The sequence below is a fragment of the Paenibacillus sp. FSL H7-0331 genome, assembly GCF_001956045.1.
The window spans coordinates 115,344-230,686 of the sequence record NZ_MRTH01000007.1; the positions used below are offsets into that span (position 1 = coordinate 115,344).

General features: G+C 47.0%; 98 protein-coding genes and 3 pseudogenes (2 of these 101 cut by a window edge). 26 read left to right on the forward strand and 75 right to left on the reverse strand.

Annotation, left to right across the window (positions count from 1 at the left end):
- A protein-coding gene (locus BK127_RS12510; protein ID WP_076230389.1) for an adenylate/guanylate cyclase domain-containing protein crosses the window boundary here: on the reverse strand, positions 1-2,565 show its 5' portion. The gene continues 204 nt to the left of window position 1, outside the view; 2,565 of the gene's 2,769 nt are visible here — the first part of the coding sequence; it begins with the start codon at positions 2,563-2,565; its stop codon lies off the left edge, out of view.
- Positions 2,566-2,604: 39 nt separating this feature from the next.
- Positions 2,605-6,009: a stalk domain-containing protein gene (locus BK127_RS42420; protein WP_144026445.1), complete on the reverse strand. Its 3,405-nt coding sequence runs from the start codon at positions 6,007-6,009 to the stop codon at positions 2,605-2,607.
- Positions 6,010-6,213: 204 nt separating this feature from the next.
- Between BK127_RS42420 and BK127_RS12520 the strand changes: the two genes are divergently transcribed.
- The 4 genes from BK127_RS12520 to BK127_RS12535 all read left to right on the forward strand — a co-directional run bounded on the left by BK127_RS12520 (position 6,214) and on the right by BK127_RS12535 (position 9,965).
- The gene (locus tag BK127_RS12520; protein WP_076230390.1) at positions 6,214-6,600 is read left to right on the forward strand and encodes a DUF4280 domain-containing protein; all 387 of its coding nucleotides are present in this window, start codon (positions 6,214-6,216) and stop codon (positions 6,598-6,600) included.
- 78 nt (positions 6,601-6,678) lie between these two features.
- The gene (locus tag BK127_RS12525) at positions 6,679-8,463 is read left to right on the forward strand and encodes an MORN repeat-containing protein (protein WP_076230391.1); all 1,785 of its coding nucleotides are present in this window, start codon (positions 6,679-6,681) and stop codon (positions 8,461-8,463) included.
- A 90-nt stretch (positions 8,464-8,553) separates the two neighbouring features.
- Entirely contained in the window at positions 8,554-9,465 is a 912-nt protein-coding gene (locus BK127_RS12530; protein ID WP_076230392.1) for a TIM barrel protein, read from the forward strand.
- Between the two features lie 83 nt (positions 9,466-9,548).
- Entirely contained in the window at positions 9,549-9,965 is a 417-nt protein-coding gene (locus BK127_RS12535) for a GNAT family N-acetyltransferase (protein ID WP_076230393.1), read from the forward strand.
- Positions 9,966-10,060: 95 nt separating this feature from the next.
- Here BK127_RS12535 and BK127_RS12540 read toward each other — a convergent pair whose 3' ends face one another.
- The 17 genes from BK127_RS12540 to BK127_RS12620 form a co-directional block, all read right to left on the reverse strand.
- Complete coding sequence (locus BK127_RS12540) at positions 10,061-11,728, reverse strand: hypothetical protein (protein WP_076230394.1); 1,668 nt, start codon at positions 11,726-11,728, stop codon at positions 10,061-10,063.
- Between the two features lie 53 nt (positions 11,729-11,781).
- Positions 11,782-13,890, reverse strand: a complete 2,109-nt coding sequence (locus BK127_RS12545; RefSeq protein WP_076230395.1) for a phage tail protein — start codon at positions 13,888-13,890, stop codon at positions 11,782-11,784.
- Positions 13,891-14,033: 143 nt separating this feature from the next.
- A complete protein-coding gene (locus BK127_RS12550; protein ID WP_076230396.1) occupies positions 14,034-16,274 on the reverse strand; it encodes a putative baseplate assembly protein in 2,241 nt (746 codons plus the stop codon).
- Between the two features lie 66 nt (positions 16,275-16,340).
- Positions 16,341-19,418, reverse strand: a complete 3,078-nt coding sequence (locus BK127_RS12555) for a putative baseplate assembly protein (protein ID WP_076230397.1) — start codon at positions 19,416-19,418, stop codon at positions 16,341-16,343.
- A gap of 61 nt (positions 19,419-19,479) precedes the next feature.
- A complete protein-coding gene (locus BK127_RS12560) occupies positions 19,480-19,881 on the reverse strand; it encodes a GPW/gp25 family protein (protein ID WP_076230398.1) in 402 nt (133 codons plus the stop codon).
- A 28-nt stretch (positions 19,882-19,909) separates the two neighbouring features.
- The gene (locus tag BK127_RS12565; RefSeq protein WP_076230399.1) at positions 19,910-20,632 is read right to left on the reverse strand and encodes a phage baseplate assembly protein V; all 723 of its coding nucleotides are present in this window, start codon (positions 20,630-20,632) and stop codon (positions 19,910-19,912) included.
- On the reverse strand, positions 20,632-21,726 hold the full coding sequence (locus tag BK127_RS12570; protein WP_076230400.1) for a phage late control D family protein: 1,095 nt from the start codon (positions 21,724-21,726) through the stop codon (positions 20,632-20,634). The genes BK127_RS12565 and BK127_RS12570 overlap by 1 nt, the downstream gene beginning before the upstream one ends.
- Positions 21,727-21,732: 6 nt before the next feature.
- Positions 21,733-22,359, reverse strand: coding sequence for a CIS tube protein (locus BK127_RS12575; protein ID WP_076230661.1), 627 nt, complete (start codon positions 22,357-22,359; stop codon positions 21,733-21,735).
- 102 nt (positions 22,360-22,461) lie between these two features.
- Positions 22,462-28,347, reverse strand: coding sequence for a sbcc family protein (locus BK127_RS12580; protein ID WP_076230401.1), 5,886 nt, complete (start codon positions 28,345-28,347; stop codon positions 22,462-22,464).
- An 18-nt stretch (positions 28,348-28,365) separates the two neighbouring features.
- Positions 28,366-28,815 (reverse strand): phage tail protein, encoded by a 450-nt coding sequence (locus BK127_RS12585; protein WP_076230402.1) that lies wholly within the window; start codon positions 28,813-28,815, stop codon positions 28,366-28,368.
- A gap of 7 nt (positions 28,816-28,822) precedes the next feature.
- A complete protein-coding gene (locus tag BK127_RS45675) occupies positions 28,823-29,020 on the reverse strand; it encodes a DUF6760 family protein (RefSeq protein ID WP_076230403.1) in 198 nt (65 codons plus the stop codon).
- A complete protein-coding gene (locus tag BK127_RS12595; RefSeq protein WP_076230404.1) occupies positions 29,017-29,394 on the reverse strand; it encodes a hypothetical protein in 378 nt (125 codons plus the stop codon). Before BK127_RS12595 ends, BK127_RS45675 begins: the two co-directional genes overlap by 4 nt.
- A gap of 199 nt (positions 29,395-29,593) precedes the next feature.
- On the reverse strand, positions 29,594-30,028 hold the full coding sequence (locus BK127_RS12600) for a phage tail protein (protein WP_076230405.1): 435 nt from the start codon (positions 30,026-30,028) through the stop codon (positions 29,594-29,596).
- 62 nt (positions 30,029-30,090) lie between these two features.
- A complete protein-coding gene (locus BK127_RS12605; RefSeq protein WP_076230406.1) occupies positions 30,091-31,845 on the reverse strand; it encodes a phage tail sheath family protein in 1,755 nt (584 codons plus the stop codon).
- Positions 31,846-31,978: 133 nt separating this feature from the next.
- A complete protein-coding gene (locus BK127_RS12610; RefSeq protein ID WP_076230407.1) occupies positions 31,979-32,815 on the reverse strand; it encodes a hypothetical protein in 837 nt (278 codons plus the stop codon).
- Positions 32,816-32,824: 9 nt separating this feature from the next.
- On the reverse strand, positions 32,825-33,355 hold the full coding sequence (locus BK127_RS12615) for a Pvc16 family protein (protein ID WP_483874382.1): 531 nt from the start codon (positions 33,353-33,355) through the stop codon (positions 32,825-32,827).
- A gap of 362 nt (positions 33,356-33,717) precedes the next feature.
- Positions 33,718-35,994 (reverse strand): ATP-binding protein, encoded by a 2,277-nt coding sequence (locus tag BK127_RS12620; protein ID WP_179097459.1) that lies wholly within the window; start codon positions 35,992-35,994, stop codon positions 33,718-33,720.
- Positions 35,995-36,326: 332 nt separating this feature from the next.
- On the opposite strand from BK127_RS12620, the gene BK127_RS12625 reads away from it, so the two are divergent.
- The 4 genes from BK127_RS12625 to BK127_RS12640 all read left to right on the forward strand — a co-directional run bounded on the left by BK127_RS12625 (position 36,327) and on the right by BK127_RS12640 (position 38,512).
- A complete protein-coding gene (locus tag BK127_RS12625; protein WP_083689262.1) occupies positions 36,327-36,788 on the forward strand; it encodes a MarR family winged helix-turn-helix transcriptional regulator in 462 nt (153 codons plus the stop codon).
- A gap of 279 nt (positions 36,789-37,067) precedes the next feature.
- Entirely contained in the window at positions 37,068-37,268 is a 201-nt protein-coding gene (locus BK127_RS12630; protein WP_028549128.1) for a cold-shock protein, read from the forward strand.
- 113 nt (positions 37,269-37,381) lie between these two features.
- The gene (locus BK127_RS12635; RefSeq protein ID WP_076230409.1) at positions 37,382-37,582 is read left to right on the forward strand and encodes a cold-shock protein; all 201 of its coding nucleotides are present in this window, start codon (positions 37,382-37,384) and stop codon (positions 37,580-37,582) included.
- Positions 37,583-37,753: 171 nt separating this feature from the next.
- Entirely contained in the window at positions 37,754-38,512 is a 759-nt protein-coding gene (locus BK127_RS12640) for a YwmB family TATA-box binding protein (protein ID WP_076230410.1), read from the forward strand.
- Positions 38,513-38,557: 45 nt separating this feature from the next.
- Here the strand turns inward: BK127_RS12640 and BK127_RS12645 are convergent, their stop codons facing one another.
- Complete coding sequence (locus BK127_RS12645) at positions 38,558-38,974, reverse strand: HIT family protein (protein WP_076230411.1); 417 nt, start codon at positions 38,972-38,974, stop codon at positions 38,558-38,560.
- A gap of 236 nt (positions 38,975-39,210) precedes the next feature.
- Here BK127_RS12645 and BK127_RS12650 point away from each other — a divergent pair, with 236 nt between their 5' ends.
- Positions 39,211-39,789: a guanylate kinase gene (locus BK127_RS12650; protein WP_076230412.1), complete on the forward strand. Its 579-nt coding sequence runs from the start codon at positions 39,211-39,213 to the stop codon at positions 39,787-39,789.
- Between the two features lie 78 nt (positions 39,790-39,867).
- Here BK127_RS12650 and BK127_RS12655 read toward each other — a convergent pair whose 3' ends face one another.
- Positions 39,868-40,071 (reverse strand): cold-shock protein, encoded by a 204-nt coding sequence (locus tag BK127_RS12655; RefSeq protein ID WP_076230413.1) that lies wholly within the window; start codon positions 40,069-40,071, stop codon positions 39,868-39,870.
- A 359-nt stretch (positions 40,072-40,430) separates the two neighbouring features.
- On the opposite strand from BK127_RS12655, the gene BK127_RS12660 reads away from it, so the two are divergent.
- Positions 40,431-41,888 (forward strand): glycosyl hydrolase, encoded by a 1,458-nt coding sequence (locus BK127_RS12660; protein WP_076230414.1) that lies wholly within the window; start codon positions 40,431-40,433, stop codon positions 41,886-41,888.
- A 29-nt stretch (positions 41,889-41,917) separates the two neighbouring features.
- Here the strand turns inward: BK127_RS12660 and BK127_RS12665 are convergent, their stop codons facing one another.
- A complete protein-coding gene (locus BK127_RS12665; RefSeq protein ID WP_076230415.1) occupies positions 41,918-43,090 on the reverse strand; it encodes an ROK family transcriptional regulator in 1,173 nt (390 codons plus the stop codon).
- A 237-nt stretch (positions 43,091-43,327) separates the two neighbouring features.
- Here BK127_RS12665 and xylA point away from each other — a divergent pair, with 237 nt between their 5' ends.
- Complete coding sequence (gene xylA, locus BK127_RS12670; protein WP_076230416.1) at positions 43,328-44,644, forward strand: xylose isomerase; 1,317 nt, start codon at positions 43,328-43,330, stop codon at positions 44,642-44,644.
- Between the two features lie 124 nt (positions 44,645-44,768).
- Here the strand turns inward: xylA and BK127_RS12675 are convergent, their stop codons facing one another.
- The 3 genes from BK127_RS12675 to corA all read right to left on the reverse strand — a co-directional run bounded on the left by BK127_RS12675 (position 44,769) and on the right by corA (position 48,008).
- Positions 44,769-45,575 carry an NAD-dependent epimerase/dehydratase family protein gene (locus tag BK127_RS12675; protein ID WP_076230417.1) on the reverse strand — a complete coding sequence of 269 codons (807 nt, stop codon included), beginning with the start codon at positions 45,573-45,575 and terminating at the stop codon, positions 44,769-44,771.
- A 219-nt stretch (positions 45,576-45,794) separates the two neighbouring features.
- On the reverse strand, positions 45,795-47,021 hold the full coding sequence (locus BK127_RS12680) for a GIY-YIG nuclease family protein (RefSeq protein ID WP_076230418.1): 1,227 nt from the start codon (positions 47,019-47,021) through the stop codon (positions 45,795-45,797).
- A 36-nt stretch (positions 47,022-47,057) separates the two neighbouring features.
- Positions 47,058-48,008, reverse strand: coding sequence for a magnesium/cobalt transporter CorA (corA, locus tag BK127_RS12685; RefSeq protein WP_076230419.1), 951 nt, complete (start codon positions 48,006-48,008; stop codon positions 47,058-47,060).
- Between the two features lie 270 nt (positions 48,009-48,278).
- On the opposite strand from corA, the gene BK127_RS12690 reads away from it, so the two are divergent.
- On the forward strand, positions 48,279-49,148 hold the full coding sequence (locus BK127_RS12690) for an ABC transporter ATP-binding protein (RefSeq protein WP_076230420.1): 870 nt from the start codon (positions 48,279-48,281) through the stop codon (positions 49,146-49,148).
- Positions 49,149-49,279: 131 nt separating this feature from the next.
- Here the strand turns inward: BK127_RS12690 and BK127_RS12695 are convergent, their stop codons facing one another.
- From BK127_RS12695 to BK127_RS42975, 3 genes are all read right to left on the reverse strand, one after another.
- Positions 49,280-50,734 carry an HD-GYP domain-containing protein gene (locus tag BK127_RS12695; RefSeq protein ID WP_076230421.1) on the reverse strand — a complete coding sequence of 485 codons (1,455 nt, stop codon included), beginning with the start codon at positions 50,732-50,734 and terminating at the stop codon, positions 49,280-49,282.
- 193 nt (positions 50,735-50,927) lie between these two features.
- A complete protein-coding gene (locus BK127_RS12700; RefSeq protein ID WP_076230422.1) occupies positions 50,928-51,350 on the reverse strand; it encodes a YkvA family protein in 423 nt (140 codons plus the stop codon).
- A gap of 73 nt (positions 51,351-51,423) precedes the next feature.
- A complete protein-coding gene (locus BK127_RS42975) occupies positions 51,424-51,588 on the reverse strand; it encodes a hypothetical protein (RefSeq protein ID WP_179097460.1) in 165 nt (54 codons plus the stop codon).
- A gap of 85 nt (positions 51,589-51,673) precedes the next feature.
- On the opposite strand from BK127_RS42975, the gene BK127_RS12705 reads away from it, so the two are divergent.
- Genes BK127_RS12705 through BK127_RS12715 form a run of 3 tightly spaced genes read left to right on the forward strand, consistent with a single transcriptional unit; the run spans position 51,674 to position 53,412 of the window.
- Positions 51,674-52,093 (forward strand): BlaI/MecI/CopY family transcriptional regulator, encoded by a 420-nt coding sequence (locus BK127_RS12705; RefSeq protein ID WP_076230423.1) that lies wholly within the window; start codon positions 51,674-51,676, stop codon positions 52,091-52,093.
- A 2-nt stretch (positions 52,094-52,095) separates the two neighbouring features.
- Positions 52,096-52,947, forward strand: a complete 852-nt coding sequence (locus tag BK127_RS12710; protein ID WP_076230424.1) for a M56 family metallopeptidase — start codon at positions 52,096-52,098, stop codon at positions 52,945-52,947.
- Between the two features lie 57 nt (positions 52,948-53,004).
- Positions 53,005-53,412 (forward strand): DoxX family protein, encoded by a 408-nt coding sequence (locus BK127_RS12715; RefSeq protein ID WP_076230425.1) that lies wholly within the window; start codon positions 53,005-53,007, stop codon positions 53,410-53,412.
- A gap of 127 nt (positions 53,413-53,539) precedes the next feature.
- On the opposite strand, the gene BK127_RS12720 is transcribed toward BK127_RS12715, so the two are convergent.
- The 15 genes from BK127_RS12720 to BK127_RS12790 form a co-directional block, all read right to left on the reverse strand.
- Positions 53,540-54,394 carry a carbohydrate ABC transporter permease gene (locus BK127_RS12720; RefSeq protein ID WP_076230426.1) on the reverse strand — a complete coding sequence of 285 codons (855 nt, stop codon included), beginning with the start codon at positions 54,392-54,394 and terminating at the stop codon, positions 53,540-53,542.
- Between the two features lie 3 nt (positions 54,395-54,397).
- A complete protein-coding gene (locus BK127_RS12725; RefSeq protein WP_305954296.1) occupies positions 54,398-55,255 on the reverse strand; it encodes a carbohydrate ABC transporter permease in 858 nt (285 codons plus the stop codon).
- Positions 55,256-55,438: 183 nt separating this feature from the next.
- Positions 55,439-56,788: an ABC transporter substrate-binding protein gene (locus BK127_RS12730; protein WP_076230428.1), complete on the reverse strand. Its 1,350-nt coding sequence runs from the start codon at positions 56,786-56,788 to the stop codon at positions 55,439-55,441.
- A gap of 38 nt (positions 56,789-56,826) precedes the next feature.
- A complete protein-coding gene (locus tag BK127_RS12735; RefSeq protein WP_076230429.1) occupies positions 56,827-58,011 on the reverse strand; it encodes an acyl-CoA dehydrogenase family protein in 1,185 nt (394 codons plus the stop codon).
- Between the two features lie 169 nt (positions 58,012-58,180).
- Entirely contained in the window at positions 58,181-59,740 is a 1,560-nt protein-coding gene (locus BK127_RS12740) for a response regulator (RefSeq protein WP_076230430.1), read from the reverse strand.
- 19 nt (positions 59,741-59,759) lie between these two features.
- Entirely contained in the window at positions 59,760-61,487 is a 1,728-nt protein-coding gene (locus BK127_RS12745; RefSeq protein WP_076230431.1) for a sensor histidine kinase, read from the reverse strand.
- Between the two features lie 13 nt (positions 61,488-61,500).
- Positions 61,501-62,073: a xanthine phosphoribosyltransferase gene (locus BK127_RS12750; protein ID WP_076230432.1), complete on the reverse strand. Its 573-nt coding sequence runs from the start codon at positions 62,071-62,073 to the stop codon at positions 61,501-61,503.
- A 346-nt stretch (positions 62,074-62,419) separates the two neighbouring features.
- A complete protein-coding gene (locus tag BK127_RS12755) occupies positions 62,420-63,508 on the reverse strand; it encodes a sialidase family protein (RefSeq protein ID WP_076230433.1) in 1,089 nt (362 codons plus the stop codon).
- 72 nt (positions 63,509-63,580) lie between these two features.
- Positions 63,581-65,221, reverse strand: a complete 1,641-nt coding sequence (locus tag BK127_RS12760; RefSeq protein WP_076230434.1) for an extracellular solute-binding protein — start codon at positions 65,219-65,221, stop codon at positions 63,581-63,583.
- 51 nt (positions 65,222-65,272) lie between these two features.
- Positions 65,273-66,148 carry a carbohydrate ABC transporter permease gene (locus tag BK127_RS12765; protein WP_076230435.1) on the reverse strand — a complete coding sequence of 292 codons (876 nt, stop codon included), beginning with the start codon at positions 66,146-66,148 and terminating at the stop codon, positions 65,273-65,275.
- A 21-nt stretch (positions 66,149-66,169) separates the two neighbouring features.
- Entirely contained in the window at positions 66,170-67,117 is a 948-nt protein-coding gene (locus BK127_RS12770) for an ABC transporter permease (protein WP_076230436.1), read from the reverse strand.
- A gap of 30 nt (positions 67,118-67,147) precedes the next feature.
- Positions 67,148-67,945, reverse strand: a complete 798-nt coding sequence (locus tag BK127_RS12775; RefSeq protein ID WP_076230437.1) for a polysaccharide deacetylase family protein — start codon at positions 67,943-67,945, stop codon at positions 67,148-67,150.
- Positions 67,946-68,194: 249 nt separating this feature from the next.
- On the reverse strand, positions 68,195-70,447 hold the full coding sequence (locus BK127_RS12780) for a helix-turn-helix domain-containing protein (RefSeq protein ID WP_179097461.1): 2,253 nt from the start codon (positions 70,445-70,447) through the stop codon (positions 68,195-68,197).
- Positions 70,448-70,665: 218 nt separating this feature from the next.
- Positions 70,666-71,145 (reverse strand): NanQ anomerase/TabA/YiaL family protein, encoded by a 480-nt coding sequence (locus tag BK127_RS12785; RefSeq protein ID WP_076230439.1) that lies wholly within the window; start codon positions 71,143-71,145, stop codon positions 70,666-70,668.
- Between the two features lie 75 nt (positions 71,146-71,220).
- The gene (locus BK127_RS12790; protein ID WP_076230440.1) at positions 71,221-71,967 is read right to left on the reverse strand and encodes an RraA family protein; all 747 of its coding nucleotides are present in this window, start codon (positions 71,965-71,967) and stop codon (positions 71,221-71,223) included.
- 148 nt (positions 71,968-72,115) lie between these two features.
- Between BK127_RS12790 and BK127_RS12795 the strand changes: the two genes are divergently transcribed.
- Positions 72,116-73,009 carry a helix-turn-helix transcriptional regulator gene (locus BK127_RS12795; RefSeq protein ID WP_076230441.1) on the forward strand — a complete coding sequence of 298 codons (894 nt, stop codon included), beginning with the start codon at positions 72,116-72,118 and terminating at the stop codon, positions 73,007-73,009.
- A gap of 234 nt (positions 73,010-73,243) precedes the next feature.
- Here BK127_RS12795 and BK127_RS12800 read toward each other — a convergent pair whose 3' ends face one another.
- Together BK127_RS12800 and BK127_RS43675 are read right to left on the reverse strand one after the other, a co-directional pair.
- A complete protein-coding gene (locus tag BK127_RS12800; protein ID WP_076230442.1) occupies positions 73,244-76,258 on the reverse strand; it encodes a glycoside hydrolase family 2 in 3,015 nt (1,004 codons plus the stop codon).
- A 51-nt stretch (positions 76,259-76,309) separates the two neighbouring features.
- On the reverse strand, positions 76,310-76,456 hold the full coding sequence (locus tag BK127_RS43675; RefSeq protein ID WP_179097463.1) for a hypothetical protein: 147 nt from the start codon (positions 76,454-76,456) through the stop codon (positions 76,310-76,312).
- Between the two features lie 108 nt (positions 76,457-76,564).
- Between BK127_RS43675 and BK127_RS12805 the strand changes: the two genes are divergently transcribed.
- Positions 76,565-77,227, forward strand: coding sequence for a hypothetical protein (locus tag BK127_RS12805; protein WP_076230443.1), 663 nt, complete (start codon positions 76,565-76,567; stop codon positions 77,225-77,227).
- A gap of 94 nt (positions 77,228-77,321) precedes the next feature.
- Here BK127_RS12805 and BK127_RS12810 read toward each other — a convergent pair whose 3' ends face one another.
- The 10 genes from BK127_RS12810 to BK127_RS12855 all read right to left on the reverse strand — a co-directional run bounded on the left by BK127_RS12810 (position 77,322) and on the right by BK127_RS12855 (position 88,734).
- A complete protein-coding gene (locus tag BK127_RS12810; RefSeq protein WP_076230444.1) occupies positions 77,322-80,924 on the reverse strand; it encodes an Npt1/Npt2 family nucleotide transporter in 3,603 nt (1,200 codons plus the stop codon).
- 120 nt (positions 80,925-81,044) lie between these two features.
- Complete coding sequence (locus tag BK127_RS12815; RefSeq protein ID WP_076230445.1) at positions 81,045-82,289, reverse strand: sn-glycerol-1-phosphate dehydrogenase; 1,245 nt, start codon at positions 82,287-82,289, stop codon at positions 81,045-81,047.
- A gap of 244 nt (positions 82,290-82,533) precedes the next feature.
- Positions 82,534-83,271 carry a GGDEF domain-containing protein gene (locus BK127_RS12820; protein WP_076230446.1) on the reverse strand — a complete coding sequence of 246 codons (738 nt, stop codon included), beginning with the start codon at positions 83,269-83,271 and terminating at the stop codon, positions 82,534-82,536.
- Between the two features lie 112 nt (positions 83,272-83,383).
- A complete protein-coding gene (locus tag BK127_RS12825) occupies positions 83,384-84,244 on the reverse strand; it encodes a polysaccharide deacetylase family protein (RefSeq protein ID WP_083689265.1) in 861 nt (286 codons plus the stop codon).
- Positions 84,237-84,902, reverse strand: a complete 666-nt coding sequence (locus BK127_RS12830; RefSeq protein ID WP_076230447.1) for a class I SAM-dependent methyltransferase — start codon at positions 84,900-84,902, stop codon at positions 84,237-84,239. Before BK127_RS12830 ends, BK127_RS12825 begins: the two co-directional genes overlap by 8 nt.
- Positions 84,903-84,994: 92 nt before the next feature.
- Positions 84,995-86,008 carry a GNAT family N-acetyltransferase gene (locus BK127_RS12835; protein ID WP_179097464.1) on the reverse strand — a complete coding sequence of 338 codons (1,014 nt, stop codon included), beginning with the start codon at positions 86,006-86,008 and terminating at the stop codon, positions 84,995-84,997.
- 36 nt (positions 86,009-86,044) lie between these two features.
- Positions 86,045-86,362, reverse strand: a complete 318-nt coding sequence (locus BK127_RS12840; RefSeq protein WP_076230449.1) for a hypothetical protein — start codon at positions 86,360-86,362, stop codon at positions 86,045-86,047.
- A gap of 20 nt (positions 86,363-86,382) precedes the next feature.
- Positions 86,383-86,760 (reverse strand): DUF2304 domain-containing protein, encoded by a 378-nt coding sequence (locus BK127_RS12845; RefSeq protein ID WP_076230450.1) that lies wholly within the window; start codon positions 86,758-86,760, stop codon positions 86,383-86,385.
- 22 nt (positions 86,761-86,782) lie between these two features.
- Complete coding sequence (locus tag BK127_RS12850; RefSeq protein WP_076230451.1) at positions 86,783-87,490, reverse strand: glycosyltransferase family 2 protein; 708 nt, start codon at positions 87,488-87,490, stop codon at positions 86,783-86,785.
- The gene (locus tag BK127_RS12855) at positions 87,463-88,734 is read right to left on the reverse strand and encodes a glycosyltransferase family 39 protein (RefSeq protein ID WP_076230452.1); all 1,272 of its coding nucleotides are present in this window, start codon (positions 88,732-88,734) and stop codon (positions 87,463-87,465) included. Before BK127_RS12855 ends, BK127_RS12850 begins: the two co-directional genes overlap by 28 nt.
- 318 nt (positions 88,735-89,052) lie before the next feature.
- Here BK127_RS12855 and BK127_RS12860 point away from each other — a divergent pair, with 318 nt between their 5' ends.
- A complete protein-coding gene (locus BK127_RS12860) occupies positions 89,053-89,334 on the forward strand; it encodes a hypothetical protein (protein WP_076230453.1) in 282 nt (93 codons plus the stop codon).
- A 53-nt stretch (positions 89,335-89,387) separates the two neighbouring features.
- On the opposite strand, the gene BK127_RS12865 is transcribed toward BK127_RS12860, so the two are convergent.
- From BK127_RS12865 to BK127_RS12880, 4 genes are all read right to left on the reverse strand, one after another.
- Positions 89,388-90,128 carry a bactofilin family protein gene (locus BK127_RS12865; RefSeq protein WP_076230454.1) on the reverse strand — a complete coding sequence of 247 codons (741 nt, stop codon included), beginning with the start codon at positions 90,126-90,128 and terminating at the stop codon, positions 89,388-89,390.
- A gap of 27 nt (positions 90,129-90,155) precedes the next feature.
- Positions 90,156-90,833 (reverse strand): polymer-forming cytoskeletal protein, encoded by a 678-nt coding sequence (locus BK127_RS12870; RefSeq protein WP_076230455.1) that lies wholly within the window; start codon positions 90,831-90,833, stop codon positions 90,156-90,158.
- A gap of 15 nt (positions 90,834-90,848) precedes the next feature.
- Positions 90,849-91,478: a YhbD family protein gene (locus BK127_RS12875; protein WP_076230456.1), complete on the reverse strand. Its 630-nt coding sequence runs from the start codon at positions 91,476-91,478 to the stop codon at positions 90,849-90,851.
- A 278-nt stretch (positions 91,479-91,756) separates the two neighbouring features.
- Positions 91,757-92,206, reverse strand: a complete 450-nt coding sequence (locus tag BK127_RS12880) for an SRPBCC family protein (RefSeq protein WP_076230457.1) — start codon at positions 92,204-92,206, stop codon at positions 91,757-91,759.
- A gap of 143 nt (positions 92,207-92,349) precedes the next feature.
- On the opposite strand from BK127_RS12880, the gene BK127_RS12885 reads away from it, so the two are divergent.
- Positions 92,350-93,147 carry a helix-turn-helix domain-containing protein gene (locus BK127_RS12885; RefSeq protein ID WP_076230458.1) on the forward strand — a complete coding sequence of 266 codons (798 nt, stop codon included), beginning with the start codon at positions 92,350-92,352 and terminating at the stop codon, positions 93,145-93,147.
- Between the two features lie 13 nt (positions 93,148-93,160).
- Here the strand turns inward: BK127_RS12885 and msrA are convergent, their stop codons facing one another.
- The 4 genes and pseudogenes from msrA to BK127_RS45680 all read right to left on the reverse strand — a co-directional run.
- A complete protein-coding gene (gene msrA, locus BK127_RS12890) occupies positions 93,161-93,841 on the reverse strand; it encodes a peptide-methionine (S)-S-oxide reductase MsrA (protein WP_076230459.1) in 681 nt (226 codons plus the stop codon).
- A 336-nt stretch (positions 93,842-94,177) separates the two neighbouring features.
- A complete protein-coding gene (locus BK127_RS12895; protein ID WP_076230460.1) occupies positions 94,178-95,413 on the reverse strand; it encodes an MFS transporter in 1,236 nt (411 codons plus the stop codon).
- 156 nt (positions 95,414-95,569) lie between these two features.
- Entirely contained in the window at positions 95,570-96,043 is a 474-nt protein-coding gene (locus BK127_RS12900; RefSeq protein WP_076230461.1) for a MarR family transcriptional regulator, read from the reverse strand.
- Positions 96,044-96,197: 154 nt separating this feature from the next.
- Positions 96,198-96,631, reverse strand: a pseudogene (locus BK127_RS45680) (transposase); the annotation flags it as partial.
- A 321-nt stretch (positions 96,632-96,952) separates the two neighbouring features.
- Between BK127_RS45680 and BK127_RS46065 the strand changes: the two are divergent.
- Positions 96,953-97,314 (forward strand): annotated as a pseudogene (locus BK127_RS46065) (IS4 family transposase); the annotation flags it as partial.
- 1,001 nt (positions 97,315-98,315) lie between these two features.
- Here BK127_RS46065 and BK127_RS12920 read toward each other — a convergent pair.
- The 5 genes from BK127_RS12920 to BK127_RS12940 all read right to left on the reverse strand — a co-directional run bounded on the left by BK127_RS12920 (position 98,316) and on the right by BK127_RS12940 (position 103,360).
- Entirely contained in the window at positions 98,316-99,704 is a 1,389-nt protein-coding gene (locus BK127_RS12920; RefSeq protein ID WP_076230465.1) for an ABC transporter substrate-binding protein, read from the reverse strand.
- A 75-nt stretch (positions 99,705-99,779) separates the two neighbouring features.
- Positions 99,780-100,580 (reverse strand): endonuclease/exonuclease/phosphatase family protein, encoded by an 801-nt coding sequence (locus BK127_RS12925; protein WP_083689267.1) that lies wholly within the window; start codon positions 100,578-100,580, stop codon positions 99,780-99,782.
- Positions 100,581-100,591: 11 nt separating this feature from the next.
- Positions 100,592-101,314, reverse strand: coding sequence for a carbohydrate ABC transporter permease (locus tag BK127_RS12930; RefSeq protein WP_256711284.1), 723 nt, complete (start codon positions 101,312-101,314; stop codon positions 100,592-100,594).
- Positions 101,315-101,415: 101 nt separating this feature from the next.
- Positions 101,416-102,342 carry a carbohydrate ABC transporter permease gene (locus BK127_RS12935; RefSeq protein ID WP_083689268.1) on the reverse strand — a complete coding sequence of 309 codons (927 nt, stop codon included), beginning with the start codon at positions 102,340-102,342 and terminating at the stop codon, positions 101,416-101,418.
- Between the two features lie 280 nt (positions 102,343-102,622).
- The gene (locus BK127_RS12940) at positions 102,623-103,360 is read right to left on the reverse strand and encodes a GntR family transcriptional regulator (protein ID WP_256711285.1); all 738 of its coding nucleotides are present in this window, start codon (positions 103,358-103,360) and stop codon (positions 102,623-102,625) included.
- Positions 103,361-103,456: 96 nt separating this feature from the next.
- On the opposite strand from BK127_RS12940, the pseudogene BK127_RS12945 reads away from it, so the two are divergent.
- Positions 103,457-104,014 (forward strand): annotated as a pseudogene (locus BK127_RS12945) (IS110 family transposase); the annotation flags it as partial.
- 431 nt (positions 104,015-104,445) lie between these two features.
- Here BK127_RS12945 and BK127_RS12950 read toward each other — a convergent pair.
- The 3 genes from BK127_RS12950 to BK127_RS12960 are packed head-to-tail and all read right to left on the reverse strand — an operon-like array spanning position 104,446 to position 107,414.
- Positions 104,446-105,966, reverse strand: coding sequence for a glycoside hydrolase family 88 protein (locus BK127_RS12950; RefSeq protein WP_076230469.1), 1,521 nt, complete (start codon positions 105,964-105,966; stop codon positions 104,446-104,448).
- 19 nt (positions 105,967-105,985) lie between these two features.
- On the reverse strand, positions 105,986-106,336 hold the full coding sequence (locus BK127_RS12955; RefSeq protein ID WP_076230470.1) for a Rieske (2Fe-2S) protein: 351 nt from the start codon (positions 106,334-106,336) through the stop codon (positions 105,986-105,988).
- Between the two features lie 19 nt (positions 106,337-106,355).
- Positions 106,356-107,414 (reverse strand): amidohydrolase family protein, encoded by a 1,059-nt coding sequence (locus BK127_RS12960; RefSeq protein ID WP_076230471.1) that lies wholly within the window; start codon positions 107,412-107,414, stop codon positions 106,356-106,358.
- A gap of 150 nt (positions 107,415-107,564) precedes the next feature.
- Between BK127_RS12960 and BK127_RS12965 the strand changes: the two genes are divergently transcribed.
- Entirely contained in the window at positions 107,565-108,344 is a 780-nt protein-coding gene (locus BK127_RS12965) for an AraC family transcriptional regulator (protein ID WP_076230472.1), read from the forward strand.
- Positions 108,345-108,408: 64 nt separating this feature from the next.
- Here the strand turns inward: BK127_RS12965 and BK127_RS12970 are convergent, their stop codons facing one another.
- Positions 108,409-109,413 (reverse strand): AraC family transcriptional regulator, encoded by a 1,005-nt coding sequence (locus tag BK127_RS12970; RefSeq protein ID WP_076230675.1) that lies wholly within the window; start codon positions 109,411-109,413, stop codon positions 108,409-108,411.
- 171 nt (positions 109,414-109,584) lie between these two features.
- Here BK127_RS12970 and BK127_RS12975 point away from each other — a divergent pair, with 171 nt between their 5' ends.
- The 3 genes from BK127_RS12975 (at position 109,585) to BK127_RS12985 (ending at position 111,385) form a co-directional block, all read left to right on the forward strand.
- Positions 109,585-110,166: an NAD(P)H-dependent oxidoreductase gene (locus tag BK127_RS12975; protein ID WP_076230473.1), complete on the forward strand. Its 582-nt coding sequence runs from the start codon at positions 109,585-109,587 to the stop codon at positions 110,164-110,166.
- Between the two features lie 76 nt (positions 110,167-110,242).
- Entirely contained in the window at positions 110,243-110,920 is a 678-nt protein-coding gene (locus tag BK127_RS12980) for a Crp/Fnr family transcriptional regulator (RefSeq protein WP_076230474.1), read from the forward strand.
- Positions 110,921-110,995: 75 nt separating this feature from the next.
- The gene (locus tag BK127_RS12985) at positions 110,996-111,385 is read left to right on the forward strand and encodes a carboxymuconolactone decarboxylase family protein (RefSeq protein ID WP_076230475.1); all 390 of its coding nucleotides are present in this window, start codon (positions 110,996-110,998) and stop codon (positions 111,383-111,385) included.
- A gap of 51 nt (positions 111,386-111,436) precedes the next feature.
- On the opposite strand, the gene BK127_RS12990 is transcribed toward BK127_RS12985, so the two are convergent.
- The 3 genes from BK127_RS12990 to BK127_RS13000 are packed head-to-tail and all read right to left on the reverse strand — an operon-like array spanning position 111,437 to position 114,927.
- Positions 111,437-112,300 (reverse strand): sugar phosphate isomerase/epimerase family protein, encoded by an 864-nt coding sequence (locus BK127_RS12990; protein WP_076230476.1) that lies wholly within the window; start codon positions 112,298-112,300, stop codon positions 111,437-111,439.
- On the reverse strand, positions 112,297-113,457 hold the full coding sequence (locus BK127_RS12995; protein ID WP_076230477.1) for a Gfo/Idh/MocA family protein: 1,161 nt from the start codon (positions 113,455-113,457) through the stop codon (positions 112,297-112,299). Before BK127_RS12995 ends, BK127_RS12990 begins: the two co-directional genes overlap by 4 nt.
- Positions 113,458-113,514: 57 nt before the next feature.
- Positions 113,515-114,927, reverse strand: a complete 1,413-nt coding sequence (locus BK127_RS13000) for an MFS transporter (RefSeq protein WP_076230478.1) — start codon at positions 114,925-114,927, stop codon at positions 113,515-113,517.
- 157 nt (positions 114,928-115,084) lie between these two features.
- On the opposite strand from BK127_RS13000, the gene BK127_RS13005 reads away from it, so the two are divergent.
- Positions 115,085-115,343, forward strand: the 5' end (the start) of a protein-coding gene (locus tag BK127_RS13005; protein ID WP_083689270.1) for a helix-turn-helix transcriptional regulator. Its footprint extends 959 nt past the window's final position; the window shows 259 of its 1,218 coding nt (coding positions 1-259); it begins with the start codon at positions 115,085-115,087; its stop codon lies beyond the right edge, outside the window.

Sequence of the window (115,343 nt, forward strand, 5' to 3'; positions counted from 1 at the left end):
CGTTCTCAGCGTATCGGGCTCACCTTGATAAACATCATACAGCTGCAGCGGCTCGTCCTTGCCCTCAATCCGGATCAGACCGAGGTTACGGTATTGGAAGCTGCTTTTGGCTTGAAGCGAGTCGATAATGTAGCTGGAAACGAGAATACTCGCACCTAACGGCTCGGTGATTTTTTCCAACACGCTCGCCAGATACACATCATCGGATATGACATTGCCCTCCAGCCGCTGCTCTTCTCCGATAATACCGAGTCGAAGCGGACCCTTATGCAGCCCTATACCCATGTCAATCGGTGCGTAATTGCAGCTGGCCCGGTGTGCATTATAAATCTCCAACTCCTTGATGATTCCGATGCCCGCCAGCAGCGCCTCGTCTGATCTCTTGGGGAACAGAGCCATAAAGCCGGCACCCTGATATTTGTTGATCATCCCATCATTATTGCGTATAAATGGACCAAAACGATTTAAATAGGAGTTCACAAAGTTAAAATTTTCCTCGGGTGTCAACCGTTTGGATAACAGATAGAAGGCGCGAATATTAACGATCAAAATGCCCATTTCCTGCTCAACCTGATCGCCCAGCTCGACATCCAGAATACTGTCCTTATCCAGAAACCTCAAAAATTGCTGGGGTACGAACCGATAATACGCTTCACTTACCCGAGTGACCTTGGCAATGTAGCTGCGAATATGTGCAGCCATCACATTAAAGCTGTCTCCCAGGTCGGCGACTTCATCCCGTGTGCGAATATCGACGACTGTCTCCCAATTTCCTTTGGAAATAGCGAGTGCCGAATTACGCAGCTTGCGTATGGAGGAAAGAATATAGTAAGAGGTCAGCAGCACAATCGCCAGCAGTACCAAAGTAATAACGGCAATCGTCTGGATAATATTGCGCAAAATCTTTTGGCGATGCTGCAAAATACCCTCCATGTTTTTACTTGTTTCAAACACACCGACAACTTTGCCAGAGCTGTTAAATATAGGACCAATCGCATACATCCAGAATCCTGTATCATCCTGCCATTGATCGGTCTCCACGGTACCGAGCTCCACGACCCTCGTGTTCTTCGGCGTTTTGGGGAACGGATTGAACATATTTACATCGTCCGCATCTTCAATCATCCGGTATATCGTACCGTTCTCGTATTTATACAGTGCTTTATAGAATCCTCCGTCATCATTGTCTCCGGTATCCTCAAAGATCGAATCCATCTTTTGACGGAATACCTTATAATCGGCGGTTTTGTAATCCAACGGTGAATTCATCCGTTCCAGCTTGTCGCCATCTATCAGATTACGACCGTTTCGCGCCAGCAAGGACAGCTCGCTCAATGTTTCGTTCTCCATTTTTTCCGTAAAATCGGTGTAAATAAAATAGGATAGCAAAATCATCGAACCGACAATGATCGGAATGAACACCATCATCTGCTTCAGCATCAAAGAAATACGACGAAGCATGATATGTAGGTAAAACAGTCTAATCGCGATGCCAAGTAGCAGCACTCCGACCAGCGCAATCGCCCAAATCAACCATTTATAAAATATTTGTGAAGAAGCATAACTTCCTTCCACTATCGGCGGTTGGATCGTTCCATCCGGATTTTGGCGAATAATTTGCTTTTCGTGCATGGTGATCAATCCGTTGTCCGCACCTACACTGATGCCGGTCATATCCTCGAAAGATAAGTCGATCCCCTGCTGCTTCGCTTTTTCCACCGTTAACAGCGCTTCGATCACATAAGGCTGCGCTGGATCCAGTCTGCTTACCGCTTGAGCATTATAGTCGATATACACCAGATGACCTGATTTATCGAGCTGCAATTGCTCAGGGAAGTTCCTTCGGGTTCGATCGACGCCTGTTAAAGGATAGATCTGCTCGGCCTGCCCCCCATCGTTAATGCGATATATTTCACCACTGCGTGCTGTGATATAGACCAGATTGGCGTTATTGCCAACAACACCCGCCACAAACTTACCAGCAGGCAGCTGCCAGGAACCGGCAGGTTGGGGCGTCGCTCCCAATTCCCCTCCTGTTGGCATCCGATACATAGTCACCTTGTCGCCATTCTCGACAAAGAAGGTCAATACATCATTTTGCACATCCAACGATTTCAAGCTGCCATACCTGAATCGCTTCGCTTCTGCAGGATTGGAATAACTCAGAGGAAAGAAACTGTCTTCCTCCTGACCCGTTGGAGAAAATCGAACGATCCGCTCCGACTTGACGACAAGCCCATAAGGGTCCAGCGTCATTTTACTCGTATACAGGTTGCCTTCGTTGTCCACTGCAAGTCCGTTGAAGCTATGAATGTCGCTAAGCGTATCATTCGTCTTGATGGTATAGAGGACAGTCCCTTGTGGGTCCAGCTTAACAATGCTTTTCTTCGAGTTATGAATCACATAGAGGTTGTTCTGCTTATCCGTTATCGCTTTGGAAATACTGCTCAACGGCACATTACGCTGCCAGGGTGAGCTTGTCATAACGTCGCTTTTTTGGTATACAACATAACCTGAAGCCACAATCAGCACTGTGAGCAGCAGAGCTACTACCCATTTCTTCATCGTTCTTCATCGCCTCGATTTCGCAAGCCTTCGCTTGTCCTAATCGGCAGAAATCCGAATGGTTTTCGTACCGTCATCCCAATCTACCTGCATGCCTAACAACTCCGCTACAAAGCGCAGCGGCACATAGGTTCTCCCCGCTATCATAACGGGCATGGTCTCCAGAGCAACAGCCTCTCCATCGACATAACCGACCGGATTATCTATGCTGCAAACTATCGTTGTGTTATCCAGACTGATCGTTACGGAATGCTGTTCAGCATCCCACATCACCATAGCTCCGAATGCTTCGGAAACAGGTCTTACTGGTAAAAATACCTTTTCATTCATTATAACAGGAGGAGCGGAAAAAGAGACTACTAAATTGGGCGAAATGACACTTTCTACCGGAAAAATCCGCGCATTCGCTCCCCAGGACTGTTCAATTTCCGCAGTGGCTGCCGCAAGCTCCTGCATCTGTTCGGGCGTATATTTGGCAAGCTCAATTTGGCCAATCTGTGCAATCGTCTGTTTGCTTTCTGCTGCCAGCTGCTCCATCAGAGCTGCCGGCAGCTGCGCCGTTGCCGACAAGTTCCCTTGCGCATCCTTCAGCAGTTCCGCAGATAACCCGTTAATCGTATCCAGCTTGGCAAAGAGAGCTTCCTTCTGTACGGTCAGAAGCATCAGGTTCAATGAGTGGATTGAGCCTTGAAGCTGCTCGACCTTGCCTGTGTCCTTCTGTCCTTGAGCCGTTTGCTGTGCATCCTGCAGCTTGATAAGCGCATCCTGCAGTGCCTGCATATTATCTGCGCTTCCGCTTTCCAATATGGCCAGCTTGCCAGCTGTTTCCATGAGGGATTTCAACTGTGCGGCTGCAGCCTGGGCATCTCCAGAGGTTATGGCCTGCTTCACCACCAGCTCCAGCTCTTCCTGGCGGTGCGCCAGTGCGGCCTGCTCAGCCACGCCGCCTGCGCCCGCAGCATTGCCTGCTCCTGCTCCGTTTCCGGTACCACCAGGTGCTGCTCCGCTGTTACCACCAGAAGAGCCTCCAGTTGCCCCACTGCCTGCCTCACTTCCCGAATTTCCAATTGTACCTGCGGTTCCACCAGTGTTTGTACCCCCTGTGGTCCCTGTTCCTCCACTGCCGCCATTTTGCAGGGTACCAGCGGCTGCAACGTCCGCTTCCAGCTGCTTGGCGAGTGCCTCCGGGTTATTCAGCAGTGCAACCTGCTTGATAGCCGCCGCCTGATTTCCGCCTAACAAAGCCTGTATGAAGGCCGACTTTGCCTCCGCTTCCTTCAGCTTTATCGACAGCTCCAAGGTATCGACAGCCTTATTCGCTGCAAGCGCCTTTTCCTTGTCCGCCTTGAGCTGCTCCTGCTCCTTTTTCAAAGTTTCCAGCTCGATGTTCATTTGAGCTGCTGTAAGCAGCGGTGCCAGCTGCCCGTCAGGACTTACCTCAACCGTCAGCTTAAATGAAGCCAGTTTCTCCGGACCTACTACGGCGTCGCCCTTCGGATTTTCCAAAGCCTGCAAATTAATCATTTGATCGGCTGAAACCCATACGCCGCCTGTCAGCTCTGACTTTATCAATATCCCTTGTCCCGATTCGGCCATCGTCCCCTTGGCAGCCGTATACAGCTCAGTCGTCAGCGCATCGAGTGCTATCCGAAACGTTCCGATCATCACCGTAGTGCCCGCATCAGCAGGTGGTTCACCCTTCTTAGGTGCTGCGACAGCTCCGGTAACGGCAGGATTTGCTGCAAACTCACCAGGAGGGTCCAGCTTGAGTGTGCCCGCAGTTCCATAACCGGCAGGAATACTTTCAGCCACAATCTCCTTGTCCCTATATAAGATGACCCTTAAGCCCTCCGGCTCACCGAACAGCAGGCTGAGCTCGCTTAATGGCTTTTGAATCGGTTCTTTTTTGCCAATCTGTTTGCCTCCCGCTGTAAATAACGCATAATCCGTCACATCCAGCTTCTTGTCGACCTTAAGCGAGAACTCGCTAATCAATGTTCCTATCGTCGGCTTGAGACTCCAGCTTCCTTCCTGAGCCTTCGATTCTGGTGCAGCGGGATTGATCTTCGCAAGTCCATCATCAATATCACGGTATGGCAAAATCCCTTCCTTATATGTAGGCTCAACTGCGCCACCCGTATCGACATTCAGCTTGCCCAGCGCCTGCTTGTAGCTGATCCAGCTATTAAGCACCGTCAACTCAGCCTGATCCTTGGCATCCACCACCAATTGCAGCTCCTCTGCCTTCATAAAGCCCAGCTTGAACTTCTGACCTGCTGCAGCAACAGCAGCTGCCGCTTTATCCCGCTCCCTCAGGGTCTGCGCATAAGCCTCCTCCGCACCTTTGGCATCGAGGTAAGATTGACGAATGGATAATATCACGTTTTTCAGACTGTCTTTTTCCTTCAGCACCGCTTTATTCTGATCCATCATCGAAATTGGCAGCGATTGGCGAATATCGTCAAAATAACGAATACCATCATACTCCCCCTGCAGCAGCACCTTCGGTATCGGGAAAATAGCAAGCCACATAAAGCCCTCCCAATCCTGCTGGATACCCGCAAGCGTAGCATCGTAGCCAGCCATGAACAGGTCATAATCAATGTCCTTGGCCTTGTACATGCTTTCAATCACCCGCATGCGGGCTTCGCCGAACTTGGAGGCATACAGCTTGCGAGACACATCCACCTTCATATCCGCGATCCTGCGGTCCTCACGATCCTGAAGTAAGGGCAGGTTCGTCTTTTGAGCATTGGCGCTGTATTTTTCCAACATGGCTTGGTTCAGATCACCGTAATCCTGAATGTAGGACAGCTTGACGCCATCCTGTAGATCCATTCCGACCTTGTCCCCAAGTGCCAGCAGACTCGATTTGTACGAAAGCTGCGCCAGCTTCAAGCCCGATGCCGCTTGCTCCAAGCTCTTCTCGGCCTGATCACGCGCCGCCTGATCGGCTAATCCGAACTTCTGCTTGTTTCTCACGCCCTCCAGCTGGCTCTTGGCCGCATCCAGTTTTTTACGTGCCGCATTTTCTGCAAGCAGCCCCTGAAGAGCGTTCCCATACAGCTTTTCCATCTCATATTGCACGGACAACGTCTTGCTCCGCAGTGCCTCATTAGCAATCAGCTGCTGCTTGCGTGCTTCTGGAACTTTTAAACGAATTTGCAGGTCCTTGCTCAAATTCCGCGGCTTGGCGAATAAACTCGAATCCTTGGCTTCCTCGCTTTGCACCGCATACTGTGCCTGTACCAGTTCTGCATTCTTTTTGGTTATGTCTGACCTGGCGTCCCGAATTTCCTGACTGTTCTTAATGCCCAGTTGGATGGCCTCTTTTAAGGGCAAATCCTTGATCTGACCCCCAGGAGCAGCGAACGCTGTTAACATGAGCCCTTGATTCAACAAAAGGAGCAGGACGAGACAAGCTCCAACACGTTGCACAGACACCAATTCAAACCCCTCCGACGTTAAATAACATTACATTCATAGTACATCAACTCTAGCAATCTCGCATCTTATTTATCGACAATTCTTGCTGCAGTCCTTAGCAGGAAAAGGAATTTATTGCTGCTTTCCGCTTTATTTAGTACTATGAAGCTATAGATTCACAGCTCGTGTACGCGCTAATATGAGGATAAGGTGGTAGATTCGATGGGTATACTCGTCTGCGGAGGCGCAATGCTGCAATGCAGCTTTGGTGCTGCTCCAGGCACCTTGAACGTGCTCCCTGCCAATCTGGTGATGACCTCCATGCCCATTGCCAATATTATGGATAACAAACCGATGCTGAACATCATGCCTTTTGGTATGTGCAACTCTCCGGCTAACCCCACAGTGGCCGCTGCAACTGCAGCCGCTTTTGGCGTATTAACCCCTATGCCCTGCGTTCCTGTTACAGCGGCGCCCTGGGCGCCAGGCGCTCCAACCGTGCTGGTGGCCAACATGCCCGCCCTCAACAACAGCTCCAAATGCATGTGCAATTGGGGCGGCGTCATTCAAGTAGTTAATCCCGGACAAGCAACCATTCAAGTGCCATAAGCAAGCGTCAGATAGGAAAAGATACGGTTTACAGCCTTCATGATGGCATGTGGGCGATCCTGCAATAGGAGTGAGAACGTGAATGCATTCGTGAAAACCATGGATACGATCTTCAGGCCGGTTGTATCCCCTATATTTACCAAGATGTTAAAGCCTATGTTTAAATTTAGAGCATTCACCATGGCTCTTATCAAAAAATTCCAGGCTTTCCTGAAGACCATACTGGGAACCAAGGAATCCTCTCTCAGCAACTATGTGCCAATCGGGTACTACTATGTGTCCAAGCGTCTGCTGCTGATCTGTTTTCTCATCATTTTGCTGCTCTCCTACTTTATATTTATTCGTCCCCCTGTTTTTGTAAATAAGTGGTTTAATCGACCGACCATCTTGCAGGAAAATACGCCTAAGACCTCCGTTTTTTCGGGAAAGGCCAAGGTTGTCGATGAACAGCAGGGCGCCCGATACGAAGGCGAGCTTATTGACGGGCTATATGCGGGGACAGGTAAACTTTACGGCAAACAAGGTGTTCTGCTCTACGAGGGAGCTTTTGACAAAGGACAAAAGAGCGGCGCAGGTACCTTGAACGATGATCAGGGTAGACTGCTTTACAAAGGACTATTTGTCGCTGACGCTTACAATGGACTTGGCACTCTCTATACCCCGGACCAAAAGGTACGCTACATCGGTGAATTCCAAAATGGCCAATACGGTGGTACGGGCAAGCTGTTCTATCCAAACGGCAGCATCCAATATGATGGTGCGTTCCACGCAGGGAAGTACAGTGGTGCAGGCAAGCTGTTCGATACGACAGGGATATTGCTGTATGAGGGAGATTTTGCCGGAAACGAATACAACGGAGCGGGTAAGCTATTCAACAGCAAAGGCATTATGCTTTATGATGGAGCCTTCAAAAACGGCAAGTTTTCGGGTGAAGGCAGCGAATTCCATGAAAACGGGATGCTTAAATACAAAGGCGCCTTTACGGCAGGCTCTTATAACGGAGAAGGTGTCGCTACGAGCGATAAAGGCCTCGTTACGTATAAAGGCGGCTTTATCAATAACGTATACCATGGCGTAGGCGAAGTGATGGATGAGGCAGGCAGAACCCTGTACAAGGGTGATTTCAAAAACGGTATGTACGATGGTGTCGGGACCTTATTCGATGCGGACGGATCCCCTGTGCTGAAATCATTCTTCGTAAGCGGTAACGTGAACCTGCAGGGCTATATCGGCCTTTCGAGTAAAAAGCTTGAGGATATACTCGGCAAGCCAGCTGAAGTCACCCTGCTCGGTATGCCTGATCCTCTGGCCGCTTTAAACGATGCCACTGCAGGAGCCGTTGGTGGTGCTGGAGGCACTACAGGGGCAGGTGGAACAGTAGTAGTTGGCGGGGCCAATCCAAGCACAACTGGACCGGCTGGTAACACGGCAAGAACAACCTTGCCTGGTACAGGCACGGATAACACTGCCGGTGTGAACGGAATTACTGACGGCAATGCGACTAACGGCGGAACTGGCGCCGCAGTCAGCGATATTATCGAGCTGAAGCTGGGCTATCCGAATTATCAAATGACCTTTATTGTCAGCGCTTCTCCAGCCAACCCCAAGGAGGCTACCGTTACCTCTTTCACCTTATGGGGCAGCAAGCCGCTGGCTCTTATCGCTCCTGCTGTAGAAACCTTTACCGACCCCAAGCAGCCGAATGCGCTGGGCTACCGGATTCTGGAGCTCAAGCGGGCTGACCAACCGGGAAGCTATACCAATAGCTATTATAAGGATGATTATCTGCTTACTTTCACTCACCGCGTAACTGGCAATACCGCTACCCAGCTTGAAATTATACCGACAAAGCCGGCGAATTAACTCATATCCAGCAGCTAGAGGATGTCCCCTAAGGTCAACAAGGCCTTACGTGACATCCCTTTTTTTCTTAATCTCGGAAGGAGCTCTCCAATGAACACATTTATGATCGGCCAATATGGCAGCTTTGATTTCACAAAATTTCATCGCGACTTTCGCAATAATTTTTACGGCATTGAGGCGTGCCTGTTTGAGCAGGAGCAGGATATGTTAAATCTGATTCACGAGTCCAGACGAGGAGGCTTCCAGGTTGGTATTCATTTCCCGCTGCGCGCCGGTGCGTATCCGTTAAGGGATGCATTATTTTTATCGCAGAATGATGCCACCCGTCAACAAGCCTTTGCATCGGTAGAAGAGGAATTGGAGTATGCGACTGCTGTTCAGCCAAACTATATCTTGTTTCATTATCCCAAGCCTGTAATTTTGGACGATCGTGTAGATTGGGCGCTTTGGTATTTTGAGGATAGACGGGAATATGTGTATGAGAGTGAGTTGTCATTCGAACAATTTCAGGAAAAGAGTGAATTTTTATTTGAATGGCTGTCTGCAAAAGGCAAAGCTTATGCTTTCATTCCTGTACTGGAATTGGACGCTCTGAATCCCTATACTTACGAAACGGATTTTCTGGAATCCTTATTGCAGCGTTACCCGAACATTCGATTATGCCTGGATACGAGCAGGCTGTATCTGCAGGAGTGCATCGATCCAAACTTCAACTCAAGAGCCATTATTCGCAGGTATGCCCCATACGCACATCTCCTGCATTTATCCAATATCAAAGTAACGGATCGTATCGAGCAAAAGAAATTCCCGGTATTGCCCGATTTAAGTCCGGATGACGGCTGGGCGCCAATAGAGGACTATTTACTTATCATCAAAGAAGAGAATCCCAACATCAAAATCATGTTCGAGCATCGCTCCCAACTCATTAGTGATGAACAATTGGAAGCTTGCTATCAATGGGTAGCTCAAATTTTAACAACCGAATCGTCATTAAAGTGTTAAAAGGAATTGCAAACATTCGTAGGGAATAAGTATTTTCATGGAGTTATCTCACCATTACATTTATTTGCGAGGAGTGTTGCAAATTGGAAGTAACCTTCAACACGTATACAATTAGCGATGACAAAACAAGACTGGATATCGACATTATCGGTGGATTTTTGTCCAGAAGCTATTGGGCCAACGAGCGGCCGATTGAGAAAACGCAGAAAGCTATCGAACATTCGCTCTGCTATGGCGTCTATGATCAGAACCGGCAGATTGGCTTTGCAAGAGTCATTACAGACGGGGCTACGATGTATTATTTGTGTGATGTGTTCATTGACGAACAGTATCGCGGTCAAGGTATCGGGAAAAAATTGGTCGAGACGATTATTAACTCCGAAGCCTTGCAAGGAATCAATGGGATCCTGGGTACCAAAGACGCCCACTCTCTGTATGAATCGTATGGGTTTAATAGGGTTGCTGACCGATTTATGAGACGTGCAGCGGTTGCTGAGTAAAGATAGGAAAGTCGGCCTTTCCCCTTACGGAAGGCCGACCTTTACATACATAACTTGTCATCTGCTAGCTGTAAGCACTTAATAAATTCAATTTCTTAAGCTTGCTCTTCCCGTCCACTTGCCGCTTCCAACGAAGAAATATCGACGGTATCGTCGCTGCCCGCTCCGCTTTCAGTCGCCTTTTTGAAGGCCCACCAACGGATATTGATTTGTGTCGCTTCCGTAGGCTGCTGAAGCCTCACACCGATGCGGAACGTACCCTTTTGCGGATACAATACCGTTCCAATCTTGACGTCTGGACCACTCGGCTCATGCTCGCTGCCTTTGAATACATCCGTAGAGCCAGAGTACAAGCGTTCACTGCTGCTCAGAATATCGGAAATATAGTCTTCATTGATTTCCTCAATCCCTGTATAAATGAACAGACTGCCTCGGCCAAGACCATGCTCGATCTCGGCGGATACATAGCTTTTGCCTCCACGGCCAAAAGGTGAAGCCGCGAATTTATTCAAGGAAGCTATCGGAATTTCAACGACACCCGTTCGTACCTGATCGCCGGATTGTACTTCAGGAAGCCCCAGTTCAAAGTTCAACTCACCTTTGTCCTTATTGAAGGTAACGTTAAGCTCAGGCTCTTGGTTACCCGCTATTTTCCTGAGACTGGATCTGGCCGTAATCGAACCGCTGAACGGCGTTGCCGGGGCAGAGCTATCCTTGCTTTTCAGCTTGTGCAGGGCAGAGGCATTGTACACATATTCGTTGAATGGAACCTGATCAACTTTTTCAATCATATAGGTCGGTCCCATTTGCAGTAGACTGATTCGGGCCAGGTAAATGCAAGGATCGGAAGGGGAATCCAGGGAGTCCTCCAGCGAACGGTTCACAAAATCATCTACCCACTGTTTATCAACAGCCCCAGCCATGATCATCACTTCATTGGCTCTAGCTGAGGACAGGCTGACCTGCTTATCGCCTATTCGCAGAACGGCATGATCCTGTCTAATCCCGACAGTCGCCTTGCCTCGCGATGAGCTGTCTGCACGCAGCTTAACCGTTACCTCATATTCGGTTTCCTGGCGCTCTTGAGGTTCGTTGAACGTCACTTTAGCGTCATGCTCAGCCTGCAGCTGTTGTCCAACCAATTCGAACTCAAAGGATATTTTGGCTGCCTGCAGTGTCTTTTCGATTACAAAAGTCACATCAAACAGCTGTCCCGGATTCACATAACGTGGTGTTCGCTGCAGTATACGAATGTGTCCATCCTGATACAGTACACTGGTCTGCTCAATGATGCTCTCAATAGGGAATACAGAAGGATCGGGGGCTTCCTCGCGAATAAACAGCTTATAGCTTTCCAGCATGCGATTATATTCGCTGATTTCATCGGATCGAACAGCCGCATTCGCTACGGAATGAACCGGTTCCTTGCCTTTCTCATCGTAGGCCAGACAAAGATACACATTTTTGGCATACTCATTGTTCGAGAATCCCTGCATCATCGACAGCTTAAGTGTGACCGGAGAAGGAATGATGATTTCCCGGCCCAACGCATCAATAGCGGCTCCCATTTCCACAGACACCGACTTATCATCGACGGCGATGACCTGCAAGCCTGTAATCACACCTGTACCATGCAGCAGCCGATTCATCAAACGCCGTTTGTCGTTAAAATATTTCTGCTCCGATTCAAAGTCACGAACGGTCAATAGCTTTCCATAAAAATAGCGATTGCGCTCAAATGGATAATAACGTGTCTTTTTCATCCCACAATCCCCTCGCCTTCCCCTATTTTAATTCATATTCACAGATGGTTTAATTATTCTAATTCGGAATCCAATCCGAGACGGGTATGAATGTCCATTCGCTTGTCACGTTCGAGATCAATCAGGACCGTATTGTAAGGCATCGACGATTTCTGATCCAGTGTCAGCAGCGTTGGTTCCGATAAAAAGGTGTTAATCCCCATATAGGAATGCATATCCATGTACATCCATGGCTGCAGCAGGGTGAGCTTGCCTTCGGTAAATGCAGGCTTTTGATCATTGATGATGGATTCGATAATGAGCCGCTGTTTATCGGTTTGCACGCATTCCTGCGGCAGCATCACACAAAAGCAATACGGATTATCGCCATATAGACGGGACAGGAGCTCGCGCAGCTCGGATTTCTCCTGCATTTGCTTCATTTGAAAATATTCGATGATATACGGCTCTGCCCCCGTGTAAATGTGCAGCATACGCAGCAGGCCCTGTCTGGTACCTCGCAGCTTGTAGAGCTCTGGTGCTTGCTTGATCAGCTGGCGCAGCTTCTCCTCGCCCCACGATTCATCCTCATGAACGGCCAGCCACGTACCCAGCCAGGTTAAATACTGCCCATGAACAGCATTCGGGTCGAAATATTTGGAGATATGATCAATCTTCTCCTCCATATCCTGAAAGTACGATCCAAACAAGGCGAGAAACCTTTCCAAAAACCGGCTCTCATCCTGCTGCTCCTGATAAATCGAGGGCAAATATGAGATCAACGACTTACGTGGAAAATAGACACGAAGTCTGGTCAAAACCGGCGTACGCCGCTCACTGCCAACGACTTCTAGCTTCAGCCACAAATAGCGGCCCGTGGCATTCATAAGCAGCGCATCACGCGGATTTGTAATCGGCTCCGACCACAGATCCCTTGTTGCCTTCAGCTTATCTCTGAGCGGAATGATGGGCTCCTTCAAGTACGCACTGAGGTCAGTAAAATTACCATCCAACCATTCTTCATTGCGATCAGATGTGTAATAGTATAGCCGCACCTGCGTTTCATCGGGGATCAAGGCTTCCAGCTGTACACGGTGCCATTCCGTTTCTGTGGAACGTGTATCCAGTGCATGGGAGAAATAAATTCCCTCCGTCAGGGAGGTTTCCTCGAGTTCCATCGTTCTCGGCTGCAACTCCAGCAGGGTGATTTCACCCGTTAACCCATCCAGCACATACATCCAGTCCCGTGGACCGAGGAGAAGCTTGTCCGTCCGTCCACGAAACCCTGACACCTTGGCTTGAAATTCACCCTGCTGCCCGTACTTCAGAATAAAACGCTCGTCCTCTTCATCCGGACCGACATATCGGCTGTCGCCAATATATATATTATTATTCGTATCAATGGAAAGACCCGCATACGTGCCTTTAGGAGCAATCGAGAATTGTACAGCCAACGTCCCATCCTCGTCAAAGGATATGACCAGCTTACGCTCCGTATCGAACAGGTATACGGCTCCCACAGCGTTAACGGCGGTATAGTATCTTTTGAGTAAATCGGCGGCAGCCGTCGCCTGTTCCAGTCGGAGCGAATCGTGCTGATAGACACGAATAACATCTCCCCCTGAGCTCCACTGCACAATCCCCAGTCGCCCTCCCTCCGGCACTTCTTCATTTCCATTCATCCCAATAATCATATCCAGCGGGATCACGGTATACAGCCTTTTTTGTGAGTCAGACACAATTGCCAGCGGATACAGCGGTTTACCCTGCCATTCCTGGGCAGCCCAGACCTGTTGGCTGTTCGATACCGAATAAGCCGCAATTCGCCGCTCGCTGTTCGGGTCCGCGATATAAAGCGTGTCTCTGCTTGCAGCCAACATAGCACTTGCCTTAAATAAATCATGCCCTTGACGAAATAGCTGCTCCGTATATTGATTCTCTGCGTCGTACGACCATACCACTGCTCGCTCATCCATGACGAACAGCTTGCCATTCTGGCCCACAGCAAAATCAAGCGGATTCTGCGGACCATCCATTTCCTCAGGCTGGATCACCTTATGGATGCCATATTTCTCGGTCTGGTGCAGCCCAAGCCCCCCGTTGATCATATGGAGATTGTAATAACGGCCCTTATCCCAATCCGATTGTTTATTCAATGAGAAAAACTGGTACGGGTCCTGCACGGCTTTCACCTCCTTCGTCAACAGCCTGCTGAATCCATAAAACGATGAACATCGACGGATTTCCCGCCTTCAGAAGCTAACCAACAACGCACGTGCTTGCTGCGCTATTTCTAGCCCCCGCATTTCCTTCGTTGAGCTCGTGGTTATACATCTGCTTTACTGATCAGCTCTACCTGATGCTCACCAGAGGTCACCAATCCATAAGGAGGAATGAGGATATCTCCGCTCGCATTTTTACGTGCCCCTGTGCCCTCAAAATCGATCCAAACGTCCTGTACATAAACTACACCCTTCAGGCGACTGATCGCTCCATAAATATCGCCTTTATATACAGCTCTTCCAAACGTCCAGCCCGTTGATCCATCCGTTCGATCCAAAGGCTGCAGCAGCCCGTACAGTTCATGAAGAATCCGCCTCGGCTCCTCCTTCAATTGCGGTTCCACGACCACTACCGCATGCACCGTAATCTTAATATATTCGGCTGGTATCACATGCAGCTCGGTTGTCAGCAAGCGGTGCAATTCCAGATGCTTGCTTACTGTTCGCAGAAAACCAACGCCCGCCTTTGGCTGTGAGCTTTCGCTGTAAGGAACGACAACGACTGTCATTTGTGCTGCCGATTTGGATTGCTCCTGCTCCACCATACCCGGCTTATAGAGGGGTATGGCTTTCACTCTTGCGACACGAAGCCCAGGTGTTGCACGGGCAATGGCCTCATAATCCTCAGCTGTCACCGCCCGGTACGGTGTATGCAGGTCTCTGCGCACGCGATGTTTGGCCTCCTCTACGGATTCGGCTTCCGTTCCACCCGAGGCGGGAGTGGGATTGATAACGCTGATACGCTGAATCTCAGGATCATCCGTGACGAACTCCGAAATCAATCCATCCTTGACATTGCCCCTTTGACCACCACCGGTTTGCAGCGATATGATTCGCAGGTTGTCCTGGTCCGAATCATGAGGAATCCAGCCCTCTTCATTGTTGCCAAAGCGGAATACATAATTGGCTTCATCCCACACATAATGCCGGTCCTCTGAACCCGATTGATCAAAGTCCTCAACACGTGTCCAATCCTCCCAGATAAAGCCGGATATCCCCGGCTCTCTCCGTCCGACCTGAAGCAGCAGGGAATCCTTCAAACACCGCTGCGCTCGTTTAACCTCAAATTCCTGCTGAGGAAGCCCGTTGCTGCCACCAATCCAACGGTCCAGCTCAAAATCGGGAACATAGGAGATGAGCCGAATCGTTTGTTTGCCCATGGTCGGAATGGCTCCGTGCTGTCCATCGCCAAAACGGATTTCGGTCGTTTTCAGCAGAGGATCACGGGAGAGCTCATAGCTGCAGTCATCGGGCCCACTGTTACGGATATCCGTAACAGCCTGCCAATCGCGCCAATCGCCTCCGGCTTCACGAACCTGTACGAGGTTCAATCCGTAATAGGGAAGATGGGCGACACGGCTGCATATGATTCCGGCCTCACCTGAGCTATCGAATACTATCGCTTCGCTCCATGTAGTGCGCTGTACTGCTTCCACGGTATTAATATGAATCTGCTCGATCTTCGGCGCCAGCTCATAACCATCGCTTTCCAGCGTGCAGCACAGCCAATACCGCCGCTTGTCGTTAGCGGGATGCACAAGCATCGGCCTCATCGGCTTATCCAGACATAGCAGAATCTGTCCAGTCTGTGACAAGTGCATCGTAGTGTCGCGAAGCAGCTCAACCGGTAGCCATCCTTCGCCATCCTCAGAGCCTACATATTTCCACGAAACACCTACCGAGGAAATCATCTCGGACATCCCATTGGCAGCTACCCCCACAGGGACGGGATAACCATCAAACAGCTTGAACGATATGGAAATCGGAATCCCTGTCGGGAGCTCACGGTCAAAACCAAGATACAGCTTGCTTCCGCTTTTGGCATCCGGTCCGAGGGCATAATAAGCAATGCTCGCATGATCATTGGAAGAGGTATAATCGCTTGCCGCCACAGCCGTACGCACTATAATTTTATCCAGAGTCGAAGGGACCGCCTGCAGGGTTTCAACCGTTTCGAACAGTTGATCCATCGCGGCAAGCCTCGTACCCTTGGGCAGCACCTGAAGCTCCTGCATCCCCGTAAAGGCCAGCTGTGCTCTTGCAGAAACCGATTCCTTGAGATGAATACCGAGCAGCTTGAGAAATTTACGCTCATTCTTCTCTGTAATCCGGTTCAAATAATACTGTTGAACCTCCGTCATCCAAGACATCAGCTCGATCAGGGTAATCCCCGGATCGTGTGCATTTTCATCCGTCCACTGGGGAAATAGCTTGGGAATCGCCTTTCTGGCGTCCTGTACAATTTGATCGAAATAACGATCGTCCAAATTCGGTATGGGCAGCAATCGTTATACCTCCTTTCGTATCAAGTATTATCGACAAGTCCCTTGTGACTTGAACAACAAACTGTTTTAAAGCGCGGTTACGACAACCTTGTGCATACCGCTGATGATAATTCCATGCAAAAGAGAGGGCAGACTGTTAACGTCCAGCTCGGTACGTATATGATCCTCGATTTTATATACCGACATATACAATTTTTCGACATGGTTGATCGAATGAATCGATTTTAAAAGTGCATAAAACATCGAAAGATGGATATCCTGACCGATTTCCCAGCCTTTTCCGTCATAGTTGCCCGCGAGCGGGTCCAGAAACTGCTGCAGCTTGGCTATAGCCGCAAGCTCTGTCGGTACGACGGCATCCATACCCTCAACAGCCACATATGCGGTTACGGATACCTCGATGAAGGCCGGCTGGATGACCTGAATGCGATCAGGCAAAGCCACCATACTCGAAGCGCGCTGCAGCACATAACGTTCAACCTGCCGCTTGAGCTCAGGAAAGGCTGCAAGGCCCCCGACACCCTCTTGAGGCAGGATGACCAAAGTAATACAGCCGATTTCCTTCTCCACCCGCGCATTATAATTCGCCAGACAGGTAACCCGCGCAATGTTTGGATAAGCCTCCCGTGCCAGCCACTCGAAATCCTTTGCTGTTACCGCACGGCCCCGATGCTTGAGCTGCTGTGGTCCACGACGCATGGCTGATTCCTGATTCTCCGCATCGCAGCCGCCAGCCGCTGCCTCCGGGTTCATAGCTCCGCCTACAAAAGCAATCGAGTTTTGCAAGCTGGCAATCTGTCCCGCCCCAACATTGCCTTCTTTACCGCGAGTCACCTTGTAAGTAACCTTTATTTGTTCCAGACCACCCTTGGGGGGTAATTTACCGTGAATCCCATCACCAAACCGGATTCGGCCAAAGGCCCGATCAATAGCATAGTGGCGGTCCTCTCCACCAGAGTCACTCAGATGTGCTACTGGAAGCCATCTTACCCATAACCGGTAAATATACCCGTCCGTATCGCGTATCACATCGAGTTCCAATGTGCCCTGCTCCAAATGCAGCCGCACCTCTTCCTCGGCCATCGAACCTGTCTCATCGACCCAGACCGTTTCCGCGACAACAGGAGTTCTGCTCAGCTGAAACTCGGAGGCAAATTCACCTGCTCTTGGATCGGGGTATTCGTTATGTACGGTTTCCTGCTGAACGGCTGCTACCGTATTCACATACATCCCATTTACAACTGGTATCGCCACATTACCCGAGAAATCATCATATTTGTCGTCCCTGTTTACCGCACGCAGCCAATAGCCATCCTTACCAAACAAGGAGGTTCGCTGAAAATCGGCTGGACCCGCAAACTGCAACGACCCCGTCCTCGTTAATCCGTTTGTATCATCAATCACCTTGAGCACTGACCATCTTGGGCCTTCCCCTGAATAGCCAGCCCTCCAATACTCCCATTCGAGCAGCGGAATATCTTTCTCAGTCAGCTTCTGCGGCTGTACGGATACTAATATCGAGATCGGTCCTTTAACCGGAGGTACATCGAACGCAAGGTGCAGTGCCGGATGGTTCACCTCCATATGAAAAAAAGGCTGGAACGGTCCCGAATGCCCCTGGCTTTGCATGGTCTGATCTATCATAACCGTATGATTAAGCGCAAGGCAGCTCCGAAGTGGATACAACCGCTCCGGGTATGTGTAAGTTAGCTTAACCCCCTCCAACCATGGAGAAAGGTATACTGGCAGCGCCGAGTACAGATTTTCAATTTGCAAAATACGCGCCCGAACCCAATGGCTCAGATGGGAATTAACAAATGTTTCTTCCAGGTCCTGTGGACACCGGAACGATACCTGCTTGCGCTGCAGCTCTTCACCAGGTCGATAAAATAAGCTTTCAGCCTCTCTGCCAGCGTCCAGTCTGACCCAGGCACTCCCATTCCAATATTCCCAAATCACCTGGGCAATCGCAACGATCGGCGGGTTCGGTCTTTCAAAGCTGGATTTTTTCATGACAAGCTTCCAGTCCACAACCTGCTCCTGCTCCGTTTGAAACCGGTTAGGAATGACTTTGAGGGCAAACGTCATCGTAATCATGCCATCACGCTTGCTGAGCACTTCATCGCTGGATACGTAGAAGGTACCGTACGGAATGAATTGATCCCCAAACGGGTAAAAACCATCATCTGCATTCGCCTGAATATCATTATAAAACATCATATCCGGCGCAATCCCGCCCCGGTCCAGGCTGTCCACATACTCGGTTTTCACATGAATACGGTCCAGTTCCAGCCGCTGATCGGCAAGTGAGGGTGTATGACTGCTGCCCCGTTTCATCCGGCATTGAATGTAGCGTCCACTTCGGCCGGACAGCTCCTGCTGGGTCACTTCACCAAGCTGCATTTTATGTAAAATGACCCGATTTCCCTCTGATTCAACGCGGTCAAAGGGTACCCAGCCGTCATCTGTAGGATACAACCATTCAGCTAACGAAGGGTCCGCCAGCCGCTGACTCAGGCTCAGCTCCTCATGGGGCTTCGTCGAATGAACGACCTCCAGCTCGATTCGGGCTGTTTCGTGAAGTAGAAACATATCGCCATGCTCCAAATAAAGCACATGCTCCTGAAGATTATTTGCATCCGGCAGCTGGAACAACGGACTTGGTGCCGCTAATCCGGCTTGCGCTGCAGTCACCCATGGCTCTGGTATTTGCAGGATGCTATCGTGCTTCTTGCTGGTCAGAAAAGCGGCAATGAGTGCTGCAGGGGTGAGCAGTAGCAGCCGTTCCGTCTCAAATAAAATGTCCCCTTCCGCACTGGGAGCCGCAACCTGCGTACCAGCTGGAATCAGCACAGGCTGCTGAACTCCCGAATTCAAACGAAACGTCAAAAACGTACTGGCTGGGCGTGCCGGAAGCAAAGACACATCAAACAAGTTCATGAAGGCAACAAGGTTTTTAAACGGCACCCGGTTCATTCGTTTAATATTTTCCTGAAACATATCGGCAAATATAAGAAATAGTGCACTGCCCGGGTCCGGGTCCTCAGGCGAAAATCGCCATTCCGGTGTGTAATACGGAACCATTTCCTTCATCTGGGCTATCAGGTCCTGCTTATCACGCTGATCAATTTTGGGAGGCTGCATGCATCCACCCCCTCTCTGTCCGCTTTGTCATAATCGATGCTTCCACCTTTTTCCCGCTTGTTTACTTCGAGCCTTCATGGATATAGAAAGGATACACCAGATTAAACAAATTGTTAGTCGTACGCACTGTATATCGAATACCTATATTGACTCTACCTATGTCTCCATTGTCCACAATGGCCTGAACCTCGATCTCATGCACGCGGGGCTCCCAGTTCTGGATACCCTCCCGAATACTGCTTTCCAGCAGTCGTAAGGTCGTGGCGTCCGTATTCCCAAATGCAAAGTTAATCACATCGCAGCCAAAATCAGGTCGCATCGTACGTTCTCCCAGAGAGGTTCCGAGGATGATGCGGATCGCTTCAGCGATATCCTGTTCATATTCCGACATCATGATACGACCTGTTGCCTTGTCCACCTGAATGGGGAATTTCCAGCCGCGTCCCAGAAATTGTTCGCTCATCGCTCTCACCCCTTTTCCATCATCTCTGCTAATTGATTTTGACCAGACTGCCTTTAATGTTAATGATTCCATCGGATTTGATATCCAGCGAAGCGCCTGCTTTCAAAGCCATCGTAGCGGATGCTTCTATGCTAACCTGAGTTGATTTGATATTAATCGCCTTGGTACTCTCGATTTTCACATCACCCTTCGCATTCAATGTAATGGTCGAGGTACTGCTTTTAATCGTGATCTCGTTAGCCGAGCCGCCTTTGATCTGAATCGCATTATTGCCGCTCTGCTCCTGAATATCTATCGTATCTGCCTTATCCGAAAATTCGATGGTTTGGCCTTTGTTCGTCTTGATCGTCACTTTGCCGTCACTGTCATTATCATCAAAGGTCAGCACATGACCTGCACGTGATTTGAATTGACGGATATCGTTCTTATCATTGGCTTTGGGCGAAGGCTGCTTCGTACTCCACAGCACCCCGATCACGAATGGCTGGCGAATTTCGCCCAGATGGAAAGCGACCAGCACCTCATCCCCCACTTCGGGAATAAACAGACTTCCCCTGTCCTTACCTGCCATCAGAGTCGCTATTCGAACCCAGTCGGTTTCCGTCTCCGTTTCCCGCAGCGGGAGCTGCAGCTTGACCCTGGCCAATCCATCGGGATCTTTATTATCCGTCACAATTGCTACCATCACGCCATCAATCTTTGGAAAGACTGGCTCGGACATCCCACGGAATGAAAAATCCGGGTAATTCATCACACCGCATTCCCCCCAACTTGAAATCGTGTTACATAGCCGGAATCATCAACAATGTGCAGCGTTGAAATAATATAATAGGGCTGGCTCAGCTTGCTGCCGATTCCACTAAGCTTGATGTAGCGTCCTGCGCGTATTTCCGGAATACCCATGCATTCCCCATGACCATTGATCAGCTTCATGGATCTTTTATTCAATAAGGCCTCGGCATGCGTCTTCGCTTCATCCTGAGAGTCGATGTTGGTATACACATGCTCTTTATAAGTACCCTGTGCTTTCAAAATATCTTTACCCGTCTTGGAATTAGAGCCAAGCTTGGTTACGGTTGTAGCTGTAGCTTCCACTACCTCCAGCTTTTTATTATCCCAGCCACGTACCGTCACTTCCGTAATTTGATCGGCAAGATTCATATCTATCGACAGCGACAGCAGCGATGTGCCCCACTGCAATTCGACAACCGGAGTCATTTCTGTTAGCGGCTTGCGAAAGTACATCGTTTTCCCAACTATAAAAAAATCATAATGCACCAGATCGGCTAAATATTGAATGAAGTGATAATCATCAATCTGATTCTGCGATACGGTATTGTACATGGTCGTTGTATCGTCCACCTGCGTCTTGATGCCGTACGTACCAGCGATTTCCTTGGCAATATCACTATATTTTTTTTGAGTCCATGACTTCGATTTGGAGCCTTTCATCATCAGATACGACATATCCATTCCCCGAACGAGCAGATTGGGTGTCGTGTCGTCCGAAAAATCAGCTGTAACGGAGGTGATGTACCCTTGAAAAACCGTCGTTAGCTTATCGACGTATCCAAGCTTGATTTCTACTGCTTTGCCAAGCACAAATACGTCGTTAAGCCATAAAAATTCACGTTGTTCCAAATCAAAAGCGTTCGTAATCTGAAAGAAAAAAGAATCTGCCGTCCCTTCCAGGCTGCTTTCTACTTTTAAAATCGATATCGCAATTTCATCGGCTATTTTGCTTCCATTTACCAAGATTTCGAAAGCCGGGGAAAAAAAATCGCGATATTTTTTTCCCAGCTGGTCCGTTGTAAACTCGCCACTATCCAGCTTAAGCTCTGCCATTGTTGATCACTCCAGCCTTGGAACGGTTATTCTACGGCCCGGGTCCAGCTTCAACGGATTATCAATCCCATTGGCCCGAGCAATTTCGCGCCATAAACCCGGATCTTCATATTCGGAGGCGGCCATCAGCCACAGCTGCTCCCCCTGCTTTAATAATTTTTGCTTGGTGCGGTCCGCAGATTGACGCGGGATCCCTTTGAGCTGTTCATTTTTCGTCTGCCACGAATGGAAGACCACTTTCAGCTTGGCACGAACCGGAATTCCCGTATCCAGGAACATCGTGAATTTCTGACCAACCGAGATAACGACGCCTTTAAAATCAATTGAGCCCCATACAAATCGGCATACCGGCGGCGCGTGCAAATCCTTGTCCACATTGAGAAGCTCGGAAATTTTGCGGGTATAATTGCGAACATCAGTAGCAGCCTCCGAGGTATCAAAAAAGAAATCCATCGACAGGTTGCTGGTCTCTCCGGATACGAACTGACCGATCGGCATAGAAAGACCTGGAACCACTTTCCAAGAATACTTATTACTTAAATTGTGGTCGTATTCAGTTGGATTGAACATGACATCGATCTCTTCTTTACGAGTTCCTTTATCGACAATGATCTTTGCTTTTGTAAGTGACAATGGTTTCCATCCCTTTCCTTGCATCCTGGTACCGTTCGCTGGTTCGTGCCCATCCTCTTTTGTTCTAAAACCCGATGGGATAAAGCTGGCATAACTACACGGTTACCTGCCACGCCGCTGACGTTCAAACCGCATCCGTTTCTCAAGCTCACGTGTTACCTTATCTACAATATGATTGACATCCAGCTGTGGAAGCTGCTTAATCAGCTCATTAATTTGTTCTTTTGTAAGTTCAAGCGGCTCCATGGACTGTATGGTTTCCGAGGATTCCTCGGATTCAGGCTGTCGTTGTCGTCTTAACAGCTCCAGAATAGGTGTATTCAGATCCTCAGACTGGCTCGATTCGGAATTCGGCAGCTTATGCTCCAGTAGTGCACTCGGTTTTCCAAGCGCTGCCGATTGCTGCTGTGAATGTGTGAAAATATCTCCTGATGCTGCGCCCATTCCGGGATTGCCGAATCTTGGCTGCCCATGATGATCGGCTGTATCCTCCCACTTATGTGGTCTTACAGAAGTAGGAGCTTGTGCCAAAGATCGCAGCTTGCCTTGGAATTGAATTGTCGCTCTCTGGTTGTTGTCCGCAGCAATCCATTCCTTGCTCTCTGAGCCTGTAGGCTGCGAGGACTTGCTAAAGACGGCCTGCGGCCTGAATTGCGAAATGCGCTTCACAGATAGTTGAGGTCCGCTGTTCGTATTCAACATGGGTCTGTGAGCTTCTGTCCCCTGGTCAGGTTGATTCCTAATCCCGACCAATCCCGACTTCTTGGTGAACAGCTCGGGTGCAGGCGGCTTTGCAGCTTTACGAAGCATCCGTACAGGTGCAGGTTGCCCGGAGCCATCTGCGAAAGGGATTCTACTGACACCCCGTTGTCTGACTAAGACAGAACGCCCCCTAACCCCCTCGAACGCAGGCTTAAAGCGATCCTGCTCTACTGCACCCGTCGGCCCGGCAGCTGTAGGATTGTGCATTCGCTGTTTGGCATGGTCTGCTATGCTTATGTCGCTGCGCACATCCTGCTGCCATTGAATCGTACCTCCGGTGTTCATTGTGGCAGCTGTGGACACCTGTTCCATATGGTCACTATGATTCGTGCTGTCTGTAATGATACGACTCTTATTCTGCAATCTGCGCTGCACTGCACTGGATAAACTGTTTGTGCGTTGAAACACTTGTGAGCCATGATCATCAGACTGTTCATTAGGTGCTCTGTGCAAAGCTGTTCTTTGAAAAACAGTTCCATTAGATCCTTTTAAACCAGGTCTATTTAGGGCTGAGCCATGTAAGGCAGATCCGTGTAAGACAAGTCTACTTAAGGTAGAAACTTGTACAACAGAACCCTTTAATGCAGGAGCTCCCTGACCTTGTAAGGTAGATATGATGGGAAACATTTGCAAGCTTGATCCTTGATAACCCGATGCAGTAGCAATATGGTCTTTATTACGAATACCCGCTGGCTCGATCAATATCGGCGCTGCACCCATGCTTGAATGAATAGCGCTGAGGCTGCGAGTCTGGATATGCGTTATTTCCTTTAAAGGCGAAGCTTGCGAACGTCCGCTTATCGCAGATTTTGCACCTGAAACAGAAATGATGTCTTGGTGCGGTGTCATAGAACGTTTCCCTGCAAAATTGTCCAGCGATGGCTGCAAGGATTGCTGAGATGTATATAATGCTCTAGTGCGGTGTATAGGAACCGCGTTTGCTTTTGTTAATGCTGCTCTTAGTGCCAAGCTTGATGTTGTTCCAGCAGCGTCTCGTGCTATATGTGAACGTACAGCAGACTTATCCGATTTGTTTATATGAAAATCGCTTCTTGCCATACTCAGTGCTTTCATACTTCTTATTTCGTTGTTTGCTCTTCTAGCCAACCCCCGTTCACGTATTGGGGCTTGGTTAAAGGTTGAACTTCCTTTTGCAAACTGATTTCGTTGAATAAATGCTCCCGCTTCACCGTTTACCAACCTCGGTAAGAAAGCAGGTAACATCCTCGATTCTGGTGAAATGGGTGCTGCATTTGATCCTTGTTTCAAACTTGCTCCTGATTGTGAAACCCCAAGCATCGCCATAAGTCCGACCATCGCGCCTGGTATTACCCCTGCGTTTGAGTTAGAGGATTTCCTTGCTACATTTCCAACTGCTGAATAATTTGCCTGCTTGCTAATTATAGGTCCTTCACCGTTCGCGAACCCTGTATTTGATCGATCTGCAGGCTTTTGCATATGTGTGCCACTCACTGATCTCGCTGTCCGCTGCAGTGATGAGGGCTCTTCTTTGGCACGTGGACTTAGCCCTGATCTTAATGCGTACCCTATCCCCGCTTCTAGCTTAGCCAGTTCGGGCAGACCCGAGCCTGATCCAGATGAAGGCTGCCAAGGCTCGATCCACTTTTTAGGAGCATTTGTTCGGATTGCGGCGTCATTACGCTTACCACGCACCTGATCGGTCTGATTGAAGAATTCCGCTCTGTCGGCCTTGTCGACGATTGAAGGGTCAACACTGTTCCTCTGAGATAGCTTAGCGGTTTGCAAAGACTCGCTAGACTGGTCATCCGGTTGCCTGAAATGCTGCAACGTGGCCGCAAGAATGAGCGGACTGGATGCTCTGACTTGAGCCACTGTTCGATTGCGGGCTAATACCTGTGACGCAATATGTCGTTCTGTCACGGGTAGCTTACTCATGGTAGCGTGTCGATTCCTCAAAAGATAGGAAAGGCGTTCAGATAGATTCGGACTCCCGTTCTTCGCATTCCCGCCCCTTAGAGCATTTGAAACACGATCTGTCAGTGCGCCCTCTTTATGATTGGACTCGCCCCATCTTGCAGCACTCGATTCGGATTGAATCTCCGAAACCGAGTTGAACCTATGGTTTAATGCTTGTCCTCTTCGACTACGGTTGCCTGTCTTCATCTGCTCGGTCGTATTTCTGCTTTGTCTCTGTTGAATAAGCGGGTGGTCTACGCCGATCCATTGCCGCTCTCTTAAAGTAGTTATCACAGGAAGCTGCAGGGCTAATATGACATTGCTGGCGTTAAGGCTTGATATTTTACGTCTAGCTATATCGTTGAAGCCCGGCAGTGTACCCGGTCCACCTTCTCGATCTGCTGCTTGAGCCCTGGCCCTAAATGCAGTAGTCCTTGCCAAATTTTGAGTAGGTGCAACGTTTTCTGCCGACGTTCCTGAACTTCGTTGTATGCTGAGACTACTATCCTGAGCTGCGTTTGGTTGTCTCACATTTGTCTGCGTATAGCTTAGGGCATTCATTCGCTTTGTTGCAGCGTTTCCTGCCAATATACCTAAACTTCGTCGAATGCTGATACTATTGTCTAGAGCTGTTTCTGGCTGTCTCACATTTGCTTGCGTATACCTTAGGGCATTCATTCGCTTTGTTGCTGCGTTTTCTCCCAATATACCTAAACTTCGTCGAATGCTGATACCATTGCCTGGAGCTGTGTCTGGCTGTCTCACATTTGCTTGCGTATAGTTTAGAGCAGTCATTGGCTTTGCTGCAGCCTTATCTATCAATGTTCCTGAATTCCGTTGCAGGCTGAGCCTATTATTCTGGGCTGCATATGGCTGTCTCACTTTTGTTTGCGTATAGCTTAGAGCAGTCATTGGCTTACTTGATAACAGAGTCCTTACGCTCAACTCATGCCTATGGTTGTTGTCTAGAACAGCCGGCTTCCAACCCTTAAGCAGCATCAAGGACAGTGGCGGCAAGGGTGAAGTCATCTGGTAATCGGACCCGTGATTATCGTTATCGGATTTACGAAAAATCGGTTGACGTTGCCCTGCCATCCTGTCGAAAGCTGATGCTTCATATAGGGTACTTGTACGGTTATTCAAACCCTGAGTTGCCCGCTCTTGCCTAATGTACTTAGGAGATTGCTGCATGACTCGATTGGCCAAGTTAACCCTTCGATAAGCATCACTTTGTTGTTCATGTGCAGGTTCATGCTCCGGTGGAGCAAGTATTTTTTCAGATGTCTCTTGTCGTCGTTGATTCGATAGTGCTCGGTATGTTGCAATTGTGCCGACAGGTGGACTGCTTGCACGATCGCCCCCATCTTCTATCTGTGGAAGATTCCTTCCAGCAGAATGGGAAGCAGCCTGCATGACCGGATACTGCCTGTAGTTACCTGGAAGCCATGGATCTGACTGTTCAAATCGCAATTTACGATTAGCGGATACAGGGTATAGCGTGTTAGCTGTATGTGCAAGCTGGAAAGAAGATGTCTTCCTTTGGGTGATTGGACTGAGGGAATCCGCACTCCCCTGATGACGTATGGATTCACCTCTCCATCTCTTCCCAGCATGATTATCATTTTCAATAAAGCTATTGTTACGACCATCACGGCTTAATCTTTGGTTTAAGCTAGTACCAAAAACCTCTGCCATGCGTCTTTGCTGGTTAACACTTGAAGATTGGTGCTGCATATTCCCACTTTGTCTGGTCCGTGCTGGCAGCGTTGCCTGCGAAATCATAGACAAGAGTGATAGTGAAGCATGCCTGCGACCAAGAGGAAGCATTCCTTCATGCTGCCGTTGAATCACGGCTGTTTGGATTTCTTTATCACTGCGAGCTTGATAAACTATGCGTTGACTCATTCTGGCAGAGCTCTGTTGATCAGGTGTTGCCTGCTGCCATTGCAGTTGCCGGCCTACTGTCTTATTACTAGTCGTACCGCCCGTTTCACCCACATGAGTTCGCCAAACCATAGGGTACGTGGCAGTGCTTGAAGAACGACGCTGCAAATAGCCAATTTGCTCATTCTGCGTCAGCATTCGAAGAGGTATTGTTGAACCTGAGTTCAATTCCTTATTGTGCACAATCTGCCCTATACGCTGCGAGACTTGCATGCTTCGCTGCTTACTATTATCCGGTACCCATCTTACAGCACCCTGTTGTGTTGTAGTCAATTCCAATGGATTGGCTGGAAGTGAAAGCTCTGAAACGTTCGCTGCTGACTCTTTACTAGGAACGATTGGAGTATGCTGCATCACTTGTCGATTTTGAAGCTCAAATGTCTCGTCTGTTGCCGCATCAAGCTTTTGTTTTACAGTCTGATTCTGTACGGCTTCTGTAATCTGCTGTTGATCTTGGGCAACGTGCTCTTCCGGGATGCGTTCTTCCCGCTTATGTTCATGCACCAAAGATGACCCTTCATCTTGCAGTCCTTGCTGTTGTACGGGCACTCGAGCCGATGGCGCTAATAGCTGATTTTCCTGAATGTGACCGGTATACGGGACCTGACTCGGCTCCAACGCTTGCGGCTGTCCTGTAGCTTGAGAATGCTCCGGCCGTTTGCCCTTCCTGTTGACCAATTCAGTATTGCTGTTCTTCGTTTGCTTCTCTACCTGGCGACGAGTTCGATCGTTCCGCTCGGCCTGTTGAAGCTGTTTTTTGCTACCTTTTGTCGCTTTTGCATCCCTTGGCGTAAGTTTTGTAAGGGTATCAGGCTTCAATCGAGCTGTTGATATTTTGTCCGTCGCAGTAGTTGAGGTACTGCTAGCCGCGGTTTGATTTCTTTTTTCAACCGGAATGACGCCGCTCTGCATGGCCTTCGGTGCTGCTCCAGAGGGTTTCATTTGGACCAAAGCCTGCTTGTTCCGGTTTGTCCCCGCCATACCGCTGTAATAATGAATCAACCGCTCAAGCCGATGGACCGTTTCCGTACGAGTTACGATTTGCTTCGCTCCACTATGCTGGAGTGCCGCCAGTTGGGCCTTTAATTGTTCGACCATGTGCCGCCATTTCGCCGAACCGTCGTCCCGCTCTTCGTCGTCAGCCCCTGCCATTTCGCGAAATACCAATGACAGACGTCCAAAATAATCCTGGCGCCAAAAACCGTATTTACCTATAATGTTGTCAGCAAAAAGTCGAGTAAGACGTGCCGTGCCGCTGCCGTCGTCCTGCTTACGCTGTGGAACGTTCAACCTGCCGAGCTTACCGGCTGTCGTATGGGGGATATGTGATTTTCGGGATTTCATGCCAGTCCCCCTACCCGATTATTTTTTGCTGAAAACCGTTTTCAAGCCGTTATGCACCAGTTCAATGGATTCAATAGCAACACTTGTACTCGTTGAGTTCATATCAGGACCGCTCCATTTCACAGGATAAGCCTCAAGAAAATTCCACCTGCAAATTTCGTTGCCTGAAATATGATTCAAAATAATCGAGCCGCTTTGACGGACAATTTTACCTTTTAGAGCATCCGCGTACCAATCCCACAGATCGCTTGATTTCGTAATTCCCCGCTTGAGTACAATCCTTGGATTTTTTACGCCTTTGCGGAAATAATGGACATAATCGTTCAAGCCGCCCTCTGAATAAGGAACAAGCTCGATCTCCGAATTGAGCCCTGTAACTTCCGTAAAACCGCCCACAAACAATCCATCCAGCTCGACCTCAAACCGTAGGGGTGCACTAATCTCATTTCTTCTAGAGGCCTCGCTCATCTGTTTTTCACCTCTTATTGAATACATCAAACGGATTATTATCCGGTTTATCATCATTCATATTGCGGTTGATTCTAGAAATTTCGTCACACCACTTCCTGCGCTCTCGATGCTCCATCAACATGATCTCATCGTGAGGCCAGTGGAAATAGTACGCGATGAAACCGGCCTCCTCGTAAATCTTGTCAATGGGGTAACCGACTATGCCTCCTCCATCCCGGCGATAAAAGACACATCCACATCAAATTCATGCTCACATTTCGGACAAATAGTATGAATCTTGGGCACTTCCATTTCATTGATTTCACGGTAAAAGTTTTGCAAAAAAGCCAAATCAGCAGTAAACATCTTCTCTACAACCCGAGTATCTATCGCTCTCAGATCGCCAAGCTTCGTAATAACGCGTGTCAGTAAAATAATCGTGAGATAACCGGGGTTTTGTTGTACGCGTTGGTCCCGCATCGGCAAAATTTCGTCAGCTGCCGTCGCAAGCCGCATAATTCCTCTTTTGTGCAGGGTACCACTGTCATCCACATAACCTCTGGGTAGATCGAATTCGTATTCTGTTTTGAATGCCATTTGGGTTTCCTCCTAAGAGCGTTCCTTTAGGAACGCTTACTTCGTAAGCATAATCTTGTTTTGCTTCGCAAAACTTTCTTCGTAAGCATAAGCTGAGCGTTCCTTTAGGAACACCGTCTTCGTAAGCATAAGTTAAGAAAACAAGAGATGGGACCAGCGGTAAACGCCCTATCCCTCCTCTTGTTCCCCCATGTAATTGTTACGCCGTGCGTGTCATGCCTTCATGCGACAATTCCAAAAATTCAATTGCTACTTCGGAGCCTGTACCATTAAAGTTCGGAGCTGTGTACTTGGAAGGCCATGCCTCGATAACCTGCCAGGTTGCTACATCGCCGCCCTCTTCATCGATCGCAATAATCGTAACGGTTTTTCGTGCAACTTTACCTTCAATCGACTCCTGCATCCAATTATACATATCCATGGAGTCGGTAGTTCCCCACTTCAAGCTGATGTTACCGTATTTGGCCAATCCCGGAAGCTTGCGCGCCGTAATCGTTTCATTACCTTCACGATATTCCACTACAGCCAGAGACGCATCAAAGCCTGATACTTCGCTAAATCCGGCTTGTTGAATACCTTCAACCTCTACTCTAAATCGAAAATTTCTATATGGATCTCTACGCTCGCCAGTCATAATTCACTTTTCCCCTTTCGTATGGTTCATGACAAGTTCCCTACTCAAAGTTTAGAGAAAAACTATTCTTCTCTTGTTTTCTGAGTTATCCGGAAGATGACGAATTCCGCCGGTTTTACAGGCGCAACTCCAATAATGCAAATCAGACGACCATTATCGATATCATCCTGCGTCATGGTTGAGCGACCGATGTTCACATAAAATGCTTCACTCGGACTGCCTCCCATAAGAGCTCCGTCTCTCCATACGCGGGTAAGGAATGCTTCAATCGTACGCTGTACACGAGCCCATAGCTGTTCATCATTCGGCTCGAACACAACCCAGTTTGTACCATTCTTGATCGACTCTTCGATAAAGATGAACAGCCTTCTTACGTTGACATATTTCCACAGACCATTCGATGTAGTTGTACGGGCACCCCATACACGAATACCTTGTCCCGGGAAAGCACGAATCAAGTTCACGCCCTGTGGATTCAAAATATCCTGTTCACCTTTATTGTACTGGCAATCCAGACCTACGGCGCCACGCACAACTTCGTTCGCAGGCGCTTTTTGCACACCACGAGTTTGGTCGGAACGCGAGTAAATACCAGCCATCGATCCGGACGGCGGAATATAAATATTGCGTTTATCGAGCGGATCAAACACCTGCAGCCAAGGATTGTACATCGCTGCATAGTTGCTGTCAAAAATATTGCGGTGCGTCATAACGTCCGCTACTTTTGTTTTTTCGCGTGGCACATCCAGAATCGCAAACCGGCTGCCGAGGTTTTCACAATGCGCTACAAGTGACAATTGGACATTAGGGTCCGTTACACCCGGGATGGACATAATGCTTACGACATCGTTATCGATGAAGGATTGGATTCCGGTTCTTTTGCCAGGGCCACGATCTTGACCCATAAAATCAGAAGCTGCCAGATTGGCCACAGAGCCATCACTGCCACCTGCAAGCGAGATCAGGAACTTGCCTGTCTCCTCCAGCTCACCAGATAATGCTTCAAATGGAGCAGTCGCTCCAAGATCACCAAATTCTCTACTGATATCCTTCACGGAAATAATGTTGGAGCGAACCAAGATTTTCTCAACATGGTTTGCAGCAGCTACATTCAATGACAATTTCTCGAACGATTCAGCCTCATCGCCATAAAATACATGAAGTGTGAACTCGCTTGTAGTCAGAACTTTCGCTGGCAGCAGGTTAACATCAATAACATCTGCATCGCCATCCAATACGCTTTCCAGTTCAATGATATTGTCGAGGGAGGAGACGACACGATTGTATTGCTTGTCACCTGCGTTCTCGAAAGCAACAACGTCACCGACGTTAAAGCCGGCATTATTCTTTACGCGATACTGCTTGGATTCCCCAGGCTCGCCAATAATGTCAAAGATTTGTGTCTTGGCCTTACTCGATGGTACCACGACAAGACGAATCTGGTTACCCCAAGCACCCGGGTTTTTCGAGCTTATGCTAAGTACCTTCGACTCTTTATTATCCCCGCCCTGATTGGTAGCAAGCTTCGCGTCGGAAGGAGCTACCCGCATGACATACGAACGTGATCCGCCATTGAGAAAAAAGTGCTCCACCGCGTAAGACAAGAAACGGTAGTCTCCAAAAGCATTTTCGGATAAATAACTTCCGAAATTACGGTGAAAATCGGCTACGCTGGTAATAAGCAGAGGGACGCCTTCGATCTCCCCTCTTTGTGCCAACCCAATGAAGCCTGCCGTGCTTGTACTTGCACCTTCCAGCGGCTGTGCGCCACTATCGAATTCTTCTACATAGACTCCCGGTGATAAATACTCAGCCATTATTCCCCGGTTTCATCGATCTGCACCGTCTCGCCCTTACAAGCCGAAATCGGTTCCTTTGCAGAATGAAACCAGTTCTCTCCTCTCTGCTTGTGGATTATAGAAGATGGATAAATCCGATCTGCTAACAATGTTAGGTATTGCCTTTTGAAGCTTTTGAAGGTGTTGCCGATGGATCCAAGCATAAGCTCCCAGCTAATGTCGTTCCGCCCTCCGCAAGGTTCACCTCCTTCAAAAGGGAGAGATCGCCATAGGTAATATCAAGTCTTAGATCGAATTGTTTGGCTCTGCAGTTGGCAAAGGCCAGAACAGCCTCGCCTTGCTCGTCAGATCTGGATTTTACGACAGGCAGCAGCAGCGAACCCCGACTGTAAGAGCCGCTTATTGGCTCGACCAAACGCACTTTACGCTGGTGCTCCAGCACAGCAGCAACGCAGCACAGCTCCTCATCAGCCTTCGCATTGCGTCCGCGAATAAGGAATCGATCGCCGATTCCGATTTTTCCGGTTACAGAACCAAGCATCAGCTCATTCTCTCCTCGCCCTGCATGGTCCTGGGCCAACCTTGCTCTCGACACTTCCTCAGTCAACGGGACAGCCAGCAGTGATGCACCCGAGCAAGGAGCTCCCCCGGCGTTCTTGACATTGACGCGAAGCAAGGTCGCTTTATCATGAAAGGGATAGGATGGACGAGGTGTGAGAGAGACATGAACCAACTGGTCCTTGGGACCTACCCTAATATCAACGTACTCTTCGAAATAATGCTGAACAAGCACCCGCAATCGGTACATACCTTCCTGCAGGTCGGTAAAAATGTAATAACCTTGTGCTTTAACAACAGGCTTAGCTAGCATCTCTTCTAAAGCAATCTTCGTATTGCTGCCGAGTGGGGGACCTAAGGTGAATGAGTCCAAGAGGCATACTGCTAATGAGACACGGGTTTTCATCATTGATATTCGAGTTGGCTCCATTCGGTCCTCCTACCCTTGAATCCGGAAGTCTCGCTCTGTAACCCGTTTCGTTGTTTTGATTCTTGTCGAATCGATATGTACTGGGCCTACTACGTAACCTATGGAAAGACGATAAGGAAGATCTGCGAAATTCCACATTCTCGTCAAAGCCTCGCCTGTGAGCGTATCCATAACCACACGTACTTCCTCGCCAGCCTCTGCCAAGGTGCCTACAGAAGCAGGTCCACGAAGCACAGAATTATCGTATAGCACCTGCATCGCCCTGCCCAAAATACGATGCTCATCGACGATTCTTGATTGAAGTTCCGCAGAAGAGTGGGCCGTGAGCAAATAATATAAATTTACAGTCATAGGAGGAAATTGGATAGAATCCGTCCCTCGTGCAACCATCCGGGTTTGGCGGTTATCGCCGCTTTCCAGGATGTTGTACAAAAATAGTGAAAGGGAGAGATCACCCTTATCCGCAGGGGACGCCAAGCCAATCAACTCCGGCTGAGGAATTGGATCTGGTGTCATATGTTCTCTGAGCAGCTTCAGCAAAGAGGCGCCAACATCGGCAATAACCGTATAATCGCCTATAGGAAATCACTCCTCACATTATATGTCAGCATTCGCCAGATCTCCTTGTAATAATAGAGAATTTCATGTCGATTTAAGATCCTTTTTCTATTATAAGTGTATTTCCAAGGCTTGACTACTACTTCTCATGGTTCATTTGAACTATTTAATAACAATAGTCCACATCTTCCACTTTCAAATTATGGCAGAAATGCTCGATTACCGTCATACATGCTTATCGTACCACGTAATGGCGAAAATGAATTGTGAGAGATATCACAATTTTATCAAATCAAACAAGGCGCTTATCTCCAAAATCCTGAGATAAACGCCTCTATCGTTATTTAATACATATCAACATCATCTTTATTCCATATTTTACCTGTTTTTTGCATTTCATATTTAACTGCCTGCAAAATATGTCGCATCCCAATAACAGTTCCCGCATCTGCGGCCATAAAGGCGGAGGATACGGCAATATTTTTAATATAACCGCCAGCTACCTGAAATTTGGAAGCCACATATTTGAAATCGACGTCATCACCAATCGGCGCTTCCTTCGGAAACATCGATCGCCAAATTTTCTCGCGCTGCTCCTCATCAGGAAAAGGAAATTTAATAATATAGCTAATCCTTCGAATAAAAGCTTCATCGATATTGTTCAGCAGGTTGGTGGCGAGTACCGTGATCCCTTCATATTCCTCCATCTTTTGCAGCAGATAGGCGGTCTCAATGTTAGCATACTTATCATGAGAATCCTTGACCTCGGAACGTTTGCCAAACAGCGCATCGGTCTCATCAAAAAACAGGATCGCGTTACTAATACGGGCCTCTTCAAAAATTTCATGCAGATTTTTTTCCGTCTCACCGATATATTTGCTGATGACCTGGGATAAATCAATCTTATAGAGCTCCAGCTGAAGCTCATTGGCGACAACCTGGGCAGACATCGTCTTCCCCGTTCCCGGAGGACCTGCGAACAGCATGCTTAGTCCTTTGCCATATGCAAGCTTACGCTCAAAGCCCCATCTGCTGTATACGATACTGCGGTATTTCATCTGGTTGCAGGCTTGGCGAAGCTGCTCCTTTTGCTCAGTCGGTAAAATAATATCCTCCCACGCGTACTTGGGCTGAATCCGCACCGCTTTCTTGGCCAGACGATGCTGCACCTGCATGAAGCATGCCTTGTACAACGCAGCCTCAACCACATCCATCCCAGAACGATTGTCCAAATGAGCTGTTTTTTCCGAATTACCGCTGCCATTCCAGGCCGCAAAGCCTTGCGCAAACATCAGCGCTCTGTTGATTTGTCCGGGTGTGAAACGGAACTTGCTGCCTAATACTGCCCAATCAACCTTATAATTGAGTCCGTGCTCCAAGGCGAAGCTTTCCCACAACTTATGCCGCTGTTCGTCGGCCGGTATCGGGATCTCCAGATCAATGACCAGCCGATCCTTCAGCTCGGAGGACAATCGTTGGTGCTTGTCTGCCAATAGAAACAGCAGTCCATTATAGCTGTTCAAGCAGTGGTATACCGCCTCAAGACGCTGCCGGGACAGCAGGTCCGGCTCTTCGGGAAATAACACCTCCACATGGGTCAGTCCGAGAATCGCCTGATGCAATATCGCTTCCCTCAGCACCTCATCCAGCAGCAGATCAAAGGGCTTGTCCTGCAGCAGCATGGCGGAGAGGTCTGCGAACAGCACAGGCTTGCCGAAGGAACGGCAGCAATGCTGTACCTGCAGCTTTTTCCCAGCACCTGATGGGCCCCATATATAAAAAGCGATCCGCTTGCGTTCCTTTTTGCCCGGGGCATACATCTCCCTTACAAATGTCTGCAGCTGATCCTGCAGCTCCAAACCGGTACGCAGCTGCGGCAATGGCGTGTCCAGCGCATGACGCTGAGTAACACGGAACAGCTCTTCCTCAGAATGAAGTACCGTCTCGTCCAGCAAAAACCGGACCATCCGCCGATCCAGAAAGACGAGCTTCGAGAGCAAAGAACGGGTTGTCAATTCTCCCGCTTCCTTATACAGCATATACTTGGCCAGTTTTCCGGATGGGGACAGCGATAAACGGGCGGCACTCATTTCTTCCAGATCATGGCAAGCCAGCTGTAGCAGCAAGCTAATATTCGGGTGCTTGGCAGTCAGATCATCGATCAGGAAGCCAAAGATCCTTTCATATTTACGGTCCAATTCAACCGCTAACGCTATCATGATGCATTGACGCTCCCATGCCTGCATACCAAATATCCGTTCTATATAAGGAAGCGGCAGAAAGACGCCCGTCAACCCACTTTGCGCAAGCCTCCGATCCACCGATTCTTCAGCCTCATGCAGCCGATCCAGCAGCAGCTCAGCTTCCTGATCATACTCAGGCAGAGGGGCTGCAGCGTTAATCAAGCCCATAAATTCCTCTTCGGAAACAAACATGCCATTAAAAGGATCAGCCTGCCATTCCGTCATCCTTTTCTTCCTTCGTAAATACAACCACTGCAGCCTCAAATCCAATAATTGCAGCTCGTCAGCATAATGCTCCCAGCAGCTTGCATATCCTCTTTCGTCCCATAGCTTCCCTTGCTCAGCTGAGATAAGCTCCTCAAATCGTCCGTTGATCATCATACTCTCCTAAATGTAACCATTTGTATTTCAAATCCTCACCTGTGTTGGTCGCTTTGGATTCATCTTACCAAACATTGTTAGGGTTGACTACAGGAATACCCCCGACTTATCCGGATGACACGGGAGGCACAGCCAGCTAATATCGTGAAAGGATTGAACCCACTGCTTCAACTTGACGAAGCCTGGATTTAACTGTAATTTGATTACATAATAATGACTCGCATGATATAGTAATCGTAAGCAAAGCAGCAGCCAGATTAACAAGTCCCGGGAGAGCCAACAGTTTTTCGCCGACATCATTAATAGTTCACGGAGGTGCTACCCATACAATGGATTCCGGCCATGAAACCAAGACAAGTCAGACCGAGCGCTTTGAAACCGCCCTTTGGACGATCGTACGCAGGCTCGGACCTGAGCTCACATCACATACCAGTCTAAAGTTAACCGGACAGCAGTTCGTCATGCTGCATTTCATTTCCAAAACAGGTCCCTGTAAAGTGACGGATCTCGCCGGCAGAATGGAAGTCAAACCAAGCGCCATTACCGTCATGATTGACCGATTGATCGCTCAAGGGGTCGTGCAGCGTCGCCATGATGATAAGGATCGCAGAGTCGTATTGATCGATATGACCGATCGTGGTCATGAAGTTTTGGAACAGCTTCAGCAGCTGCGAAGAGAAATTATCGGCAGCTATTTAAACGATTTGGATACGGATAAGCTGACCGTATTTCTGGATATTTTTGAGCAAATTGCCGGCAAAATTCCGAAATCGGTTAACCCGTCATCCTAGCCAGCAGACGACTAAAAAAAGTGGAATGTTTTGGACAAATCTGGATACAATAAAGTATGGACAGCTCCCCCCCAGCATGTTCCAACCGAAGTATAATGAACAGTATTTGGTTGTGATGGTACTGAAATTATGGTATAATCAGAACATTCACAATATTGTATCTGTTAAATTCACATCTTATAAAGATTATTACAGTAAATTTTGGGGTAATCTTTATAATGTGTGAATTTTCTTATTCATGCAAATAAGAGTAAACATTTATTGGAGGTTTTTAAGAAGATGGAAACAGGAACAGTGAAATGGTTTAATGCTGAAAAAGGCTTCGGTTTTATCGAAGTTGAAGGCGGCAAAGATGTATTCGTACATTTTAGTGCTATTACAGGGGATGGCTATAAATCCCTTGATGAAGGACAACGCGTACAATTTAACGTTGTTCAAGGCAACCGTGGACCTCAAGCAGAAAACGTAGTGAAACTGTAAGGTTTCATGATGAGGGGGGAACTGCTCGGACGTGGGCAGTTCTTTTTCAGTTCACGACCATCCATAGTTCTCATGTTGGAATGCAGCGCACAAACTGAAGGAGGGGTTCTACATTGTATTTCTCCAAGAAAAACATGGAACCGGTTCAAGAAGAGCAGACATCCGTTTGGGTGTGCAGTAAAGAAGGATGCTCGTGCTGGATGCGAGAAAACTTTTCTTTGCAAAAAAGCCCGCTTTGCCCTATATGCAAATCAGAGATGGTCAAAAATTCGAAAATGCTCCCTTTACTCAACAATCACCACAAAGTAAACTAATACGGCGCGAATGAAGATTCGCTCATAACCGAAAGGCACCCCTCCAATGGAGGAGGTGCCTTTTTTGTATGCAACCCTATCTATCATGTATATTTTTGTTCACTATTGCCTATCCTTTTACTAGAATCCCTTTTTCATAGAGTGATAGATTGCAATCGAAAGGACAGAGCCATGAGAGCAACCATCAGTTGGACATTCATAGTATTAATTACCCTAGTACTGACACTTGAAGCAGCAGCTCAAGGCTGGACATTGCGCCCGCATTCGGATGGAGATCTGCAGCGCTTACTCCCATTGGCTGAATCCGTCATCATTTCAGATAAAAAGGTAATCATAAAACACACGAGTGCCTATCTTCCCTACAAGGACGAGCGTGATTTTGCCCAAACGGCCCAGAACATAAGCACCACATTTAAGCTTACAGCGCCATTGAACCCGATACGCAAGCAGGACGTACTACTCTACAGATTCACGCTGAAGGATACGGCTACAACTCAGGCTACCCTGCTGTGGATCGGCTTTCCTGATGGAAGCACACAATTAAGCCTGACTGCCGAAACGCTACAATCAGACGGAATTAACACCCTGCACGATCTGCAACAGCAATGGAATACTCAGCTGCAAGCCCTCCGAATTCAGTCCAACTGGAACGTGATGATTCAAGGAAATATAGATGCTGATACATCTTCCCAACAGCCAGGGTTAAGCCCTTCTCTACAGCTGCACGTAACCGATAGCCTTCATGCCCAGGAGCTGGCCCGTTATCAGGATGCCAACAGCTTGAGCATTTCCTACCATTCCACAATAGTTGAGGAATCGGCGGCGGACACCCAACAAAAAATGAACCTCCAGGTGGCGGTTCATCGGGATTCCATTACCGGTCAACAGCGTATCACCATAGCAACTCCTGCCATTTCGATCGCCTATTAGAACACTTATAGTACGTGTTCAAAAGATGACTTTTTGAACAACCCCTTATAGGGCAGCCTTCAGCTTATTGATGACTTCCTGATATTCATCGTCTGTCAAATACGTTTCCCCAGGGTTCATTTCAAACATTTTGCCCCATGCGGCTCCGTTCTCATATTTCGGTACGATATGGAAATGGACGTGCGGCATTGTATCGCCGAATGCACCATAATTGATTTTACCTGGTGCGAAAGCCGACTCAATCGCCTTGGCAGCCTGGGCAACATCGCGCATATAGGCATCCTGTTTCTCCTGGGAAAGATGGAAAAACTCCTGCTGATGCTCATTAAGCGCCACGACACAACGACCCTTATGAGTCTGCTCCTTGAACAAAAATAGCGTAGACACGCGCATTTGCCCAATCTCGATCATTAGATTATCAATACGTTCATCACGGTTACAATAAATACAATTTATGGACATTTGTCATCTCTCCAGCCTCGATTAAATTTTCGGAGCGGGTCATGTTGCAGACCCTATTCACCATACTACGTTTCGTCCCCTCATTTGTCCATACCAAGTCTCATAAGCTATGAAAGCGTAAACTATTTATTTAATTTTCTGAATATTTGTACTATAATAGAAATAGAAGGAAATAGCATCCTGGGCAACTGAAACAAGGCATCCTCTTCGAAAAATGATTTTTGGGAGGTCATTGTATGAGTATCGGAATCGAGCAGGGTACAATCTTGGTTTTTGTAGGAACTAGCGGAGCCGGCAGGAAAACCATTGCACATCAACTAGGCAAGGAGCTTGGGCTGCAGTACATTATTTCTCATACCACCCGTGAACCACGACCTCACGAAAGTAATGGTCAGGCGTACTACTTCACCACCCGCAGAGAATTTATCGATGCCGATATTCGCGGTGAATTCATACAGACTGCCGAAATCGATAATCATTTTTATGGGATCAAAAGATCCGATGTGGAAGCTGCATTCGCCAATCATTCTGTCGCCTATGTAATCGTCAATCGATCAGGAGCCAACAAATTCAAATATGAATTCAAAGATCGGGCAATTCGTCTATTCATTTATGCGAACAAACAATTGATCCTGGAAAGACTTGAGGCCCGCAATGTATCTGATGAGGTTATTAGTCATTATCTGAATCATTATATTGAGGAGGTTTCTTATCGCAAGGAATGTGAACATGTTTTTGAAAATCTTGAGCTAGCCGCTACCACGCAGCAGGTGAAGGACGCCATCTTATCGCACATACCAGCAACCACAAGTTAAATAAGCGACACCGCAATCATAATAAAATGAGAACGAAAAAAATGCCCTCAACCGAAGTTGAGAGCATTTTTATTTGAATTACAGTTTAACAACGTTTTCCGCTTGTGGTCCACGGTTGCCTTGTACCACGTTGAACTCAACGCGTTGGCCTTCGTCTAAAGATTTGAAGCCGTCGCCAACGATTGCGCTGAAATGTACAAATACGTCGTTTCCGCCTTCAACTTCGATAAAACCGAAACCTTTTTCTGCGTTAAACCATTTTACTGTACCTGTTTGTGCCATGTGTATTACCTCCAAAAAATATTTAACATGATCTTTTTTTATTTCTTTAAAAAAATAAAAATTCACACATTGTGAAAAGTTCCATTATAGAAATGAAAACCCTTTACAATATCTGAATTAAGGTTCCATCTATTTCAATGTTTTTATAATATCATGGCCCGATTTAAAAAGCAAGCGCTTTATGAAATATATGTAATTTTTCAAACGTGATTGGCGCCCGTCGAAAATCGCCTGATTTAATTGATTTACTGACTATTTCCAAGTAAACTAAGGGAAAATATGGACAAGCTACTACAGTTGATGTCTCTTCATCCAATGCCACTTCAATCAAGGAACTCTACGAACAGGAGAGACGGACGATGTACATTCTTAAACTGACTTTATTACGCAAATTACTGGCGACTAGCCTTATCATACTAAGTATAGCCTGGAGTACAGCATACGCCGAGTCCGAAGATTCTGCCTCCTATACGGTATACGAAGCAGAGGATGCGTTACGGATTGGAACTATCGTTTCCCAGGAGCTACCTGATTATTCAGGCAGCGGCTACGTAACCGGCTTTGAAATCGCAGGCGATTCTCTGCAATTTACCATACATGTTGATCAAGAAGGTTTCTACCCTCTGGATATCCGATATGCTGCTCCAAGTGGTGATAAAACCAACAATATTGAAATCAACGGCAGCACTGCCGGTGAAAAAATGTTTCCCCAATCCGAGGTATTTACAAATATCGAGTTTGGTCAGATTTATCTCGATGAGGGTGACAATATCGTGGAGATCACTACGTATTGGGGCTACTTTGATGTCGATTATATCCGTATCGGTCCCTTGCAGGAACGCCCTGCCATTGCCCCTGTATCGAACAAGCTCGTTAACCCTCAGCCATCGATTGAAGCTCAAGCCTTAATGTCGTATTTAACCTCTCAATATGGAAAAAGTATTCTTGCCGGGCAGCAGCGCAGCTCATCGATTGAAGCCAATTACATCTATAAGCAAACAGGCAAGCTGCCTGCAGTCGCAGGTTTTACAGCTACCGATTTTGGTGACAATGCGATAGAATGGGCCAAATACGGTGGCCTCGTTTCCGTGGAGTGGCATTGGTCAGCCCCGATGAATGAACGAGAATTTATGACCTCCAACACAAGCTTTGATGCCGCCAAAGCCGTTCAGCCCGGCACTCCTGAGCATAATGCGTTGCTGAAGGACCTGGATCAAATGGCGCAAACCTTAAAACGCTTTAAAGATGCCAAAATCCCGATCCTGTGGCGTCCGCTGCATGAAGCTGAAGGCGGCTGGTTCTGGTGGGGCTCAAAAGGACCCGAAATAGCCAAACAACTTTATGCAATCATGTTTGAACGGTTTACTACGTTTCATGGGCTTAATAATCTCATCTGGGTCTGGACAACGTCTGACACCAAATATTCCAAGGACTGGTATCCGGGAAATCAATACGTGGATATTTTAGGAATCGATCGTTACATTAAAGCTGGGGATTACAGCACCTTGATGAGTGTGTATGATACTGTCGTCGCAATGGGAGATGGGAAAAAGCTCGTTGCATATACGGAAAATGGACCGATTCCAGACCCTCGTCAGCTCAAAAGAAACAAGGTCGGATGGATGTACTTTAATACGTGGCACGAAAAATTTTTGATGGATGGTAAAATCAATTCCGATTATCACCTGCGTATGGTATACAACCATCCTTATGTCATTACCTTGGACAAGCTGCCCTCGGAAGCGATTTATGGCAAACGTCCACTACCCTACCCTTTACCGCCTGCTTCTCCAACACTTCCAACCCCACTCAAATAAAGATGAGCTGGGGTTGAACTCTTATCCAGTTATTCCACCGATACTTTTGTCGACGCAAAAAACTTGCTAATCGCAAATGAGCACGCCCCGAGCACCGCCGACCTGCTCCCAAGCTGGGAAAATTCGATCTGCAGCCGTTCACGCGGATAAGGCAGCGAACGCCCTTCCAGTGATTGCAGCATGGTCGGACGCAGCCACTGGCCCGCCTCTGCGAGGCGCCCCCCGATAATAATCAGCTCCGGGTTAAATCCGTTAATAATGTTCACCACACCTACACCGAGAAAGTGACCTACCCGTTCAAACAGCTTGATGACGGAAGACTCACCCTTTTCCGCAAGCGACAGCAAAGTTTCCATATCGATTGATGGAGTATTCAATACATGTCTCGCTGCTTCATATAATGCATTTTCCGATGCATACATTTCCCAACAGCCCGCGTTCCCGCAGCGACATGGCTTGCCATCGTGCTGGATCGACATATGCCCGATCTCCCCGGAAAATCCGGAAGAGCCTCGAAACAGCTCACCTTTGATAATAATACCAGCGCCAATTCCTATACCGACGCTGATGTATACAAGATCGGCTGCATCACGGCCTGCTCCAAATTCCTTTTCTCCAACCGCTCCCGCATTAGCTTCGTTATCGATCACGACGGCTATGCCAAATTCCTCTTCGATGATACGCTGCAGGGGGACATCGGTCCAGCCCAGATTAGGCGCAAATAATACATCACCCTGCCCGTTACTGATTCCCGGGATTCCAATACCTATGCCGACGATACCATAGACACTCTGTGGAACACGCCGAATCATCTCGCGGATGCATGCTTTCAGCTCAACCAAAGCCAGCTCCAACACTGTGTTATCATGCTGCACCTTATATTGCTCTACAATCGTGCCCTCCAAATCAGTTAGCACGGCACGTATATAATTCACGCCCAGGTCGATGCCGAGCGCATAACCGGCTGTACGATTAAAGAGCAGCATCATCGGCTTACGTCCACCGCTCGATTCACCCGTACCGATTTCATTGGCAAGACTGCTTTCCAGCAGCTCGTTGACCAGACTGGAAACCGTCGCCTTCGTAAGTCCCGTTTGTTCAGCGATTCGTGCTCGGGATATAGGTGAATAGTTGCGTATATAGTGAAGTACAATGGACTTGTTAATCTTTTTGACCAGGTTCAAATCTCCGGTTTGTTTCATGATAGCCCCCATCTGGATGGTTTGGCATTATTTTAGCATGAATGTAACCGATGTGCACATACTAAGTTTGTTTAATGGATTTACAAACTACGTGGAGAATGCTATGATGGTTTTGAAAGCGTTCTTGCACAGAGCGATAATCTTGATACGTCTTCAGGTTATATCCATTACTATGTTTTTCTGTGTATTTGTACGCTGCTGTCGTTCCTTATCAATTCATATCTGGAGGTAAAAACAATGGGCTATTTTGATCATGTAGGTACTGTGAAGTTTGAAGGGAAATCCTCGACGAATCCACTTGCATTTAAATTTTACAACCCTGATGAAGTCATTTTGGGTAAAACGATGCGCGAGCATCTGCGCTTTGGCGTGGCTTACTGGCACTCCTTTACAGGCAATGGCTCCGATCCTTTTGGTGCAGGTACTGCACTTCGCGGCTGGAACGAATTATCCGGTATGGAGCTGGCCAAGGCTCGCGTTGAAGCTTGCTTCGAGCTGTTGAACATTCTTGATGTCGATTATTTCTGCTTCCATGACCGTGATATCGCACCGGAAGGCGACACCCTGCAGGAAACAAATCGCAATCTGGATGAAATCGTCGCTCTGATTAAACAACACATGCAATCCAGCGGCAAAAAGCTGCTGTGGAATACTGCCAACATGTTCACCAATCCACGCTTCGTGCACGGTGCTGCAACAACTTCCAACGCTGATGTATTTGCTTATGCTGCTGCACAAGTGAAGAAAGCCTTGGATCACGGTAAAGAGCTGGGCGCGGAAAACTACGTATTCTGGGGCGGCCGTGAGGGCTATGAGTCATTGTTGAATACGGACCTTGGCCTGGAGCTTGATAATCTGGCACGCTTCCTGCAATTGGCTGTTGATTACGCGAAGGAAATCGGCTTTGATGCTCAGTTCCTGATCGAACCAAAACCGAAGGAACCATCCAAGCACCAGTATGATTTTGACGCGGCAACGACGCTGCAATTCCTGCAAAAATATGACCTGGCAAAGCATTTCAAGCTGAACCTGGAAGCTAACCATGCTACATTGGCAGGACACACCTTCGAGCATGAGCTGCGTGTTGCCCGTATTAATGGCGCTCTGGGCTCTATTGACGCTAACCAAGGCGACCTGCTGCTGGGCTGGGATACGGACGAATTCCCGACAGACCTGTACGCTTCGACGCTTGCCATGTATGAAATTTTGCAAAACGAGGGTGGTATCGGCCGCGGTGGTGTGAACTTCGACGCCAAAGTACGTCGTACCTCATTCGAGCCTATCGATGTCGTGTACGCGCACATCAACGGTATGGATGCATTCGCGCGTGGGCTGCAGGTAGCTGCCAAGCTGATCGAAGATCGTGCTTTCGAAAATGCCATTGAAGAGCGTTACGCTTCCTTCACAACCGGCATTGGCGCCGATATCGTATCCGGCAAAGCAAACTTCCATACGCTGGAAGCTTATGCCTTGCAAAATAACCCGATCACGAACAAATCCGGTCGTGTCGAGCTGCTTCGCTCCATTCTTAACCAATACATCATTAACGTATAAGTTAATTTTACTCTTATCCATGCATAGCATATCCATACTTAAAGGAACGTATCGAGGTGAAGTACAGCCTGATACGTTCCTTTTTTTTATCGCTATTTTTGAGGGTGAACTCAAACAGCTGCTCCTATGATTTAGCAGGCTGTTCCTTCTCCACAAAACCTCCACCTTGAAAAGCGGTCTCATCCTGGGCGATTGTCTCGTGGCTGTGCCGTGACTCAGCAAGCAGCTCGCTGGCATTATCCTGCGGCTTATAACCGATCAGCTTTTCCAAATACCCGATATCGTAATAATTATCGCTATTGTCAGAGGTTCCATACAGACTGAGAAAATCGATCGAGCTGTCGGCTTCAATGCAGCAGGCGGCCAGCTGAACCATATCCCGACTCGATATCCAGATGTGCGCCGAGCGCGCGGAGTGCGGCCTGTCGTCACCCGGAAAATTGCCAATCCGTATATTAAATGAGGAAATACCGTATTTGTCCGCATAGAACCGCCCAAGCAATTCAATATAACATTTGCTTAGTCCATAAAAGCTGTCTGGCCGATAAGGCTCATCAGGCTCTACCGTTTCACCTACCTTGTAGAATCCGGTTGCATGGTTCGAGCTTGCAAAGATTACCCGCTTCACACCATGGGCACGCGCCGCTTCATATACATGATAAGCACCCGTCACATTGATCGGCAGCACCTTGCCAAGAAAGTCTTCCTCATCCTGAGCCCAGGCAAAATGAAGCACGACGTCCACTCCCTGCATCAGCTCCTGAAGCCTGTTGGCATCAGTGACGTCAAGCTTCACGATCCCTTGATCAGGGTCAGGCTGCAAATCGGCAGCCACGATGTCATATTTCCCTTGCTCCCTCAATCCTTGCAGCAGACTTTCCCCCAGCTTGCCGTTTGCTCCTGTAATCAACAATTTCTTCATCGATATCATCCTCTCCTATTTGATCGATACGTCTTGACCTGTTTGAAGCCCCTAGCATAGTATTACCCAATTCCCGCCAGGTTTGCGTTATGATATCTGCAATTTAGAGGTCACCCCTTCATCCGACAGCAAAAAGGAGCTGCCCCTGGCAGCCCCTCAATTCGTATATAGTAGATGATTGCAGCAGTATTCAACTTAACCTTATAGACAATCTTTTATAAATCGATCTTAAGAATGATATTGATCCCGCTGCATCCGATACTCGTAATTGTCCTTACACAGCTTGAGCAGATCGTATTTCAATCCCCGCTTCGGCTGGGTAATGAGCAAGGGCTTGCTCCCTGCTGCCCGTAGCGACGCACGTACCTTGCGGGGATCGACAATCCGGTTCACGATAAGCTCGTCCGGCCGTTCCGCACGATAATGCGAGATCAGGAAGCTGTCGCATGCCGCGCCCGTTTCCTGATCAGACCCGGTCAGCTCCTGCATATAAAAATCGCGCAGCATCCCTTCCTGCACCTTGGCGATCAACACCTGGCCCTCTCCGAAGTAAAGCACATCCTGATTGACGATCACCTCGCGGTCGACAATTTGCTTGACGGGCAGTCTTTCGAGAATACGAATATGGCGAAGCATGTTCTCGGCCTTTTCAAATTCAAGACGCTCGGCATAATCGCCCATTTTGCTGTACATCGCCGCTATCAGCGCCTCGCCGTTGTTAACAAGCAGCTCTGCTGCCTGGGATGCCGTATCGCGATAGGCTTCCTCGGAGATCCAGCCTTCGCAAACACCGCTGCATTTGCCAATATGGTACAGCAGACACGCTCGCTTTGGAAGGGTCCGACAAGTACGCAGACGAAAATGATCGGTGACAAATTCCAGCACCGCATTCCGAAAGCGGGAGCTCGGATAAGGACCGAAGCGCTGCTGATTCAGGGATACTGCTGGCGGACCGGCAGCCTGCTTCATTACTGTGGGTAGATGTGGCAGTTCACGTGCAGTTGATCCAGCAGCGGATAGGGAGACTATACGCTTCTGCTGTTTCCTTGTATGCAGTGGATAACGCTGAGGTGTATCCATATGATCCGGGGTTGACTTGCGGTTTCGGTAAAAGACGTCCAATCGCGGAACAGGCTCTGCTGTCAACTGCAGGTACGCGTAGCCGCTGTTATCTCTTTTAAGCGCCCTGTTGTAGTAGGGCTTATGAATTTTGATTAAATTATTTTCCAGCAGCAGGCTTTCCGGCTCATTGTTGACCAGCACCACTTCAATCGCGGCAATTTCCTGAACGAGCTGCACAATCTTCTTGTGATGCTTGCGCTGTTGAAAGTAGGAACGCAGACGGCTGCGCAGGTTTTTCGATTTGCCGACATAAATGATCCGGCCAGCGGCATTTTTCATCAAATAACACCCTGGAGCCTCCGGATATTCCCCGGCATGGAACACGAATGACATCGATAGAAGTCCTCCTGTTAGTGAACTGGATTAAAGCTATTTGAACCAGCCCTTGCGATAAAACCATAGAAACATGGCAAATCCGATTCCGAACATCACAAGCAGAATCATAAAATAACCCCAGTGCCACGTTAATTCAGGCATATAAGCAAAATTCATCCCGTATATGCCAGCAATAAAGGTCAAAGGCATAAAAATCGTCGTGATGACCGTTAAGGTTTTCATAATCGTGTTCATCCTGGTGGAATTCAGCGATACATAACTATCCCGCATATCAGCGGTCATGTCACGGGTCGCCTCAATAATTTCCGACAGCTTCAATAGATGATCATAAATATCGGTGAAATAAATCAACTGTTCCTTGATACCGTCTATTTTATCCGAGCTGACCATCCGATACAGCAGATCCCGCATCGGTACGATCGTTCGGCGCAGCTTCAACAGCTTCGTTCGGATTTCAAATATTTCGTTCATTAGCAGATGATTAGTGGCGCTTCTGCCTTTGATTTCGATTTCATTAAGCTGGTCCTCAATTTGATATACGGAGGGAAAATATTCGTCGACCATATTGTCCATCACCAGATAGGCCGCATAAGCATGCCCCTTAAGACGGATGGCCTCCTGCTGCTCGACCCGGCTCCAAGCCTCGTCGATTTCCCATGATGGCGACAGGTGGAACGTAACAATGAAGTTATCGCCCCAGAATATATCGACCTCTTCCGCAGCCAAGGTCACCGCGTTCACGGCATGAAGCACCAGAAAATTGACGGTCTCGTAATGATCCAGCTTTGGGCGCTGCAAGAGATGATAGCAGTCTTCGATTGCTAACGGGTGAAAATGAAAGTGGGTATCCAGCATGAGTGCCTCTTCATCTGTAGGGATGTCAAAATCCACCCAATACCAGCCTACATTCGGACTCGACAGGTCTTTTAAGCCAGCCTGAGGAATCACTTGAAATTGATGATCAACAGCCATTATTCGTATCATAACTACTTGCTCCTCGCCTTAATTGCTGCAGCTGCCTGTCTCTTCCACTATACTCCTTGCGTGTTCCGCTTAGCAACCGTCCAGCCTGAGAGATATAGGTTACCTCATACGCTTGTATCAGGCGACAATTTGGACAAATAGATGCCTAAACGGTACATAATGTTGAATTAAATGAATATCTGATGAAATTGAGGGTTGTCATTTGTACTCGGAATTAGATATAATCTTATTGATAATGAGAATCGGTATCATCATAAGGAGCGGATACAGATGGGACGCTTATACACGGAACAATTAGATATTGCTTACGGAGACATTAGCATAGTCGAGCATTTAAATATTAGCATCCCTTCGGGACAAATCACGGCGCTTGTCGGTGCGAATGGATCGGGCAAATCAACGATTCTTAAAGCGATGGCCCGCATGCTGAAACCAACAGGGGGAACCGTATTTCTGGACGGCAAGTCGATTCATCGTCAAGCTACGAAGGAGGTCGCCAAGCAACTGGCGATATTGCCGCAAAACCCGATTGCGCCAGACGGACTGACGGTATCCGAGCTTGTCACCTATGGTCGCTTCCCTCATCAGAAGGGCTTCGGCTCCCTGACCAAGGAAGATAAGGAAGCCGTACGCTGGGCGATTGAAATGACAGGGATGAACGAATTTTATGACCGTCCTGTAGACCAGCTATCCGGTGGACAGCGGCAGCGTGCCTGGATCGCCATGGCCTTGGCACAAGGAACCGACATTTTGTTTTTGGATGAGCCGACGACCTTTCTGGATATGGCCCATCAGCTTGAAGTACTTAAGCTGCTTCAGAAGCTGAACGACGAAGAAGGTCGTACAATTGTAATGGTCGTTCATGATCTCAACCACGCGGCTCGCTACGCCCACCATATGGTCGCCATCCAAAAGGGACGCGTCATCAGCAACGGCACCCCGGCTGAAGTCATGAATCTCGATGTACTCCGTGAGGTGTTTGGCATCGAAGCGGATATTATCCCTGATCCGCGTACAGGCGTTCCACTTTGCCTGCCATATGGATTGGCTCACGAAGCTCACCAACAGCCCTCTTACCCAGCGGGAGCAGCCGGAAGCGAGCCAACCAGTCACAAAGAGCCTGCATCTGTGGGTAGGTAGTCGAACTCCATCAGTAAAACCTCGAGCCGGGCGGTTCGAGGTTTTTTTATTGCTTTAGCGTTCGTATGAATGGCATCATGACTTCGTATCGAATAAACATTACCGAGTAAGCCTGCTTTATGAACCGGGTATCAGAACGCCCCTTTATGGCTAGAAGGCACACTCGTCGATAACGGACTGGTCAGGCTAGAGGGCAGTCGGTACACTTCAGGGTCTCTGCTGCTTACATTAACCCAGGCTTGTACACATAGCGGATCAAAATGACTGCCGCTGTGCTCCTTCAAAAAGGATATGGCCTCCTCATGCGACCAAGCCTTCCGGTAGGATCGGGTTGAGGTCAACGCGTCATACACATCAGCGACTGCAACAATTCTCGCCAATAGTGGAATCTCTTCGCCCTGCAGACGATCCGGGTATCCGGTCCCGTCCCATTTTTCATGGTGAGATCGGATAATATCAAGCTCTTCTTTCATAAACCCCAGATTCCTGCACATTTCATAGCCTTTCACCGGATGCGTTTCAATAATGATACGTTCCTCCGTCGTAAGGCGCCCGGGCTTGTTCAATATCGCATCAGGAATCGTGTTCTTGCCGACATCATGAACAATCGCTCCCTGTGAGAGAGCACGGAGCTGCTCCGGCTTCAACAGCATTTCTTCGGCAAGCCTTAAGGCATACATGGTTACCCTGAAATTATGGCCTGCTGTATACATGTCCTTAATCTCCGTAGCCAGCACCAGCTCTTTCACGCTTGGAGACAGACAGCTCGTTATGCGTTCAACCGGATCATTCGTGAATAAGGAGCGGATCACCAGGGTCATCGATTGATTAGCCGCATACTGCTTGAATAATCCGTACAGCATGACCATCATGGACGCCAACAACAGAAAATGATACAGCCACCAGCTAAGAAGCCAGGTTTCACCTAACACCATAATCAACTGCGCATTAATCATCCAGCAGCAGCTGTAGACAATCGCAGCCTGAAGCGGGAAACGGGAATAGCGGTACGATTGATGGTACCGATACATCGTCATTCCATTCAGGACCATGACCGCTCCTGTCGACAGCCACTTGGAGACAAGCCCGTCGAGCGGTATCCACTCTATCAGATGAGAAAAGGAAAGAGCAGCAACTCCGATCAAGCCTAAACCAATGGTCCATACCGGCACTAACCATTGTCTCCATCTGGACAAGTGCACAATGAAACCATTATCAGATGAAACCGAAGATAACCATAACCAGAAGGAGGCTAGCAGCACACTCCCCTGTGCGGCCACTCCGGGCAAATGAGACATATGAATAAGCATATTGGGTGTGGACAAGCCATGAACGGAAAAAATCTCCGCCAAGGAAATAAAGGCCATCGCCAAAAAGCTGATTTTGATATTGCGCACGCGACTCCCCGAGATGCCTACAGCAATCGCAATAATACTCGCAAGCAAGGCAACAGAGCTGACAATATAAAAATGTCCGCGGGGTACCGCAAACTGGACATCAAGCAAAGGATTGAATTTTAACAAGTTGAATACAAGAAAAGGTAAGGTAAGCGCTACCAATGGGCCTGTCAATTCTCGAAATTTCATCCGTTGTTGTCCCCTTTATACTTGCTATCACGCTGTTATTGTACCATAAGACCTACCGTTAATTTAAGGTATTTGATTCATCAAATTTTTATAAAAAAGAGCTCATATTGCTGCGCGCATCGGTCCCTACACCAAAAATCCTGAAACTCAGGCTTTACACTGAATCCCAGGATCTTGGTTTGAAATTATGTCGTTATTCCTTGGAAAGGCTTACGCTAACCTCATCCTTCACCAGATGAGCATCTACGTCAATAATGTCCTGATTACGAGCCGCATCCGCTCCAAAAAAATCAACCAGCTTGATCCTGGCTTTGTGCTTCACTTCTTTATCGATACTCATCGCCACGGCACCTACCGCCAGCATGAGCGCACCCAAATCGTCCAAATACCCAACAACCGGAATCATGTCCGGAATAATATCAAATGGAAAAATCAAATAGCCGAGCGCCCCATAAATTTGTATTTTTGCTTTCATCGGTGTCTTCGGACTTTGCAGTGCATAATAAAGGAGTAATCCTACGTAAACCACTTTCAGTCCCGCGTCTTTGGCGGCCTTCTTCAGCTTCCCCCAAAAATCGTCCTCCGAATAATGCTTCTCGTATTTGGAATTGTCCATCGGCGCATCTCCTTCAAGATTGGTAGAAAGATTGTTCCTCTACCCCTTATTAACGACAAATACGGGAAACGAATCATGAGCTAACCTGCTGCTCGCTCCATATCCATAATTTGCGGGCCAGCTCTGCATCCTTTGCCTTTGCGGAAACTGGCGCTATTCTCTTCTTATAAAAGTACTCACCCGAGGTTCGGCGGCCGTACTTTAACTGCTTGACCCGTTCTTTACAGGTAATGATCACACGTGTTACTGACGTTGGCAGCAGATCAGAGAAGTTGACAGTTGGTTTTCAGGTAACTACAATAAGTAGTGTGAGGTGTTGTAAAGTGAAGATACAAAATTTTAAATATCATGAGAGGGGTTTAAATCGTTTTTTTGGACCTTTGGAAGCGAAAATCATGAATATACTGTGGGATAGCTCCGAATTAGCCATTAAAGACGTTCAAGCCAAATTGGATCAGGACCAGACCAAGCCCCTTAATTTTAATACCGTCATGACCGTCATGAATCGTTTGGTTGATAAAGGCTTTCTGACCAAGCGAACAGAAGGAAGAACCGGCTTGTATCAGCCTATGGTAAGCAGAGATCATTTTCTGGAGAACCAATCCAAGGAATTAACCCATGAGCTGATCGAGGAGTTTGGGCCGCTTGTAGTCAATCATATGCTGGATGCGCTGGAAGAAGTCGATGCAGATTTAATCGCCAAGCTGGAACAAAAAATTAAGGCGCTCAAAAAGGACAACTAACCATGTGGACAAACCGATCCCGACTTATCTTTGTTTCGTGTCTTCTGATTGCTGGCCTTATCCTTACACAAATGGGCATGTACGCCCTGCATCTTCTGTTCGGACGAGAACTCAGCTTTAATATCCTTCAGCTATGCAACAGCTGGCTCAGATCATTGGGCTTTTTAAAGACGAGCTATTTTCTTGGTGGGCTGGTCCTCTATACGTTCGCGATGTGCGTATGGCTGCTCGGCAAGCAATTGTACCTGTCTCAACACATGTATCGCAAGCTGCTCCGTGATCAAACTAACTTGAGCTCCGCTCAACCGATGTATAAGCTTGACGTTCCAGGAGCCGCCGATATTCATCTGGTGTCCAGCACGAAGCCTATGGCGTTTACGATGGGCTATCTAAAGCCGCGAATTTTCATGACTACGGGTTTATTACAGCTGCTGGACAAGAATGAGATCCAAGCTGTCATCTATCATGAAAGGCAGCACCAACAAAGTGCAGACCCGTTAAAAACGTTGATCCTGTCTTTGTGTGCGTCGGTGTTCTGGTATATCCCTCTATTGAAATGGATGCTTCACCACTATAAGATTGCCAGAGAGATTGTGGCAGACCAATATGCGATTCAACAGCTAGGTTCTTCTGTAGAGCTGGGCAGTGCTTTGCTTAAATTGGTGAAAAGAGGTACGGTGTTCACTATGCCCTTTACCTATGCATCCTTTGCCGATACATCGGTAAACTATAGAATTAACCAAATTCTCGACCCACAAGCGAAGATTTCCTTTAAACCGCCGATCACTTCAACTCTAATCTCGCTGCAGATTATCGTGTTGATTTCTATTTTGTTTGTTTTCAATTTATTTTAATTTTTTTAACGTTTAACACTACAACATATAGTGCTAATAATAAGAGGAGGCGTTCATATGAATACCAAAGCGGAAGTAGGAATCCTGATTTCCAGAGTTACTGTCGGCATTATTTTTCTTGTACATGGTCTGATGAAGTACCAGGGAGGCATCGACAACACGATAGGATTTTTCGAGCAGCTTGGCATTCCTGGCTATCTGGCCTATCCTGTGGGAGCGTTCGAAATTATTGGAGGTGTTTGTGCGATTGTTGGTTTGGGAACACGTATTTTTGCAGCGATTTTCAGCGTGATTATGATTACAGCTATTATCTCGGCCAAGTATGCGATGGGATTTGCCGGCGGCTTTGAATTTGAGCTTGCGTTGCTTGTGATGTCGATCCACTTGATGTTGGCTGGCAGCAGACTTCTGGCGTTGGACCGTATATTCACGAATCAGGCTGCATCTCACATACCTACCGCATAACGACTTCAACCATTTAACTATACCGATCGCATACGGCCTTACTGTAACCGGTCTTGCCTCTTATATAACAAAGAACTGCCTTCCTCGCCCGGGAATGTGCAGTTCTTTGTTCTTTGTTCTTTGTTTTTTATCCTTTTAATCCGGTTGTACTTATACCCTCGACAATATACTTTTGAAAGGCGATGAATACGGCCACAATCGGGAGCAGCGACAACACGGACATCGCGAACATCGCCCCCCAATCGGTTTGTGCCGTCGGGTCGGACATATTTTTGATAGCGAGCGATACCGTAGCCAGCTTCGGTGAATTGAGATACAGCAGCGGGCTGAAAAAGTCGTCCCAGGTCCAGTAAAATTTGAATATGGATACAGTGATGATTGGCGGGACAAGCAGTGGGATCAAGATCTGCATGAAGATTCGATACCTTCCGCAGCCATCGATCGTAGCCGATTCGTCCAGCTCCTTCGGAATGCCGCGCAAGAATTGAATGATCAGGAAAATAAAGAACGCCCCACCAAAAAAGGACGGCACAATGAGCGGCAGAAACGTATTAATCCAGTCTATTTTTTGAAAAAAGATATATTGGGGAATCGTCAATACCTCGGACGGCAGCATCATCGTCAGCATCATGCACGCAAACCAGAAGCGCGAGCCTCGAAACCGAATTCTGGCGAAGCCGTAGGCTACCATCGTTGAGGAAATGACGGTTCCGATCACGGAAAACAAGGTGATAATCAGCGAGTTTTTAAAAAATACGATAAATGAGGTGCCCGCAAAACCTTTGAAGCCATTGATATAGTTATTAAAATTAAAATGTGAGGGTAGCAGTTGATGCGCATTGATGAAAATTTCCGAATTATCCTTGAGCGAGCTGGACAGCATCCACGCCATCGGATAGATCATGATCAAAGCGAAGCCGAATACGAAGAGGTGCAGGATTACACTGCGCAGCCGTTGTAGTTGACGCTGTTGGCCCACCATCCTTTAGTCCCCCTTCGATTCGTAATAAACCCATTTTTTGGAGCTGGCAAACAGGATCGCCGTCAAAAAACCAATCGTCAGCAGCAGCACCCACGCCATCGCTGAGCCATAGCCCATTTCATAATAACGGAACGACTTTTCGTACAAATACAGCGCATAAAATAACGTCGTATCGAGCGGTCCTCCGCCGGTCACAATCATACCCTCGGTAAATACCTTGAAACCGTTGATGACACCCATCACCAAATTGAAAAAAATAACCGGAGTCAAGAGCGGCAGTGTAATGCGTTTGAATTTCTGCCAGCCCCCTGCCCCGTCCACCGTAGCTGCTTCATACAGCTCCGCTGGAACCTGCTTGAGACCAGCCAGAAAGATAAGCATCGATGATCCGAATTGCCATACGGACAAGAGTACCAGGGTCAGCAGCGCCGTGGACGGCTGGGTGATCCAGGATATTTTGGCCACAATACCGAATACTGCGGTCAGGAACGAATTGAAAGCTCCCGCAGCTCCGAACAGCTGCCGCCACATCACAGCAACAGCCACACTGCCCCCGATCAGGGTGGGCAAATAGTAGGCGGCTCTGAAAAATCCGAGCAGCTTCAGCTTCGTATTCAGCAGCATCGCGATCACCAATGCGAAGCACAGACGTAATGGTACAGCGACAAATACGAAAATCAGCGTTGCCTGGACTGATTTCCAATACCTCGGATCTGCGGTGAACATCTCTGTAAAATTATCGAAGCCCACCCACTCCGGTTCGGACAAAATATCATATTTCGTAAAGGCCAGATATAACGAGGCCAGAATAGGCAGCAGTGAGAACACAAGAAATCCGAACAGCCACGGAGATATAAACACATACCCCGATATGTTATCGGAACTCCACCAACGTTTTTTGGGTAGGACCTTCAACTTGTACACACCTCACTTTCCATTAGACATAAAGAGATAAGCTAACCGCGCTTATCTCTTCACGTTGTCGTGCATTTGCTCACTTTACCTATATGCTGCGGTTACCATCACAGGCTTGTGTTTATCTGTTTATTTCTTTTTCGCCAAAATCGCATTCGCTTCTTTTCTGAATTTCTCCGCACCTTGCTTAGGCGTCGTTTTCTCGAAGAAGATTTCGTCACTGACGTTCTTAAACACTTTGCCTACTTCTACAGCAGCCGTCGGATCGGGAGGATCAATCAGGCTCGAATATTTCTCAACGGTCGCAAGATATTCGGCAACTCTCTTCTGCGTATCTGAGAATGAGCTCTTCATGCCTTCAAGAACAGCCGGGTGATAAGGCATTCCAAAATATGCATTTAACGACTTGGCAGCATCGATATTATTCGTGAAAAATTCAATGAACAAGGCCGCTTCTTCAGGATGCTTGGAGCTTTTGGCAATCGATTGGAAGAATGACGGCTTGATGTACATGCCCTTGCCGTCTCCGGATCCCGGATACATCGCCATGCCTACCTTTTTCTTCAGCTGTGTTTCCATGATGTCGACGTGGTTGCTCCAGTAGCTTAGGCTGCCGTATGCCGCCTGTCCTTTAGGGAAGGGACCATCCTCCAGGCCTCTCACTTCCAGTTCAACGCCCAGCGGAGAGATCAGACCCTCCTTCTGCCAACGAAGCTGCTGCTCGAAGAAATCGACAAACACTTTATCGTCTTCATAGCCAAGCCCGTCTTGAGCCGTGTTGTACATTTTCTTGCCCTGCTGTCTGAGCCACACGGCAAATTGGGTTTGGCTCATATGCGTATCACCGTAAATGCCCAGCTTATCCTTGAACGTTCTCAAATCCTTTTCGTATTGCTCCCATGTGTAGTTAGGAGTAGGAGGTGTCACACCCGCTTTGGCAAAAACATCTGGATCATAAAAGGATACCAGTGCATTGTTTCCGATATTAATCCCGTATACTTTACCGTTAAATTTGGCGCCGTCGATATGGATCGGATTAACACCTTCCATGTTAATCGTTTTCTTCTGGATGTAATCGTCCAAGGGAAGCAGTAAATTTTTATTCACATAGTTCGTGATCTTGGAGTAATCCATCCGCACTACGTCCGGCATGCTGTTGGAAGCAGCCTGCACGTTCAGCTTATCCCAGTAGGCATCGCCCGCGTAATATTCAGACTCGACCTTGATATGCGGGTAAGCTTTCTGGAACAGCTCTACTACCGCGTTGGTTTTGTCCACTGTCATCTGCGAGCCTGCCCAGTAGGTAATCCTCAAGGTTACTGGGTCTTTCTTGGCTGCTGCAGGTGTACTGGCCGCTGCAGGCTCCGCTGCTTTACCGCCAGCCGCCGGTGTGCTGGTTGCTGCTGGCTGCGAGCAGCCCGCAAGAGCCGCCAGGATCAGCAAGGTAGAGGTGAATTTAAGTTTCATCGATTTACGCATACATACACATCCCTTTTTTTATTGGTACATCTTGGACTCTAGCTTTCTTCGGTTAAGGCGCGCTGCGCCAGGTTGCGCAATACAACATCGTCCATCGGCGGGTTATGCAGTCCGGCACGAACATCGCGGTACATTCGTTCCAAGGGCAGCCTGCGCGACAAGCTGGTTCCCCCGACAATCCGCATGGCCTGATCGACAATTCGCAAAGCATGGTTCGTTGCGATGTACTTGGCTAATCCCAGATCCGGCTTCAAAGCAATTCGTCCTTCCGGATACCGGTCCCAACGGTCAGCTACCGTATACAGCAGCGTACGCGCCGTAATCAGGTCCGCTTCGATCTGCCCGATTTGCTGCTGAATATTCGGCAGCTCGGAGATCGGCCCCGGCAAGCTGTTCGGTCTGTAGCTGCGGGCAAACTGGATTGCAAAATCACGGGCTGCATGGGCGATCCCTATGTAGCAGGCGGGGATGTGCAGCAGCCAGCCGTTGCCATCGTCAATCCGTTTCTTGTCCGGTATTGAACCCGATCTGCTGATCAGCTTGTCGTCAGGGACGAACACATCCTGCAGAATCAGATCATGGCTGCCCGTTGCTCTCATGCCAAGCGTGTTCCATGTTTCCTCTATGTGGACCCCTGAAGTCTTGCGAACAAAAAACTCCCCGACCTCATCCGTGTCCGCAATACTGGCAGATACGGTGAAGTATTCCAGGATCGGGCTTAGGGTACTGAACGTTTTCCGGCCAGTAATCAGCCAACCGTCTGGAGTTTTGACTGCAGTCGTTTCGGGCTTTCCGCCTCTGCTTGGGCTGCCAGTCGCACGCTCACTCGCAAAGTGATTGATCATCGCTCCGTTTTCTACGACCTCCCTGCAAAACCATTCATATAACGCTACTGGCCAAGGCCGGGTATTCCGGTGTTGAAGCATCGTACCCATATGCCAGCCAACAGCCAACGCGGTTGAACCGTCGCCGCGGGCTAATCGTTCCTGGGCTAGCACCAATTCATACAAGGAAATTTCGTCTCCTCCATACTGCTTGGGCACGGTCTGCTTCAAATATCCAGCTTGGCGTAAGTCCGCAAAATTTTCAAATGGAAATGAGCCCTCTTCATCGTGCTTGGGTGCTCTTTCGGCCAGCTTCACTGCCAGTTGGTCGGCTCGCTCGGCAATTTCCGCTTCCCGCTCATTGCGGATGAAGCTATCCGATACATTAGGTTTGGTCATCGTCAAATTTGCTCCTTGCTCCTAAATCTTATGGGGATAGTAGGAATTAATTTAATTTTACTCCCTTTACACATAAAAAAGTATGTAAAAAACGGATACTTTTTTGTGAAAAACAGTGTTTATACAGGTGAAGACGAATACGAAAGATGCGCATATTTCTGACCGCTACTTAGCGATTTAGCGTTTTTTTGAATTCCAGAGGGGATTGTCCGGTATGTCTTTTGAACACATTGCCAAAATATTGCTGGTCACTGCCAAATCCGGACTGCTCGGCGACCTCATACATTTTGATATCCGGTTTATCGGTAATTAAAGCTTTGGCTCGCTCGATTCTGAGCCTCGTGATATACGGGGAAAATTTGTCTTTCATTTCTTTGCGAAATAATTTGCCCAAATAATCGGCGTTCATAAAAAAGAAGTTTTTGGCCAGCCATTGCAGCGACAGCTGCTCGTTAGCCAAATGCTCCTGAATCAGCTGCGTCATTCGTGTCATCAGCATATGCTTTTTATCCGAGTAGGCCTCAAAATGCTCCTTGGCCGTGGCCAGAGAGAGCTTTTCAATATAATGGTGAATGTCATCAAGGGTAGACATGCTTAGGATCGGTACAATCTTTTTAAAGGGCTCGTTCATCGGTGATAATAACGTCTCTCTGACAATAACGGTGATCAATTCAATGCACAAGCTGATCGCTACATTGATTTCTACGCGAGCTTCCTGTAAATGATCGAAGAAAGCCTGCAGCTCCTTGCGAACGTCGTCCGCTTCACCAATTTTCACAGCCAGCACGATAGAATCGTAGGCATAGCTTACCGTTTCTATAGAAGACAACGGCGCGTGCATATCGAATTCGCTCGTAATAATCCCGTTTTCTCCGAGATAAAACTTATATTTCACATATTTTTGCACTTCTTTATACAGCTTGGCAATGTCCTCAATACGTCCTGAATCACTGATTGCCAATGTGACATTCAATGGATACAGCTGCCGGAAAGCCTGCTGAATACGGCTTGTCAAAGCGACTGCAACTGATAACTCCCCGTCCTCTATCAGCACCAGCAGCTGGTTGCCGACAATCGTGCTCAACACAATCTGGCCGACCGCCCCCTGCTCTTCGGAAATGGTCTTAAGCGTGTACAGCTCGATATATTCAAAGCGGCCTTCCAGCTCAAATAAAAGCAGCCGAACCTGCTCATGCTCGAGCTGCAGCAGCTGCTTGTACTGCTCCATTTCCTGCTGAATATAGGTCCGGTTCAACAGGCAATCCCGCAAAAACTGCTCCCGAACCTTGGGCATCGCTTCTGTTAACTGCCGCTGCATGGCTGCAAGCAGATCGCCCTGCTTTTGCTGATCTTCCATTTCGTGGATTACCTCACGCAATACGTGAATAATCTCCTGCTCATTGCACGGCTTCAGCAGGTAATGCTTAACACCGTACTGCATCGCTTGCGTTGCAAATTCAAATTCACCATACCCCGACAGTACGATAAAAAGTGTATCCGGCAGCTGTGTCTTCACACGCTTAATAAGCTCGAGTCCGTTCAGCTTGGGCATCTTGATATCGGTAATGACCAGATTCGGCCGCAATCGAACAATCTCTTCATAAGCTTGGATACCATCTGGAGCGGACCCGATAAACTTGAGACCCAATTCCGGCCAAGGGATCAGCATCGCGATGCCTTCTCTGATCACCCGCTCATCATCTGCCAAATACACCGTGAATTCACTCATACGTCCACCTCATTAAAGATTAGATTGGGATATCGGTCAGAAAAGGTATCGTTATAGAGATGATCGTCCCCTGCTCGGGTCCGGTCTCGATTTCAACACCACTGTTGTCGCCAAACAATATCTTGAGACGCTGGTCAATGCTGTGCAAGCCTATCCCTGTGCCTGCAGCAGTCGTTTCATTGTGCTTTAACTTTTCCAAATATTCCGTATCCATGCCGGGTCCCGTGTCCTGAATCGTCAGAACGAGACGATCCGGCAGCTCCCGCTTTTCGGCGTGAATCGTAATATCACATCGGTCCGTCGCAGCCTCGATCCCATATTTGATGCAGTTCTCAACTATGGGCTGCAAAATCAGACTGGGTATATAAAGGGCGTACAGCTGCGGCGAAATTTCAATACGACAGGCTAATCGCTCCTCAAAACGAAATTGCTGGATGTGGATGTAATTATTTAGATTCGCTATTTCTTCCTGCAGTGTCACAAATTCCTTCTTGCTCACCGCTGCCCGCATCATATCCCCAAGCGCTTTGACCATACCGGATATCTCCTGCTGTCCATTCATTTTGGCCAACCAATTGATCGATTCCAGCGTATTATACAAAAAATGCGGATTTACCTGAGCCTTCAAGGTTTCGTATTCCGCTTCCTTCAGCATAATTTGCTTGATATAGTTCTCGTTGATCAGCTTATCCAGCTTCTCGGTCATTTTATCGAAATTATGGTTTAGCAAGCCAACCTCATCTCGGTTCACCGGAAAATCCGCCTTATCAATGGCGAACTGCCCCTTCTCCACATTCACCATTTTCTGGGTCAAAGCTTCAAGCGGCTTAGTAATGCTTTTCGAAAATCGCAGACCGCTCCATAGCAGCAGCAGCAAGGTGACAGCATACAAGACGAGCAGTACCGTTTTCATGATCATGACATTTTTGAAAATTGAGCCGTACGGAATTAGGTGAATAAAGGTCCAGCCGGTATAACCCAGTGTAAACTGCGCGGCCAGATAAGAATTGTTGTCGATCGTGATGATGCTGTAATCTTTCGATTTATCTATCGGGAGGTCAGACAGCTTCAATTGGGTGTTGCCGGGATATATAATGTCGTTACCCGATACGATCATCAGCGAGGAATCGTAGGTTGTAGTTTTTTCCGCTGCGGAGCCATAGATAGCCTTGTCAGCCTGAATACGAATGAACAAGGTGCCCAGTGACTGCAAATTCAATTCGGGAATTTCTCTAATATCACGCACTGAAAAAAAAGCATCCTCCTGCAGCCTGCCGCCAACCCATATACTGGCCCCTTCCTGCGCATAAGCCAGCTCCCGAATTTCATCCATATTCGCATAGTTCATACGATCCACGTTGACCCCAACACTGTGTGAATTGGAATTTCTGTCAATGATCACAATGGAGGATACCGAATAATCGTACAAATGGAAGGTTAACAGCTTTTGCTTCAATTTATTGGCCGCATCGAACGCTTCGTACGTATCCGGTTCGGTCTTGATCACCTTCAAATACCGCTGCACGTCGGAATCCGCCATCACAGACAGCGACAGCTTATCAATTTCCTTGAATTTCTCTTCAATCCGCTGCGAAAATAAATGGAACTTATCGACCGTTTCCCGATAAATGAGCTGTTCGTACAACGTTTGCGACTGCTGAACAAACAGCCATCCAAGCAGACTTGTCAGAAGTGCTCCGAGCGATATGAATATAAAAAGCTTATGCTTGATTTTTAAATTTCTCATTCATCCACCACGTTTAAGGTAAAAACGTCACTTTCTGTTCACCGAGCGAAGCAATGCGTGCCAACGACTCAACGCGATATCCGGCTTCCTTCAGCCTGCGGGCTCCATCCTGAAAGGATTTCTCGATCACGATACCAACACCCACAACGGTCGCTCCTGCCGACTCAATGATCCGTGTCATTCCAAAGGTTGCTTCGCCGTAGGCCAAAAAGTCATCAATGATCAATATGCGCTCGCCTGGCGCCAAAAATTTACGGGAAATCGTAATTTCATTATGCACCTGCTTGGTAAAGGAGTACACCGTCTCCACATAAAGATCGTCCTTAAGCGTTAAAGATTTATGCTTGCGCGCGAATACCATAGGCACCTGCAGCGTCAAGGCAGTCATGACTGCGGGCGCGATACCGGACGATTCCAGCGTAAGTACCTTGTCGAACGTAACCCCTTCAAATCGCCGTACAAATTCCTGTCCGACCTCCAGCATGAGCTGTGGATCGACCATATGGTTCAGGAACGAATCCACCTTTAATACTTGATCGCTCAGAACGATGCCATCCTGTCTGATCTTATCCTGCAATGCTTTCATTCGTCGAATCCCCCCTCTTGTTCATGAATTTCACTGTGCTGAATACGTCTTGTTACCTCTATAGACAATTTGCTTTTGCAAAAATCCCGTTGGATCCATTTCAACATTTTACTCGAATATTCGACATTCATACATATATTCCTGCTATGATCCGCGAAGCTCTATACCGTGACCACCAGGCTTCATCTAAACGAAAAATAGTAAATAGGCGAATAAGAGGGATAGCCGTGTACACGCCATCTCTCTTATTCGCCTTGTCATGTATGCTTTCGCTTCAAGGAGTCCGCTCCGGCTTGGATCTTGCAGCAGCACATCGTATGTTCAGTTTCTATGTGTGTCGATAAGGTTAACTACGATAAAACCATTGCCAGTCGATAGCCGCCAGGCACAGGTCCATATCTGTCCGTTTGAAGGGGAGCGATCTATCCACCTCTAAGATTTGCGGGTCCTCCACTTTCGTGTAGGTTAAGAGTGCTGCACCCGACCTCGTAAACGTACAGTTCAAATTCATGAATTCGTAGGGTCCCGTTTCGATATTCCCCGCCTTGCGCCAGGTGGCTCCTCCATCCTGCGAGCATGCCGCGGATAAAGGAGTCCGCAGCCCATAATGATGTCTTGTCGGGTCATAGTCGCTATCATTATAGAACAAGACCAAATCGCCAGTAGCAGGGATGACTCTCAGGCAGGTGCACGATTCGGGTGCTTTCAAGCCCGAGGTCTGGGGAAGCGACCAAGTCTCGCCCTGATCGTCCGAATACGATAAGAAGACGGCCCCCAGTTGGGTTCGCAGCGACATGACAAGCTTGCTGGAGCTGAGCTCTGCTACAGACGCCTCCATGGCGCCCCGCATGGGCAGATCCACCGTACCACTTGCCCGCCGCCACCGTTGTCCCCCATCATCACTCAAATAACAGCTAACCGTATTATGCTGGCTGCCTTGATGTCCCGTGCCATAATGGTAAGGCAGCAGCAAACGACCGGATGCCAGCACATTCAGCTGATTAGCACCTCCCTGCAGCCACTGGCCCTCACTTCTCTCCCAAATACTCGTACCTTCGGTCCATGTCAGACCTTCATCTGCGGACCGGAACACACACAAGGTCGAGCTGATGCCTCCCTGATGTCCACGGAGGCAGTGCAGCAGCAGCTCACCGGAGGCGAGCCGGGATAAACCCGGTGCCTGCACGTTGTTGTCTCCTGGTACATTGGGTACCAGCAGAGCTTCATTCTCCCACGTCCTGCCACCATCCTTGGAGTATTTGGCGTATATGTGGCACAGTCCGAAATCGCTGCCACCTTCAGGGCCCGCCTCGTATTTGTGCCAGACGGCAAGCAAGCGTCCATCCATTAGTTCCAGGATGCTCCCTGTATCGTTGCGAGGATTACCGATTCCGGATTCAGCCACCCGACTGTACTCCATGTGTCTTCCCGACATTGCTTGACCTCCAATATTGAATGATTGATGACCCGTAGGGTTGATTATTGTTCTTGTTTAATGGGTTGTTCATTAATTAAAACTTAATACAAATTCATAATAGTCTTTGGTAAGGAACGCCTTTGTTTTATTGTCCTGGTACCATTTGGCGTACCATTCCTCGATTTTTTTGCCATTGTTGGTCTCCCATGCTTTTTTGGCATCGTCCAATGCCTTATCCAGGGAGGAGGAGTTTCCGGAGAGGATATACTTCGTCCAAATATCGCTTAATGTTTTGGTCAGGTTGTTATTCGATATTTGCAGCTCACCCGGCAGGGCTGGCATATGCTCGGGATGCGTAAGATCGGGCATTGGACGCTTAGGGTCCAAATATAGCTCGTATGCTTGTTTAATATGATTATAGCCGTCTTTTTCAATGGGATCATTGATGTTTAAATTGGACTGTACTTGGCCGCAGGAGCCTTCAAGAATCGGTGAAAAGAGCATTGTATAGGATGGCGTGTATTTAATCTTCGGCGCTGTCTTGTCCTTGTCGATAAAGGCTTGGCAGCCGTTGGCGCCTTCCTTCCAGTCCTCACCCTTTAGCCCGTACTTTATTGTCTGGCCGGTTTCCTTCATCGCCATAAAATCAACGTATTTCATGACCGCTTCTGCATTTTTGGATTCGGCGTTAATCATTCCAGTGATTTGTACAGGATTAGCCAATATAGGGCTAAACTGTCCAAATTCGCTTGCCGGCAGCGCAATAACGGTTACTTCCGCCTTGGGGTCGGCCTTCTTTAAAGCCTTATACGTATCAAAATCCGAAGTATTGCCGCTTGTGCTTCCCCACATCCCGATTTTACCGGCAATGATACCTTCTGCATCCAGACCCATATAGCCCGAGCCTTTTTTCGTTAAATAATCCTTGTCGATAAGTCCTTGATCGTACAATTGTTTTTTGAATGCGGCTGCCGCCTTGGCCCGATCCCAATTGCGAACGAGCTGATCTTTCTCTAATGTCCAACCTACATTCCCGAACATACTGTCAAGGATCGCCTGAGAACGACCGCCCATATCATAAGCAATTGTATCCTTTTTGCCGTTCCCATCCAGATCATTATCGCGAAATGCTGTTAATACGCGAAGCAGCTCATCAGTTGTTTGCGGCACAGGAAGATTCAGCTTATTTAACCAGTCTGTTCGGATCATGAGAACATTTTGCGGCCTGAGTCCATTGATTCGGCCAAATCCATACATCTTCCCGTCCGGCATCGTAGCCACTTTTTTCAGCGCAGGGTATTTCTGCAAAAGTGCCTTATACGTCGTACTGTACTTCTCAATGAGCTCATCAACAGGCATGATCAGCTTCTGATCATAGATTCGATTGCGAAAGTTCGCGTCGAATTCCTGAATGAGGTCAGGCGCAGAGCCAGAGGCAAACAACGTATTGAATTTCTGGACGGATTCCGTCCGCGGTATAGAGATCACTTTGATCTTGGCCGGACCGTTCTGGGACATCCAGTCAACCCAACGATTTTTCTCAATCGTCCCCTCATCGGGAGGCGTACTTCCATTCTCATATGCGGAAATCGTAATTTCCGGTTTGGCGGCGGCTCCGCCTGGTGAAGCCTTGTCCGATGGTGAATTCGAGCAGCCCCCAATAGCCAGTGCCAAGACGCTCCCGCCGACTCCTAGAAGCTTGATCATCTGCTTTCTTTGAATAAATGACATATTTAGACCTCCTGTATGGGTGATAGTTTAAGTGAAGCCAAGCTCAGGGTTTTAACCCTTCACAGCACCGATTAAAACTCCCTTGACAAAATATTTTTGCAGAAAAGGGTACGCAATGATCATAGGCATCAGCATCACCATCATGCCTGCCGATTTGATCGACTCGGGAGTCAGCAGTACCATGTCCTGCTCCTGCAAATTTTGCAATTCATTCATCATGTTGGACTGGGCAACCATTTGCTGAATAAGCACAGAGAGATTGTACTTGCTCGAGTCCTGAATATAGATCAAAACATTCATGAAGGAATTCCAATGACTAACCCCATAAAATAACGCCATAGTCGCCAGAACAGGTGTAGAAAGCGGAAGAATGATTTGGACCGCCAAGCGCCATTCGCCACAGCCATCCATGCGTGCCGCATCCACCAGCTCCTCAGGAATATTTTCAAAAAAAGACTTCATAATCAGCATATTGTAAGCACTAACTAATCCAGGAAGCCAAAGTGACCAGTAAGAATTCAAGATGCCCAACGATTTAATTAATAAATAGGAGGGGATAAGTCCGCCTGAGAAAAGCATCGTGAAAATAATAAGCAGCGTCATCGGACGACGGCCGATAAAATTACTTCTCGACAGCGGATAAGCCGCCAGCACCGTGAAGATCATATTGAACGCAACCCCAACGAACGTAATAATCAGACTGTTCATAAAGGCTTCGGGAACACGTGTCCCCTTGAGCAGAGCCGCGTAGGAGCTTAACGTGAACTCTACAGGCAGGAAAGTTACCTTTCCAGCTAGTATCGCATGGTTGCTGCTTAAAGAAAGCGATAAAATATTAAACAATGGTAATAAAGCGCTTAGAGCCGCCAAGCCTAACAGGATCGCGTTGACCTGGTAAAATAATTTCTCGCCCCACGTAGGTTTCATAGCTGCCTCCCCAACCCCTGATCAAAATAATCCACGGTCAAATTTTCGCGCCAAAGCATTTGTAGACAACACCAGGATCAAGCCAATGACGGACTCGAACAAGCCCAGCGCTGCTGTTATACTGAATTGCCCGCCTTGCAGGCCAACCCGATATATATAAGTTGAAAACACATCTGCCACATCGGAAACAGCAGCATTCGACAGCATATACACCTTGTCAAAACCCACATCGATCAGTTTGCCCATATGCAGGATTAACAGGATGATAATGGTTCCACGTATGCCAGGCAGCGTAATATGCCAAATTTGTTTCCATTTGCTGGCGCCGTCCATGGCAGCCGATTCATACAAATGGGGATCAATAGCCGATAATGCAGCCAAATAAATAATCGCGGAAAAACCGGCTTCCTGCCAAATTGCGGAACCAAAATAGATCATGAGCCAGGAAGACACCTGATACAGGAACGGATAAGCTTCCGTTTGCCCAAATACCGTCTTCAATACTTCATTCACGATCCCGTTTGACGCAAAAACCGTAACAATAATACCGGTAACGATCACCATCGATATAAAATGCGGCAAATAGACGAGAGTTTGCACCAGCTTTTTGTACCAAAGCCGACGCAGCTCGTTTAAGAGAACAGCCAGCATAATGGGAAACGGAAAACCGATTACAAATCCCAGAATACTGAGCAATAGCGTGTTGCGAAAGATTCGAAAAAATTCCGGGCTCCTCCACAGCATCTCAAAATACGTTAAGCCTGCCCATGGACTGTGCAGCATCCCTTGGCGTAAATTGTAGTTCTCAAAAGCGATGATAATGCCGCCCATCGGTGCATATTTAAAAATAATGAAGTAGAGCAGCACGGGTACAAACATGCACCAAAGCGGAATGTTGGATTTCCATAAACGTGTTTTTCTAAATCTGGCTAGTGATTGCAGCTTGGTTATACTGGATTCCGTTCTCACGGGTTTCCCTCCTTCTTACATGATTACACCTTACAGGTGTACCGTCTGACCGCCAGGAATCACGAAAGCCTCCCCTTCTACGCTGGCCCATACTGCAGTTGCTGACGGGTTATGAATGATGCGCCCGGATACCGAGCATTGAAGCTGTTGAAGCGCATGCAGATAAGCAATAATTTCAATGTTCGTAGCATACCAGATATCCGCTCGCCCACCTGTGAGCTCCCCGAATTGTTCAACAAGCTCCCAATTATCGTCACGATCGTACTCATAGCTGTGGCCCCATACATAAAGAAGGCTCATTCGGGAATGCCTTGGTTCATACTGGATGAATTTCTCCCCATACTCCAGCATCTGCTTATGGTGGCAGGTCGGGTTCCACAGCAGCGGGTTGGAAGGCAGACTGAATCCCCCATTGCCCCCGGTTGTCCGTGCGTAGTCCATGCCAAGGGCGGACAATAGCTGGACCACTTGCTCATTATAGCTGCCGAAGGGATAACTCATCCCTCTAACCGGGTGGCCCACCAGTTCCTCCAATGCAGAGCGGTCCTCCATAATCTCCATAATCAATCGCTCCTGCGGGATCAAATCAAGAAAAGGATGGCTTGCCGTATGGACAGATACCTCGTGTCCCTGATACAAAGATTGAATCTCTTCACTACGAATATAGCCCGGCCTTCCCAGCAAACCGGAGTTCAAATGAAAAGCACCTTTGAGACCATACCGGTTCATAAGCTCAACTAGTCGACGATCCTGTTCTCTTCCATCATCGTAGCTTAAGGTTAATGCCTTCGATTTCCCTCCATAAAATCGGTCGTATTTAATATTCATCCCTATTCCTCCTGGACATCATCCCGTTTGGTGTAATCACCATATAATGATCGGACCCATGAGACAATATCCATCTTTTTTCTCGATAACAGCGATACAAACAGGCTTTGTTCCTGTCTTCCGAAGGCATACATGCAGCCTACTTCCGATGAACAAAGCCTGATTAACATTCCTTTACTGGATAAACCGCATTGGATATATGGACAATGAGAGGCGTCGGGAGAATACACATAGGATTAATTACACTTTTCAGGCTTCCGCCGATAGCCTTCTATATTCACCAGGGGTGAGCCCCGTTGTTTTTTTGAATACTCGAATAAAAGACATCGTGTATGTGTATCCAACCTGAACCGAAATGTCCTGCACAGCTTCTTGCGTATCCTTCAACAGCTGCTTCGCCTTTTCCATTCTACTCACGACTATGTAATCGGTCACATTCATTCCGATCTCTTCTTTAAACGTCCGGCTTAAATAACTGGAATTGATTTGAAAAACTTCACCGAGCCTGGCAAGGGTCAAGTCTGGGTCTATATATTCCTTATCTATATGTTCCTTGATTCTATGCATTAAGGCTGTGTGTGACTTCTCATCCTTGTGTTGTTTAATATCCTCGTAAGCTTCATTCAATTCACTGCAATAAAACTGCGATAGCTCTATTTCAGTTTCATGCGTATCCAGCCCCTCGTTTAACCGCAATAATCGTTTTTTCCAAATGGCTCTAAGCTCTGAAGCGACCTCGCTCATCTCCCGATCCATCGAAAATAACAGGAGCTGCAATATGTGCTGTACATTCTCTTTGGCAGCATGGGCTTCTGTCGTCTGGTTGACAAAATCGAGCAGCTTTCTGGACCATTCAGTGTCCCCTTGGCGAAAAGACTGCGCAATCATTTTCAAAACCTTTGGCTGCACAATCAGTTCCTCTTCCGTTTCAGGAAGATCATTGAACCGGATTACCCGGTTTCTGCCGAATTTGAACTTCATTTTGATTGCTGCCAAAGCGCGCTCGTAGGAACCCGAAACCTCCCCCATGCTCTTGGCAGGCGAACCTATGCCAATGGTAACCGTAAAATCCAAATTGTCCTGAACCCATTGGGACAGCTTCCAAGATGTAGCCTCTACCTGCGAGGCCGACTCCCGCGATTGAAATAAAACGGCGAGTTGATGCCCTTCCACCCATTCTGCCCAGACTTGAATGCCATGCTCTTGAGAAACCTCATAACAGACATTTTCGACCACAAATCGTAATAAATACTGATCATGCTTATTATATAGCTCCACAAAATGCTCATAAGCATCAATTTCGACGACGATCACACAGGCTTGGCCCTGCTCCTCCAGCATATTTTTCACAATCTCATCGTTGCGGTCTACAAAATTCCCTTCAAGTAAATCCAGAAGCAGCTTTCGTTGACGCAGCTTCACATGTTCTTCTACGTGCCGCTGTTGATAGTCAAATCGATCAATGAGGTGGTCTAAAGCATGCTCAATATAATCAAACTCGCCCCGCTTGTCACTGCCGAGCAGCTGCAGGCTTTTTTCGGATTTATATTTCTCCAAGCGGCCCATCAAAGCTTCAACAGGCTTATAATTTCTTCGGGTAATCAAATAAATCCAATAGGCCCCTGCTGCGATGGCAGCAATCCAGAACGCAAAGTAACCATAATAAATCGCAGAGCTAAAACCATAGACCTCGGAATTATTAATGGAGCTGTGCAGGCTCCATCCCGTATAGCTAGATCTGATGGTAAAGGAATGTGTTTGATTCGCCAGTCGATCCTCCTGGGGCAGAGCTGCATCACGAACCGACGCGATCGTAGTATTATTTTTATCTACAAAGTCCAACAAGCTGTAGCTGGAATTAGCCATTTGATCAATCATCGATTGAATAGCATAAGGGCGGACATTCACAACAATCAGTCCAAGCTCACCCGAGATCGTCGGCACCTTGCTGGTCAACGTCAACACCTTGCGTGTTATGGTTTCATTCGTCACTACATTGGTTTCCGTAACCTCTCGTAAATCCGACCACTTCGATTGCTGTTGGTTTTGCAGCAGCTTCGCCAAAAAATCCTTGTCCTGAAACTGCTCGATGGCTATTCTCTCATCTCTAGTCAGCACAATCTGATCGCGAAATCGATATAAATATAAGGAATCTATCAAGGGTGTGGCATGAATAATGTTACGGATTCGGTCACTCATTTCCAGGGAATCCAGATATTTATCCGTCTCCTTCGACAAGTCAAAAAATTTATCAAAAGCTACATTGTTGAGAATTTCCTTTAATATTAAATGATCGATAGACCGCAATGCATCATCTATGTTTTTCAGCATTTGGGTAGTTGCCACTTCGTTTACCCGCTTCGCTTCATTGCCAATAGTTAAACGAACACCCACAAAAGAAATAATGACGATGATCGAGGTAGCAATAAAAAACACTGGCAGATAGGAAAGAAGCAGCTGATAGTACCACTTCTTTCGAATCCTTTCTTCCTTTCCTTGCATGAACCTGTTCTTATTCGTTGTGCTTCGAATATTCACAATCCAATAACACTTCCTTTCGACGGCAAAAAGGAAGCCTCTTGTGGCTTCCCGCTCCCTATATCCCCATAATGGGGCTCCAAGCTGATGGGCGCTGCTTTATTATATCACGAACGAGACAGCGGTTATTCCTATCGAAAACGGCCCTATAGCACGATAGAATCGAAGCTTCTTCATCCTTGCTACAAACCGAGTAGGGATTTATTAATTTTAATCACGACCTTTTTCAATTTAATCCCACCCAACCTTCCACAAACCGGACGGTGAAGATCATTCGGGAAATACACGACAAACATGCCAGGGGTCAAAGTAATCTCGTTCTCGCCAGCAACCTCGTCGTATAATTCGTAATCCTTGGATTCCAACTCATTTTCTACGGACCTATTGCCGCGCGATTGTCTGCCTACAACCTGCAGCTCTTCACCACCGCCAATTAAATATTGAACATCTATATATTTGGCGTGATGCTCTGATTTACGCTCCGCTCGTATAACCGTGACGGGTGCTTGCACCATGGCGTACATATCATCCCCCTGGATCGGATAAGTCCCAACCTCAGCGTTGTCCAGATCCGTCTTAATTAAATACTGAATCGCCTTTTGTAAAGCTGGATGATATGCGTGCTTTTCTTCTTCCCAATGCTCAAGGTCACCCCAGATCATCTTCTTCACCTCTTTTCTAATTTAGGAGCCACCGAAATGATCTCAATCCTATAATCAGCTGCTCCTTATTTAAGATTACCATTCGCCCTTTCCACCGAACCTTGCTTTCATATTGACGCCAAACTCGCGACCCGCTTCATCGATTGCCAGCAAAAGCTCCTCTGTCGATTTACCAGCAGCATGACGAGCGGCAGGAATAACCGTGTTGCATTCATTACTGTCCATATATAAGGAGGCTTCAAGCAGCCTGGATTCATCCTCCTCAGGAATGGTGAGAAAACCATGTTTGTCCGCGTGAATCAATTGCCCCGGCTTTACCTTCGTACCGAATACCTCCACTTCGATTCCCCAACGTACCGGCGTACTGTAGGCATGGCTTACACACATTTGACGAGCGACGGCTTTAAAACCAGCATTGGCCATTTCATCCACATCCCTGATAGCTCCATCAGTAATCGTACCTATACAACCCAATGACCTGTGAATATTACTGTTCACTTCTCCCCAGAAAGCGCCAATGACATTAGGCTTATCCAGATCCTGCACCACTACGATCTTCGGACCGGGAATACCGGCCACATATTGACGATATTCACTCCATGCATTCGGATTCTGGATCGGATGATCCGGATTGCTTGGTTGAAATTGCACGGTAACGGCATAACCAACCATAGGCCCCATTTGTGGCATAAAATCTCTTGTCGCTTCCATATTGAATCCGCGAGTGATATCGTGTTTCGTAATAGCCTCCCAACCGTTATATATAGTCGGGGTATTCCAGCGCTTCAGCTTCAACAATTCGGAATGTGCTAATCGTACCATTGCTTACACCCTTTCAATCATTGTAAGTACATGTTCATCTTATCGCTTTCTTCAGAGTAAATTGATCATATTTCAAGCTAAAATGATCATTTCTAAAGAAATTCTTTTCATTTATAATAGAGGGTACCATGCAACAAGGGGGCTCTACATGTATCCTCAATACCTGATTGAATATCCCAACATGAACACCAGCTTCCCTTTTTACATCAAAAGAAAAAAGCATACACTTGTTCAGCCACATCGCCACGATTTTATTGAGTTAACCTTAATTATGGACGGAAAAGGAAAGGAACTCATCAATGGGTTAACGCATTCCATGACACCTGGTACGATGGTGCTGCTGCTGCCGTATCAAATTCATCAAATCGAGGCCGATCCTTTAAGTCCTTTGGATATGTACATTTGTAATTTTGACATGAAGCTGCTAACGGAGGGGGCTGAACCAGAGCAGGTATTATGGGACTTGATCTATGGAGGAGACAGCCAACAATCCAGCTTCGTTCAATTCGATTCTTCCATACTTGGGGATATTCAATCGATATTTGCGAAAATGCTGCAAGAATATCAGGGTGATGATTACGGTAAACATATGATCATCAAAGCAAAATTGCTTGAAGCGTTAACCTATTATGCAAGGAGTATGAGATCCCACACACATAAATCAGCTCAATTAGTAGGCTCAGCACCTGTTCGAACCAAGCCCATTTGGCAAATGATTAGATACCTGCACGAGCATTTTCTGGAATCCGTTACGTTGTCTGTATTAGCTGATGAATTTCATCTTCATCCTACCTATATCAGTGAGCTATTCTCTGAATATTATGGTATTCGTTTTCTGGAATTCCTTCAGGAACTGCGGATTCGTCATGCTTGCAGTTTGCTGCTCTCATCGGATATGCCGCTTTCCGAGGTAGCGATGGAGTCCGGGTTCGATGCCTATTCGACATTTAACCGAACATTTCGCAAGCTAAAAGGATGTTCTCCCCGGGCGTACAGGAGTAAACAAGCCGGTCATAGTCTCTGTCATTCCCAGATTCCATGAGAAAATAGCACATATTCAAACTTCGGTGCGTTGGTGCTGATTATGCTGCTTCTGGCGACTCCGTGTCAGACATCTTGATTCAAACGGTAGCAATGGACGGGAAAAGCAAACAGGCAGCTCAAGGATTAAACCCTGGGCTGCCTGTTTGCTTAAGGAATACAACTTTAATTCGTGTTTATCGGATTACTTATTCACATTTTATCCACAATTTATCCACACATATCCACAATTCGCTTATTCGTCTTCTTTAAACAAGGGCATAATCGTCAGATTAAATTCAAATTCCTTCTCATCCAAACGATACTGCTTCAGAAGCTCCGGTCCGCAGGAATTGGAGCCTACACCACTCATCTTGTAATCCAAATGGACAATCGTTTCTTTACGCTTCTTAAGCTCATGCGCATGTGTGGCAGTTGTCAGATCCTCTGGTGTAAAATGCGCTGCATTCAAAGAGAACTCACCGCCGCGGCTGGAGAATTTCAGACCCATACCCTGCTCATTGGATACAATGGCCCATTCTGTGCCATAACGTGAGCCGTTTTCCTGTGGCATCACGTAGTTCTGGAACATTTCGTCGACCGTCAGCAGGTATTTACCCTTCTTCGCGCTTTGCCGCTTGTCCGAATAGCTTTCATGCGGACCAAAACCGAAATATTCGACTTCCTCCGTTCCTTGCGGCATCGTCAATTGCAGACCAAACCGCGGCAGAAAGGCTAGATTCTCTCTTACCTTTACTTTCGTCTGCAGCGAGATAGCCCCTGTGCCATCTACAGTCCAATGCGCGGTACCGTGCAGCAGCGGCAGCTTGATGTAACCTCCCAGCGAATACTGTACGGAGATCTCTACAGAATCACCTGTCTGCTTAACAACTTCGGAGCTGTATACGTGCATCTTGACCCGGTCATAGCCTTCCTTCATCCACTCGTGTTTAATATTCCGGTCATTATCGATCGGAGCCCGCCAGATGTTAAAGGCGAACGGTGCCTGCAGCATCTCTACACCCTGCTTCGTTACACTTACAAAGGTACCATCATACAAATCAAAGCTGTGACGGAAATCAAAACCGTCTATCACGAGGGTATGACCCTGCTGATCTACACGAATCGCCGGAATTTCCCGTTTGCTGCTCTCTTCAAGGACTACAGCTACCGGAAGCTCAAACTGTTCGAATGTAAGCTCATAGCCTGCTTCCGCCCAACGGTAATCCTGCTTTGACCTAACCGACAATGTCAGGAAATAGCGGCTGGACGAAGCCTTCGGCAGCGTATAAGGAACAACCGTAGTTTGCGTAGTATGAGGAGCCGCTTCGATACTTGCAAGCTCACCCTGCTGCACGGTGTGCCCGTCTTTTTCAACCTTCCAATAGATCGTAACCTGTGACAAGTCGATAAAATCATACAAATTGGTAATCGCAATCGTACCTTTGTGTAAATCCTGCGCCTCGATGCGGACAGGAGCAATAACCTTTTTCAATTCAAGCAGTCCGATGTGCGGCTTCCTGTCAGGGCTAACCAGACCGTCGATGCAGAAGTTCCCGTCATGGGGCTTCTCCCCAAAATCGCCTCCGTAAGCGAAGAAAGGAACACCGTCCGCCGTTTCGGTTTTGATCCCGTGGTCATTCCATTCCCATACGCAGCCACCCATTAACAGCGGATATTTATAGATGACATCCCAGTAATTTTTCAAATCTCCAGGTCCATTACCCATAGCATGGCTGTACTCGCACAGGAACATCGGTTTCGTGCTGGCTGGGTCCAATGCATAAATTTCAATGTCCGTAGTGGACGTATACATCCGGCCTTCCAAATCGATATACTCCTTGTCCTTACTACCGTTGTACCGGGGATCTACGCCTTCATAATGAACCGGTCTGGACGTATCCCTTTCTTTGGCCCACTTCCCCATTGCCATATGATTCTTATCGTAGCCAGCCTCGTTGCCCAATGACCAGATAACAACCGCAGGCTGATTTTTATCCCGTTCGACCAATCGCTCGATCCGATCTACAAATGCCGCTTCCCACTCCGGGTTTTTCGTCAGCATATGGTAATCACCGGCATTATGCACACCATGACATTCCAGATCCGCTTCATCCACTACATAAAAGCCGTATTCGTTGCATAGCTCCAAAAACCGCGGATCGTTAGGATAATGGGAGGTTCGGACGGTATTCACGTTATGTCGTTTCATCAGGTCCAGATCCTTGATCATGTGATTCAGCGGAATCGTCTGCCCAAGCTCTGGATGAGAATCGTGGCGGTTAACGCCTTTAAGCTTAACGGCTGCCCCATTGATCTTGAATACACCGTCGATGATTTCAACCTTGCGGAAGCCTACGGAAAACCGCAGCACCTCGTCCCCACCATGAATATACAGCTGGTATAAATAAGGTGTTTCCGCATTCCACAGCTCTGGAGACGTGATCTCAATCTCTATATTGCCCTTGCCATCTATAAGCACTTTGCCTTCGCCTACAAGATATCCTTGGGCGTTCTTTAATTCGGCCTTTACTTCAAGCGGCCCCGTAGTTACCAGCTCACTTCGCAAAACCGCTTTGCCGAAGTCATCCGATAACTCCTGCTTATTGAACACATCGCGGATATGTGCGCGGTCCCGTGCAAGCAAATACACATCCCGGAAAATCCCCGAAAATCTCCACAAATCCTGATCCTCGATATACGTACCATCGCACCATTTTAGTACCATCACGGCAATCCGGTTTTTGCCGCTTGTCAGGTACGGAGTCAGATTAAATTCCGCAGGGATTCTGCTGCCTTGGCTGTAGCCGACAAACTTGCCGTTCACCCACAGATAAAAACACGAGTTCACCCCTTCGAACACCACATACCCGTCTTTATCGTTCCAGGATTCCGTGACGTTGAAATCCCTAACATATAGTCCAGCCGGGTTTTCATTAGGCACATAAGGCGGATCGCAAGGGATTACGTAATTGACATTGCTGTATTGCAGCTGATCGTAACCGTTGGTTTGCCAGCAGGAAGGTACGAGCAGATCATCCCAGCCGCTAACATCGGCCGAGGTCTCGTAGAATCCATCCTCCACATATTTAACGCTGGTATGATATTTAAATTTCCAGCCGCCATTTAAAGTTTGGTAAAAAGGGGAACGCCCTCTCTTTTGCGACAAAGCTGCTTGCTCATCCTGATATGGAATATAATAGGCCCGCGAAGGTTCCCTGTTCACCTGCAGAACGTTCAGATCCTCCCAATACTTGTTCAAATGAATCATCACTATCGCTCCTTGTACATAGTAGTCGTATTATTTTCAGTTATAACTTATTCACAGATGGATTTCCATCAGAACATTTGAAGCCTGATATAACGATTTGAAGATACTATCGATTACACTCCGTATAGAACAATCGCTGATCGTCAGCTGTCCGCAGCCCACCTCATTAAGTAAAACCACATCAATGAAATGGCTCACGATGATGCTGCGCTTACACTACATTTTAAGTTGGCATTCAGACTCCATTAAGTCTCCATTCAGTTTATCGTTCTATAATTTGGTATTAAAGGAGATGGTGGTGTAGAGATGAAAACAACAAAAATGATAGCAGCATGTGCATTAACAGCCCTACTATTAAGCGGATGTGGTACGAATACGGCAGCACCAAATGCCTCTAGTTCGGCAAGTGCAGCGCCAGCGGCAAGTACAACAAGTCCGGCAGCAGATCAAGCCAAGCCACAAAATGGCGCACCTGGATCAGTAGCCAATTCGAACCAGCGTACGATGATGATGACGTTCCAATCCCTCATTATGATGGACAAATCCACTGGACTTGCCATTACGAAGGATCAGGCTGCCAAAATGCTGCCTGTTGTTCAGGAAGCCGTGACCAAAAGCGAGCTGAGCACAGATGCGCAAACCAATCTGTTAGCACCACTAACTGCCGACCAGAAAAAGTTCATTGAAGAAGCTCAAGCCAAAAGCAAGCAAAGAGCTAACGGACAAGGCGGAGCAAATGGCGGACAAGCTGGTCAGCCCCCACAAGGTGATCAAGCCGGTGGACAAGCAGCAGCCGGTCAAGGACAGGACGGGCAGCGTAAGCAGGGGGGACAGCGTCCTCAGGGTGATGCAGCTAACAAAGAGGGTGCCAATCCCTCAGGTAATGCAAGTGGTCAAGGCGGGCAGCGTCCTCAAGGCGGCAATATCGGGCAACAGCTCATTGAATTGCTGCAAGCCAAAACCAAATAAAATGGGGTCGTAAGCAAAAGAACCTTCATATCCACGGATTTATTGTGTGGAATGAAGGTTCTTTTTATATCGCAATTTGATCAAAGCTTTAAGGCTACACCATACCTTTAATTCGTTCTGCCAGTACACGCATCATGCTACGCAGTACTTCGATGTTTTGAAAGCAAAAGGCAAAAACCTGATCCTGCTGGAGCTCGAGCAGCACGGTACGGTCTGTTGATGTACAATCGGCCGAACGCGGACCGCTGTCGATAACTGCCATCTCTCCAAAGCAATCTCCTTGACCGAGCATCGCAAACGTTTCATTTCCATTATGGACGCGGACGTTCCCTTCAATGATTCCGTACATCGTGTCTCCAAATTCCCCGGTTTTGCAGATCACTTCACCGGGGCCATAGGTAACCTCTTCAACGATTTGGGCAAGCCGGATGAAGTCATCCTGACTGAGATGGGCGAATAAATTGATTTTCTGCAAAACCAGAATACGCCGCAATATGATCGCATCCTTGGACTGATCCGCAGTATCGGGAGATGATACTGTGCTCACCGCTGCAATCTCCTGCACAGTGTTCTGATCAATGGCTTCCTGCCCACCCCGTTCCAGCTTGGTTCGCAGTCTGCGTGAAAGCAGCTTCATCATTTCAATCGCAATACTCGCACGATCGAACATCATTTCATACAATGCCGTTGAATCCAGCTCCCACAGCTCGATATCGGTTTCTGCCCGTATCGTTGCCGTCCGCAGCCCTTGAGTCAGAACAGCCATTTCTCCAAAGCAATCGCCAGCCTTCAGACTACTTACCTGCTGGCCATTCACGTATACACCTGCTTGACCACTGTGAATGATGAATAAAGAATCTCCCGGGTCGCCCTCACGAATGATATCCATTCCTTGTACCCGACTAAGCTTCTGTAATCGAGGTGCTATCGCCGAGAGATCGCGAGCTACCAAACCATGGAATAAGGTGACATTGTGCAAAAGTCGGACACGTTCGATCTGATCAGCAAGGCTTTCATAGGACAGTTGTTTCTCTTCTGCGTTTGCATGTTCCTCGATAAAAGCAAGCGCCCTGCTGGAGTGACTCTGCATGGTCATATAACGAATCCAGTGACGAAGCCACGTATCTCCTTGCTCATACAGCCAAATCAATGCGTCCTCATTTAAACTTTCAGGTGAAGCTGTGCCTGTTAAAGTACGTGGAGTCGACATCATTCTGGCCAGTTCAGTACGCAGGTTCCCTTGAAGCATCTGATCCATCACTTCGGTCGAATTCGCCTGCTGTCTGCTATCGCCCGACAACCAACTGGCTAACACCGCTTGTACGGTCTTGGCATCAATGATCAAGGATAATAGTTGAAAAATACGCCTGCATACCGAAAGACGCGTCTGCTCGATGATCAGCGGCATTTCGGAGCGATCCTCTACTCCGGATATACGTGCCCCATGTACGGCAAATTTCCAGTAAAGCTGAATATCCCCAAGAATAAGCTCTTCAACCTGCTTCTCATCCACCCGCCAATGGTCCTTGTTCATTCTCTGCAAGGCTTCCAGAATCTTGTCGCGCAGTTCAAAGCGAGCGGATTTGTAAAGTGACATCAGCATATCAAATGACCGCTGGGTACCGATTCGCTCATATACTTGCGGCAAATACAGGGCCGCAGTGTGCTCAACCAGGAAAGGCTCAAGCAGCGGCAGTATTTGCTTTTCCTCATAAGCAGCTAATGCTGCAACCGCATAACGCCGGGTCTCACTGCTATCCAGTAGAGGAACAATATAAGGAACCAGCTCCAATACCTGAAGCGCAGCCGCAGACTGCAGAGCACCGATACGTACCTGTGGGGAGGCATCCTGAAGCAAGGCAAGCAGTGGCTTATAGAAGCTGGCAATCCCGATTTGGCCAAACAATGCCGCCATCGCCATCCGTTCTTCCTCATGGATACTTTCCAGCAGCTGCTTCAGTTTACCTACCGCGCGGAACATGCCTTCAACCCCATAATATTTTACAAGTCCTGCAATTGCTGCCGCTCTCATGCGGACTTCCGGTTTCTCAAGATAGCTTGTAATTTCATCGATATATTCATCCTTCGCATATGCTGCCAGCGCTACTAAGGCTCTCGCTCGTACCTGCTGGTCCCCTTCGACTAGCAGCTGCTGCAGCATAGGCTCCAGCCCATCCGGTGTCACTCGCTCTACATAGACCAATGCCTCGGAACAAACCTCGGCAGCAGGATGCTGCAGCAGTGCAGGCAGAAACGGCTTCATATCAAATGAATCCAGCTCATTTAATAGACGGAGTGCGTAAAGCACCTGCTGCTTATCGGGACTCGATAAAGCGTTAACCAGCAGCAAGCGGCTTGAAGGGTCCATCATATTGAGTTCTGCCTTCTCCAAATCATCATTGCCCGTTTGCAGGGTGGACAGCAGTGTCTTCAAATACGCACCCTTTACCTTGATTGCAGCCGCGATGCAGATAGCAAGCAGCACCAGAATGATATAGCTAAGCTGCTCTGGAGCAAACAACCGGGAGACGACAAGCAAACACAACGCTGCCAGACCCTTTGCTCCATTACGTACGATACCATCCAGAAAACCCTTTGCTTTGCCACGCCATTCCGGTGAAATCGGGAACATAATCAACTGACTGACGGATGAATAAATCGTATCCCCAATGACCTTATCACTACCTTTAACAGCTACAGCCATTGCCAGCACAGGCATCAGCAGCACACCAAAGCTGCCCATAAACAAGGCAATCGGAAACACCAGCAGCGCTGTCATCACACCAAAACGAGTTAACACCCTACCCGATACGAACAACTGAACGAATAAAGCCAACAGTCCCGAATATCCATAAAAGCTGCCCATAAATCCGGCCAAGGCTTCATTTTGCAGCGTCTCTTTCAAAATAACCTTGAATTGATAATCGATTAAAGTAAGCGACAGCACCAGCGCCGCCGACATGATCGCCACGTATTTCAAATGGGGCACGTTCTGAAACAGGCTCGACTTGGCTTCAACCTTTTTCCTTGCTGCTGGTGGCCGTTTCTTCGTAGACTGATCGGTTGAAAAGAGCTCTTTTGGCGCAGACAGCATTCGTAGAATCTGCACGACTGCTATCAGACAAAGCAGCTGCAGCCCCGCATAAAAATAAATTAAATTCGCTGTGCCGACTGCCGGTACCAGTGCCTTCAAGCCAAAACCGCTTAAAATTCCACCCATAATACCGCCGCTGCCGACCCAACCAATCATTCGTTTGACCTTACGCTGATCGAGCACCGAGGTAGCGAATTGCCAGAAGCAGACGATCATCAAAAAGTTAAACACATCATACACGACATAAATAACAGGAAACACCCAACGCATTTCCGTACCTACACCAAGCCTCGAAATAAGCACGAGAAACGAAATCAACGGGATCAACCCAAGGATCAAACGATCCAGCCGAAACTTGCTGCTGTACCTCTGGAATATAAACCCCATCAGGATCATCGCCGCCGCCTGGGGCAAGTACATTGTCGACAAGTAAGAAGCATCAAAGCGGCTGAGAAACAGTGTGTCTGCTGAAGTCCGACCCATGGTGGAGGCCGAAACTACGCAGAACAAATAACCGAACAGCCAGAATACCTTGACGTATTCCTCTCGATCTTCTGCAAATCGGTTAATCGTATTTTTAAGGGAAAGGCTCGATATTTGCATGGCTTTGGGTTACATCTCCATTTCCAAGAATTGTCTTCCTACACAGGGTCAGGCATTTGCGAACTAATCAGCTTCAGCAAAGCGGCTGACCCCTTTATTTCTTGGATGCCCTGCAACATATTATTTAGAGATTACCGAATGGTCATGTAAAATTTCATTATACGTTCTGAGTAATGTAAACCGATTCATTCTTATGTGGTGAGCCTCTTGCAGACTTCTCGCTAATAGCTCGGAGCCTACTCCAAGCTGTTCCGGCGTCGTGGGACCACCCAACTTGTGAAGCATCTCACGCAGCGCTTGACCCTCCGGAATTCGGCCAATTTCCTCCTGAATTTCCGGCCAATGACTAATTATCGCTGATTGTCGAGCAATGGTCGATTCATCAGCAGCTGCCTTTGGCTCCATGGATGCTATTTTCGGGGATATGCTACTCTCCGCCAGCTGATGATACAAAGTAGCGATTTGCACACAAGCTACACCTACCTTGGCCCCATGCAGCAGCTGCCGCTTGCCAAGTCGAATATACTCCATTTCCCAATAATGGGATAGATGATGTTCGGCTCCTGAAGCGGGGTGAGATTGACCTAATATCATCATCGCAATGCCGGATTCAATCAGCGCCTCGATTAAGGTTTGGATCCCTTCTTCGCCACGCTCGGCAATACTGTCCAGATGATCCACACATTTTTGGAGGGCATTACGGGTTAGGGCCGCTACAAGTGGTGAGTAGGGTTCTCCGGCTACAAGACTGCCGAACTTCCAATCGAATAATGAGGTGTACTTACCGAGCATATCGCCAAAACCAGCGGCCACCATCGCCGAAGGTGCTTGCACCAAAATATCCAGATCGGCAAATATCGCATCCGGTCCGATAGCTGCAATCGTTTTCTTTTCACCGCGAATAATAATCGGCGCTCCCTTGGAATTAAAGCCGTCCACGGAAGGTGCCGTCGGTACCGATATAAAAGGAATACCTGCCGTATACGCCGAATATCGGGAAATATCATGCAGTGTCCCTGATCCTGCGGCCACCACGACCTGTGCCGAATACTGCTGCAAATCCATAATCAGTTGAATCAAGGAAACCTCATCAGCGATTACATCCCCTTGTTCATTAGGTTGGATTATCGTCAGCTTGGTGGAGATGCCTTTGTCCACCAAGGACGTCTCCAAAGCCTTTCCGGCGATTTCGTATGTGTTGGCATCTGCAACTATCGAAACCCTCTGATAGGATTGATCGAATAAGAAGCCTGCTACCTGATTAAGAGCGCCCGATTGTACAATAATCGGATATTGATCCTCAGGCTTAACTCCTTCTTCCCCCAATTGTGCTGCAACCTGGTTGACTCTCGTCCATACGGTCATATTTGCCATCCTCTCTTTACCCTACTGTTTTAACTGTCGATTTCTTATCATGTTATTTAAAAAATATACTCTGCTTTGCTGTCGTTTTCAAGACAATACACCCAGAAAATTCACATCAAATAAACGTTATTGAACTTAAATGAACACAAATGAACTTAAAATCTTTAAAAAAGAGCACTAATCGCAGCCGATTCGTGCCCTGTACATGATGAAATTTTTTGAAAAATGCATACATCATTTATCGTTATAAATGCCTTTTATCGGAAAGCGGCGGAAACAGACTGACCTTGTTACGTCCCAGCTCCTTCGACAAATACAAAGCATCATCCGCGCATACCAGCAAATCCTCACTGCTCATACCAGGTGCATATTCTACCGCGCCAATGGATACCGTAATGCCTACCGATTCACCAGCCAGCAGCCAAAAGCGGCTTTCCGCGACCTTTTCACGAATATTTTGTGCAACGCTCTCTGCCTGCAGCAGCCCGATATTATTCAATAAAATGGAAAATTCCTCACCGCCGCTGCGGCATACAAAATCATCAGGTCCAGTCTGCTCAGTCAAAATGTTGGCAACTGACTTCAAAACCTCGTCCCCGGACAAATGCCCGTAGGTATCGTTAATATTTTTGAAATAATCGATATCCAGCAGCAGCAGTACAAAAGGAAGCCCTTTGGACATCCATGCGGGTATGCATTCACCCAGCTTACGTACGTTGTACAGGCCCGTCAAATAATCCGTTTCGGACTGCTGCTTCAGCCTGTGATTTTGATTCGTCAGGCTTTGCCCTTGAATATCGCTAATCCGGGACAGCTTCAATGCCGTTCTGAGCAGCTTGTCATAGTGGTCAATTAACAGTGAGTATCTCTGCATCAAGGCCTCTTGGCTTGCTGGTGGTTCTATTAAATCGTTTCTAGCTTCCTGAAGGATCGTGAACTCACCAGAAAACAATCTCACGTACGAGTGGCGTTTTGGCTGCATGTGCTTCTCTCCCTGCATGTATCTTGAAGATTCCCATCTCCAAAAATTCGACGATTATCCGGGATATCCTGCACAGCAGAACCTTATCCTCCTACGCCGCCTTGACTCAAGCTTAGACATCCATCTTATAGTTGTTCTTGAGATGCTCGGAAATGGACGTAAAGTTAAAGCTTCTTAATATATCTTCCAGCTTATTCTGGGTCCGGCCTACACTGTAATAGTGGATAAAATTTTCCTTGAACGGCAGATCCAGCTTCTGTTCATACGCATCAATTTCTCTCGGGTGCAGATATACAATCGAGCTGTGACCTCGACGATTCGCGGAGCGAATTGCATTTTTAATCAGAAGCCTTGGGAAAAATCGGAAATAAAAACCACCCGAGTACCCTATATTTTTACCGCCCAGCTTCATGACTGACATCGGAACCTCATACAAATCAATTTCCCTACCGTTCACCCGCGGCTTATGAATCTCGGTAGGCGCTGTTGGAATCCCGTAAAGAAAGGTTTTTACAGGAAAAATACTGGCATCATATTTCATGCCCATTTCTTCGAGAACTTCCAGATAATGCAGATTGCCTTCCACAATGGACCATGAAGGAGCCCGGTAGCCAAGAACCTTCGTACCCGTCAAGTTTTCCAGGATATCTACCGACTTTTTCACATCGTCCCTGAATTCATCAATCGTCTGTTTGTAGGCAAGCTCATGCGCATAACCATGCGAGGCCACATCATGTCCTTCACGCGCTATCGCTTTGACCACATCCGGGTAATCTTCACCAATGCAGCCTAATACAAAAAAAGTCGCCTTGCAGTCCGTTTCGCGGCATATTCGCAGCAGCGTATCCATGTGAGCCCTGAAATTCGAACCTCTGCTTCTGTCAGGCGCTGCAATACTATCGTAGTTGGCATGAAACCATTCCTCAATATCGAAGGTGAGCATATTGGTCGCATGTTGCTTGTGCTTAGTCACTTTTCTTTCTCCCTTTTATCGCAAACGAAGTGCAGAACGTACCTGACAAAGCCCCTTGTCCGCTGCTCTTGGTTACAAATTTGAAAGGATGGTAGATTTTCATAAATTCAATCTGCTCAAAGCCATGCTGCATAAATACGTTCTTCAACTCATCCATCGCATACATTCGGTCAAATTTATTGCTGCGTTCAAACAGCTTCAATAGCTTACGCTGTATGGAGCCGCGGTTTAAGGTTTCTATGAGAAGCGTTCCGCCTGGCTTGGTCACTCTGGCCAGCTCTTTAATGACGGACACATATTGTTCGATCAATTGGATAACGCCAATGCATAAAACTACATCAAACTTGCCCTTTTCAAAAGGAAGTGCCGTCAAATCCTCCGACATCGTGATCAGACCTCTGCCTGCCGCGAATTCAAGACTTTTTACTGAAAAGTCAACACCATACACGGTGTTGTTAGCGACCAGAGGCTCACTAAAAGCACCTACGCCGCAGCCCGCATCCAATACGGTCTTTCCCTTTAATTCGCCAAGCCAGCGCAAGGTGTTGTCTCTCTGCATGAAAAAGCTTTCTTCATTGAAATAGTCGGAAGATTTGACAGAAGCTCCATGTGTTTCTGCTTTCTTGTCAAAGTACTGCTTCCAATTGGAATTGCTCATTGTCTGATATCCTCCGATTAAATAAACAATTAGTATATATAACAGTTTTCCTGCTAAAACTCTAGAAGCCCAATGAATAGGTCACCGGACTTCTAAGGCAACAAATATTTAATCAATTTCCTGCCGACTGTGTCGGTAATGAAAGCAGGCGTTACCTTCCACATCTCTACGAAAAAGCTGAGGCTTTGCTTATCTGGAGGTCCTGCTGCTTTGCCACCTCCGTCATAGAGCAAGTATTTCAACTGCTCTGGCTGTGCTCCCCATTGCTGCTTGTACTTGTAGGTTCCCGAGCCTGTCTGGGATCTGCCCAAATCGAGCTGCTGCAGACCGTTCCTGATTCCGAAGCGCACGGCCTCCCAGTACATAAAATTATTGAGGTATTTGTTATTATATTCGGATAAGTTCGCTCCATATGGATAGTACAGCTTGGCATTTCCCGGACTCGTTAACAGCAGCATCCCGCCTACAACCTTACCGGATTCATTATCGAGTACGGTTAACAGATGTGCATGCTCAGGTAAATATTCGAAAAAATATTTGAAAAATCGAATATCCTGAGCCGGAGAACCGAGCTGCTTCATCCTTCTTACATACACCTTATGAAAATCCTCGATATGCTTTTGATCAAACGAAACCGAAAACCAGTTATTTTTATACACTTTGCGTACATGGTTGCGATTGCTTGCATTGGAAAGTGAAAGTACCTTATCCTCATCCTCACACAGCGGCAGCACGAAGGTATGGTTATGCAGATTCAAGCTCCAGCCTGAGCTGTCTATGCTTTGATCCTTTAATCGCAGATCGACATAGTCGAGCTTGTACTTCACTTTTAATTCAATAATCGCATCCACAGCATACTGAAATGCTTCTTCGCTATCACAGGCAATGTCGGTGTAATTGACAAAAGGCAGCGATACACCGGCTTTCTTCCATCCGAGATTACGCCCGATTATCAAGGGGATGATGGCGCAAATCCGGTTGTTCTCATCCAGGACCGCGTGATAACCGCAGGTATACCCAAAAGATTGGATCAAGACTTGTCTCAATGCAATGGTATGGAAAATCGTACCCTTAGCTAACGCAAACCGATCCCATTCGTCCTTCATTGCTTCGGTATATGCAACACATCTGAACATCCAAGCCTATCCTTTCACCCAAAAAAATACACCAATCAAAATAAACCCGCAGCCTGTCCATTTCATCATGCTGATCTGTTCGTTGAACACCCATATCGCTACAGCAACGAACAGTATATATTGTACACTCGATACGAAGGTCACATAGCTCAAATCAAATTGATTCAGGCAATAGATCCACAGAAAAGCGCCTATTGCATACAAAGCAAAGCCAGCTACAATCAAAGGTGTTGTCATATAACCGAACAAAATCGCCCACAGCGAGCCTTCAAAGTTAACGGATCTGCTGCCGATTTTGAGCAATGTACTGGCCGCTACCGTCATGCTTAAGCTTGCAAAAAGAATTAAATATTTGATTGTGATTCCCCGCCGTTCATTCTCTTCTCAAGCTCCTCGAGCCTGAGCTTGGTTAATCCTAATTCCTGTGTAAGCGTCTTGTTATGCATCTTCATACCCGAAATGCTGACACTCATATTCAATAGCAGCAAATAAGCTGAAGCGATCAAGATGGCAAAAAAGGCTGACGGCGCATAGTCCACACCGATTAGTGCAGAGAACCAATCCATCAAGTCTTTAAATACTGACATCACTAACGTAAACAACCCTATAAGAAACCAGACCAGAGAATACTTTTCTCTGATCATCCGAGCTCTTACCATCAAAAATACCGAAATAATCATAATCAGACTGAAAGCAACACCCATCAATTGAACGCTGTACAAATTCCCACCCCCCGTAGCCCTTTCACCACCTTGTCCTGATATAGGAGAAAAAGATCGACACAATGACCTTAGTCATGTAATAAGGACTTTTGATCATAGATATGGAGGAAACGCCATGCTCTCGCTCCTTCATTTCAACACCGACCTCGGCTATGCGAAGACCATGCTTTTTGAGCAGAATAATCGCATCCGGCTCGGGATAATCATCAGGATAATATTTGGCCATGAGCGCGATACCATTCCGATTGTACATCCGAAATCCCGACGTACCATCCGTAATTTTGGCGTTTATTAACATTCTGAATATGAGGTAAAACACCTTGATACCCATTCTCCGAAGCCAGGTGGTCCGAAAGGATTGAATATCGAGAAATCGGGAGCCGATCACCATGTCGCAGCTATTCGACACCATGGTATCGAACAGCTTCACTACCTCAGACGGAAGATGCTGCCCATCCCCATCGATTTGCACCATATAATCATAGCCATGGGTTAAGGCATACTTGAACCCGGTCTGCACAGCCCCGCCAATACCCAGGTTATAAGGAAGATCCACAACTTTGACACCCTCGGCTTTGCGAGCATTGATAGAGGTGCTATCGAGAGAGCAGTCATTCACGACCAGAATATCAGCAGAAGGAAGCGTCTTTCTGATATCCCAGATCACCCTCAAGATGTTGTTTTGTTCATTATAAGCTGGAACTACAATGAGTATTTTTGCTTGTTCCATAACAACTTCCCCGCATATTTTTTGGTAATCACAATGGCTCCCTTGATGATCCTATCCCCACCATAAGCTGCCACAATCGCTACAAACGGCAAACCAGGGGCTCTATATCTATACATACCGTCAATAAAGAAAATAACACAAAATACGCACGAAGCCAGAATGGTGAGCCACACGATGGATGCCTTTCTGGACAATCCATTTCGAATGGTGTAGACCAGTCCGGTCAAAAACATGAAGACAGGGAATGCATTCCAGGCAAATTTTACAATCCCCCTGATATGAGTCAAGTCCACATAGAATACCCATCTGCCCAGCAAAGCCAGTGTTCTTTTGCCATACAAAATCATAATATTATCCCAGTTATGGTAAATAAAGCTGATAATGAGACTATTCCCGATATCTATAGTGTAATTGGGCTTATATTTATGATCGAATGGCGAAGCTCTGTCAAAAAGCCATCCCGTCGCATAAATATTGTATAAGACCTTTTTGGCGTTAAACTGCAGCGAAGCCACGAGCGGGTCCAATTTATTACTGGCAAACACAATCATGGCAATGAGAATGCCTGCAAGAACAATACTTCCAAGGGTCAAACCGTATTTTCTGACAAAGCCCATTATGGTTTGCTTGTTCAGGTTGATGAGCACATAGATCATAATAAAGCTTACTGTGATGATCCCTGCCGGTCTGAATATAAGCATATATACGGCTGTCGCGATAAAAATAATCTTGTAAACGTTCTTATTTGATTCATAAAACTTTAATAAGGAATAGATCGTGAGAAGCATGAGGCTGATGAAAAAGCTGTCCGTCAATATATACACAGACCATAAGGTAATGTCCCAAGAATATGCATAAAAAAGAGAAGCGATGATTGCCGTTGTCCGATTGAATATCATCTGTGAGATCTTATAGACCAGAATGACACTTAATGCGGCAGTGACCACCTGTATGAATATGACGGCAACAGGGTCTCTAAATATAGCGAGCATGACCGTTAGCAAGACATTGTATCCTAAATACAAAATGTCGTTCATATCCAGTCCAACTTTAAAATGCTTCATTAAGGAGTAAGCATAATCCAGGTACCATTGGGTGTCGTCCGATTGAGGAAAGCCTTTGCCAGAGGATAAGAGATAAAAGAAATACCGTAATCTTACCCATAAGGACAGTAGGGCAAGTGGGAGGATATAAATGAGATCAAACTGTTTGTACTTGTGATAAATATAATGTAATTGGCCCACTGTGCACATTGCTCCCAAATATAGCGTATGATTATAATGTAATGGTTCAATTATGACATATTCGACATATGAATCGCAAGCTATAAATATGAAAAAATTGTGCGAGTTATCTACATATTTTAAGTGTCCAAGCCCCTTATTTCAGCAAGATGTTCGACAGTCGATGTACCGCTAATCAACTGCTTGTTACTCAAGCGAATGCCAATGTTCACCCAATGTTGTCGAATCCGTATGTCTGTAACATTTATCACTGCTCTGAGCACTCAATCCAGTATACAATCCTACATATCCCCGCACAAAGAAGGAGCGTGCCATAGTATGAAACAAGAACGCATTATCCATTTTAAAGTGATTCATCATGATGCAACCCGATTGGGCCGCGGCTTGCTATATCTGGATGGCAATCAGGAGCCTACGCTCGAGGATTACGAGCAATGTCTGAAGGCAAGCGGTCACGATGTGCATATCGAAAATGCAGACCAGCTCCTGTTCGTTGCGCATAAGCCAGATGAGGACTACAGGATCGAAGTCATCCCTAATTATGAACAAATGACCAGAGACATGCAAACGGAAAGTCTGGCCAAAAGCTTTTTGAAGTAACAAGCTTCATGCCCTAATCCTGTTCGCTCATCGCCGGCCGATATTATCGATAATTATACTTTGCGGTTCTCCTGTACGACTGCACCCTTGTGCTGCTCAAAATGACTCTTGTATTCGACAAGCCCAATCTCGCAGCCCGATCCGATGATCACATGATTTCCACGAACCACCTTGGCTTTTGTATTCATCAAGTGAACATGATCGCCTTCAATAACGTCAGCGGTGAGCAGAGCATGGGGTGATGGCTTAAAAAAGAAGCTGAAGGGATTAAATGTGCTGGCTCGGGTGACCCGTATTCGCTCACCACCGATTTCCCGGGCTTTGCAATCCCCATGCAGCTTGATGTCCAGTGTGCCGGCATTCAGCAAGCCTCCTATATGAAACATCCCGTGGGCATTGAATACTTCGGCTTCGCAATCACCATCCGTTTTCATCTCACCTTTCAGTATCAGCTGTTCACTGAACAGATTTCCCGCCGCTTCAATGGTTCCTGAGCATCGCAGTTCTTTCAATCTGACCGCCCCGCCAATGGCTGCAGTTCCGGATACCTTCATGTTGTCCGCATCAAGATCGCCGGATAAGGTGCAGGTTCCCACCACATTTACCGCTCCGGATTTCAAGCTGCCTTCGATGTCCAGTGTGCCTACACATTTGAGCCGCGAACATTCCAGATCACCGTCAATCGCACCTTCACCTACGATAGAGACCCTATTATACAAGCCACCCGTTGTCGAAGAGCTGCCTGTAATCAATAGATTTTTTTCATTTAACTTATCCTTTGTGGAAGTTACCATGGGATTGCCTCCATTCTTTAGCATGAATTACAATTGCTCTGATCTTTCTACCTTTGACCCTTTATCCTGTTCAAATTTCCCTTTGTATTCAACCAAACCAATCTCACACCCCGGTCCGATAACTACATCCGTCCCTCTAACTGCCTTGGCTGTTGTATACTCGACATATATGGTGTCGCCTTCAATAGTTTGAGCCGTCAATTGGCTGCCGACTGGAATCGGTATCCATTTCAACCACTTCGTATAATCGATACCAGGCTGTTTGCGGATCTTGATATGCTCCCCGCCAATTTCCGCGATGTGACTCTGGCCTTGCAGCGTAATTTGAATACTCCCAGCATTGAGCGTACCCATCTGCAGCCTTCCGTTGGCATCAAATGTTTCCGATTCACAGCCACCGTTAACGGAAAGCATGCCATTTAAATGTAGATGATCACCTATCAGGTTTCCCTGCACAGTCAACTTGCCTTGAATTCGAATCCGCTCTGAATGAAGGTTGCCCTCAACAAGCGCAGTTCCATTAATTTCGGCCTTGGATGACTGCACACTTCCATGAACATCTGCTTTTCCGTTAACAATAAAATCGGAGCAGTTCATATCCCCATTCACCTTGCCGATTCCATCAATTTTGGCTAAGCGGACAGTTCCCCCATTGGAAGAACCTATGCCGGACAAAATCAGATTACGTTTGCTTGGTGTTTCCATCGATTCCTACCTCCTTTACATCATTCCAATTGTGAGCTTTAACTCCTCAATACGTTTGGCTATATTGTCCCTAAGGATGATTTTCACGCCGTTTTCAAAGTAAATTTCGCTTCCCGCAGCAACTAGAAGACAAGCGGAAACTCCCATTTTGCGAATAAACATCAAGTCACAATTTTTACCTTCAAACTTCGTATAGTGTTCACCAAAAGTTTGCAGCAAAATCTTCCCCTCATCCAGATTCAGCTCTCCTGATTGCAAGCAACGATCCAGCAAAAAAAGCGACAGGATTTGTTCAAATCTATATACATCCGAGCGGCCAATATACGGTTCAGCATATTCAATCGCTATCAAGGAAACAATGTTTCGTTCCACTAAATCAGTTTTGCTTATAGAAAGATCTGTAGGCACCGGGGAAAACATATTAGCCAGCTCATCTAACGATAAATCCTCCTTCATATCCAGGATTTTATCCATACGATCTAACATCTTTCGCTTCGGGAAAAATGTTTCTTGCCCTGTAAACGCCGATTTTCGAATAAACCACTCCTCAGGAACAAGATTTTTACGTTTCCATCGGTATAATTGACCATAGGATATCCCGGTTAGCTCTAATAGTTCTTTTTTGGATATCAATTCTTCTTCCATGGGGATCCCTCCATTCAAGAACAATATAACATAACATTGTTACGTTGTAAATCCGCTCCATTCACGATTAGTAATATTGCCTGTGGATATCCCTATCTGTGGATATGTGCAAAACATTTAGGGAACTTATATACAATAAATAGATGTAGGCTGTGAGCATTGTGGATAACTTTGTGGATGAATGGCAGCAAAGCATATTCTTCCGTTCCCGCTGCAAACAAAAAAGAACGCCTCTCAGGACGTTCCTTCTGAAATACATATGAAATTCCAGGAATTTTTTACCATCCAAAGTCTAATGTCTTTCCGGTTTCCGCCAGTGTCTTGACGTTGCTCAGGATCATCCACCAATGCTTCTCCGTGTCTGTATAGGAGGGGTGATTATCTGACCACTGGTCATTGATCAATGTCAGCTTTGTACAATTGCCTACCGTCTCTAATGTAAAGGTTACACGGGTTTCAAGCTCGGCATGATTAGCTCTATAGGAAGGCCCAGGATGCTCGGTACAACTCAACTCTTTATAATGCTCATATTTCAGTATGCTGCCATACACATGAACGGTCTCATCGCCATCGTTGCCTGGCCCTACGTATTCATAACGATCACCCTCTTGGAAGGTGGATCTGATCACGCAACCATAAAAGATTTTACGCGTTCCCTCCGGTGACATTAAAGTATTCCAGACTTTTTCAGGCTGTGCATCGATATAAAACTCATATTTGAGTTCCATGGTCTCACTCCTTCATCAATTTGAATGTTGTTGGCTGGGTCTGCGGGCTCGTCTAACCTTACCTGTCTGTGCTACTATAATTATAATTCATCCTGGGAGCCAAGTATGGTAAAAACGCGACAAGAGAACAAGGAGTGATTCATGTGAATGCAAATATTCCGCAACCCAGTATGGGTATCTTGAACATAAATGGAAGCGAGGATAAATTTCGGCTTACCCGTTATGCTCCCTCCGAGGAGATTGGTTTATTCGTCAAGCATTACTGGATCGTAAGCTGGGATTTAACGGGACAGGAGCCCTATTGGCAGGATGTCATTCCGAATCCTTGTGTGAATCTGGTCATTCAAAAAAACCATACAGGCATCTACGGAGCCGCCAAGTATAAATACTCCAAGCTGTTGGAAGCTAAAGGATCTGTGTTTGGTGTAAAGTTCAAGCCGGGGGGATTTTATCCATTCATTAAAAGGTCCGTTTCCGAACTAGCTAGCCAGCCCCTGGATATTTCCCGCGTTTTTGATGTAGAGACCCTTGCTGTAGAGGATGCCATTCTGTCCCAAGAGGATGCTGGCAGCATGGTAGAACGAGCAGAAAGCTTTATTAAGCCCAAGCTGCCGGAAAAAGATGAAACGGTCGCCCTGATTAATCGGATTATAGACCGAATTGTGGACGAAAAGGAAATTACGAAGGTGGACGATATTTGTGCAAGCTTCGCCATCAACAAAAGACAGCTTCAGCGTATTTTCGATCAATACGTCGGCATAAGCCCCAAATGGGTGATCAAGCTCTACCGACTGCAAAATGCTGCTGAAACCATCGATCACGATAGAAACTACGACCGATTGAAGCTATCGGCTGATCTCGGCTATCACGACCAATCGCATTTTATCAAAGATTTCAAAGCGATCATTGGCAAAACGCCAGACGCATATGCCAAGCAGTAATAATGGCAAAGGCTTACCAGCGAATTTGTGAGATCAGAGCGATCATCAACTTTTGGCTGCTCGGGCTTGTTGGCCACTGACGAATTTCATTCTTGATGTGTTCCATGTTGGTATATCCTTTAGCCAATCCGTTCAAGCGAGCTGTCAGAGTGGCATTGTTAAGCTCCTCCTGAGTGGTGTACAGAGTGCTCAGCTTTTCAATTGCTTTCGGGAATCTTTTCAGATAATATTTTTGATGCTTGTCCTCTGCAAGGTAAAATCGGGAATAAGGAGCTATCTCAGTTGCCGGCTCCCCCTTTCCGAGCGCCTTCCGCGTCCTGATGACGCGCTGTATCGCCTCTTCCTGCAGCTCGTCGGCATACAATAGCAGCGACCTATACTGGTTTCCTTTGTAATCGTTGATATTGAACGGATTGTGGTTGTTCCAGAACACATCGAGGATTTCCTCAAACGTAATCTTCTCCGAATCAAAATCAATTTGGATCGTTTCGGTATGATCACCCATCTGACGGTAAGTAGGAGCTTCGGCAGTACCCCCTGCATATCCCACACGTGTTCGAATAACTCCTGGCAAATGGCCGAACAAAGCTTCAGGACTCCAAAAGCAACCCATACCGAGCGTAGTTGTCTGGATAGCACTCTCCGAAAAAGACGGCGCGAGAGCACTGCTCTGTAATTCCTCCAGCTTGTCCATAGCTGCCCTCCCTCCCCTTCCACAAAATGAAATCATGCAGGTGACTCCGCTATAGGGTACCTACAAGCACGTTAGAGCACTCACGGAATCAGAATCTTCACTTTCATAATTATAGCATGGTGTCTGTCCAGTCCCAATTCTACCCGGAGGAATGCACCCTCATAAATCCTCTTTTTCAAAAGGACAACGGCGGCTTTGATTTTTTATTTTCAAAACCGCCGCTTGGTCTTGTCGCTAAAATTGGCGCAAAAAACTACTGCCAAAACTGCGTTTTACACAGGGCAGGTTGTTTTTACATTTTGCTCTATTGCATTGTCATTCAATATAAGTAAGTATTTACATATTTACATGTGTTCTCTTATACAAAACTGCTATTGCCGCTGCTATAAGGATCATACCCATAAAAGCGGGTGCGGCATGACCAAGTGATATATAGATTTGACCTCCAATGATAGGCCCAATCATTCTTGCTAGAGCCTGAATAGATTGGCTACCTCCTTGAATCCTTCCTTGTTCACTAGAATCAACAGACTTGGAGAGCATCCCATTGAATGAAGGCCCAAAGATCGAATCACCAAAACCAAATATAAACATTCCAACGATAACAAGAGGATAGAATGAGAACAAAGCCGATGCTGCAATAAAACTGTAGCCTATTATCTCCGCAACCATTCCAAGAATTGCTATCTGTTTATCACTAAGTTTTTTCAAAAGCTTTGGCATTATAAAGCCTTGTGAAATGATGTCCTGTAATCCCATAATTGAAAGCATAAGTCCGATTAGTGCAGGATCCCAACTGAAAATATCCATTGTAAATTGCGAAAAAACTGCCTGTAAAGATCCGTTCGGTATCCAAAGTAAGAACGCTGAGACAAGCAGCCTATTTAAGTTTTTCATGGAAAGTACGTTTGCAAGCTGTGTAAATGGATTCAACCTCACGAGAGTAATCTCTTTAAGTCTATTGTTCTTGTTAAGGCTCTCAGGCATAAAAAAATATCCATAAACAACATTCAATAAAGTAATTATTGCTCCAAAATACATGGGTGCAGAATAACCAAAGTTGGCAAGTAATCCGCCTAGAGTCGGGCCAATGACCGCACCTACACCTACAACCGCACTCACCCATCCAAAGTATTTGGTTCTCTGTTCAGGAGGAATGATGTCTGCAAAATATGCGAAGATAGTGCTTACGCTCCCGCCTGTTATACCTTCTATTATGCGCCCAGCAAATAGTATCCATAGAGCTCCTCCTATGCCGAAAACTAAGTACCCGATTGCGGAACCCAAAAGGCATACTAAGAGCAATGGACGACGACCATATCTGTCGCTCAAAGCTCCAAGTGCGGGGGCCGCAAAAAACACGCAGACTGCATAAACAGAGGTCAGCAGCGTAACAACTATAACTTGTTCTCCCGGATTGCTTGTATAAGGCTGCACTAAGAATGGGACGACAGGTGTTATGATACTGAAGCCTATTCCACAAAGAAACACAGAGATAAGACCGAATATTAAAGCGTGCTTATCTACGGTTTGTTCTTTGTTCTGTTCATTGTGTAATTTAAATATGGACATTTAAATTCTCTCCTCAAAAGTTATATCTTTGATTCCTCGGAAACAAAATCATCGTATCCCAATTTTGTTTCCTTGTCAACAAATTAATAGCAATAAAAAGGCAGCCCGTTCTCAATAGAGCCCGGCTGCCTGTGGTTTCATTTTCATTATTCAAATTTATTCAGACTTAATATCTATACCCAGTTTCTTTATTTCTGAATCCAAATGCTTACTATACTTTTCCAAGAAGCTAAGCATACTATCAAATTGTTCCTCGGTTACCTGCTCAAATACGGCTTTATCCCGTTCTTGAAACTCTTTGTGCAGGTGCTCATGGATTTTATAAATTACTTTCCCTTGCTCAGTGAGTCTAAAATAGATTTCTTTCTTGTTATCCGACTTCTGGTAGCTTTCGATAAGGCCTTTTTTTATGAGCTTCTTAGTCATTTTACTTATGGCACCGCGAGTCATATAAAAGGACTCCGCAAGTTTTGTCACGTTGGAATCTACATTTCTTTCAATGTATTCGATGCAATGTACTTCAGAAGACTTATAACCCTTAAGACTGTCTTCCATCTTATCTTTATTAAGCCAAACCATCTTGTTATATAAGTCCCTGAAACCCATTATGACCTGTTCTTCTTTGTTCATGGCCTGTCCTCCCACCCGTTGATGCATTAACAATATTAAAATAATTATTTTAAAAGTGGAATTGACTTTGTTCCTGGGTATTCTATTCATAGGAATAAAAAACCTGTAGGCGGGAAGCGTGAAAAGGGGTACACATTTCCCGAACGGACGCTGCTTTTTGCCATTCACTGACCAACTTCTTCCATAGGCTCTTGATCCGCCGCGAGTAAACCCCATAGTAACGGATCGTCTTAAAGTTCTCATCCGGGATATGCCGTATGAGTCTTCCGATGAATTCTTCTACGGAGATCACTTCTCTTTTCTCTTCTTCGTCCGTCTTATCATATAGCACCCAATGTATCCGAGCTGCTGTTTCACGTTCCCCTTCGGGAGTCACCTTGTGCTTCTTCTCAAAATGCTCTTTGATTATCCGCACAGCCTCATCCATAAATTCTTTGAGCAATTTTTCCTGATGCAGTAAAATACCTCACGTAATCCTTCGTCGATTGTGAAGACGACATGCCAGTGGTTCACTTGGAATACGTATTGTTCCAAGAGCCGCGCCCATTCCTCCGTTTCTCCGCACGAACAAATCGTACAGAACCTTCCAATGTCCTCGCTCGTCAAAGAAAATTCGTTTCAGAATGTTCGTCTCCATACTTCTACCTTACCAAAAACAAAAACAGAGTGGTAGTCCTGCTCCCACCCCCGAAAATTTATAAATTCTGGCGTGTAATATAATTAACTCAACTTTCGCAGCTCCAAAATGCTAGGAAACCCTTGCCACTGTAAGGAGTATAAGCAAATGAGTTGATCTATTGACAGAAAAACACCTTTCTTGTTTGGTATCATGGAAGTGTCGAAGCAACCATGCAAACAAAGAAAGGTGTGTAGGTTTTATGGTATACCATCGTTCCCTGTCTGAACAGTCTCGTTTTTCAGCTTTTGTTTTCTCTTGTTTTTGAAGGTAAGAACTGGTTTCGTCTTCTGGAAAGTAACCGAGGCGGCTCCCTGCCAGGAAAGGATGTCGTCTACCGGTTTCTGTATCATTCCGGCTTCGCTTGGCGGTCTGCTACGCGCGTCCGGGTATTTATCGTGGACGACTCCGTACTCAGTCCAATCGCAGTAAAAAGGCTGAGCTTCTGGCTCGAGTGTTTGATCACACGACTGGACGATTTATTAAGGGATACAACATGTTGACCCTTGGCTGGTCGGATGGCTTCAGTTTCGCGCCCGATTACTTGATTATGGAAAATGAGCGCCGTCAGGCCAATGATGACCGTACTTTGGGCGGCCTGTTCTTTCTATACGCCGATGAAGTTCGTGACTTGGATTTTCAATCTGCTCTCCAACAATTAATGGCTCTATTTCAGAAAATGGCCGACGCGACTACAAAACGGAACAAGCAGTCTGTATTCTGTCAACTACAGGAATGGATTGCTGGTTTACCCTGTTATATCAAGGGTTTATTCAAGGAGTTAAGCTGCGAAAGTTGAGTTTATTCAGAAATACCCAAAATTACGAAAGAAATTTTCAAATTGATCGAAGGGGCTGATAAGTCAGATTATTAAGCGCGGAATTGTATAAGGATAATCTGTCCGTTCAGAAATAAAATATGATCGTCTTTCTTCTTAAAGTGTTCAATGAAAATAAAGTTGTACACTCGTTACGTTGATAGGCGTAGGATCTACGTCTTAGAAAGCCCCAAGTCCTTTAAATACTTATTAGAGTATGATCCGGTCGGCAATCGAACCAAGGTCACCCGGGGCGAAGACGGTAATGATGAAGACGAGGGGATAGCGCCGATCATCCGGACAGCATCAAGACCGATTATGTCTACGACGCGCTAAACCAGCTGACGCTGGTCAAACGATATAACGACGGCACGTCGATGACGACGAATTATACGTACGATGCGGTCGGGAACCGCTTACGAAGCAAACCGTTCTGGGCAGTTTGACGGATACGGAACAATATTCCTATGATGCGGCGGACAAGCTGCGGCGCTGGTAAAATGAAAGCAGCTACAAAGATTTCACGTACGACCAGCGCGGCCGCTGAAGGTGACGGACTTTATTTCCGGCGATGACGATGATGACGACGTACAGAGCCTGAACAGCCTGTCCTTGCTCGGCGGAACTGTACAAGTTCAGTTATGTTGTGAAGATTGTCAAAAGGAGCTGCCGTGGCAACCCCTTGATCGTGGCCATTTACAACAAAAGGACGTGCATGGGCACGATCAAGGCTTCCCATGCACGTCTCATATTTGTCATTACAGCATTATTATCAAGGATTACTTTTTATTTACCCTATTGTAGTCTTCCAAAGCTTTGTTGGATGCTGCGGCCATATCTTTAATTGCTTGGTCGATATCTTTTTTGCCTGAAACATAGGCCAGTGTTTCATCCTTTATCGCGCGGTTGAATTCACCAGAGACAGGGTTCATTGGTTCCTGAGTTTCCGGAGACGATGCGTGCAGCTGCTCGATTGCTGTTATAAATAAAGGATTTTTCTCCAAATGCTGCTTCATTTCAGGCAAATCATAGGTTTTTTTGTTCACCGGGAAATAACCGGTGCCTGTATGCCATGTAAATTGTGTTTTTGGAGAAGTGCTGTATTTAAGATATTCCCATGCAGCATCGATGTTCGATTTTTCGCCTCTATCCACCATGTACAGCGCCGAACCGCCGACAGCTACTCCGCCTTTGTCACTTTCATGGACGTTAGGCAAGAACGCGGTACCTACTTCAAATTTATCGCCCACCGCAGCTAACGTTCCTTTTACTCCTGATGTAGAATTAAGGAACATGCCTAACTTTCCTGCAGCAAAGATCTCGTTCGTTTTTACTTCAGGACCAGTTTGGATGCCGCCGTATTCAACAGCCTTTTTCCAAGTGGTTAGGAATTCTTTCATCGTACCTTTCGAATCAAATTCTACTTTGGTCATTGTATCTTCACGACCGTTTTTGTTATTACCAATATAGCCTCCCTGCATACCGATCCAGCTCGATAAGTGGTATTGGTCCGGCGTTACGGAAAGACCCCATTGCGAAACTTGATCTCCGTTTCTCTTCGTCATCTTGGCGGCGTATTGGCCCATTTCATCAATGGTTTTAGGAGGTTTATTCGGGTCTAACCCCGCTTCTTTAAACATGTTTTTATTGTAGTACAACAAAACTGTAGAATTGGCAAACGGAACTCCCGCCAATTTGCCTTTGAAGCTGAAGGAAGAAACGCTATTTGGTTCTAAATCCGCTATATTGAAAGAACGGTCTTTATCGATCATAGATTGCGCCCAGATGATACTAGGCACGTCCTTGATATATGCAGTGTCCGATGCAGGAACTTGTACGATATCCGGCAAGTTTTTGGTATCCTTCGCCTGGACGGCAGCTTTTACTTTTTTCAGCAAATCTTGGTAACTGCCTTGAAATACCGGCGTAATTACGATACCCTTTTCCTTGCCTATCGTGTCGTTGAAATTTTGTACGACTTCTTTAACCACACCTTCATTCGTGCCACCCATGGCATGCCAAAATGATAAATTAACAGATCCGGAATTGCTGACTTTAGCCACCGCGCTGCTGCTAGCGTCCTTGGTAGATGCGACTGTGTCGGTTTTCGCCCCACACCCAGCCATTAGTATGGTCGATGCGGCTAGTACTGCAATGGTTTTCTTCATTCCTAATTCCTCCTAAATGTTATGTGTTTTTTTATATTAACCTATCAGGGCTTGGTCTGCGTCTGAATTGGCAGGTTAATCTTCTTTCATTTCCATATGCGCCACTATCGGATAATGATCCGACGGGTACCCATTTTCAATCTTGTCTCTCACAATCGCACTGGATTTAAAGTCAATACCTTGACTGCTCATAATGTAATCGATAGGGCTGCCTTCCGTGCCCCCCTGATAGCCATGAAACGTTCTGCTATGTTTCTTCTCCTCCTCAGACATGAGGTCGAAGCAACTTGTCATAGGCTCGAATTCATTGATCACAGCGAGCAATCCACTCTCTGGAGTATCATTGAAATCGCCAGTTAGAATGACTGGCAATGGCATATCCAGGTTCTGTTCCCGAATATTTTTCAAAATCAGTCTCAACCCTTCCGTTCTAGCCGCCTTGCCTATATGATCCAGATGAGCATTGAAAAACCTTAGCGCGGACTTTGTCTCGCCGTTAAAAGCAAGCTCTGCCCAGGAACAAATCCTTTCACATTGGGCATCCCAACCAAAACTTCCGATCACATCCGGAGTTTCCGACAACATAAACGAACCGTTTCGTAGGATGGAAAAGCTGTCTCTTTTAACAAAAATAGCGCTGAATTCCCCCGTCTCTTCCGAACGGGCTCGGTTAACCCCATAGACGTCATAGGTTCCGTGGAATTGGTCTTTTAGCCAATCTAGCATGGGAACCGTCGCTTCTTGCGTACCGATCAAATCCGGCTTGCCGTCCTCAATGATTTTGGTTACCCAATGCTTTCTTTCCTCCCACACATAAGGGTCTGTAGATACTGTTGTACGCAAATTGAATGTCATAACTGTAAAAGCTCTGCTCACTTAAACTCCTCCTATCCTTTAATTGCGGTATATGTAATTCCTTGTACCAATTGCTTCTGGAATACCAGGAAAATAAATACCGATGGAATCAGAATGACCGTAACCCCCGCCATTACCGGACCATACACCATGCTTTCTTCGAATTGGAGCATCGTAATTCCAACCTGCACGGTTCTCATATGCTCGGTGTTGGTTACCAATAAAGGCCACAAGTAAGCATTCCACAGCCCGATAAAAGAAGCGATAAATATGGACGCCAATACCGATTTAGACATAGGCAACAGGATATTCAGAAAAAAACGTAGATCCCCGCAGCCATCGACAAACGCAGCATCCCTGAAATCCCTCGGCATTGTTTTGAAATGCTGCCGCAGCATAAACATAAACGTAGCCGAGGCGATCATGACAATCATAATGCCTGCGTAGGAGTTGATTAATCCCATATTCGCTACTGTGATGTAATTGGTAATAATGAGCATATCGCCCGGAATCATCATCGTTCCAAGAATAATTAAAAACCAAAAAGGTTTGCCCTTAAAATCGAAGAAAGCAAAGGAGTACGCCGCTAAGCTGCTTGTAATCAATCTTCCAATCGTTCCGATAAACGCGATCAAAAAGGAGTTCCACATAAACATGAGAATAGGCGTAGACGTAAACACCGTCTTGTAATTATCCCAATATAAGGTGCTTGGAAATAATTTGGGAGGATAGGAGCTTAGGTCAGATGCGCTCATAAAGCTTACTCCCACGCAATAAATAACTGGAAATAAGACAATCAATCCTACAATAAGACAAATAATGTTCATTAACGGCTCGCGTACATACCTGGATCTCATCATGTGTAATGAACTCCTTTTTTCTCATATACAAAGCTCAGCAAAGTAACCAGCATTACAATTACGAATATTAAGACTGCTACGGCGCATCCGTATCCGTATTTCGCATTCTCAAACGCCTCGATATACATCCAGTACATCATCGTTTCCGTAGATCCCATAGGACCACCTTTCGTGGTAATCCATACGGGACCGAAAACCATTATTGAACCGATCAAATCCGTACAAATCAAGAAAAAAATCGTGGGAGATATTAAGGGCATTTTTATGCTTACCAGCTTCTGAAAATAGTTGCAGCCTTCCATATCCGCTGCTTCCAGCAATTCTGACGGGACATTTCGGAGCGCCGCAAGCAAAAACAAAAAGCTGAATCCGAGCCCCATCCACACGCTAAGTATCGAAATGCCTGCCATCGCATATTTTTCATCGCCAAACCAGTCGATGCCTAAGCCTGTCAAATAGTTAAACATACCGATTGTCGGATTCATAAGTAGCTGGAATATCATGACTGCCGAAGACATGGATACAGCCATTGGCAGTGCGAACATAATTTGATATATGTGGTTTCCTTTTCTCTTCTTTTCCGCTAAAAGTGCCAAAGCCAAACTGATAAAAAATGTAGCGGGAATCGTTATCGCCGTATATTCCAACGTATTTTTCAAAGTATTGATCAACATCTTATCTTTGAAAAGATTAATAAAGTTTTCGAAACCAACAAACTCAACCGGGTTTCCATTCAGATCAACCAAAGTAAATCCCAAGTAGACCGTCTTGGCGAACGGATAATAGGTGAACAAAATAACAAACAGCAAACATGGCAACATAAACAAGTAAGGTTTGATTATTTTTTTTATTTGTTTGCTTGTTTTTCTGTAATTTACTCTTTTATCGAGCTTTTTGATCGTTTGAGTTACAGCACTGTCCATGCTAACCATCCCCTTATCGTTTATTTATATATTCATAACAATTGAGCAGATCGTCGCCTTCTGCAGCTGCGGTTCCGAGACAATGAATTTTCATGTAAAGCCTCCCAATCATTTATAATGAACATTTGATTATATCTCTAATTTTTTAAAGAGGTATAGACATCTATGTCAATATCATAGCGTAATAGTATTCGCCGATTGTCAAATAGATGTAAATGTTTTGTAAAAGCAAAAGAACCCGCTCTGTAGAAACAGAACGGGCTCTTTGCGGTCAAATCGGCTAGATCGTGCGTCTTATACGGAACGTGAAGACATCGTTGCGCAAATAATCCAGCGAGTACAGGACAGGCTGATTGACTTCGTCGTAATGGGTCTGCTTCAGCAGCAGCACGGTCGTTTGCGGATGCAGGAGAAGCCGCTGGCAGTTGCGGTCGATATGCAGCGGCACGCTGATTTCCGAATCAGCCGTCACGATCTTGCGGCCAAGCTGCTTCTCGAAAAATTGCAGCAGCGAGCCTTCGAACTGACCGTTATCGAATCGGTCCCCTGCGATCTGCCGGGGGATTGCGTTGATTGAATAAGCAACCGGCTCTCCATTGGCCGAACGAACCCGCTCCAGAATAATAACCGGATCACCTGGCTGAATGCCCAGCGCTTTGGCCGCTTCCGGCGTACATCCTTCCGTCTTCAGCCGATCGCGTTCCTCGCTCTCATCCAACTGGGCGGCCTGAATCATCGAGCCGATACTCGACAACTTCTCGAGCGAACTGTGGATGAGCGGCAGCGGCTGGATCACGAATGTTCCCACGCCATGTTTGATGAGAAATCTTCCTTCCCTCTCCAGTACGCGAACAGCCGACCTGAACGTTTCGCGGCTAACGCCGAACTCCTTCGCCATCACTAGCTCTGAAGGCATCCGTTCGCCGATTCGCAGCTCCCCGTTGTTGATCATTTCCTCCAGTTTCTGCTTAACTTGATCATGTTTAGCCTGCATCACAACATCTACTCCTCTAGACAACGTTATCTTCGATTTTGCTCGATATCCTTATCAGTTGTCAAGTGGGAAGTTGGAACCTGTTTGGAGTAAATATATAAAGAAGGGGCAGCCCGTTCTTTCTTGTACGCCGATGAAGTTCGTGACTTGGATTTTCAATCTGCTCTCCAACAATTAATGGCTCTATTTGCGACTATTGATGCTGCCAAGCTTCACCAGAAAGCTCTCATATGCAATTATTTCGGTGACGTTATTGAGAGGCCTTTTTTCTTCTCAGTGAGTGAATCCGGTATGCAACAGTTGCAAAAAAAAATTGATCATGCCCTTGCTGCAGTTCAGGCGGAACGCTTATTCCTTGGCATTGAGGCCACTGGACATTACTATGAAGACATTGTGAGGGAGATGTCCAGATATGGCTTCCACATACAGATATTCAATCCTTACTCTACCTTCGAAGAGCGAGCCAGTGCGCTAAATTGGTGCAAGACGGATGACTTGGACTTAGTTGCCATTGCCCATGCCATTAAAAGCAACAAAGCCACCCAGACCCAGCTTCTCGAAGGTCACCATCAGCATCTGCTGGTTCTCACACGAGCCCGGCGTTCCGAGATCCGCAAACGTTCTACTCTACGTATGGAGATCCGTAACTTGATGGATATTCTTTGGCGTGAAACCTGACAGGACGAAATCTTTGTTTGCATAATCAGGATTTAAAGCCTTTCTATGAACGTTTTAAAGGTCGTGGTAAGCATGAGCATGCCATCTTCATTGCCATGGGTAACAAGATGCTTAAGATTGCATTCGCTCGGGTGGTTAGGTGTGTTTGAGTTACCCAAATGTCTGAAAAATTAATTTGACATAGTGCGCTATAATGTTAAGAAAAACCCAACCTGCGGCTCAGTTCTTGTCTAAACCCATACGTGGGTGCGTTGGCGAGGACATGGGTATGTGGTTCCAGCCGTTGTTGAAGTCGTGTTCCATGAATTAGACTAGGCGGTGGGAACACGACTTCAAAGACGGACCGTCAACTTTCCACCCCACACCCATGTCCTCTCTCATTCTTGTGGTTTTATCTTCTACCCCTTACCCCCAAGTCTATCGTCTGTCCGTTATTCATAATCGCGGACCCCTATGTCATCGCTCAGCCGCGAACCTAACGCAGACAATCCTGCATCAGAATGAATCGCCGCATACAGCTGCGCCATCAAGCCCATCCCCATTTGCGATAGTACACGGTAACCACCGCGCTGCAATTCCAGGCCTCCGGCATTATGCTGGGCCACACCCGACAGGATACCGTCCGGTGTCAAATAGGCTGCCAGCACGTTCAGGCTCTCCGCTGCCACGACCGCATACGACTCTTGCAGCAGGCCATGCTTGGCACAAAGGGCAATCGCTGCCGCAATGCCAGCTGAACCGGATGTCTCAATACCTGTTTGTGGCTCATCCAGGAAGCAGGTCCACAGCCCTTCCGGCTGCCGCCAGGAAAGTGCCGCTTGGGCGACGCGGCGGAGTTCTTCTTCGATTTCGTTTACACCCGGTAGAGAGGCATAACGAGACGTCTTCAACTCAATCCATGTTTGGGTCATGCCCAGCATGTACCACGCAAATGCGCGCGACCAACTGCGGAACGTATGGGTTTGTGATTGCTGAAAATATCTTAAGTAAATGTGGTTGCCATCAGCCAAGCAATCACGACGTAGCAGGAGCTGCTGAATAGCCTGCTCTGCAAGATCCTGCCGATTCAGCCGCGAGGCAATAGCTGCCAGCGGATAGGCCACTGTATAAGCCCCTTCTGCAGTCACCGCGTCACCGTCGATAACGAGCCCTCCGGCAGCTGTATCCGTGCCTCTCGAGCTCCAGAATTCCAGCGCCCCCGTGACGATCGAATGATCCGGCCATACCTTAACAATGACGGCCAAGGGCAATGTGGCTTCGATCGTTGTAAATGAGCCGTCTGCCTTCCTGCCGTGAAGATCCTCGTAATGCAGATTGCCTTCGCTATCCAGAAATTGTCCAAGATGAGCCTCGATCACTTGATCAATCCGCTGCGCGCCCAGCACGTTGCGCATCGCATAAATGCCATCCAGCACACAGCCTTCAAGCCAGCCGAAGGGCTGCAGGGATGATAACGATGATACACTATCCAAATAATGCTTCATAGACTGTTGATCGTCGCCAATCAACAGATGCGGAGCATACAATTTGCGCGAGATGTCGCCCTCCAGCGCATCAAAAATCCACAACGGCCATTCTCCCTCGTCCACCCTGATACCGACGCCCTGACGCAGTACGGCTTCTGTCTGTTCGGCAGTAAGCGCAAGCTCAAAGGGTTGAAATACATAGGCGTAACGAATATCAATATGGCCTAACACGGAGCCCGTTTCCGGCAAAAATACTTCTATAAGCTTGGCGTCTCTGTAATCCAGAGCAACCGTGATACGAAGCCGGGATGGTGCCGGGAGCTTGCGTGCTATATAATCCCCGGTGTCCGGCCATTCCAACTGCAGCGGCTCGTTAACAACAGGGACGGCTGACCATCCGTGAGGCAGCCGTTTGCCTTCAGGCAATAATCTGTCCGGCGCGTCTATGATCCGCGCCCGATAATAATCTGGAGATTCCGAACTCAATGCAATCGCTCCCCTGGCTTTATATGATAATTCCTATTTTGCCTTCATCGACTTGGACTTTATAGCTTCTTGTTCGCACCTTTTCATCGAAAACCGATTTGCCAGTTTTGATGTCGAACTCCCAGCCGTGCCAAGGACAGCGTACCAGCTCTCCCTTGCGTCCAAATTCATATTCATACACATTCGAGGGCAGCGTGGTCCCGCAGACAGGCCCTTTACACAATGGTGCCCCTTCATGCGGACAACGGTTATGCAGCGCATAATACGCCTCACCAATACGATATATACCAATTGACCGACCTTCGACGTCAACAATCTTACTCTTGCCCTCTTCAATTTCATCTGCTTGAGCCACATAATGAATCGCCATATGAGTTAAATCCCTCCTGCTAGATTTTATATAACGTTTTGGCGTTGGTGTTAAATATTTTCGTCCGCGCTTCAGGACTTAGCCGTTTCAATATTTCTGTCGGCATATCATTGTCCCAGTGCGGATAATCACTTGAGAACATCAGGATGTTCTCGGCATCGATCATATCGAAGATGGAAATCAATTCCTGCGGGTCTTGAGGCTCCTCAATGGGTTGGGTTGAGAACATACAATGATCACGTATATAGGCACTCGGCATTCGCTTCAGCCAAGGTACAGAGGAACGCAGCCCTTTATAATTTTTGTCCAGACGCCACATCAAGTGCGGCAGCCACGCAATTCCGCCCTCCAGCATGACGAATTTTAAATTAGGGAATTTCTCGAACACACCTTCGCAGACCAAGCTGACCAAATGCGCCATATAATTTTGCGACAAGCAGGTATGCCATTCGAGATAACGTGTAGGGTAACCGGCTGGAGTTGGAGGCGGAGTCCCGCCCGCTCCTTCGCCGCCTGGATGAATCGCAACCGGGAGACCATGTCGTGAAGCAGCCTCATAGATCGGATGAAATTGGCGCTGACCGAGCGGTGCACGCTGGGCACTGCCCATCAGCACCTGCACCATGCTTGGATGCCCGGCCAGACGGTCGATCTCCTTGGCAGCCAAAAGCGGATCCTGCGGCGCTACGGTAATCGAACCCCGAAAGGCATCATTCTTCGATAACCAATCGGCAATAATGTGATCGTTGTAGGCCGAAGCGATAGCGGCAGCATAATCGGGATCATGCATCGTTGAAATATTGGTCATATTGCCAGTTAAAATAACATGTTCCATGTTGAACTGCTGCATCAGATCTTGAACGAGAAAATCGGGATCAGAAGCTGATGGGCCACCAGAAGGCGGCATGCAGTCCTTACGCACGACTCCAACAGGGGACATATAACCGTGACCTGGCATGCCGATTCCCGATGCAGCTACCCGGGTTCTCCATGGTTCAGGTAAATAGGGTACAAGCTCCTGCGGGCTCTTCAGGTCATTATGCACATCGACATCAATAATTCGCAAATCCTTATCCATGTATTAGACACCTCTCCTGCAAGTTATTACCTCTATGCACTATAGGTTCTATTGTAAAATCATTGATTTCGAATTACGATTGGTAATCATACATTTTTTTTAACGATTCAACGATTATGGTTAGGATCATTAAATAGGAGGGCATCTATTTTGAAAATCGAGCATATCTATTTCGATCAATCGAACGGAACCAACTGGAAAGTCGGTTTAGCTCCGACCCGACATCATATCCTGATCCTTGTTGTCAAAGGCAACGTTCATTACCATATCGATGACACTACCGTCACGCTTGGAAAAGGAGAGGGGTTATTTATGCCGCAGGGAACACTGCGTTCTGCAGAAAGCGATGTGACAGATCCGCAGCAAATGTATTCCATGCATTTTAGCGATTTACCTCCGGAGCAGCTCGCCTATTTCATGGATGAGCCATACAAAATCATACGTCCGCTCGGTAACGATTACCTTAAACAGCGTATGTCTGTGCTTCATGAATGCTGGATCGGAAAGATGCCCTGTTATGAAATGATCTCCAAGGGCATCCTGATGGAAATTTTGGGGATGATTCAGCGAGAGCTGGTCTCCGGTGGGATTCCTTCCTCCAGACGTAATCTGGCGATTCGTGTGCAGCAATATATTGTACAAAATTACCGCAGTCAGCTCCGTTTAAAAGAGCTCGCCGAACACGTCGACCGGAGCCCAAATTACATTTCCAATGTTTTTAAAGAAGTGACCGGATGGACCCCCGTGGAGTACATGCATGAAGTACGCATTGCTGCAGCCAGAGAGCTGCTGTTAACCACAAATATGACGATTGGAGAAATCTCAGAATCGCTCGGCTACTGCGATCAGACCTATTTCAACTATATATACAAGAAGATTGTAGGCCATCCACCGTCACACTTGCTGAAAACCGGATATACAACGAGCTGATGAGTGTCTTGTCGAGAAGGATGGGGATAGGGGATTCGGAGTTTTGAGCCTGTTTGGAGTAAGCTTACGCACGCTGCCGGTATTCCCCGGGCGCCACATTCGTCCATTTACGGAAGGTTGTCTGAAACGCACTCGGCTCGGAGAAATGCAGTAGATATGCAATCTCTGCAATTGAATATTCATGCTGGGCTAAATAACGGATAGCGAGCTCCTTGCGGATTTCATTTGCCAAGCGATTATACGAGGTTCCCTCTGCTTTCAACCTGGACTGCAGCGTTCTTACACTCATATGCAGCTCCTTGGCGGCCTCCTGCAGGGTTGGAAAATGGGAAGGCATGCATTCGATGATCCATCTGCTCAGCTTGACTTTTAGGTCGGAGCCCACAGTTAGCTTAACTCTAACCTCCTCCGCCATCGCTTTAAAAACCCCCAGCAGTCGCGCATCTGAACCTATTACTGGATACTCCAGCACCTCTTTACTGAACCGTAGTGTATTAGCCTGCTGATGAAATTGAGGAACAACCCCCAGAATAGTCGCATACTCATCCATCACAGCTGGTGGGCCGTGCATGAATTGAACCGCCCTAATCGGGATCACTCTGCAGCTTAATCCGAGCAGTATCTGGTAAAAGGATACCGTCATGTCCTCAATGCAGTGTCGGCTTGGCACTTCAGGAGAATTGTTGAGGAATAGCGAAATAATGACATCCTCCCCTTCAATGTCGATATCAGCATTGAACCCGCTGCAGACGATAAAGTTATATTTTTGATAGGCCGACAGCGCTTGACCCAAGGTCTTGGAATGCAGCATGACATAACCCAGCACGCCTAAATCGGAAATTCCCATGCGCTGGCCCTGATGCAGCCCAAACATATCATCCCCCGTATATCGGGCAGCCGCCTTCACCATCCGCTCAAATTCCTCTTGCGCAATACGCGCCTCCTCCCTCAACAACAGGCCCGCATCGATTTCTGCATATGTGCAAAAGGCGTCCCAATCATACCCGCCTAAAACCAGTGACTTCATGATCGGAAACAGAAGAGATACTGAAACACCCTGTGTATTCATCCAGCCCACTACTCCTTTGCATAAAAGATCAATATCTTTGCGTATTTCATCATGGGTACTTACAGCATCCGAGCTTATCATTACACTATAGCTATCTTATCACGGACATCCTGCAAAGTGGAGCGATGCGGCTGGTCTCGTGTATCCACATACAAACGAGGAGGAATTATTTTGAAAAACAATATTGCTGTTATCATTGGCCACCCCTATCCCAAAAGCTATTGCAATGCGTTAGCACAGGCTTACACGAAAGGTGCTGTCAGCAGCGGCGCAGACGTTCGTATCCTCGATCTCGCCCAGATCAGCTTTGACCCCAATTTGAAATACGGTTATCATCAACGGACCGAGCTGGAGCCTGATCTGCTAGCTGCTCAGGAGACGCTCCGCTGGGCTGATCATCTCGTATTTGTATATCCAAACTGGTGGGGCACGATGCCAGCAATCCTGAAAGGCTTCATTGACCGGGTGTTTTTACCTGGCTTTGCTTTCAAATCCAAGCCAGATTCTGTGATGGTCGAGAAGCTGATGAAAGGGAAATCCGCTCGTCTTATCGTCACTATGGATTCCCCGCTCTGGTATTACCGTCTGTTCATAAGAAGAGCAGGTCATCACATCATGAAGAGTGTCGTCCTGCAATTTTGCGGCATCCATCCTGTAGCCATTACCGAAATGGGAATGGTAAAAACAACCTCTGCGGAAACAAGGGAAAAGTGGCTTCGGAATGTGGAGGCGCTGGGCAGCAAGAGAGCATGACCCCCAATTGGGAAACAGGTGATTAGGGAGTTGTGGAGAAATATTTAAGTGACCACTACGCCTAAGGAGCCGATGTATGACTAATCTGAGTGATCAACAACGGGATCACATTCAACAAGTCTTCCCCGTTTTTTCTCACGTTCCCGATGAAAGCTGGGATTTGGCACAACTCGTTCGCGTTACTCCCTCCACTCCACACTCGATTCGAGAAGGCCATATGCTTCAACATGCGATGTTTATCATGGATGGTTGGATTCGGGTTTTCAAAATAAGCTCATCAGGCAAAGAAATTACTTTGTATCGTGTGGGCAGCGGTCAGTGCTGTGTGCTTATGATGGCTAGTATATTAGGGGAAACGGAATACGAAGCGTCGGTTTCGATCGAAGCCGCGACTGAGGTTCTACTGATCCCGGTCGCACAATTCAGGACTTGGATGAACACCCACCAACCGATACGGCAATACATTTTCAAGCAATTTATTGACCGGATGACGAATGTCACTCATCTGCTTGAAAATGTTGCCTTTCAATCGATTCCTTATCGGATTGCCGAATATTTGCTATTGCAGTCTGCACAAGCTTCAAGCGTGTTCATCACTCATGAACGGCTGGCGGTTGAATTGGGTTCCTCCCGCGAGGTCATTACCCGTACTTTAAAGGATTTGGCAGCTAAAAAAGCTATCGTTTTGGGCAGAGGAAGGATCACCATTACTGATCGTTCTATACTCAATCTCATCATCCATCCACTTTTGTGACTAAGTCACTGAAGCTGCAGCCGGATTCCCATACAATCAAGTATAGCTTCACCAAAATTGTATGGGAGGTACACGATGAAACCTTATTATGACCGCTCCAATCTGGAGCGAATTCCCGAGCTGATACAGCTTGCTCCACAAGCCGCGGCTTCTTTCTTGACCTTTGAGCAAGATGTCTTTCATGCCACCAATGCGATTCCTTTGAAAATGAAAGAGCTGATTGCCATCGCCGTTGCTCATGTGACCGGATGCCCCTACTGTATTGATGTGCACGTAAAAAAATGCAAAGCCCTCGGAGGCACACAGGAGGAAATGCTGGAGGCGATTATGATCGCAGCCTCTACGCGGACAGGTGCCATTCTCAGTCATGCGACACATGCCTTAATATCCTTTGAGGAGCAGTCCCATCCTCCCACCCACAAGTCAACGGATTCATCCTCCTCCCCACCTGACTGCTTCTGCTGAACGACATACTAAAAAGGCTGCCCTGCGGCAGCCCTCTAAATTAGCGCAAATTTAAAACCAGTCGGCATAGCCCAGTTTTCGAAGGTTATCTGCAGATGTCTTCAAGCAATCAAACGGATCACGTCCGTATACGTCATCCTGCTCTACCAGGAAATACTGGGAGCCACTCTCAAGACCCGCTTCAATAATACCTTTCATATCCAGGTTACCTTCACCAACCTCGGCAAATTCAACCACATTCGTGAAAGCTTGCATGAACTTACCCATATCCAGACTGCCCGCTAATGCGCTCATATCGATCTGACCGATCCGGTAGTCTTTCAAATGTAAGAGGGCGATGCGGCCTGCATATTTCTTTATAAACGTTATTGGATTTTCCCCACCTCTTTGAATCCAGTGAATATCAAATTCAAAACCAAGATGAGTTGTATTGTTTTTGATAATATCCATCAAGTATTCGCCATCATATTTTTGAAACTCGATATGATGGTTGTGATAATATAATTCGATTCCATGCTCGGCTAGTTGGGCTGCGACACCATCTGCTTTTTTGACAAATTCCATGATCTTATCTTTATTCCCAATGGTTGTTAATGGAAGCATCCCTATACGTAAAAACTTGCAGTCTAAGGTTTTGCAGTCATTTACAATTTTATCGAAATCAGCAGCTAAGGTTTCACCAGGCATACCGGGCATCATCGGCTCCAGGGCGGCAGAAAGTGAAGCGATTTGAATATCGAAATCTGCACTGGCTCTCTTGAGCTCGGATACATTGTCAGCCGTCATCGGAATTTGTGAAACCTCTACACAGCGATACCCAAGCTCATTTATTTTTCTCATCGTCTCATACACGCCGATTTGCTCCACTTTCCCCTTGAGCATCATCATTTGAACACCGATTTTACCCTTTTTCATTTGGATACCTCCATTTGTTGTTCTTCTTCAATCTTTTTATTTAATTCTGCTACGTATTGCTCTTCATCGAATGGAATCTCGACTTCTTGGCCCAAAAAGCCCGATAGATGGATCGCGTTCGCCAGCCTGACTCCATGAATACCCTCGCTGCCTGCTGCAATTAAAGGTGTTCCATCATTAATATTGGCAGCAAAGTTTTCCAATACGGCAATATGCTGAGCGCCCCATACACTTTCAAATTCAAGCACTTCTTCGCTGTAGATTTCAGATGCGCTTTGTCCCATGAAAATTTTCATCACATCCTGCATGCTCATCGTCGAACTCATTTCAGGCTCGGGCTTCATAAGTCGTTTGATCGTAATCTTCTTGCTGTCATCCACGACGATTTTACCCTTATCACCTAAAATCTCAAAACGGTCTGTACCGAGAACATCATGCGTGCACGTAATAAATACGCCTGTCGCCCCATTCTCGTAATCAAACATCGCGGTAACTTCATCTTCAACGGTAATCGTTCTTTGATAGCCGTATTTTACATTCGCATATACCTTCTTCGGCATTCCGCAAATCCACTGCAGCAAATCCAATTGATGCGGCGCCTGGTTGACAAGCACACCTCCGCCCTCGCCTTTCCAGGTTGCTCTCCACTCACTCTGATCGTAGTAGCCCTGCGGTCTCCACCAGGTTGTAATCAACCAGTTCGTCCGGCGAATCTCGCCAATTTCATCCTGATCAATCAACTCTTTCAGCTTCTGGTACAACGGATTTGTCCTCTGATTGAAGAAAATCGCAAAGGTCAGCTCAGGTTTGGTCGCTGCAAAGTCATTTAATTCTTGGACCTGCTTCGTATACACGCCTGCCGGCTTTTCCACCAGGGCGTGAATGTCTCTCTTGAGTGCCTCGATTCCCATCTCCGGGTGCAAATAATGCGGTACACACGTCACAATAGCGTCAACATCTCCGCTCTCCAGCATGTCGATATAGTTGTTATAGAACGGGATGCCCGGATACTTGTCTGCGCACAAGGCTTTTTTGGCTGGGTCTATGTCACAGATCGCACCGATCACCATACCCTTCACTTTGCCATCTGCCAAAAATCCAGCATATAATCCGCCTTCTGCTCCCAAACCGATAATTCCCATTTTTACATTTTTCATTACTTTTTCCTCACTCTCTATAGTTCGAAGATTTTTATTTCATTTTCACGCCATGCTTCAAGACTGGATTTCCCTTTTACTCGCCAAATCAATAGTAAGCTGCTTGGATTGCTGCTTGGTTAATGGATAAAAGAATACTAAAATGACAAACACCACTAAAAAGATGACGCCAGGCACCAGAGTAGCTATCGTGTGAATCCCATCCAGTGCGCTTTGCGTTTGTACCTTGTGAGTCGCATCATAGCCAACTGCCGTTAACGCTACCCCTCCGATACCGCCAGCAATCGCCTGACCGACCTTACGGGAAAATGAATACACAGAGTACACGGTTCCATCCTCGCGTAAACCCGTTAAATACTCATGATAATCGATCACGTCGGTAACGAACGCCCAGACTACAAGATTAAAAAATGCATATCCAAACATACCAACAGCTGAAATCGCAATAAACGAGATGGAGGATAAATGAGGCAAGAAATATAAAAGTGTATACACCAAACCTGCGATTAACATACCCACAGAGGCTGTTTCCTTTTTGCCAAATTTGGCTACCAACGGTTTGGCTAGCGGAATTGCAATAAATACGGTACCGATCTGGATAAAACCAACCAGGCTTAGTACAGCTGCATGACCAAAAAAATCTTTAAACAAATAGACGTTGACTGCACCTAAGAGCATATTACACATCATAAAAATAAGAGATGCGGTTAAAATAGCCAGCAGCGGTTTATTTCTTAACAATCCTTTTAAGGTTTGGCCGAGATGGGATTTGCGCCCCTTGATTTCGGGAGTCACAATCCGTTCCGTAGATAATTTGTAACACGCCATATAACAAGAAATAGACAGTATTCCGAAAATAATAGCCCCTAATGTAAACCGGCTTGCATCTGCCTTATTGTCTACAAACAAGATCAAAGGTCCCGCTACATTAATGATTAAGCTCGCTAACGAGCCGCCCATCGTTCTAAATGTAGATAAGGTTGTACGTTCAACAGGATCACTCGTAATGACAGAGGCCATGGAGCCGTAAGAAATATTGACTGTACTGTATAAAGTTCCCCATACCAGGTAGGATACAAAAGCATAGGCCAGATAAAAGCTGTCCGACATTCCAGGAATTTTTACAAACATCAGTACACCCGAGATGACGAGCGGAAATGACATGCGGAATATCCAAGGCTTGAATTTACCATGTCTGCCAGCCTTCCTCGTATCCAGAAACCGGCCCCAGGTGACATCTGCCAGAGCATCCCATAAGCGTGCTACGAGGAAGAGCATCCCTACCGTCACAGCGCTAATACCAAAAATATCTGTATAATAAACCATCAAGAATGAGCTTACTAAAATAAAGAAGAAATCATTCCCGAAATCGCCAAACAAATAACCCAATTTATCTCTAAAGCCGAATTTTTTAATTTCCACCATTGTATGCACGGAGCTCGCGGCTTCCAGACTGACATGCTGCTTCATTGTTCCCCCTCCAATATTTTCAAAAAAACATCGTTCAGCAAGCTTGGATTTCAATTTGAAACTGCTTACAAAAAGAGTATAATCAAATTCAAAACATACGAGAAGGATGTAAATTGCATTATCAGGACTTATTTCACATGTAAAGGATTGAATCATTGTGATCAAGCATTTTCAACTGACATCTGCAAGCTTAACCCTTTTCCATGTACTTGATATGAATACCAGCATATTGACTCCCGATGGCTCTGTAGAGATGGCGCATATTCATGAGCCCTTGCCAATTTTTTTGCTCCAGACACAGCAGGAAGACTTTTTAAGACTTAGCTGGCAATCCAAGCAGGATCCCACACAATGCTGCATATACACGAATGTATTTGGACTGACTTATTTATCAAGATTCTTTGAGTTGGGGGGGG

Bases quoted from the DNA above. Each gene is read 5' to 3' on its own strand.
- BK127_RS12520 (WP_076230390.1), top strand. From the start codon at position 6,214: ATGGGTATACTCGTCTGCGGAGGCGCAATGCTGCAATGCAGCTTTGGT.
- BK127_RS12530 (WP_076230392.1), top strand. From the start codon at position 8,554: ATGAACACATTTATGATCGGCCAATATGGCAGCTTTGATTTCACAAAA.
- BK127_RS12540 (WP_076230394.1), bottom strand. From the start codon at position 11,728: ATGAAAAAGACACGTTATTATCCATTTGAGCGCAATCGCTATTTTTAT.
- BK127_RS12555 (WP_076230397.1), bottom strand. From the start codon at position 19,418: ATGCAGCCTCCCAAAATTGATCAGCGTGATAAGCAGGACCTGATAGCC.
- BK127_RS12560 (WP_076230398.1), bottom strand. From the start codon at position 19,881: ATGAGCGAACAATTTCTGGGACGCGGCTGGAAATTCCCCATTCAGGTG.
- BK127_RS12565 (WP_076230399.1), bottom strand. From the start codon at position 20,632: ATGAATTACCCGGATTTTTCATTCCGTGGGATGTCCGAGCCAGTCTTT.
- BK127_RS12570 (WP_076230400.1), bottom strand. From the start codon at position 21,726: ATGGCAGAGCTTAAGCTGGATAGTGGCGAGTTTACAACGGACCAGCTG.
- BK127_RS12580 (WP_076230401.1), bottom strand. From the start codon at position 28,347: ATGAAATCCCGAAAATCACATATCCCCCATACGACAGCCGGTAAGCTC.
- BK127_RS12585 (WP_076230402.1), bottom strand. From the start codon at position 28,815: ATGAGCGAGGCCTCTAGAAGAAATGAGATTAGTGCACCCCTACGGTTT.
- BK127_RS12595 (WP_076230404.1), bottom strand. From the start codon at position 29,394: ATGGCATTCAAAACAGAATACGAATTCGATCTACCCAGAGGTTATGTG.
- BK127_RS12600 (WP_076230405.1), bottom strand. From the start codon at position 30,028: ATGACTGGCGAGCGTAGAGATCCATATAGAAATTTTCGATTTAGAGTA.
- BK127_RS12605 (WP_076230406.1), bottom strand. From the start codon at position 31,845: ATGGCTGAGTATTTATCACCGGGAGTCTATGTAGAAGAATTCGATAGT.
- BK127_RS12610 (WP_076230407.1), bottom strand. From the start codon at position 32,815: ATGGAGCCAACTCGAATATCAATGATGAAAACCCGTGTCTCATTAGCA.
- BK127_RS12620 (WP_179097459.1), bottom strand. From the start codon at position 35,994: ATGATCAACGGACGATTTGAGGAGCTTATCTCAGCTGAGCAAGGGAAG.
- BK127_RS12625 (WP_083689262.1), top strand. From the start codon at position 36,327: ATGGATTCCGGCCATGAAACCAAGACAAGTCAGACCGAGCGCTTTGAA.
- BK127_RS12630 (WP_028549128.1), top strand. From the start codon at position 37,068: ATGGAAACAGGAACAGTGAAATGGTTTAATGCTGAAAAAGGCTTCGGT.
- BK127_RS12640 (WP_076230410.1), top strand. From the start codon at position 37,754: ATGAGAGCAACCATCAGTTGGACATTCATAGTATTAATTACCCTAGTA.
- BK127_RS12645 (WP_076230411.1), bottom strand. From the start codon at position 38,974: ATGTCCATAAATTGTATTTATTGTAACCGTGATGAACGTATTGATAAT.
- BK127_RS12650 (WP_076230412.1), top strand. From the start codon at position 39,211: ATGAGTATCGGAATCGAGCAGGGTACAATCTTGGTTTTTGTAGGAACT.
- BK127_RS12655 (WP_076230413.1), bottom strand. From the start codon at position 40,071: ATGGCACAAACAGGTACAGTAAAATGGTTTAACGCAGAAAAAGGTTTC.
- BK127_RS12660 (WP_076230414.1), top strand. From the start codon at position 40,431: ATGTACATTCTTAAACTGACTTTATTACGCAAATTACTGGCGACTAGC.
- BK127_RS12665 (WP_076230415.1), bottom strand. From the start codon at position 43,090: ATGAAACAAACCGGAGATTTGAACCTGGTCAAAAAGATTAACAAGTCC.
- xylA (WP_076230416.1), top strand. From the start codon at position 43,328: ATGGGCTATTTTGATCATGTAGGTACTGTGAAGTTTGAAGGGAAATCC.
- BK127_RS12675 (WP_076230417.1), bottom strand. From the start codon at position 45,575: ATGATATCGATGAAGAAATTGTTGATTACAGGAGCAAACGGCAAGCTG.
- BK127_RS12680 (WP_076230418.1), bottom strand. From the start codon at position 47,021: ATGTCATTCGTGTTCCATGCCGGGGAATATCCGGAGGCTCCAGGGTGT.
- corA (WP_076230419.1), bottom strand. From the start codon at position 48,008: ATGATACGAATAATGGCTGTTGATCATCAATTTCAAGTGATTCCTCAG.
- BK127_RS12690 (WP_076230420.1), top strand. From the start codon at position 48,279: ATGGGACGCTTATACACGGAACAATTAGATATTGCTTACGGAGACATT.
- BK127_RS12695 (WP_076230421.1), bottom strand. From the start codon at position 50,734: ATGAAATTTCGAGAATTGACAGGCCCATTGGTAGCGCTTACCTTACCT.
- BK127_RS12700 (WP_076230422.1), bottom strand. From the start codon at position 51,350: ATGGACAATTCCAAATACGAGAAGCATTATTCGGAGGACGATTTTTGG.
- BK127_RS12710 (WP_076230424.1), top strand. From the start codon at position 52,096: ATGTGGACAAACCGATCCCGACTTATCTTTGTTTCGTGTCTTCTGATT.
- BK127_RS12715 (WP_076230425.1), top strand. From the start codon at position 53,005: ATGAATACCAAAGCGGAAGTAGGAATCCTGATTTCCAGAGTTACTGTC.
- BK127_RS12720 (WP_076230426.1), bottom strand. From the start codon at position 54,394: ATGGTGGGCCAACAGCGTCAACTACAACGGCTGCGCAGTGTAATCCTG.
- BK127_RS12730 (WP_076230428.1), bottom strand. From the start codon at position 56,788: ATGCGTAAATCGATGAAACTTAAATTCACCTCTACCTTGCTGATCCTG.
- BK127_RS12735 (WP_076230429.1), bottom strand. From the start codon at position 58,011: ATGACCAAACCTAATGTATCGGATAGCTTCATCCGCAATGAGCGGGAA.
- BK127_RS12740 (WP_076230430.1), bottom strand. From the start codon at position 59,740: ATGAGTGAATTCACGGTGTATTTGGCAGATGATGAGCGGGTGATCAGA.
- BK127_RS12745 (WP_076230431.1), bottom strand. From the start codon at position 61,487: ATGAGAAATTTAAAAATCAAGCATAAGCTTTTTATATTCATATCGCTC.
- BK127_RS12750 (WP_076230432.1), bottom strand. From the start codon at position 62,073: ATGAAAGCATTGCAGGATAAGATCAGACAGGATGGCATCGTTCTGAGC.
- BK127_RS12755 (WP_076230433.1), bottom strand. From the start codon at position 63,508: ATGTCGGGAAGACACATGGAGTACAGTCGGGTGGCTGAATCCGGAATC.
- BK127_RS12760 (WP_076230434.1), bottom strand. From the start codon at position 65,221: ATGTCATTTATTCAAAGAAAGCAGATGATCAAGCTTCTAGGAGTCGGC.
- BK127_RS12765 (WP_076230435.1), bottom strand. From the start codon at position 66,148: ATGAAACCTACGTGGGGCGAGAAATTATTTTACCAGGTCAACGCGATC.
- BK127_RS12775 (WP_076230437.1), bottom strand. From the start codon at position 67,945: ATGAATATTAAATACGACCGATTTTATGGAGGGAAATCGAAGGCATTA.
- BK127_RS12780 (WP_179097461.1), bottom strand. From the start codon at position 70,447: ATGCAAGGAAAGGAAGAAAGGATTCGAAAGAAGTGGTACTATCAGCTG.
- BK127_RS12785 (WP_076230439.1), bottom strand. From the start codon at position 71,145: ATGATCTGGGGTGACCTTGAGCATTGGGAAGAAGAAAAGCACGCATAT.
- BK127_RS12790 (WP_076230440.1), bottom strand. From the start codon at position 71,967: ATGGTACGATTAGCACATTCCGAATTGTTGAAGCTGAAGCGCTGGAAT.
- BK127_RS12795 (WP_076230441.1), top strand. From the start codon at position 72,116: ATGTATCCTCAATACCTGATTGAATATCCCAACATGAACACCAGCTTC.
- BK127_RS12800 (WP_076230442.1), bottom strand. From the start codon at position 76,258: ATGATTCATTTGAACAAGTATTGGGAGGATCTGAACGTTCTGCAGGTG.
- BK127_RS12805 (WP_076230443.1), top strand. From the start codon at position 76,565: ATGAAAACAACAAAAATGATAGCAGCATGTGCATTAACAGCCCTACTA.
- BK127_RS12810 (WP_076230444.1), bottom strand. From the start codon at position 80,924: ATGCAAATATCGAGCCTTTCCCTTAAAAATACGATTAACCGATTTGCA.
- BK127_RS12815 (WP_076230445.1), bottom strand. From the start codon at position 82,289: ATGACCGTATGGACGAGAGTCAACCAGGTTGCAGCACAATTGGGGGAA.
- BK127_RS12820 (WP_076230446.1), bottom strand. From the start codon at position 83,271: ATGCAGCCAAAACGCCACTCGTACGTGAGATTGTTTTCTGGTGAGTTC.
- BK127_RS12830 (WP_076230447.1), bottom strand. From the start codon at position 84,902: ATGAGCAATTCCAATTGGAAGCAGTACTTTGACAAGAAAGCAGAAACA.
- BK127_RS12835 (WP_179097464.1), bottom strand. From the start codon at position 86,008: ATGAAGGACGAATGGGATCGGTTTGCGTTAGCTAAGGGTACGATTTTC.
- BK127_RS12840 (WP_076230449.1), bottom strand. From the start codon at position 86,362: ATGACGGTAGCGGCCAGTACATTGCTCAAAATCGGCAGCAGATCCGTT.
- BK127_RS12850 (WP_076230451.1), bottom strand. From the start codon at position 87,490: ATGGAACAAGCAAAAATACTCATTGTAGTTCCAGCTTATAATGAACAA.
- BK127_RS12860 (WP_076230453.1), top strand. From the start codon at position 89,053: ATGAAACAAGAACGCATTATCCATTTTAAAGTGATTCATCATGATGCA.
- BK127_RS12865 (WP_076230454.1), bottom strand. From the start codon at position 90,128: ATGGTAACTTCCACAAAGGATAAGTTAAATGAAAAAAATCTATTGATT.
- BK127_RS12870 (WP_076230455.1), bottom strand. From the start codon at position 90,833: ATGGAAACACCAAGCAAACGTAATCTGATTTTGTCCGGCATAGGTTCT.
- BK127_RS12875 (WP_076230456.1), bottom strand. From the start codon at position 91,478: ATGGAAGAAGAATTGATATCCAAAAAAGAACTATTAGAGCTAACCGGG.
- BK127_RS12880 (WP_076230457.1), bottom strand. From the start codon at position 92,206: ATGGAACTCAAATATGAGTTTTATATCGATGCACAGCCTGAAAAAGTC.
- msrA (WP_076230459.1), bottom strand. From the start codon at position 93,841: ATGGACAAGCTGGAGGAATTACAGAGCAGTGCTCTCGCGCCGTCTTTT.
- BK127_RS12895 (WP_076230460.1), bottom strand. From the start codon at position 95,413: ATGTCCATATTTAAATTACACAATGAACAGAACAAAGAACAAACCGTA.
- BK127_RS12900 (WP_076230461.1), bottom strand. From the start codon at position 96,043: ATGAACAAAGAAGAACAGGTCATAATGGGTTTCAGGGACTTATATAAC.
- BK127_RS12920 (WP_076230465.1), bottom strand. From the start codon at position 99,704: ATGAAGAAAACCATTGCAGTACTAGCCGCATCGACCATACTAATGGCT.
- BK127_RS12930 (WP_256711284.1), bottom strand. From the start codon at position 101,314: ATGAGCGCATCTGACCTAAGCTCCTATCCTCCCAAATTATTTCCAAGC.
- BK127_RS12935 (WP_083689268.1), bottom strand. From the start codon at position 102,342: ATGGACAGTGCTGTAACTCAAACGATCAAAAAGCTCGATAAAAGAGTA.
- BK127_RS12955 (WP_076230470.1), bottom strand. From the start codon at position 106,336: ATGGCGATTCATTATGTGGCTCAAGCAGATGAAATTGAAGAGGGCAAG.
- BK127_RS12960 (WP_076230471.1), bottom strand. From the start codon at position 107,414: ATGGATAAGGATTTGCGAATTATTGATGTCGATGTGCATAATGACCTG.
- BK127_RS12970 (WP_076230675.1), bottom strand. From the start codon at position 109,413: ATGAATACACAGGGTGTTTCAGTATCTCTTCTGTTTCCGATCATGAAG.
- BK127_RS12980 (WP_076230474.1), top strand. From the start codon at position 110,243: ATGACTAATCTGAGTGATCAACAACGGGATCACATTCAACAAGTCTTC.
- BK127_RS12985 (WP_076230475.1), top strand. From the start codon at position 110,996: ATGAAACCTTATTATGACCGCTCCAATCTGGAGCGAATTCCCGAGCTG.
- BK127_RS12990 (WP_076230476.1), bottom strand. From the start codon at position 112,300: ATGAAAAAGGGTAAAATCGGTGTTCAAATGATGATGCTCAAGGGGAAA.
- BK127_RS12995 (WP_076230477.1), bottom strand. From the start codon at position 113,457: ATGAAAAATGTAAAAATGGGAATTATCGGTTTGGGAGCAGAAGGCGGA.
- BK127_RS13000 (WP_076230478.1), bottom strand. From the start codon at position 114,927: ATGAAGCAGCATGTCAGTCTGGAAGCCGCGAGCTCCGTGCATACAATG.